Here is a 100,470-nt window from a genome sequence, read left to right as displayed (position 1 = left end):
ACTGGCGGAGTGGACGGGACTCGAACCCGCGACCTCCGGCGTGACAGGCCAGCATTCTAACCGACTGAACTACCACTCCGCGTGCTTCAAAACTCGTTACAACCACCGCTGGATGCTTGATGGTGGGTGCTGAGGGTTTCGAACCCCCGACCCTCTCCGTGTAAAGGAGACGCTCTACCGCTGAGCTAAGCACCCGTTTGCACTGCTGCCTGAGGGCCGAAACCCCGGCGGTGCTAACCGATTCGTTAAGACATCGGCGGCGAGTTGACTAGTTTACGGCATCCTTCAGCGCCTTGCCAGCCTTGAACGAAGGATTCTTCGACGCCTTGATCTTGATGGTCTCGCCGGTCTTCGGATTGCGGCCCTGGCGGGCGGCGCGCTTGCGGACCTGGAACGTGCCGAAACCAACGAGCGTCACCGTGTCGCCCTTCTTCAGCGCCTTGGTGACCACGTTGATCATGGCGTCGACCGCGTTGGCAGCGTCGGTCTTGGACAGCTCGGCAGCCTCGGCGACGGCGCCGACAAACTCAGCCTTGTTCATTCGTTCTGACTCCCTGTGCGGACGAACGCCGCATGTTCGGATGAAGCAGCATGGAATCGAAGGCGATTCCCCCGATCGTTCTTCGCCGCGCAACGATCGCATCGCAACGGCTGCGCGGTCCGCAGCCGTTATACCAGCGGCATTTTTGAGCCGCAAGCCTGAAAGCTAGGCGTGGCGCGGCTTCCAGCGATTTCGAACGACATCCGACAGGCGGCGGGAATCAGTGCTTGACGTCCGTCTGCGTCACCGTTTTCGAACCGTCGCGGACCGGCGTTTCACCTTCGCCCGACGCCGAAGCAGGCGCCGGGGTCGGTGCACGTTCCAGCGCGATGTTGAGCACTTCGTCGATCCACTTCGCCGGGATGATCTTCAGTCCCTGCGTCACGGTCTTCGGAAGGTCGGCCAGGTCCTTGCGGTTTTCCTCGGGGATGATCACGGTGCGGATGCCACCGCGCAGCGCCGCGAGCAGCTTTTCCTTCAGGCCGCCGATCGGCAGCACGCGGCCTCGCAGCGTGATTTCGCCCGTCATCGCCACGTCGGCCTTGACCGGATTGCGCGTGAGCATCGACACCAGCGCCGTCGCCATCGCGATGCCGGCGCTCGGGCCATCCTTCGGCGTCGCGCCCTCGGGCACGTGCACGTGGACGTCGTGCTTCTGCAGGAAATCCAGGTCGATGCCGAGCTGCTCGGTGCGCGCACGCACGACCGACAACGCGGCCGATGCCGATTCCTTCATCACGTCGCCGAGCTGGCCGGTGAGCAGCAACTGACCCTTGCCCGGCACCAGCGTCGCTTCGATCTGCAGCAGGTCGCCGCCGACTTCGGTCCACGCCAGGCCCGTGACGAGGCCGACTTCGTTCTGCTCTTCGGCACGGCCGAAGTCGTAACGACGCACGCCCAGGTACTTGTCGAGGTTCTTCGACGTGACGTTGACGACGTTCTTCTTCGCGCCCTTCTTCGACGGGCCCGCCAGCGCGATTTCCTTCACCACCTTGCGGCAGATCTTGGCGATCTCGCGCTCGAGCGAACGCACGCCCGATTCACGCGTGTAGTAGCGAACGATGTCGCGCACCGCGCTCTCGGCGACCTTCAGTTCTTCCGGCTTCAGGCCGTTGCCCTTGATCTGCTTGGGCAGCAGGTAGCGCATGGCGATGTTGAGCTTCTCTTCCTCGGTGTAACCCGGGATGCGGATCACTTCCATGCGGTCCAGCAGCGGGCCGGGAATGTTGAGCGAGTTGGAGGTCGCGACGAACATCACTTCGGACAGGTCGAGGTCGACCTCCAGGTAATGGTCGTTGAAGGCGTTGTTCTGCTCGGGGTCGAGCACCTCCAGCAGCGCCGATGACGGATCGCCGCGGAAGTCCATCGACATCTTGTCGATCTCGTCGAGCACGAACAGCGGGTTCTTGCTGCCGACCTTGTTGAGGTTCTGCACGATGCGGCCCGGCATTGAACCGACGTAGGTGCGGCGATGGCCACGGATCTCGGCCTCGTCGCGCACGCCGCCGAGCGACATGCGCACGAACTTGCGATTCGTCGCCTTGGCGATCGACTGGCCCAGCGAGGTCTTGCCCACGCCCGGCGGTCCGACTAGGCACAGGATCGGCCCCTTCATCTGCTTCACGCGCGACTGGACGGCGAGGTATTCGAGGATGCGGTCCTTGACCTTCTCCAGTCCGAAGTGGTCGGCATCGAGCACGTCCTGCGCGGCTTTGAGGTCCTTGCGCACCTTGGTGCGCTTCTTCCACGGCACGCCCAGCAGCCAGTCGAGGTAATTGCGCACGACGGCGGCTTCGGCCGACATCGGGGACATCTGCTTGAGCTTGTTGAGTTCGGCCTTGGCCTTGGCTTCGACCGCCTTCGGCATGCCGGCCTCGGCGATCTTGCGCGTGAGCTCGTCGATGTCGTTGGGCGCATCGTCGATCTCGCCGAGCTCCTTCTGGATCGCCTTCATCTGCTCGTTGAGGTAGTACTCGCGCTGGCTCTTCTCCATCTGCGACTTCACGCGGCCGCGGATGCGCTTTTCCAGCTGCTGCACGTCGATCTCGCCGTCGACCAGGCCGACCAGCTGCTCTAGGCGCGCGCCGACGCCGTGCGTCTCCAGCAGCTTCTGCTTGTCGCCGATGCGCACGCCCAGGTGCGCGGCGATGGTGTCGGCCAGGCGACCGGGCTCGTCGATGCCGGACAGCGTCTGCATCAGCTCCGGCGGGAGCTTGCGGTTCGTCTTCACGTACTGCTCGAACAGGCCCATCAGCGAGCGCGCGATCGCCTCGATCTCGCGCTCCTCGCGATCGCTCTCGGGCTCGACGACTTCTGCCTGCCCGCTCAGGGCGCCGCCGCGCTCGGTGACGTCATGGACGTTCACGCGCGACACGCCTTCGACCAGCACCTTGATGGTGCCGTCAGGCAGCTTCAGCAGCTGCAGGACCTGGGCGAGCGTGCCGACCTTGTAGAGGTCGTCGGCGCCCGGGTCGTCGGTCTCGGCGGACTTCTGCGCGACCAGCAGGATGCGCTTGTCGGCTTCCATGGCGACGTCCAGCGCATGGATCGACTTGTCCCGGCCGACGAACAACGGGATCACCATGTGCGGGAACACGACGACGTCGCGCAGCGGCAGGACCGGGAGGGTGAGCGTCTCGTGCTCGGTTGATACGGCCATGGGGGAACTCCGGAAAGCGGGTGCGGGCGGAAACGCCCGGGGACTTCGTGGGCTGGCTTCGCCCATGGCGACGGTTATGGGGTCCGGCGCGAACGGATGCAAGCGGCCCGCAGGCTATGCTGCGGGCCGGGGGCATTTATCCGTTGTGAATCAGACGTTTAGTCCGGCCTCCGAGATGTCGGAGGCGGGACGCCGGTCACGTCGCCGTCAGTCGGCGGCCGCGACCTTCGGGGCGGCCGGAGGCGTCTGGTAGATCAGGTACGGCTCGGTCTTGTGATCGATCACCGACTCATCCACGACCACCTTGGAGACGTTCTCCAGCGACGGCAGCTCGTACATGGTGTCCAGCAGGACCGACTCGACGATGGTCCGCAGGCCGCGGGCACCGGTCTTGCGCTTGAGCGCCTTGCGCGCGATCGCCGAGAGGGCGTCCGGGCGGAACTCGAGCTCGACGCTCTCCATCTCGAACAGCTTCTTGAACTGCTTGGTGATGGCGTTCTTCGGCTCGGTGAGGATTTTCACCAGCGCCGGCTCGTCCAGTTCCTCGAGCGTGGCGACCACCGGCAGGCGGCCGACGAACTCGGGGATCAGGCCGAACTTGATCAGGTCTTCCGGCTCGACGTCGGCCAGGAGCTTGCCGATGTCGTTCTTGCGCTCGCTGCTCTTCACCTTGGCGCCGAAGCCGATGCCGCCGGCCTCGGTGCTGCGCTGCTGGATGATCTTGTCCAGCCCGGCGAACGCACCGCCGACGACGAACAGGATGTTGCGCGTGTCGACCTGCAGGAATTCCTGCTGCGGGTGCTTGCGGCCGCCCTGCGGCGGGACGCTGGCAACCGTGCCTTCGATGAGCTTCAGCAGTGCCTGCTGCACGCCCTCGCCCGACACATCGCGCGTGATCGACGGGTTGTCGCTCTTGCGCGAGATCTTGTCGATTTCGTCGATGTAGACGATGCCCTGCTGCGCCTTCTCGACGTCGTAGTCGCACTTCTGCAGGAGCTTCTGGATGATGTTTTCCACGTCCTCGCCGACGTAGCCGGCTTCGGTCAGCGTGGTGGCATCGGCGATGGTGAACGGCACGTTGAGCAGGCGCGCCAGCGTTTCGGCCAGCAGCGTCTTGCCCGAACCGGTCGGCCCGACGAGCAGGATGTTCGACTTCGCCAGTTCGACGTCGTCGTTCTTCTGGCGGCTCTCGATGCGCTTGTAATGGTTGTACACGGCGACCGCGAGCGTGCGCTTGGCGCGCTGCTGGCCGATCACGTACTGGTCCAGGACCTCGAGGATCTCGCGCGGCTTGGGCAGGTGGCTGCGGGCCGACTGCGCCTTCTCCTCGAGTTCCTCGCGGATGATGTCGTTGCACAGCTCGACGCATTCGTCGCAGATGAACACGCTCGGGCCCGCAATGAGCTTGCGGACCTCGTGCTGGCTTTTCCCGCAGAACGAGCAGTAAAGGATCTTGTTGCTGTCGCCGGTGCTGCGGCCCTGTCGGTCGTCGCTCATGCCTGTGCCCAAATGGTGCTCGTGTCTTGAACCCGCCGGCCGGAAGTACTGCCGGGCCGGACGCGTTCAGGTGCTGCGGCCCGAGGATAACACAGCGATCCAGCCCGCCTTGCGGGCCAGATCACGGGCCGAGAAATGGTGATGGAAGTGCCGTGCAGGGCGTCAGCCCGCCTGGATCGAGTCTTCCGGGCGGCGCTCGAGGACCTGGTCGACCAGGCCGTACTCGCGGGCCGCTTCGGCGCTCTTGAAGTTGTCGCGCTCGGTGTCGCGCGCGATGGTCTCCAGCGCCTGGCCGGTGTGCTTGGCCAGGATCTCGTTCAGGCGTTGGCGCAGGGTCAGGATCTCGCGGGCGTGGATGTCGATGTCCGTCGCCTGGCCCTGGAAGCCTCCCAGCGGCTGGTGGATCATCACGCGCGAATTCGGCAGCGCATACCGCTTGCCCTTCGCGCCCGCCGCCAGCAGCAGCGCGCCCATCGAGGCGGCCTGGCCGACGCAGATCGTGCTCACGTCCGGCTTGATGTACTGCATGGTGTCGTAGATCGCGAGACCCGCGGTGACCACGCCACCGGGCGAGTTGATGTACAGGCTGATGTCCTTCTCGGGATTCTCGGCCTCGAGGAAGAGCATCTGGGCGACGATCACGTTGGCGACGTGGTCGTCGACGCCGCCGACAAGGAAGATCACGCGCTCCTTGAGCAGGCGCGAGTAGATGTCGTACGCACGCTCGCCCCGGCTGGTCTGTTCGACCACCATCGGCACGAGGTTCAAAGCTTTGGTCAGGTTGTCCATGTTCGACGGCACCTTGGAACGGATAGGGGGCGCTTGGGTGAGCGCGGTCCGACCAACTTGGGGCCAACCGGACCAGAGCGCAAGGGGCGCGTCCTTACGATGGAACCGGCCGCGGCGAGACGCCGCGGCCGCGATGCGTCCACTTACTGGCGGATCGCGTCGTTGAACGACAGCGGCTGCTCGGTGTGCTGGGCGCGCTCGGCGATCCAGTCGATCACCTGCTCTTCCATCACGCGGGCCTGCAGGCCGTTCATGAGCTGCGCATCGTTGCGGTAAAGCTCGATGACCTGCTGCGGCTCCTCGTAGGTCGAGGCGATCAGGTTCAACGTCTCGGTCACGCGCTTGGGCTCCAGGCGCAGCTCGTTGCGACGGGCGATCTCGCCCACGAGCAGGCCGACCAGCACGCGCTTGCGCGCAGCGTCCATGAAGCCCACGTGCGCGTCGGCCGGGATTTCGCCGATAGCGCGGCCCTGGCGGCGCGCGGATTCGATGGTCTGGCGCGCCATGTCGCGCGCTTCAGCCTCGACCAGCTTCGGCGGCATCTCGACGTGCGAGTACGACGCGATCAGCTGCTCGCCGACTTCGCGACGCAGGCGGGTCATCAGCGCGCCCTTGAGCTCGCGCTCCAGGTTGCTGCGGATGTCCACGCGGAACTGGTCCGGATCGCCGCTGCGCACGCCGAAGCTCTTGATGAAGGCTGCATCGACCTCCGGCAGCACCGGCTCGGACACCTTCGTCGCCACCAGATGGACCTTGACGGTCTTGCCCGCGAACGCAGGCACGCGCCAGTCGGCCGGGAAGTCGACGTCCACGTCCTTCTCGTCGCCGGCCTTCATGCCGACCAGCGCCGATTCGATCGCCGGGAACATCGCGGCCGAACCGATGATGGTCGCGCCACGCTCGACGCCCTCGGCCGGCAGGCGTTCGTCGCCGACCTGCGAGTAGGTTTCAATTTCGACCGCGTCGCCGGCAGCGGCTTCGCGCTCGACCGGGTTCCAGGTGCGGCGCTGCAGGCGGAGGTTCTCGATCATCGCGTCGATGTCGGCATCGCTCACCTCGGAGGTGTGGCGCACGACATTGAGCTTGGCGACGTCGATATCGCCGAAGTCCGGCACGACCTCGAACGTGGCCACGTACGAGAGGGCGTCCTCGCCCTGCGCCGGCACGATCTGCGGGTTACCGGCGATCTGCAGCGACTGCTCGCGGATCGCGGTGCTGAAGCCTTCGCGCAGCAGGTCGTTGAGGACGTCGGCGCGAACCTGCGCGCCGAAGCGCTGCTCGATCACCTTGGCCGGCACCTTGCCGGGGCGGAAACCCTTGATCTTCGCGCCGCGCGAGATCTCGCGCAGGCGACCGCCGACCTGCGCTTCCAGCCGGTCCGCCGGAAGGCTGAAAGTCATGCGGCGTTCGAGGTTGCCGAGCGATTCGACCGAAACTTGCATATCCACTCCTGCCACCGCGGCGAGCGGCCGCGGCACGATGTTGATGGTCCTGTCCTGCCCGCGGCCCGGGCGGAATGCTTCGCGGCCGGCGGAACGGCGTAGTTTGGCCGATTGCGGGCCATCGTGCCAGCGCTGGGCGGGGGTTACGGGGGCACGATGGCGTTGTTTTGGAGCAGGGGCGCGGATGGGGCGCGCGGGGGCCATGCCAAGGCGTTTGGAAGCAGCGCTCGCTCGGGCTAACGGGCCCTGCGGAAGCACAGCTCGGCCGCCCGATGCATCACTCGCGAACGCTCGCTCGGGCTACTGGCCCGGTGCGGAAGCACCGTCCGGCCGCCGATTGCATGATTCGCGAGCGCTCGCTCTGGCCAATGGGCCCTGCGGAAGCACAGCCCGGCCGCCCGATGCATCACTCGCGAACGCTCGCTCGGGCTTGTCGACCGCCGGATACTGAGGGAGGTTGGTGCGAAAGGCGGGACTCGAACCCGCACGCCTTGCGGCACTGGAACCTAAATCCAGGGCGTCTACCAATTCCGCCACTTTCGCTGGGGCCGGCCATCGGGCCGGCGCGGCGGCATTCTAGGCCGCGGGATCGGGAAAGTTGAAATGCCCCGAAATTGATCGCCCGGAAAAGAAAAAAGCACCTGGGGTTGCCAGGTGCTTTCCGGGATTGGTGGGCCGTCAAGGATTCGAACCTTGGACCTATTGATTAAGAGTCAACTGCTCTACCAACTGAGCTAACGGCCCGGAACAACTTAGGAGCGAAACTATAACAACAAAAACGTGTTCCGCCAACAACCTGTCACACAATCTGGGGTGGCTGAGGGGACTCGAACCCCCGACATCTGGAATCACAATCCAGTACTCTAACCAACTGAGCTACAGCCACCATAAAGCTTGTTTTACGGCGTTTCGTACAACTTGTGGCGCGCCCGGCGGGACTCGAACCCACAACCACCGGCTTAGAAGGCCGGTGCTCTATCCGGTTGAGCTACGGGCGCCAGCGTTACATCTTAACTGACACATCCGTTGCAACCGCCGGCAACACTCACCGCTCGGTCCTGGATGGTCGGGGCAGAGGGATTCGAACCCACGACATCCAGCTCCCAAAGCTGGCGCTCTACCAGGCTGAGCTATACCCCGAAGCCGGGACTTCCGTTGCGCGCCAACGCCGCGAAAGGTCGGATAGTCTGGCTGGCGCGACCGCCCCTGTCAACGGATCGCGAGGCTCGCGAGGTGGCGTTTATGCTCCGGCCACCATTGGACACGGAACAGGGGACGACATGATCGGACGCAGCGGCAATCCCGCATTGAAGGACAGCACCTTCCTCGATCTTTCCAGCGGCGCGGTGGTCCAGCGCGACAGCGAGGCGATGACGCTCAACGGCACGGTCAACAAGACCGGCATGTTGCTGCTGCTGTGCGTGATCACCGCGGCCTTCGCGTGGAGCCAGGTGCAGTTCACCGAAACCGGTTCGGTCGGCGCGATGCCCTACATCCTCGGCGGCGCGATCGGCGGGCTCGTGTTCGCCATCGCGACGATCGTCAAGAAGGAATGGGCGCCGGTCACCGCACCGCTCTACGCGCTGACCGAAGGCTTCTTCCTCGGGGCGATCTCGGCGATCTTCGAGCACCGCTTCCCCGGCATCGTGATGCAGGCGGTGATGCTGACCTTCGGCACGCTCTTCGCGCTGCTGTTCGCTTACCGCTCCGGCCTGATCAAGGCGACGGAGAACTTCAAGCTCGGCGTCGTCGCCGCGACCGGCGGCATCGCGCTGGTGTACCTGGCCTCGTTCGTGCTGTCGTTCTTCGACGTGCGCGTGCCGTTCATCCACGAGTCGGGCCTGATCGGCATCGGCTTCAGCCTGTTCGTGGTCGTGATCGCAGCGCTCAACCTCGTGCTGGATTTCGACTTCATCGAAAGCGGCGTCGAGCAGAACGCGCCGAAGTACATGGAGTGGTACGGCGCGTTCGGCCTGATGGTCACGCTGGTGTGGCTGTACGTCGAGTTCCTGCGCCTGCTGTCGAAGCTGCAGTCGCGCGACTGACGCCGCAGCTTCAACGACGCTGCAAACGCGAAGGGCGCGGAGGGATCCGCGCCCTTCCCTTTTCTGCCCGCTTCACGCCACCTGCGGCGCGGTCTTCCGCGATGGCCACAGCATCGCGCCAATGGTGATCGCGCCCAGCAGCCAGCTGTAATGCACATGCCCGGCCAGCGCCAGCGGCGACACCGTTCCAAGCGACGCGGCCAGCAGGATCTGCGCGCCGTACGGCAGCACGCCCTGCGTGACGCAGGCGAAGATGTCGAGCACGCTCGCGGCACGCGCCGGCGGCACGCCGTGCTGCTGCGCGATGTCGCGCGCCAGCCCGCCGCTGATGAGGATCGCGACCGTGTTGTTCGCGGTGAACACGTCCGTCGTCGCCGACAGCGCCGCGATGCTCACCTCGCCGGCGCGACGGCTGCGATGGCCGCGTGCGAAGCGGCCGATCGACTGCGCCAGCCACGCCAGTCCGCCGGTCGCCTTCATCAGCGCGCCGAGGCCGCCGACGAGCAGCGATAGCAGGATGATTTCCACCATGCTCTCGAAGCCTTCCCAGATGTGCGTCGCGTATGCAGCCACGCCGAATTCGTCGGTGAAGAACGCGCCGAACAGCCCGGCGATCACCAGTCCCAGGCTCAGCACGATAATCACGTCGACGCCAGCCATGGCCAAGCCGAGCACGATCACGTACGGCACGATCAGCCACGGCGACACGGGTTCGAGCGTCTGCACCGGCGCGGTCTCGCCAATGAAGCCCAGCACTACCACGGTCAGCAGCGCCGCCGGCAGCGCGAGCTTCAGGTTCTCGCGGAATTTCTCGCGCATCGTGCAGCCCTGCGTGCGGCTGGCGACGATCGCGGTGTCGGAGATCACCGACAGGTTGTCGCCGAAGGTTGCACCGCCGATCACGGCACCGAGCACCAGCGCGCGATCCAGGCCGGACGCGTCCGACACGCCCAGCGCGATCGGTGCCACCGCGGCGATCGTGCCCATCGAGGTGCCCAGCGAGAGCGAGATGAAACCCGCCACGACGAACAGCCCCGGCAGCAGCAGCGCCGGATGCAGGTGGCCGATGCCGAGCGCGACGATCGCGTCCACGGCGCCGATCGCCTTGGAGACTTCCACGAAGCCACCGGCCAGCAGGAAGATCAGGCACATCAGCACGACGTTGTGGTCGCCCATGCCGCCCAGCAGCGTCTCCAGCGGCTTCAGGCCGCGGCGCCAGGCGATGAACGCCGCCAGGCCCAGCGCCGGCAGGATCGCCACCGGCGCGCGCAGCTGGTAGAAGCCCATGGTCTCGCCATGGCTGGTGAAGTACAGGCCGGCGCCGAAGAACAGCGCCAGGAACACCAGCAGCGGCGTGAGCGCGAGGGCGCTCGGCCGGACGGGTTCATTCATCTCTCTATCCGAATGGAGCGAAAAGGCGGCGCATTCTGAGGCCGGAGGGCGCTGGTGTCGAGGTCACCGGCGGAACACAGGCGGAGCATGCGCGGAGGCAAGTCGCCGGCGCGGGAAAACTGCGTGTCTCGCCCTGAAACGCGACAGGGCGCCCGGAGGCGCCCTGTCGAGATACAGCGTGTCGGTGCGATCCGCGATCAGATGCGGCCGGCGATCGCCTTCGCGAACGACATCGTGTTGCCGGTGCCGCCCAGGTCCGGGGTCAGCGAATCCTTGGCTTCCAGCGTGGCGATGATCGCCGCGCGCAGGCGCTCAGCCTTCTCGCATTCGCCCAGGTGGTCGAGCATCTGCGCCGCGCCGAGCAGCAGCGCGCACGGGTTGGCCTTGCCCTGGCCCGCGATGTCCGGCGCGGTGCCGTGCACGGCTTCGAAGATCGCCGCGTCGGTGCCGATGTTCGCGCCCGGCGCCAGGCCCAGGCCGCCGACGAGGCCGGCGCACAGGTCGGAAATGATGTCGCCGAACAGGTTGGTGGTGACGATGATGTCGAACTGCTCCGGACGCATCACCAGCTGCATGCAGGTGTTGTCCACGATCATCTCGTTGCACTCGATGTCCGGATATTCCGCGGCGACCGCACGCGCGGTCTTGAGGAACAGGCCCGACGTCGACTTCAGGATGTTCGCCTTGTGCACGACGGTGACCTTCTTGCGGCCGGTCTTGCGGGCCAGTTCGAAGGCGTAGCGCACGATGCGCTCGGAACCGCGGCGCGTCACCTTCTGCGTCAGCAGCGCGGTTTCGCCGTCTTCCGACAGCGTCTGGCCTTCGCCGATGTACGCGCCTTCGGTGTTCTCGCGAACGGTGATCAGGTCGACGCCGTCGGCGAAGCGCGACTTGGTGTTCGGGAACGACTTGGCCGGACGCACGTTGGCGTACAGGTCGAAGCGCTTGCGCAGTTCGACGTTGATGGAGCTGAAGCCCTCGCCGACCGGCGTGGTCAGCGGCGACTTCAGCGCGATGCGGTTCTTGCGGATGGAATCGAGCGTCGCCTGCGGCAGCAGTTCGCCGTGCTTTTCCAGCGCGACCAGGCCGGCATCGGCGAATTCGTACTGCAACCCGAGGTTCATCGAGTCGAGCACGTGCAAGGTGGCGTCCATGATTTCCGGGCCGATGCCGTCGCCACGGATGACCGTAATCGTCTGCGTCATTTGGGGGGTTCTTCCGACTTATGGGCGCGCGACGAGGAAGTACGGCGCCGGATGGTGAGCCCCGGAATTATGCCGGAAGCCGCCCGCCCCTGCAGGCGTGAAGGATGCGACCAGAGTCCCGGCCACGCGCCCCATACGGCAAAAAGCCCGCCGGAGCGGGCTCTTGCGGGGACGCCGAACCACGTTCAGCCGTGGTCGTGGCCGGCCGGCGTGGCCGCCTCGCCCTGTTCCAGGCGATCCAGGAAGTCCACCGCGCGGCGCAGGTGCGGGATCACGATCGAACCGCCGACGACCAGGCCGACGGAGAACGTCTCGAACATCTCGTCACGGTTCACGCCGGCTTCCTTGCACTGGGCGACGTGATAGCTGATGCAGTCGTCGCAGCGCAGCACGAGCGACGCAACCAGGCCCAGCAGTTCCTTGGTCTTCACGTCCAGCGCGCCGGCCTGGTAGGTCTGCGTGTCCAGCGCGAAGAAGCGGCGGACGACCTGGTTCGGCTCGGCGAGGATCCGCTCGTTCATGCGCTTGCGGAACGCGGTGAATTCGGCGACGCGGTCGCCGCTGTCGGGGGTTTCGTTGCTCATGGAGGTTCCGGGCGAAAGGATGGGAGAAGTCTGTAACGAACCGGCCACGGTCGCCAGACATCGTCTCGCGCCGTGGCCGGGAACTTCATGCGGCCGATGGGCCGGAACGCCTTACTGCGGCGACAGCAGCGGCTCCAGTCCGCCGGCGCGGTGCAGCGCGATCATGTCGTCGTAGCCGCCCACGTGGGTCTCGCCGATGAAGATCTGCGGCACGCTCGTGCGGCGGGCGCGCGCCATCATGATCTCGCGCTGCGCCGGGTCCAGGTCGATCCGGATCTCCGTCCACGACTGGCCCTTGCTCTTCAGGAAGTTCTTCGCGGCCACGCAATAGGGGCAGATCAGCGTGGTGTAGATGACGATTTCCGGGCCCTTGGCAGCCGGGTCGGCGCCGGGCGCAACGTTGGAACTGGTCAAAACGGTTCTCCGATGAACTCGCGGATGGGGCTGTGGTCGAATATGGGCTTGGCTTGCGGCCATTTCCACCCCGCGCGTGGAACACACCACGCGCGATGGTGCATCCCGACAGCCATGTGAAAGGATTACCGTCGTCTGTAATGGACCCGTTCATCCCGGCCCCACGGGCGCCCCGCATCCTGCGGAGCGACCGCCGCCCGGTGGATCGCCGGTCCAGAGGGAGCCTCATTTGCGTCGCATCGTCCTGCCCGTTGCCGCCCTGACCATCGCCGTTGCGAGCCTGTGCGCGCCGGCGCAGGAATCGCGACTGCCCGATATCGGCTCGTCCGCCGGCGAACTGCTGAGCCCGCGGCAGCAGCAGGAATACGGCGCGATGATGCTGGCGCAGCTGCGCCACTACGACTACCTGCTCGAAGACCCGCTGATCGACAGCTGGCTCGACACGCTCGGCACCCGCCTGGCCGCCAACAGCGACCAGCCCAAGCAGCCGTTCACTTTCTTCATGCTGCGCGAGCGGCAGATCAACGCCTTCGCCACGCTTGGCGGCTACATCGGCGTGAACTCCGGCCTGATCCTCGCCGCCGACAAGGAAGACGAGGTCGCCGGCGTGCTGTCGCACGAGATCGCGCACGTTACCCAGCAGCACGTGCTCCGTGGCGCCGAACGCGCGCAGCGCGACCAGCTGCCGCTCCTGCTGGCGATGCTGGGCGCGATCGTCGCGGCCCAGGCTGCGGGCGGCAATTCGTCCGATGACGCCGCGCAGGCAGCCATGGCCGGCGCGATGGGCCTGATGCAGCAGCGCCAGATCAACTACACGCGCGCCAACGAATCCGAAGCCGACCGGCTGGGCATCCAGACGCTCGCGCGCAGCGACTACGACCCGGAGGCGATGGCGGACTTCTTCACCATCATGCAGGCGCGCTCCCGCAGCAACGGCGCCAATTACTGGGGCGAATCGCCGGACTGGCTGATGACGCACCCGGTCACCATCACGCGCATCACCGAGGCGAAGGATCGCGCCGCGCGCATCCGTCGCGAACGCGGCAGCAGCCAGGTCTGCGTGCGCGATCCCGACGGCCCGGCGCAGTGCGAGGAAGAAAGCGCCCCGCGCCCGCAATTCCCCACCGACGGCGCGGTCAACCCGCTGCTGCCGCCCACGCTACAGGCCAACCTGGGCACGGCGTTCGGCGTCGGCGGCACCGGTCGCTTCGATTACGCGCGCGAACGCCTTCGCGTGCTGAGCGCCAACACGCCGGGCGATGCGATCCGCGAGTACGAGCGCATGGGCGATCCGGCCAAGCGCACCGATGCGCAGCGCTACGGCCTCGCCTATGCCCAGTTGCGCGCGAACCAGCCCGCAGCCGCGGCGACTGCACTGAATGCGCTGCTGCAGAAGAATCCGGGCGACGTCTGGCTCACCCTCGCGCTGGCCGAAGCGGAGTCCAAGAGCGGCAAGGCGGCCTCGGCCGATACGCGTTTCGAGACGCTGCTGCGCCAGACGCCGCACAGCCGCCCCGTCGTGCTCAGCTACGCGGACGTGCTTGCCGAGCGCGGCAATGCCCAGGCCGGCCGCCGCGCCCAGGAAATCCTGCGACCGCTGCTGGGTGTGTCGGCCAACGACGCGCAGTTCCAGAGCGTGTTCGCCCGCGCCTGCGACATGGCGGGCGATCCGGTCCGCGCCGGTGAGGCCTATGCCGAAGCCGCCTATCTGAACGGCCGGCCGGAACAGGCGCTGGTGCAGCTGAACACGCTGAAGCGGCGTTCGGATCTGGACTATTACGCCCGCGCGCGGATCGAGGCGCGGATCGCCGCGATCACCCCGACGGTGCTCGAACTGAAGCGCCAGGGCATCCGCGACGAGGATCTGCGACGCAAGTAACCCTTTGCCGCAGAAGGCCCGGATGACCGTGTCATGGGCCCGTCATAAAACGGTAGTGTACTGAGGCGGCTTGCCAAAGCCCCCTCCCGCTCCCCGGTGACCGCGTGCAGAAGCGCATCCTGATCGTCGAAGACGAACCCGCCATCCGCGACATGGTGTCCTTTGCCCTGCGCAAGGGCGAGTACGAGCCGGTCCACGCCGGCGACGCGCGCGAAGCGCAAGCCGCGATTGCCGACCGCGTCCCCGACCTCATCCTGCTGGACTGGATGCTGCCCGGCACCAGCGGCCTGGACCTCGCCCGCCGCTGGCGCAAGGACCAGCTGACGCGCGAAGTCCCGATCATCATGCTGACCGCTCGCGGCGAGGAAAACGACCGCGTCGGCGGGCTGGAAGCCGGCGTCGACGATTACGTCGTCAAGCCCTTCTCCGCCCGCGAACTGCTGGCCCGCATCCGCGCCGTGCTGCGCCGCTCGCGCGAGGACGACGAGGACGGCAGCGTCGCAGTTGGCCCGCTGCGCATCGATGGCGCCGCGCACCGCGTGTTCGCCCATGCCGCCGAAGGCGACCAGCCGGTGCAGATCGGCCCGACCGAATACCGTCTGCTGCATTTCTTCATGACGCATCCGGAGCGCGTGTACACCCGCACGCAGCTGCTGGACCACGTCTGGGGCGGCAGCGTGTACGTGGAGGAACGCACGGTCGACGTGCACATCCGCCGCCTGCGCAAGACGCTGGAACCGCACCAGCTCGACGGCATGGTGCAGACGGTGCGGGGCGCGGGCTACCGGTTCTCCGCGTCGGTCGAGGCGTGAGGAATGGCCGGCAATGCGTGACGGCTGAGTCGTGATTCGCAAAACCGCAGCAAGCCTGCGGCTACCATCCGGGCAGTAGCCGATCGGACACGTCCGTCCACCGAATCACGAATCGCCACACACCCATCGCCCATCCCATGCCGCCCCGATCCCATTCCGCCTGGCTGCGCACCCTTGGCCAGCTCGCCCTGATCCTGGCGGGCGCGGCGGTGCTGGGGCTGGCGATCGGCTATCCGTGGCCGGTCATCACCTTCGCCGCGCTGGGCGTGGTCGCGTGGCACTACTGGCGCCTTCGCAACGTGCTGCTGCGGCTCACCGCGCGGCAGCGGCTGAAATCCCCGCTCGGCGACGGCATCTGGAACGAACTCGATCGCCTGCTCCACCGCAGCCAGTCCGAAATGCGCGCGCGCAAGAAGCGCCTCATCGAGATGCTGCGCGCCTACCGCGCCGCCGCCGCGGCGATGCCTGACGCCATCGTCGTGGTGGAACGCAACAGCCAGCGCATCCAGTGGTTCAACCATTCGGCCAACAGCCTGCTGCAGCTGCGCTATCCGCGCGACATCGGCGCCCCGCTCGCGCAGCGCCTGCAACCGTTGCAGCTGTCCCATTGGCTGGCGTCCGGGCGTAACGCCGAGACGCTGGAAATCGCGTCGCCGTGGAATCCGGCCGTCACGCTCAGCCTGCGCCTGATCCCCTACTCCGACGACCTGTGGATGCTGGTGGCGCGCGACGTCAGCCGCCTGCTGCAGCTTGAGCAGATGCGCCGCGACTTCGTCGCCAACGTGTCGCACGAGCTGCGCACGCCGTTGACGGTGGTGCACGGCTATCTCGACATGCTCGATCCGGACGAACACCCGGACTGGGCGCCGATGCTCGCCGAGATGCAGCGCCAGTCCCAGCGCATGACGCAGCTGGTCGAAGACCTGCTGATGCTGTCGCGCCTGGAATCGCAGGACAGCCTGCCGGCCGAGGAAACCGTCGCGATGGCGCCGATGATCGCCACGCTGCGCCGCGAGGCCAACGCGTTGAGCCAGGGCCGCCACGAGGTCATCGTCGAAGACACCGCCGGCGTGGACCTGTGGGGCTCGAACAAGGAACTGCACAGCGCGTTCTCCAACCTCGTCAGCAACGCCGTGCGCTACACGCCGGCCGGCGGCACGATCCGCGTCCGTTTCCGTCGCGAAGACAAGGGCGCCGTGCTGGAAGTGATCGACAGCGGCTACGGCATTCCCGCCGCGCACCTGCCGCGCATCACCGAACGCTTCTACCGCGTCTCCACCAGCCGCTCGCGCGAGAGCGGCGGCACGGGGCTCGGGCTTTCCATCGTCAAGCACGTGCTGAACCTGCACCAGGCGCGGCTGGAGATCACCAGCGAAGTCGGTCGCGGCAGCACGTTCTCCTGCCATTTCGGCGCCGACCGCGTGCGCCCGCGCGACGAGTTCGCGCTTTCCGAGGCTTTGCCATGAACGCCGCCGCATTCGACACCCCCACCACGGTGGTCGACACCGATCCGCTGCGCGACAGCGAGCTGTACTTCAACCGCGAACTGTCGGCGCTGGATTTCAACTTCCGTGTGCTCGCGCAGGCGCAGGACCCGCAGGTGCCGCTGCTCGAACGGCTGCGCTACCTCTGCATCTCGTGCACCAACCTCGACGAATTCTTCGAGATCCGCGCCGGCACGCTGCGCCACGCGCAGGACCTGGGCGTGCCACCGGGCCCGGACGGTCTCGCGCCGGCCACGGTGCTCGCGCACATCCACGAGCGCGCCGCGGACCTGGTGCGCTCGCAGTACGAATGCTGGAACGACGTGCTGCGACCCGCGCTCGACGACGCCGGCGTGCGCGTGATGCATCGCGACGGCTGGAGCGAGCAGCAGACGCAGTGGCTGCGCGAGTATTTCCGCGACGAGATCATGCCGGTGCTGTCGCCGCTGGGGCTCGATCCGGCGCATCCCTTCCCGAAGATCCTCAACAAGTCGCTGAACATCGTCGTGGTGCTCAAGGGCAAGGACGCGTTTGGCCGCGAGGGGCACCTGGCCATCGTGCGCGCGCCGCGTTCGCTGCCGCGCATCATCCAGATTCCGGAGGACGTCTCCGGCGGCAAGCACGACTTCGTGTTCCTCTCCGCGGTGCTCTCGGCGTTCGTCGACGAGCTCTTCCCGGGCATGCAGGTGAAGGGCGCGTACCAGTTCCGCGTCACGCGCAATTCCGAACTCATCGTCGACGAGGACGAAGTCGAGAACCTCGCGCTCGCATTGCGCGACGAACTCGTGGGCCGCGGCTACCTGCGCGCGGTGCGGCTGGAGATCGCCGAGCAGTGCCCCGATGACATCGTGCGCACGCTGCTGGAGAACTTCGACCTCACCGAGAATGCGGTGTACCGCATCAACGGGCCGGTCAACCTCAACCGCGTCATCCAGGTCTACGACCTGGTGCAGCGTCCGGACCTGAAGTTCGTGCCGTTCCAGCCGCGCCAGCTGTCGGGCGTGGAGGCGATGTTCGACACGATCGCCGAAGGCGACGTGCTGCTGCACCATCCCTTCGACGCGTTCACGCCGGTGCTGGAGCTGCTCAAGCAGGCGTCCGAAGACCCGAACGTGCTGGCGATCAAGCAGACGCTGTACCGCACGGGCAAGGAATCGCCGATCGTCGACAGCCTCGTGCAGGCCGCGCGCAACGGCAAGGACGTCACCGTCGTGGTCGAACTGCGCGCGCGCTTCGACGAGGAAGCCAACCTCGGCCTCGCCGACCGCCTGCAGGACGCGGGCGTGCAGGTCGTGTATGGCGTGGTCGGTTACAAGACGCACGCGAAGATGATGCTCATCGTGCGTCGCGAAGGCCGCAAGCTGCGTCGCTACGTGCACCTGGGCACGGGCAACTACCACAGCGGCACCGCGCGCGTTTACACCGACTTCGGGCTGTTCACCGCCGATGCGGACATCGGCAACGACGTGCACCTGATCTTCCAGCAGCTGTCGGGCCTGGCGCCGACGATCAAGCTCAAGCGCCTGCTGCAGTCGCCCTTCACGCTCCACGCGGGCGTGCTCAAGCGCATCGACCGCGAAACGCGCCACGCGAAGGCCGGCAAGCCCGCGCGCATCATCGCCAAGATGAACGCCCTCAACGAGCCGCAGGTCGTGCGTGCGCTGTACATGGCATCGCAAGCCGGCGTCCAGGTCGACCTCATCGTGCGTGGCGCGTGCACGCTGCGCCCGGGCCTTCCGGGCATTTCGGAGAACATCCGGGTGCGTTCGATCGTCGGGCGCTTCCTCGAACACCATCGCGTGTACTGGTTCGCCAATGACGGCGATCCGGACCTGTTCTGCTCCAGCGCCGACTGGCTCGAACGCAACCTGCTCCGCCGCATCGAAACCGGCTTCCCGATCCTCGCGCCGGAACTGGCGCAGCGTGTGTACGAGGAAGCGCTGGCGAACTACCTCGCCGACAACTGCAGCGCATGGACGCTGCAGTCCGACGGCAGCTATGTGCGACTGACGCCCGCACCCGGCGATGCGCCGCATTCGGCACAGCTCTCGTTGCTCGCCAACGTCGGCGCGTAACGCGGGCGCGGCCATGGCGTGGCGCGTGAAGGCAGGGCGTGGACACCGTCCCCATTTACGGGCGCGGGGCCGACCGGGGATCATGTGCGGATGAGCGACGCCTTCCCCACCAGCAAACTGCCGCTCGTCGATGGCGACCTCCTGGCCGCCGTCGACCTTGGTTCCAACAGCTTCCACATGGTCGTGGCGCGTTACGTGCTTGGCCAGCTGCGCATCGTCGATCGCCTGCGCGAAACCGTCCGCATGGCCGAAGGCCTGGACCGCAAGGGCGGCCTGTCGCCGGAAGTGCGCCAGCGCGCGCTCGAATGCCTGGCGCGGTTCGGCCAGCGCATCCGCGACATCCCGCCGCAGCGCGTGCGCGCCATCGCGACCAACACCGTGCGCCGCCTCGCCGTGCCGCAGGCGTTCCTGATGCCGGCCGAAACCGCGCTGGGCCACGCGATCGAAGTCGTCGCCGGCCGCGAGGAGGCACGCCTGATCTACCTTGGCGTCGCCCACGCGCAGCCCGCGCGCCCGGGCGAGCTGCGCCTGGTGATCGACATCGGCGGCGGTTCCACCGAATGCATCATCGGCTCGGGCTTCGAGGCGATCGAACGCGAAAGCCTGCAGCTGGGCTGCATCGCGACCACGCGACGTTTCTTCGAGAACGGCAAGCTCTCGCGCAAGAAATGGAAGGAGGCGCTGACTGAAGTCACCGCGGAATTCCAGCAGTTCGCCGGCACGTATCGCGCGTTGGGCTGGAACGAAGCGCTCGGCGCGTCCGGCACGAACAAGGCCATCGGCGACATCTGCGCGGCGATGAAGCTCACCAAGGGCGCGGTGACGGCCGAAGCCCTGCCCGTCCTGCGCGACCGCCTGCTGCAAGCCGATCGCATCGAGGCCATCGACCTGCCGGGGCTGTCGTCGGACCGTCGCCCGGTGATCGCCGGCGGCGTGCTGATCCTGGAGGCGGCGTTCGATGCGCTCGGCCTCAAGCGCATGGCCGTGAGCAAGGCGGCGATGCGCGAAGGCGTGCTGTACGACATGCTCGGCCGCGGCGGCGCGGACGATCCGCGCGATGCATCCGTCGCCGCGCTGATGCAGCGTTACGGCATCGACGATGGGCAGGCGCAGCGCGTGGTCGGCACCGCGCTGCGGTTGTTCGAACAGGTCGCGCAGGCGTGGTCGCTGGATGCCGACGACAGCCTCATGCTGCAGCGCGCCGCACGCCTGCACGAACTCGGCCTGGCCATCGCGCACAGCCAGTACCACGTGCACGGCGCCTACATCGTCGAGCACTCCGACATCGCGGGCTTCTCGCGCCAGCAGCAGCAGTTCCTCGCCGCGCTGGTACGCACGCATCGCCGCAGCATTCCGAAGTCCGCATTCGATGCATTGCCCGACCGGTTGCTGACGTCGGCGCGACGCCTGGCGGCGCTGCTGCGTCTGGCGGTGCTGCTGCATCGCGCGCACGAAGGCGACCCGATCCCGCAGCTGGACGCGAAAGCCGAAGGCAACACGCTGACCGTGTGCGTCTCGCGCCGCTGGCTCGACGCGCGCCCGCTGGTGCGCGCCGACCTGGAAGGCGAGCCGGAGGACATCGCGGGTCTGGGGATCGCGTTGAAGCTGGAGTTTGTTTGAGGCGGAATCCCGTTGAGCGGGAATGCGTCCTGTAGCGTCCGGATTTCTCTCTCGGCGATAAACCACATGCACGTCATCCCGGCGAAAGCCGGGAACCAGGCCCGTAGCGTCCTGGCATTTCGTCGACGGTAAACAATCGCACCGTCATTCCAGCGAAAGCTGGAGTCCACTCGGCTTTGCGTTCGTTTACCGCTTCGCGCGCGAGCAACTGCGTCCGTGGAGCAGGCATCGCGAGCGCAAGCGCAGTCGCACGCCCCGACCCTCACCCCAACCCCTCTCCCGCGGGGAGAGGGGCTAAAGCGCGCCCTACAAATGCGGCTCCGGCGGCTCCACGTGCTCGGCCACCTGCGCGCGCAGTTCCGCCGCGCGCACCAGCACGGCGGGCGGCGTGTGTTCTTCCGGGATCGAGAAGATCTTCAGCTTGCGCAGGAACAGTCCCGGGCCGCGTGCCGACGTGAACGCCACGATCGGGATCGACAGCAGCAAACCCAGGATCACCGGCGCCATCCACGCCGCGAGCGACGGCGAGATCAAATACGCCACCACGCCCGCGATCACGCCGAGCAACGTCACCCCGCCGTAGCTGCGCACCAGCCCCGACAGCGGCAGCGTGCCGTCGTCGCGACGCTGCGCATCCCAGCCGGAATCCTTGCCCGCCAGCACTTCGGCGACGCCGCGCGACTGCACGTACATCGTGACCGGCGCCATCAGTGCGGCCAGCAGCGTTTCCAGCAGCATGCTCAGGAACGAACGCACGATGCCGCCGCAGCCGCGTCGCGTTTCGCGGTCGAAGAACAGCGTCAGCCATCCCATGAACTTCGGCGCCAGCAGCACCGACATGGTCAGGATGAAGACCCACAGGAAGCGTTCCGGATCCTGCTCGCGCCAGTACGCCGACGGCGAGAAGCCCGGCAGCGTGAATGCCGCCGTGCCCAGCCCTGCGTTGACCAGCGGGATCGCCAGGCCGACCAGCATCAGCATCGCCCACATGGGCGACGTGAAGTAATGGCCGATGCCCATCATCAGGTGCCAGCGGCTGACCCAGTGCAAACCCTTCGCCGGCAGCACCGCGCCGTGCTGCAGGTTGCCCTGGCACCAGCGGCGGTCGCGCACGAGCATGTCGGTGAGCGACGGCGGGCCTTCCTCGTAGCTGCCGCCGAGGTTCGGCACCATGTGCAGCGCCCACCCGCCGCGGCGCATCAGCGCGGCTTCGACGAAATCGTGGCTCAGCACCGTGCCGCGGAACGGCCGGGGACCGCGCAGCTCCGGCAGGCCGCCTTCCTCGGCGAACGCGCGCGTGCGGATGATCGCGTTGTGGCCCCAGTAATTGCTTTCGGCGCCGTGCCACCACGCGATGCCGTGCGCGATCACCGGCCCGTACACGCGTCCGGCGAACTGCTGCATGCGCGCGAACATCGTGTTGCCGTTGACGATCATCGGCAGCGTCTGCACCAGCGCGACATCGGGGTTGCGCTCCATCGCGCCGACGAGGCGCACGATGGTGTCGCCCGTCATCAGGCTGTCGGCGTCCAGGATGAGCATCTGCCGGTACGCGCCGCCGAAACGACGCACCCATTCGGCGACGTTGCCGGCCTTGCGTTCGCGATTGTCCGTGCGAAGCCGGTAGAACAGTTGCGCGTGGTCGCCGATGCGATCGCGCAGCGCGCGGAACGCGCGCTCCTCGTGCGCCTGGATCGCCGGTTTGGTCGTGTCGCTGAGCACGAAGAAGTCGAAGCGGTCCATGCGCCCCGTCGCCTGCAGCGATTCATGGATCGCCTGCAGGCCTGCCAGCAGGCGCTCGGGATCCTCGTTGTAGGTCGGCATCAGCAACGCGGTGCGGGTCGACAGCTCGGGCAACGGGTTGTCCGACCGCAGCCCGAGCCGCGCGCGATGCCCGCCGACGATCAGCACGAAGCCGGCCAGCGCGCCCACGAAGGCCTGCGCGATCCACGCGAACAGGCCGACGAAGAGCACGAGCAGGATGCCCTCGAGCACGTCGATGCCGCCTCCGCGCAGCACCCACCAGATCTGGTAGGTCGCGATCAGCGTCAGCAGCGCGGCGCCGCCGATCACGGCCAGTCGCCGCATCGCCATGCCGCGCGGCGTCGTGGGAAGGCGGGGGTTGCGCAGTGCGCCGGCGCGCAGCGTCTGCACGGGCATCGGCAGCGGCGTTTCGGGCGGCAGCAACGGCGTCGTGTCGCCCCTCGGCAGGTCGGTCATCGTCGTGCGGACTTCCGTCACAGCGTCCACCGGTACAGCCAGGTTTCGGTGAGCGGCCCGCGTTCGTCCCCGAGCACCGCGCGCAGTTCGATGCTGCGTTCGTTGCCGGGAACGAGTTCGAAGCCCAGGCGCCAGCCGCCCGCGCCGGGATTCGGATGCGCGGTGACGTTGGCGATGCGGCCCTTCGACGCGGAAACGTCGGCCTTCACCTTGGCGTTGTCGCCCAGGCCCTCAAGGCGCCCGCCGTCGAAATCGATCACCACAAGCCGCGCCTTGCCGGCGTTCTCGCCGAAGGTCAGCCCGCCGATGCGCGTGCGCGTGACGGTCGCCAGTTCCGGCTTCCAGCTGTGCTGGTCGCACCAGTGCATGCGGTAGTCGAAGCGATGCTCGCGACCGGCGGCCAGCGGCTGCTTCGGGCGCCAGAACGCGACGATGTTGTCGTGGAATTCGTCCGCGGTGGGCAGCTCGAACAGGTGCACCGCGCCCTCGCCCCACTCGCCCTGCGGTTCGATCCACAGGCTCGGGCGCTTCTCGTAATGCGCTTCGCTGTCGGCGTAATCGGCGAACGCGCGCTTGCGCTGCATCAGCCCGAAACCGCGCGGGTTGGTGTCCTCGAAGCCACTTTCCTGCACGGTCGAGGGATTCGACAGCGGCCGCCAGATCTGCTCGCCCCGGCCGTTGATCATCCCCAGGCCATCGGAGTCGTGCACGGCGGGACGGTAATCGTCGATGCCCACGCGGTCGTTCGAATCGAACTGGAACATGCTGGTGAGTGGCGCGATGCCGACCTCGTCCAGCGCGACGCGCGGGAACAGGCGCGCCGAGGCATCGAACACCGTCTGCACGCCGGGCGTGATCGTGAAGCGGTACGCGCCGGCGACGCTGGGGCTGTCGAGCAGCGCGTGCACGGTGATCTGCTTCGCACCCTTGGCCGGGCGCTCCAGCCAGAACGCCCGGAACACCGGGAATTCCTCCTGCGAGCCGCCGGTCTTCAGCGCCAGCCCGCGCGCCGACAACCCGTACGCCTGGCCCTTCGCGACGGCGCGGAAGTAGCTCGCGCCGAGGAACGCGGCGATCTCGTCGAAGTATTCGGGCCGGTTGATCGGCGCATGCAGGCGGAAGCCGGCGTAGCCCAGGTCGGTTTCCGTCTGCGCCTTGACGCCCTGGAAAGTGAACTGCGACGGCTTGTAGACGACCGGAGTCGCCTTGCCGTCGGCCACCTGGTAGATGTCCACGCGGTCGCGGAAGAAGAAGCCGCGGTGGAAGAACTGCGCCTGGAACGGCAGGCCTTCGGCGCGCCACAGCGCCTGCGCCGGGTTGAAGCGGATGCTGCGGTACTCGTCGTAACCGATGCGTTCCAGCGAAGCGGGCAGCTGCTTGTTCTGCGGGACGAAGGGCTTGGCGGCGAGCGCCTGGGCCGTCTTCGCCACGGTGTCGGCATCGAACGCCGCCGGCGCGCCAGCCGGCGCCCATGCGCGCGCCTGAGCGCCTCCCAACAACTCCCAGATGGGCCACGACAGGCCGGCCAGCAACACTTCGCGTCGGTGCACGCGCACTCCTTGGGGGATGTCAAAGCGGTTAATTCTAGGCAGGGAATTGTTAATCCGAGCGCGGCCACCTCATCGGCGACATCGGGTCTTCACGCGCGTCACAACGGGTAACCGTTTTCAGTCGCGGTTTTTCGAATGCCGCGTCATCGCCGCGTCATTCCGCTGCCATCGCCGGTTCACCGCGCGCGACCACGATTGCGCAACGGGCTTGCCCAGGCCGGGGACCGGCGCATGCGCTACGCGATCGTCAGCGAAACCTACCCGCCGGAAGTCAACGGCGTGGCCCTGACCGTGCAGGGGCTCGAACAGGGGCTGCGCGCCCGGGGACACGACGTCCACCTGATACGTCCCTGCCAGTCGCCGCAGGACATCGCCGCGGCGCATGAAGTGCTGGTGCGCGGCGCGCCGCTGCCGCGCTATCCCGGCCTGCGGCTGGGCCTGCCTGCGACGTCGCGGTTGATCCAGACCTGGACGCAGGCGCGACCCGACGCGGTCTACGTCGCCACCGAAGGTCCGCTTGGCTGGTCGGCACTGCGCGCGGCGCGGCGGCTCGGCATTCCCGCGGCGAGCGGCTTCCACACGCGCTTCGACGAGTACATGCGCGATTACGGCCTGCCCTTCCTCACCGGCGCGGCGCTGGCGTGGATGCGCCGCTTCCACAACGACGCCGACGCGACGCTGGTGCCGACGCGCGAGCTGTTGGACTTCCTCGTCGCACAGCGCTTCCGCAACGTCGTGCGCCTGCCGCGGGCGGTCGATACCGGGCTGTTCGATCCGCGCCGCCGCGACGATTCGTTGCGCGCGCAGTGGGGCGTCGGCGAGCGCACGCTGCTGGCGATCTACGTCGGCCGCATTGCCGCCGAGAAGAACCTCGATCTCGCGGTGCGCGCGTTCCGCCAGATCCAGAACGTGCGGCCGGACGCGCGCTTCGTCTGGATCGGTGATGGCCCCGCGCGCGCGAAGCTCGAACACGACAATCCCGACTTCATCTTCTGCGGCGTCCAGCGCGACGAGGCCTTGGCGCGGCACTTCGCGAGCGGCGACCTGTTCGTCTTCCCGAGCCTGAGCGAAACCTTCGGCAACGTCACGCTGGAAGCGCTCGCCAGCGGCGTGCCGACGGTGGCCTTCGATTACGGCGCCGCACGCGAATACCTGCGCGACGGCGTGCACGGCGCGGCGGTCGCACCGAACGACGAAGCCGGCTTCATCGCCCAATGCGTGCGCATCGCCGCCGACGACGCGATGCGCGAAACCATGCGCGACGCGGCGCGGCAGGCGGTGATCGCGCTGCGTCCCGAACAGGTCAGCACCGATTTCGACGCGTTGCTCCAGCAGCTCGTCGATACGCGCCGCGAACGCGCGGCCGGCACCCTCGCCACGGCGGCAGAACGGGAGGCGTCATGAACCGTCATACCCTGCAGAAGCGTTTCGCAGCCGGCGATTCCGGCTGGTGCCTGCGCGCGAACCGCTGGGGCGAACGCGGCCGTTCGCGTTCGTACTTCGCGGCGGTGAGCCGGCTCGGCGATGGCGTGTTCTGGTACACGCTGATGGGCGTGCTGATCGTCTTGGATGGACTCGACGGCCTCGCGGCGTCCGCACATCTGGCGGCGACGGGCGTGATCGCGCTGACGCTCTACAAGCTGCTCAAGCGCTGGACGCGCCGCCCGCGCCCGTTCGCCTCCGACCGCCGCATCCACGCATGGGTCGCGCCGCTGGACGAGTTCTCGTTCCCGTCGGGCCACACGCTGCACGCGGTGGCCTTCAGCATCGTCGGGATGGCGCACTACCCGATGCTGGCGTGGGTGCTGGTGCCGTTCACGGCGAGCGTGGCGGCCTCGCGCGTCGTGCTGGGGCTGCACTATCCGAGCGACGTGCTGGCTGCGACGGTGATCGGGTCGGGGCTGGCGGGGGTTTCGTTGTGGATGGTGCCGGGGGTGACGTTGTTCTGAGCCCCGCTGCCGTCATCCCGGCGAAAGCCGGGATCCGGGCGGATAACGTCCGGGTGCTCCCACAGCAGTGACCAACTTCACCGTCGTCCTGGCGAAAGCCGGGACGTACGGCCGTACCCCGGGCACTCGCGCAGCGGCCACGACCATCACCGTCATCCCGGCGAAAGCCGGGATCCAGGCCCGTACCGTTCGGGCACTCCCGACGCGGAAAACAACATCTCGTCGTTCCAGCGAAAGCTGGAACCCATTTTGATCTTGCCTTTGCGATCTTCGGGAGTGCGAAAAGCAAAAGCTTCCGCTCGAAAACGAGCGGGTTACTTTTGTTTCGGCAAAAGTAACCAAAACCATTCGCTCCTGACGCGAGCCGCCGCTACGCGGCGGTGCCCTCCGCTCCTCACTGGAAAGGAAGAGCCGCGCGAACAGACCTCGCCACATCCATGTGGCGAGCCTGCGCTCTGCGCAGGCGCCTACGGCGGTCCAAATCGTTCCAGACGATTTGTCGCTCCGCTGCGCTTCGCTCAAACAGCGCGCGGCTCTCCGTCCCTTTCCAGCTCCGGTGCTCGGCTCGCTTTAAGTCGCTGGACGATCAAGAGCAAGCGAGAGCAAGAGCGAGCAACAGCAGCAGCAAGATCAACAGCGACGCATACGCAGCGCCGCACCCTACGCCGCCGCCCGCACCACCTTCGCCCTCGCGACACTGGGGAAGTACTGCGCGGTCCAGTCGCGGTCGTTCGCCACCTGCGCGTGCGCGCGGCTGTCTTCCAGCGCACCGAAATCCAGCGTGGCGACTGCCCAATGCTGGTCGCCGCGCGTCTGCACGACCATGCCGTCGTGCGGCAGGCCGACGTCCATCGGGGCGATCAGCGCGGCCTCGCCGGTGTTGACGTCGAGCGCGGGGCTCCACGGCGCTTCGCCGGCGGTGACGGACTGCGCGACGAAGCAGCGGTTCTCCAGCGCGCGAGCCAGGCAGCCCACGCGCACGCGCGTGGCGCCAGCATCGGTGTCGGTGCAGCTCGGGACGATCAGCAGTCGCGCGCCCGCCTCGCACTGCGCGCGCACCGGCAGCGGGAATTCGCTGTCGTAGCAGACCGACACCGCGCTGCGCACGCCATCGGTTTCGAAGACCTTGAGTTCATCGCCGGACTCGATCACGCCCGTGCGCTTCTCGAAGCCCGTCAGGCGCAGCTTGTCCTGCCACACGTGCGCGCCGTCCGGTGCGAAGGTGTAGCTGCGGTTGCGATAGCGGCCGCGCCCGGTGTCGAGCAGGAACGTGCCGGCCACCACGTGCATTGCGCGCTCGCGCGACAGACGCGAGAACAGTTCGACGAACGCCCCGTGATGGCGCTGCGTCGCCGCGAGCGAGGCATGAAGGTCGCCGCTGATCGTGGTGTCGAACGTCGCCGCCAGTTCCAGCGACAGGTATTCCGGCAAGACGGCGATGCGCGCGCCGAGGGCCTTCGCTTCGTCCAGCCACTGCGCCTGCTTGCGCGCGAAGGCGTCGAAATCCGCCGGCGCGTCGATCGTGTATTTCGCCACGGCCACCTTCAGGGCGGCCGAAGTTTCATGCGGATGGGTCATCGGGTGCGCTCCAGGGGTCGCAGCCAGAACGTGAGGGTGTGGTCGGTTTCGCCGTCCTGCCCGATCTCGCGCCACGGCAGGCGTGCGCGAAGTTCGGGGCGCGGACGGTAGCCGCGCTTGTTCCAGAACGCCTCGTTGCCGCGATGGAAGGCGGGACGTCGCGGGTGCGAGGGCTCGCGGTCGACGGCGCAGAACGCGGTCCAGCCGTAGTCGCCGTAACTGCGCGCGTGGGCTTCGCGTTCGTCGAAGAAGCGGTGCCCGATGCCCTTGCCGCGATACGCCGGCAGCAGCACCGATTCGCCGCAATAGAACACGTCGGTGATCGGGATCGAGGTATGCGTGAAGGGTTCGGTGAACTCGTCCGATTCGTCCGCCAGCGGAAGGCCCGTGGACGCGCCGACGACCATGTCGCCATCGAAGGCGAGCACCGCGACGCTGCGCGGCGAGCGCAGGTAGGTTTTCAGGTATTCGGCTTCGTACTCCTCGTCGCCGTCGTACAGGTACGGCCAGTCGCGGAACACCGCGATGCGCAGCGCGGCCAGATGGCCCAGCCAGGGTTCGATCGCGAGCCCGTTGTAGCAGCGGATTTCGACCGGGCGTGCGGTAAAGGCGGGTTTGACGTCCATGACATACATGTTATGGCCCCTGGCGATGGCGAAGATGACGAGACGGGCACGACGAAGGCGGCCGCGAAGATCCTTCCTTCGCGGCCGCGCTCATTCAGGCCTGACGCACCGCCGGGCGCGCACCGGCCACCTGGTACCAGTCCACCCTGCGGGTCACCACCATCACGGTCGCCAGGACCAGGAACAGCAGGCCGGCGCCGAGCACCAGCGCGTTGTCCTCCGACACCAGCAGCCCGTACAGCGCGGCATAGAGCGTTGCCAGCATCGCAGCGAAGCCCAGACCGCGTGCGGTGCTGCGCAGCACGGCGCTGAGGTAGAAGCCCAGCAGCCCGATGCACGCGACGCTGGCGGCCAGGTAGGCGTAGAGGAAGCGGATGTGCTCGCTCAGGCTCACCAGCAGCAGGAAGAAGATCGCCAGCGCCAGGCCGACCAGGCCGTACTGGATCGGGTGGATCGGCAACTGCTTGATGAGTTCGAACAGGAAGAACCCGACGAAGGTCAGCACGACGAACAGCAGGCCGTACTTGGTCGCACGATCGGCCTGCGTGTAGATGTCGACCGGATCGATCAGCGACACGCTGACGCCTTCCTCGCGCGCGAGTTCGGCCAGCGAGGAACCGGCGAGGAACTTGCCCTGTGCGTTGCTCGCAACCGACGCGATGTCCCAGTCGGCACGGAACCCGCGCGCGTCGGTGTCCTGTCGCGGCGACGTGCCGGAGAAACTGGGGTGCTGCCAGCTCGAGTCGAGCGCGAACCGGTTCTTGCGGCCCATCGGCACCAGCGAGAGCGTTTCGGTACCGCCGAGCACGACGTCCAGTTCGGTCGACAGGTCCAGCGACTGCCCCGCGCGCGGTGCGTCCAGCCGCACGTGCAGGCCGGAGCCTTCGCGCGCGCCCTGCCCTTCCAGCAGCGGCAGCTCGGCGCCGTTCACGCGCAGCACCGGCGTGGAGCGCAGGCCGCGGACGTCGGCGACGCCGTAGCTCAGCCACGGCCGGCCGATCTGCCGCGCCGCGGGGTCGCCTTCGCTCGGGATCACCGCGTTGAAGCGTGCCGTCGCCTTGCCCTTCCATTCGTAGACGCGCACCTCGTGCAGCCCGCGCTTGCGCGTGTCGGGCACGAGCGTCCCGCGCACGTCCAGCGCAGTCGGGAAGAACACCCACTGCGAGGTCTTCGCGCGCCGCACCTTGCGCACGACGTTGAACTGGTCGGCCTCCTCGAGTTCGACCTCTTCGGTATACGGCACCACCAGCACCGGCCCGGCGAACGACTGCGCGCCGGCGTAGCTGCGCGAGATGTCGGCCACCGCCTGCGCGCGATACATCTGCCGGTCGCTGATGACGCCGCGGATCATCAGCAGGGGAATGAGGATCGCGATGGTCATCGCGGCAACGAAACCGATCTTGAGGAACAACCGCATGGTCCAGCTCCGTGGAATGGGGAACGGTCGGGAGCTTCGGCGCCTCGCATGGGGAGACGATGGCGGGACGGTGAAGTGGGGGTGAAGTGGGCTGGGACGGTTGGCGCTGCACTGTGGCGGTTGTGGCGCGCGCGGCGGCCCCTGCTGTTGCTGTTGCTGTTGCTGTTGCTGTTGCTGTTGCTGTTGCTGTTGCTGTTGCTGTTGCTGCCGAACAGCCTCTTCGTTGCTAGCCCCAAGGGGCGCCGCACAGGATGTGCGGCGGTGAGCGCTGAGCCATGGAGTGAGGGCGATGCGCGCTTGCGAGCCACTGGCTCGCGCATCGCCCGAACGCCCGCGCCGCAAGCGCGGGCCAAACGAATCGCGAACGCGCCCTTTCGCTTTCCGATCGTGGGATTGATTTGGGCAAATGGAAGGCCCTTTCTTTTGGTTACTTTTCTTTGGGCAAGCAAAGAAAAGTGACCCGAGCGCCGCAGGCGATCGGAAGCCTGGCTGGTGATTCTTCTTTGCTCTTGTGCGTTGAAGGGAAAGCGTGAAAAGTCCCGCCTTCGCGGGAATGACGAGCAAGAGCAACGGCGACCGCAAGATGGATCCCAGCTTTCGCTGGGATGACGGTGATGTGGTCCATCGCAATCGGAGTGCCCAGACGATGCGGCCCTGGGTCCCGGCTTTCGCCGGGATGACAAAATATCGGGCAAGACAGATCAGCCCGGCAGCACCAACCCCGCCAATGCCCCGCCCCCGTCACGATTGACCAGCGACGCCTCACCGCCGTGCAGCGCCGCGACTTCGGCCACGAAGGGCAGTCCCAGCCCGCTGCTGCGGCTGCCGTTGCCCGGGCGCGGCAGCGAATAGAACCGTTCGAACACGCGTTCAACGGCGTAGTCGGGAATGCCCGGCCCGCGATCGCGCACTTCCACGTGTTGCCGATCACCCTCGGCGTCCAGGCGCACCTCCACCACGCCGCCCTGCGGCGAGAAATCCACCGCATTCTCGATCAGGTTCACCACGGCCTGCCGAAGCAGGAAGCGATCCCCGCGCACGTCAGGCAAGCCGGCAGCCAGGTCCAGCGACAACCGCAATCCCGCCTGCGACAGCCGCGTTTCGCACTGCGATGCCGCATCGGCGACGACGTCCGCCAGCGACAGCGATTCGGGATGCTCCAGCCGCTGCCGATGCTCCACCGCGGCCAGCGCCAGCATCTTGTCGATCATCTGTGACAGGCGCTCGCTCTGCGCGCGGATCGTCGCGGCGAAGCGCGTGCGGTCGGCATCGTCGAGCGGGCCTTCCAGCAGTTCAGCGCTGCCGCGGATCGCCGCCAGCGGGCTCTTCATTTCATGCGTCAGCGTATGCACGTACTGCTCAACGTACTGCTTGCCTTCCAGCTGCGTGCGCATGGTTTCCAGCGCGTGGCCGAGTTCGCCGAACTCGCCGGCCGTTCGGGGCAGCGTCGCGCGTTCGCCGGCGGTGACGGCATTCGCGTAGCGCCGCAACGCGCCGAGCTGGCGCGACAGCCACCACGCCGCCATCAGCCCGATCAGCAGCGACACGCCCAACAGCACCGCGCCCCAGCGCCACACCGAACGCTGGCTGCGTTCGATGAAGGGTGCGATCGCGCTGTTGGGCTTGGCGACCGTCAGAACGCCAATGATGCGGCCGTCGGCGTCGCGGATCGGCGCAGCAACGTGCATGACGGTCGAGTTCGGATCGGCGTATTCGCTGCGCGTGGAGCGCGCGCCGTAGCGGCCGCGCAACGTCAGGTAGACGTCGTTCCAGCGTGAATAATCGCGCCCCACGTCGCGCCCGCTGCTGTCGAACACGACGATGCCGCGCGCGTCGGTAACGTAGATGCGGTACTGCGAGGTGCGCTTGCCGAAACCCCAGATCTGCGCGCCGTAATCGCGCCCGGCCATCGCGCGCACGCGGCGGGCGAAGTCGCCCTTATCGATGCGGCCTTTGATGAAATCGTCGGTGGCGAGCTCGGCGAGCACGTTGGCGGTGTCGACCAGCGTGTCTTCCATCGCCTGGCGGACGCCGGGTTTGACCTGCGCGACGAACACCTGCGCTAGCAGCAACCCTGCGATGGCGACGATCAGGAAATAGCCCAGGAAGATGCGCAGGCCAATTTTCATGCCCCGACTTCCAGCGAATAGCCGAGGCCGCGATGCGTGCGGATCGGGTCCTCATCGGGCGATACGTCGCGCAGCTTCGCGCGCAGCGTCTTGATGTGCGTGTCGACCGTGCGATCGCCACTTTCCAACGCATCGCCCCACACCCGATCCATCAACTGCGCGCGCGTGAGCACGGCGCCCGGGCGCTGCAACAGTGCCGCGAGCAGGCCGTACTCGTAGCGCGTGAGATCGAGCACGCGGCCGCGGTAGCGGATGCGGTGGCCTTCGGCGTCGTGCGCGAACACGGCGTCGTTCTGGCGCGTCGGTGCCGGCTGCGGCGGCTGCATTCGTCGAAGCACCACGCGCACGCGCGCGACGAGCTCGCGCGGCGAGAACGGCTTGGTGACGTAATCGTCGGCGCCGATTTCAAGCCCCAGGATGCGGTCGGCCTCGGCATCCTGCGCGGTGAGGAAGATCACCGGCAGGTCGCGCTCGCGGCGCAGTTGGCGGCACAGCGCGAAGCCGCCGATGTCCGGCAGCCCGACATCGAGGACCGCCAGGTCGAAGTCCTGCCCGCGCGCCGCGGCGAGCGCGTCGCCGCCGGTGAGGCAATGCACGGCCTCGAAACCCTCGGCGCGCAGCGCATGCGTCACGACCTGGGCGATGGCGGGTTCGTCTTCTACCAGGAGGATGCGCATGGATCGGGGATCTGGGTTCGGGATCGTAGAATCGACGGCAAGAGCATACTGGCTCCTGCCGATCCCCCTTCCGAATACCCCATCCCCATGAATTACCGCCACGCCTTCCACGCCGGCAACCATGCCGACGTGCTCAAGCACATCGCCGTGCTCGCCCTGTGCGACGCCCTGACCGCCAAGCCGGCGGCGGCGTTCGCGCTCGACACGCACGCCGGGCGCGGCCTGTACGCGCTGGACAGCAACTCCGCCCAGCGCACCGGCGAGGCCGAGGGCGGTATCGGCCGGCTGATGGCCGAGGCACCGAAGCACCCGGCCATCACGCGCTACCTCTCGGCGATTCGCGCCTGCCGCCACGACCACGGGCCCACCGCCTACCCGGGCTCGCCGTGGCTGCTTGCGCATGCGCTGCGCGAACAGGACCGCATCGCCGCGTGCGAACTGCACCCGGAGGAAGCGAAACAGCTGGAATCGGTGTTCGCGCGCGACAGCCGCGTCGCCGTGCACGAGCGCGACGGCTATGGCGCGATGAAGGCGCTGCTGCCGCCGCGTTTCGGCGAGACGCGCCTCAATCGCGGACTGGTGCTGATCGACCCGCCGTTCGAGGCGCAGCTGGAGGAGTTCGATGCGGCGCTCGGCGCCTTGCGCGACGCACTCACGCGCTGGCCGCAGGGCACGTACGCGTTCTGGTATCCGATCAAGCTGCGCCGCTCGCTGCAGCCGTTCTACCGCCGCGCGGCGACGCTGCCGGCGAAGTCGTCCTTCGTCGCAGAACTGCTGGTGCGTGCCGACGATTCGCCGCTGCGCATGAACGGCAGCGGCCTGCTGATCCTCAATCCGCCGTGGCAGCTCGACCAGACGATGGCCGGCGTGCTGCCGCTGCTGGCGAAGGTGCTCGGCGAGGACGCCGCGGCGTCCGGCCGGCTGGAGTGGTTGAAGCGCGAGGACTGACGGCGCCGCCGGCAGTCCTGTTGTCGAGCGTCAGTCGCGGGTTACAGCCCCGCCTTGCAGTCCGGCTCGAAGAAGCTCCAGCGCACTTCCGGGAAGCTCTGCTTCATCGCGCGCTCGATGCCGTTGATCTGGTCGACCAGCGTCTCGACGTCGCGGCGCTCGTGCATCTGCGCCTGCACCGACACCATCACTTCATTGCCCAGCTGCAGCGTGATCAGGCTGATCACGCGCTGCACTTCCGGACGCGCTTCCAGGAAATCGCGCATCTGCTTCTGGCGCGCCGGATCGACGCTCTGGCCGATCAGCATCGCCTTCACTTCGATGGCGACGAACACGGCCACCACGATCAGCAGCGCACCGATGGCGATCGTGCCGATGGCATCCCACAGCGGATTGCCGGTGTAGACCGCCAGCAGCACGGCGACCAGCGCGAACACCAGGCCCAGCAGCGCCGCGAGGTCCTCGCCGAAGATCACGACCAGCTCGGCCTGGCGGCTTTCGCGGAACCACTGCCACAGGCTCCGATCGCCGCGCGCCTTGTTGACCTCATGCAGGCAGGCGCGCATCGACACGCCCTCGGCGATGATGCCGAACACCAGCACGCCGGCGGCCCAGTACCAGTGCTGGAGCGGTTCGGGATGCTGCAGTTTGTGGATGCCCTCGTACAGCGAGAACATGCCGCCGACGGTGAACAGCATCACCGCCACCAGGAACGACCAGAAGTAGATGGCCTTGCCGTAACCCAGCGGGTAGTCGGGCGACGGCGGCGCCTTGGCCTGGCGCATGCCCAGCAGCAACAGCAGCTGGTTGCCGCAGTCGGCGAGCGAATGCACGGTCTCGGCCAGCATCGCGCTGGAACCGGTGAAGAACGCGGCCACGCCCTTGGCGACCGCGATCGCGAAATTGGCACCGAGCGCGAAGAAGATCGCGCGGGTCGAATCACCACCACCAGCCATGCGTCGTCCTTAAAGAAGTGTGGATCGATGAGTGCGTCGAAGCGGCGCGAGTCTAGCACCGGGGCATGTGGCGCCGATGCAGGCGCGGGGTGTGCGCTTCGTCAAGACCGCGACCTCGCCGCCAGCATGTCAGTCGGCGAGTTCGCGCTGCGTCTTCTTCGGCAGCTTTTCCCGGACCAGTTCGTAACTGCGGCGCAGCAGCGCGCGCAGTTCGCCCGGTGGGAGGCGGCCGGGCTCTTCCACCATCACCCAATGCGAACGCGCCAGGTACGGCGCCGGCTGGAAGCCGGGGCGCTCGGTCAGTTCCAGGAAGCGGTCGTCCTCGACCTTGAAGCTCACCGCGCCCGCGCCGTGTGCCCCTGCTTGATCGGCACGCGTCACGCAGAACATCTTCCCGGCCACCGAGAAGACCAGGTCCTCGCCCCATTTGATCGAGGCTTCCACGCCCGGCCAGCCGCCCACCCAGTCCCGCAATCCCGCCTGATCCATCGCCCTGTCCCCGGGGCTGTCCCCGTGAAGAATGTGAATACGGGCAGTGTGCCAATATCCGTCCATGGCCGCGCGCGAACGACTCCCGCCCTGGCACGAAAGGATGCGTCTTCCCAACGGACGCGAAGTATTGATTCGTCCGATCCGTCCGGAAGACGCAGAACCCATTCGCGCCAGCTTCTCCCTGCTCCAGCCGGAGGAGGTGCGCCAGCGCTTTTCCTCCGGCATCCAGCGCGACGCCTTGGCGGAAATGACGCCTGAAGCGGCCGAGCGGATGACCCGCATCAACCCCAAGAACGAGTTCGCCCTCGTCGCGGCCGAGCCTCTGCCGCCCGGCGAGGCGTTGATCGGCGCGGTCGCGCGCATCTCGGTCGACGACAACGGCCGGGATGCCGGGTTCGCCATCCTGGTCAGTCATTACGTGGCGAACATGGGACTGGGCCGCTATCTGATGACCCGGCTGGTGAAGTGGGCGCGCGGCAAGAAGCTCGACTGCGTGTATGGCGACGTGTTCGAGCACAACCAGGCGATGCTCTCGCTCGCCGAGTCGCTGGGTTTCGAGCGCAGCGGCGAGGATGCCGCCGGGCTCATCCGCGTACGGCTGGACCTGAAGCCCAAGGCCGCCTGATCGCCTCGCGGCGCAGGTCGGGCCGCAGCCCAATACGTGATCCGACGCGAGCATGCGCTCGGCCCGTGAACAGGCGCTTGCGCGACAAGCGGCCGGAAGTGACCGTCCCGCCCGGGCCATCGCGTTGTAAAACAACGACCGGGGGGCCTTGCGGCAGGCACAACCGCGTCCGTCCACGGAAGGATCGTTTCCGGGACTGCAGCGATGAACGCCATCAACGAAGACCGCCTCAACCAGTTCCTCGGCCAGGCCGTGGGCGACCTCGGCGCGGCGATGAGCGCCACACTCATGCTCGTGGGCGACCAGCTCGGCCTGTACCGCGCACTCGCCGAAAAGCCCATGAACGCGGCCGACCTCGCCCGCCATACCGGCACCAACGAGCGCTACATCCGCGAGTGGCTCGGCAACCAGGCTGCGGGCGGGTACGTCGACTACGACCGCGCGAGCGATACGTACTCGCTCAGTGCCGAGCAGGCGCTGTGCCTGGCCGATCCGGGCGGGCCGGTCGATCTGCCCGGCGCGTATTCCATCGTGGAAGCGACCTTCCACGCGCTGGAGAAGACCAAGGCGAATTTCCGCACGGGCCAGGGCATGGAATGGGGCGAGCACCATCCCTGCCTGTTCCATGGCACCGAGCGCTTCTTCCGCGCCGGCTACAACGCGCACCTGGTGACCGAATGGCTGCCGGCGCTTAACGGCGTCGTCGACAAGCTGCGCGCGGGCGGCAAGGCCGCCGACGTGGGCTGCGGCCACGGCGCCAGCACCTCGCTGATGGCGCGCGCGTTCCCGAACTCGACCTTCTTTGGTTTCGACTACCACGTACCGTCGATCGACGTCGCCCGCGAGCGCGCGAAGCAGGCCGGCGCGACCAATGCGCGATTCGAGGCAGCCGACGCCACGGGCTACACCGAGAGGGACTTCGACCTGATCTGCTTCTTCGACTGCCTGCACGACATGGCCGACCCGGTCGGCGCTGCGCGGCACGCGTTGCAGGCGCTGAAACCCGACGGCACCTGCATGCTGGTGGAGCCCTTCGCCGGCGATAGCGTGGCGGAGAACCTCAATCCCGTCGGCCGCGTGTACTACGGCGCGTCGTCGCAGATCTGCGTGCCGGTGTCGCTGGCGCGAAACGGCCCGGCGCTTGGGGCGCAGGCCGGCGAGGCGCGGCTGCGCAAGGTGATGACGGACGCCGGCTTCACGCGTTTCCGCCGCGCGACGCAGACGCCGTTCAACCTGGTGTTCGAAGCCAGGCCGTGAGGCCCGCTTCATTCCGGTAGCGAGGGGGCACGCGCGACGCGGGCTGGACGCCCGCGCCGCGCTTCCTCGTGCGATCAGACGACGGTCAGCGTCACGTCGATGTTGCCGCGGGTCGCGTTCGAGTACGGGCAGACCTGGTGCGCCTTCTGCACAAGCGCTTCGGCCTGTTCGCGCGGCAGGCCCGGCAGTGAGATCTTCAACTCGGCCTGGATGCCGAAACCGGTCGGCAGCGGGCCGATGCCGACGGCGGCGTCGATGCTCGCATCGGCGGGGAGCGCGATCTTCTCCTTGCCCGCGACGAACTTCAGCGCGCCGAGGAAGCAGGCCGAGTAACCCGCGGCGAACAGCTGCTCGGGGTTCGTGCCCTCGCCGCCCGCGCCGCCGAGTTCGCGCGGCGTGGCGAGCTTGACGTCGAGCACCTTGTCGGAGGAGACGGAACGGCCGTCGCGGCCACCGGTGGACGTGGCGTGGGCGGTGTAGAGGACCTGATCGAGGGACATGGGATGGCTCCTGGTTGTGGGGTGGAACGTGGGCGGCCGACTGGCCGACTACATAGATAGCCCGCTACTTCATAGCGCACTACTTATTTGATAGAGCGAAGTGTCGCGCGGCGGACTCATCCGTTCCGCGCGAGCGCTTCCCTCAGGGATTCCAGTTGCTGCTTCATCGCCACGAGGTCGTCGGGCGAGCATTCCGAGGCGCACAGCAGGTCGCCCGGAACCGACTTGGCGCGGGTTTTCAGCGCCCTGCCCTCGGCGCTGAGCTCGACGATCACCTGTCGCTCGTCGTGGCTGGCGCGCGTGCGCGTCACGAAGCCCATCGCCTCCAGCCGCTTGAGCAGCGGCGTCAGCGTGGCCGAGTCGAGGAACAGGCGCTCGCCGATCTCCGACACGCTCAGCCCCTCGCGCTCCCACAGCACCATCATCACCAGGTACTGCGGATACGTCAGGCCCAACGGCGCCAGCAGCCGCCGGTACACCTTGTTCAGCGCCAGCCCGGTGGAATACAGCGCGAAGCACAGCTGCTCATCCAGATGCAGCAGGTTGCGGGCCGGCTTCTGCGTGGAGGCTTTGCGGACGGTCTTCATGGGTCGGAACTTTACATAGCGCGCTATCTAATTGCAAGCGATATTACGCGCACTCACACAACGCTGCGATCCGGTACCGGCCCGTCGGCGACCCGCCCGAACGGCCTTCATCCGCATGTCCCGTAAAATGCGGGCTCTTTGCGCTGGGAGGCACGCTTCCGGCGCTGGTCTTGTTTTCGCTTTCCGGACGCCCCACGCCTTCCCGATGCGCAAATCCGCAATCCCCACGCCTCCCCTGCCGAAAACCGGCCAGCAGCGCGCCTGGTGGCGCGCGCCGGCCTCGCCGTCCGCGCTGGCGTTCCACGTCGCCGCCGCGGCGTCCGCCCATGGCGCGCCGCTGCTGGTCGTCGCGCGCGACAACCAGGGCGCACACCAGCTCGAATCCGACCTGCACACGCTCCTGGGCGCGCAGCAGACCGGGCTGCCGGTGATCGGCTTCCCCGACTGGGAAACCCTGCCCTACGACGTCTTCAGCCCGCACCCGGACATCGTCAGCCAGCGCCTGGCCGCACTGCATCGCCTGCCCACGCTCAAGCGCGGCATCGTGATCGTGCCGGTGCAGACGCTGCTGCAGCGCCTGGCCCCGCTCAAGCACGTGGTCGGCGGCAGTTTCGACGTGAGGACCGGGCAACGGCTGGATCTGGACGCCGAAAAGCGCCGCCTCGAATCGGCCGGCTATCGCCATGTGCCGCAGGTGCTCGATCCGGGCGATTTCGCCGTGCGTGGCGGCTTGCTCGATGTGTACCCGATGGGCGCCGACCAGCCGTTCCGCGTCGAGCTGCTGGACGACGAGATCGAAACCATCCGCGCGTTCGATCCGGAATCGCAGCGCTCGCTTGAGAAGATCGACGCCGTGCACCTGCTGCCGGGCCGCGAAGTGCCGCTCAGCGATGCGGCGCTCAAGCGCGCGCTCGACGCACTGCGCGACCGCTTCGACCTGGACACGCGCCGAAGCGCGCTCTACCAGGATTTGAAGGCCGGCCTCGCGCCCCCCGGCATCGAGTACTACCTGCCGCTGTTCTTCGATACGACGTCCACGCTGTTCGACTACCTCGACGCGGACACGCTGCCGGTGATCGCCGACGGTGCGATGGAGGCGGCCGACCAGTTCTGGACGCATACGGGTGAGCGTTACGAGCAGCGCCGCCACGACCTCGAACGCCCGCTGCTTCCGCCCGACGCGCTGTACCTGCCGCCGGACGCATTGCGCGAGCGCCTCAATGCCGGTGCTCGCGTGGAAGTCTGCGGAGAAGGCCACGCGCAGCGCGAACGCGCGAGCGCGCTCGGCGACCAGCCGGCACCGTCCCTGCCCGTCGCCGCGCGCGATCACGCCCCGGCCGATGCGCTCACGTCGTTCCTGTCCAGCTACCCGGGCCGCGTGCTGGTGGCGGCCGACTCGCCGGGACGTCGCGAAGCGCTGCTGGAAATCCTGCAAGCCGGCGCATTGAAGCCGGAGGTCGTCGCGGATTTCCCGGCGTTCCTCGCGAACGACACATCGCGATTCTCCATTGCCGTCGCGCCGCTCGACGACGGTTTCGCGATCACCGAGCCGGCGTTCGTCGTGCTCACCGAACGCCAGCTGTTCCCCGAGCGCGCGAGCCAACCGCGTCGCCGACGTCGCGTCGGGCGCGAACCCGAAGCGATCATCAAGGATCTGGGCGAACTCACCGAAGGCGCGCCGATCGTCCACGAAGACCACGGCGTGGGCCGCTATCGCGGACTGGTGACGCTGGAAGCCGGCGGCATGCCGGCCGAATACCTGGAAATCGAGTACGCCAAGGGCGACCGCCTGTACGTGCCGGTCGCGCAGCTGCACCTGATCAACCGTTATTCCGGCGCGTCGGAGGAAACCGCGCCGCTGCATTCACTCGGCGGCGAGCAGTGGACCAAGGCCAAGCGCAAGGCCGCGGAAAAGGTGCGCGACGTCGCGGCGGAACTGCTGGAAATCCAGGCCAAGCGGCAGGCGCGCGCGGGGCTCGCTATCGACGTCGATCGCGCGGTGTACGAGCCGTTCGCGGCGGCGTTCCCGTTCGAGGAAACGCCCGACCAGCATGCGGCCATCGAAGCGGTGATCCGCGACCTCGCCTCCAGCCAGCCGATGGACCGCGTGGTCTGCGGCGACGTCGGATTCGGCAAGACCGAAGTCGCCGTGCGCGCCGCATTCACCACCGCGATGGGCGGCAAGCAGGTCGCGGTGCTCGTGCCGACGACGCTGCTGGCCGAACAGCACTACCGCAACTTCCGCGACCGCTTCGCCGACTGGCCGATCAGGGTCGAGGTGCTTTCGCGGTTCAAGACCAAGAAGGAAATCGAGGCGGAACTTGCGAAGGTCGCCGACGGCACGATCGACGTGATCGTCGGCACGCACCGCCTGCTGCAGAAGGACGTGCGCTTCAAGGATCTCGGCGCGGTCATCGTCGACGAGGAGCAGCGCTTCGGCGTGCGCCAGAAGGAAGCGCTCAAGGCCCTGCGCGCGAACGTGCACCTGCTCACGCTCACCGCGACGCCGATCCCGCGCACGCTCAACATGGCGATGGCCGGACTGCGCGACCTGTCGATCATCGCGACGCCTCCAGCGCACCGCCTTGCCGTGCAGACCTTCGTTGTGCCGTGGGACGACATGCAGCTGCGCGAGGCGTTCCAGCGCGAGCTGTCGCGCGGTGGCCAGGTGTATTTCCTGCACAACGACGTGGAAAGCATCGGCCGCATGCAGCGCGAGTTGCAGGAACTGGTACCCGAAGCGCGCATCGGCGTGGCGCATGGGCAGATGCCCGAGCGCGAACTCGAACGCGTGATGCTCGACTTCCACAAGCAGCGCTACAACGTGCTGCTGTCGACGACGATCATCGAATCGGGCATCGACATCCCCAACGCGAACACGATCATCATCAACCGCGCCGACCGCTTCGGCCTGGCGCAGCTGCACCAGCTTCGCGGCCGCGTGGGCCGTTCGCACCACCGCGCGTATGCGTACCTCGTCGTGCCCGATCGCAAGGCGATGACCGACGATGCACGCAAGCGACTGGATGCGATCGCGGCGATGGACGAGCTCGGCGCGGGCTTCACGCTGGCCACGCACGACCTGGAAATCCGCGGCGCCGGCGAACTGCTGGGCGAGGAACAGAGCGGCCAGATGGCGGAAGTCGGCTTCAGCCTCTACACGGAATTGCTCGAACGCGCGGTGCGCTCGATCCGCCAGGGCAAGCTGCCGGACGTGGACATGGTCGAGGCGCGCGGCGCGGAAGTCGAGCTGCGCATTCCAGCGCTCATTCCCGACGACTACCTGCCCGACGTGCACACGCGCCTGACGCTGTACAAGCGCATCAGCGGCGCGCGCGACACGGACGAACTGCGCGAGTTGCAGGTGGAGATGATCGACCGCTTCGGCCTGCTGCCCGACCCCGCCAAGTACATGTTCGCGGTGGCCGAGCTCAAGCTGCGCGCGACGGAGCTGGGCATCCGCAAGCTCGACCTTGGCGAAACCGGCGGACGCGTGCATTTCGTCGAGAAACCCAATGTCGATCCGATGGCGATCATCCGCCTGATCCAGGGTCAGCCGAAGCTCTACAGGATGGAAGGTCCCGACAAGCTGCGCATGACGCTGGACCTGCCCGATGCATCCTCGCGCGTGCTGGCCGCCAAGGGCATCCTCACGGCACTTCAGCCGGCCGCGTGAGGTCGGCTAAGGTGGGCGGCATGAAGAAGATGCCGCTCACCGCCTTGTTCCTGACGTCGTGTCTGTCGCTGCTGTCCGCATGCGCGTCCGCGCCACACGCGACGCCTGCGGCCGATGCGTCGATGACGTTCGTGATCGTGCGTCACGCCGAAAAGGTGCCCGATGGCTCGAAGGATCCGCCGCTGACCGATGCGGGCCACGCGCGTGCGCAGGCGCTGGCGAAGCGGTTGTCGTCGATGCCGGTGATCGCGGTCTACACCACGCCCTTCCTGCGCACGCGCCAGACCGCGACGCCGACGGCGCAGGAACACGGTTTGCCGCTGATCGAGTACGACGCGAAGCTGCCGGCGTCGGAGTTCGCCGCGCAATTGAAGCAGCGGCATGCGGGCCAGACGGTGTTGGTCGTCGGCCATAGCAACACGGTGCCGGATATCGCCGCCGCGTTGTGTTCGTGCGACGTCGCGCCGATGAGCGAAGTGGAGTACGACCGGTTGATGACGGTTCGGATCGACGCGTCGGGGCGTGCGGTGCTGGACGTGGCGAGGCAATAGCGTCTGCTGTTTTCTTCTCCCTGCGGGAGAAGGTGCCCGAAGGGCGGATGAGGGGCAACGGAGGGACGAGTTCGAAAACTCGCAGTGCAGCGATGCACTGCCTGTTTATCGTCAGGACTCCGTTACCCCTCACCCCAACCCCTCTCCCGTTGGGAGGGCTTCCATTACAACTGCGACTCTACCGGCAGCCAGCGCGCCACGGTCGCCATCGTGCGGCGCTTCCAGTCGGCATCGGGTTCTTCCGTCCAGGTGCGCGGCGGCTTCGCGGCGGCATCCTCCCAGCGCAGCTCGCCGTTCTCCAGCCACAGGCGATAGCTGTTTTCGCGGCCGATCTTCCACGCGTACAGGCGCATCAGCTCGCGCGTGAGTTCGCGATCGGTGAACAGGATGCCCATCTCGGTGTTGAGGTTGATCGAGCGCGGATCGAAGTTGACCGAACCGACGAAGCCGGAGTCGCCGTCGACCATGAACGCCTTGGTGTGGAGGCTCGCCTCGCCCGACTTCGAACCCAGCAGACCGCTGCCGGCGCGACCGCCTCCGGGTCCCTGGGCCTTGAGTTCGTACAGTTCGATGCCGCCGCGCAGCAGCGGCACGCGGTACGGCGCGTAACCGCCGTGCACCGCGGCGACGTCGGTCGCGGCCAGCGAATTGGTCAGGATGCCGATGCGCACGCCGCGATCGCGCATGCGCAGCAGCCCGGTCACGCCATCGTCGCCGGGCACGAAATACGGCGAACTGATGAACACCTCGCGCTCGGCGCTGGTGAACGCCGGCGTGATCGCATCGATCAGCCAGTTCCGGCGACGCGGCGCGCCTTCGGCTTTCTCGGGCGGATCGGAGTAGACGTGTGCGTTCGGCGTCCAGCGCGGTTCGCGACTGCCGTGCAACAGCGCCTGGACACTGGGCGAACGGCGAAGCTGTTCGATGTAGGGCTTGGCGTCCTTCGACCGGTATTCGAGCACGCCCACGCGCCGCAGCCTTTGCAGCGACAGCTCGTCGGCGTCGACCAGCTCCGACAACGGAATCGCCGTCGAACTGTTCCAGTACGCGTCGAAGATGCGCGAGGTTTCGCGCACCGGCTCGCCGATGACCGCAAGGTCCGCATCGAGGAAGTTCGACTCCGACGCCGCACCGAAATACTCGTCGCCGATGTTGCGACCGCCCACCACGGCCACACGGCCGTCGGCGATCCACGCCTTGTTGTGCATGCGCCGGTTGAGGCTGAAGATCCGCAGCACCATCTCCACGCCGCGCAGGAAATACGACTGCCGCGCGCGCGAGGGATTGAACATGCGCACTTCGATGTTCGGATGACGGTCGAGCGCGGCCAGCACCGAATCCTTCTTGTGCGAGTTCAGGTCGTCCAGCAGCAGCCGTACGCGAACGCCGCGATCGGCCGCGCGCAGCACTTCGTGCACGATCAGGTTGCCGGTGAGGTCCGGCTTCCAGATGTAGTACTGCAGGTCCAGGCTGCGCCCGGCCTCGCGCGCGGTCAGCGCGCGCACGGTGAACGCGTCGAGGTTGTCGGCGATCAGCGAAAGCCCCGCCTGGCCCGGATGCGCCTGCTCCATCGGCGCGATCACGCGATCCAGCGGCGTCTGCACCGTCGTGGCGGCGATCGCCTGCGACGGCGCCCCGCGCGCCCGCTGGGCGAAGCGTCCGTAGCTGTAGAGCGACAGCAGCGAGGCCGCCGCCAGCAGGAACACGGCCAGGCCGATCCACCGCAGCTTTCGTGTCATGGGGATCCGGCGTTGTGCACTGCCCGGATTCTAGCGACGGCCCCTTCAACGACTCATTCACGCGACGGCGATCACCGCGCCGTAGCGCGCAGCGGCTAGACTCGCGCCGTCCCGTTCACCTGCCGACCCGATTCCCTGATCATGGTCCGTTTCGCGCCCGCCCTGTTCGCCCTGCTCCTCACGGCCTGCGCCAGCGTGCCGAATGTCGCGCTGCCCGTGGAGGCACAGCTGCACCCCGGCCGGCGCATGGCGCTGCCCGAAGGCGCGAGCCTGATCTACGTCGATACGGCCAACGATTCGCGCTGCCCGCCCGACGTGCAGTGCGTGCATGCGGGCGATGCGGACGTGCACGTGCGTTTCGTCAAACCCGACGCGGTGCTCGACGTGACGCTCAAGGCGTCCGAACAGGGCCAGCCGCGCGCGATCGGCACGTGGCGCGTCACGCTGCGCGGCCTGGGCCCCGGCCCGCGTCCGCCGGCGACGCTGCGCGTGGACGACGCATCCCGCTGAGCGACACGGTGCGTGCCAGCCAGGGACGTGCCGCCTTCCGCAGGATGTGACACGCTCGCCGGACACCACGTCGGAGTCCGGCCATGACCCTCATCGTTTCCCCGCGCGTGCACGACCTCGGCGGCTTCCAGGTGCGCCGCGCGGTGCCGAGCATCCAAGCGCGCTCCATCGGTCCGTTCGTGTTCGTCGATCACATGGGACCTGCGGTGTTCGAAGTCGGCCGCGGCATCGACGTGCGCCCGCACCCGCATATCGGGCTGGCGACGGTGACGTTCCTGTGGTCGGGCACGATCACCCATCGCGACACGCTCGGCAGCCTGCAGGACATCAACCCCGGCGACGTGAACTGGATGACCGCCGGCCGCGGCATCGCGCATTCCGAACGCACGCCCGCCACGCTGCGCGAGCACGAACATCCGCTGCACGGCATGCAGACGTGGGTGGCGTTGCCGCGCAGTTCGGAGGAGGCCGACCCGGGCTTCTTCCACCATCCCGCGGCGACCCTGCCGCAGCAGCGCCGCGACGGCAGCTGGCTGCGCGTGGTGGCCGGTCGCGGTTACGGCGAGGAATCGCCGGTGCGCGTGTATGCGGACACGCTGTACGTGGCCATCGACCTGGATGCCGACGCGGAACTCGCGCTCGACGACGGCCATGCGCAGCGCGCGCTCTACGTGCTGGAAGGCGACGCGCAGCTCGACGGCGCGGACATCCCCCCGATGCACCTGGTGGTGCTCGACGAAGGCACCCGGCCGAAGCTGCGTGCGCGCACGCCGGTGAAGGCGATGCTGCTGGGCGGCGAGCCGCTCGACGGCCCGCGCCACCTGTGGTGGAACTTTGTGTCCAGCTCGAAGGAGCGCATCGAGCAGGCCAAGCAGGACTGGCTCGACGGCCGCTTCGGGCACGTGCCGGGCGACGACGAGTTCATCCCCCTGCCCGAGCGCTGAACCCCGCGCCGGGGCGGCTCCTGCGGCAGGCAGGATCGGTCCGCGACCGGTATGATTCGCACCCAGCAGACGGTGGGAGAAGCGGCCCAACCTGAACAGGTCGGAGCCGCTGCCGAAGGCGCAAACGCCCGGAATCGCTCAGGCCCCATTACCGCCGTCGGCTCACACTCTGGAGAGACCGCCCGCGCCGACGCATTCGGCCGGAACCGGCGCCGAAGGGGCAAGAAGCCAGCGGGGTCTCCTCCCCCGCCCCGCGCTTTGAAACTCTCAGGCAAAAGGACAGAGGGGCACTCCACGTGCGCGACCGCGCACGCCCCGGCTTTCGAGCCAAACCTGGATGCCCCTCGTCACATGAGCCAGAAGACCTCCCTGCGCGCCCTCGAGCACCACGACGCCTTCCTCGAACGCCACATCGGCCCCAACGATGCTGAAATCGCGCAGATGCTGGGCGTGGTCGGGTTCGATTCGCTGGACGCGATGACCGACGCCATCGTCCCGGCGTCGATCAAGTCCCCGAAGCCGCTGGACCTTCCGGCGCCGATCACGGAAGTCGAGGCCATCGCCAAGATCCGCGCGATCGCCGACAGGAACCAGGTCTTCAAGAGCTTCATCGGCCAGGGCTACTACGGCACGCACACGCCGAACGTCATCCTGCGCAACATCCTCGAGAACCCCGCGTGGTACACGGCCTACACGCCGTACCAGGCCGAGATCTCGCAGGGCCGCATGGAAGCGCTCATCAACTTCCAGACGATGTGCGCCGAACTGACGGGCATGGAGATCGCCAACGCGTCCCTGCTCGACGAAGCCACTGCGGCGGCCGAGGCGATGACGCTGGCCAAGCGTTCGGCCAAGTCGAAGTCCAACACCTTCTTCGTCTCGTCCGGCGTGCACCCGCAGACGCTGGAAGTGCTGCGCACGCGCGCCGAGCCACTGGAGATCGAGCTGGTCGTCGCCGATGACAGCGAGGCCGCCAGCATCGACAGCTTCGGTGTGCTGCTGCAGTACCCGAACACCTTCGGCCAGATCCACGACTACAAGGCGCTCGCCGACGCCGTGCACGCGCGCGGCGGCCTCGTCGCCGTGGCGACCGACCTGCTCGCGCTGACGCTCATCGCCGCGCCGGGCGAATGGGGCGCTGACATCGTGGTGGGCAACACGCAGCGTTTCGGCGTGCCGTTCGGCTTCGGCGGCCCGCACGCGGCGTTCATGGCGTGCCGCGACGCGTACAAGCGTTCGATGCCGGGTCGCCTGATCGGCGTGTCGATCGACGCCGAAGGCAAGGCCGCCTACCGCCTCACGCTGCAGACGCGCGAGCAGCACATCCGTCGCGAAAAGGCGACGTCCAACATCTGCACCGCGCAGGTGCTGCTGGCGGTGATGGCATCGATGTACGCCGTTTACCACGGCCCCGACGGCCTGCAGCGCATCGCGCGCCGCACCCACCGCCTGGCGTCGATCCTCGCCACCGCGCTGCGCAACGCCGGCATCACCGTCGGCCCGGACTTCTTCGACACGCTGCACGTGGTCGACGTCGATGCCGGCGCGATCCACGCCAAGGCCGTTGAAGCCCGCATCAACCTGCGTCGCATCGACGGCCGCAGCCTCGGTATCTCGCTCGATGAAACGACCACGCGTGCGGACGTCGTCGCGCTCGCCGCGCTGTTCGGCGCGAAGATCGACGTCGATGCGCTGGACGCGACCGTCGACGACGCGCTGCCGAACGGCCTGCTGCGCACCAGCGCGTTCCTGACGCACCCGGTGTTCAACACGCACCACAGCGAGCACGAGCTACTGCGCTACATGCGCTCGCTGGCCGACAAGGACTTGGCGATGGATCGCACGATGATCCCGTTGGGTTCGTGCACGATGAAGCTCAACGCCACGGCCGAGATGATCCCGGTGACGTGGCCGGAGTTCGGCAACCTGCATCCGCTCGCACCGGGCGCGCAGGCCGCCGGCTACCAGCAGCTCATCGGCGAACTGGAAGCGATGCTGGTCGAATGCACCGGCTACGACGCCGTCAGCCTGCAGCCGAACTCCGGCGCGCAGGGCGAATACGCCGGCCTGCTGGCGATTCGCGCCTACCACCGCTCGCGCGGCGAAGCGCATCGCGACATCTGCCTGATCCCGGATTCGGCGCACGGCACCAACCCGGCATCGGCGCAGATGTGCGGCATGCAGGTCGTGGTGACCAAGACCGACGGCAACGGCAACGTCGATGTCGAGGACATCCGCCGCAACGCCGAGAAGTACAGCGATCGCCTGGCCGCGATCATGATGACCTACCCGTCCACGCACGGCGTGTTCGAGGAAGAGGTCGTGGAGATCTGCGAGATCATCCACAAGCACGGCGGCCAGGTGTACACCGACGGCGCCAACATGAATGCCCTCGTCGGCGTCGCCAAGCCGGGCAAGTGGGGTTCGGACGTTTCGCACCTCAACCTGCACAAGACCTTCTGCATCCCGCACGGCGGCGGCGGCCCGGGCGTTGGCCCGTGCGCGGTGAAGTCGCACCTGGCGCCGTTCCTGCCCGGTGCGCTCAACGCCGATGGCGTGAAGACGGACGGCGTCGGCAACGGCGACGTGGGCATGGTGTCGGCGGCGAGCTTCGGTTCGGCCTCGATCCTGCCGATCAGCTGGATGTACGTGACGATGATGGGCGCCGCCGGCCTGCGCCGTGCGACGCAGGTCGCGCTGCTCAACGCGAACTACATCGCCCGCCGCCTGGCGCCGCACTACGAGACGCTCTACACCGGCCGCAACGACCTGGTCGCGCACGAGTGCATCCTCGACCTGCGCCCGCTGAAGGATTCGACCGGCGTATCGGCCGAGGACGTCGCCAAGCGCCTGATCGACTTCGGCTTCCACGCGCCGACGCTGAGCTTCCCGGTCGCCGGGACGCTGATGGTGGAGCCGACCGAGTCCGAGTCGCTGCATGAACTCGACCGCTTCATCGATGCGATGATCCAGATCCGCGACGAGATCCGCGCGGTGGAAGAAGGCAAGCTCGATCGCGAGGACAACCCGCTCAAGAACGCGCCGCACACCGCGACCGCCGTGTCGGCAAGCGAGTGGACGCACGCGTACCCGCGCGAGCTCGCCGCATTCCCGCTGCCGAGCCTGCGACTGCAGAAGTACTGGCCGCCGGTCGCGCGCGTGGACAACGTCTACGGCGACAAGAACGTCATGTGCGCGTGCATCCCGGTGGATGCTTACAAGGATGATGAGGTCGAGGCGTAAGGCGGTTCGTTAGTTCACGAATTCGTCTCGATGCAGACGCCCCGCTTCGTGCGGGGCGTCTTGCTTTTGGGGGCGTGATTCGTGATTCGTGATTCGTGATTCGTGATTCGTGATTCGTGATTCGTGATTCGTGATTCGTGATTCGCGATTGGTGATTGGTGATTCGGGATTGCTGATTGCTGATTGATTCGGGATTCGGCAGAGCGCGAAACGTGCCTCCGAAGCCGTCATCCCGGCGAAAGCCGGGACCCAGGTCGGTAGCGCATGGGCACTCTGTCGCCGACGAACAACCCCACCGTCATTCCAGCGAAAGCTGGAATCCATCTTGCTGTTGCCTCGACGCGCGACTGCCTAAAGCGCAGAGCGTTCGCGCACCACCAGCGCCAGCGCACCGCACGCCCCCGACCCTCACCTCAACCCCTCTCCCGCCGGGAGAGGGGCTCAACCGCCAGCTATCCACAGTCACCCCGGCAGGTGCCCCCGACCGTCATCCAGGCGAAAGCAGGACCCAGGCCCGTCACGTCTGGGCACTCCTTCATCGGTGACAATCCCATCGCAGGTAAAGCAAAAAAGAAAACGCCCCGCAAGGCGGGGCATCTTCCACTCACGACGAGAATTCGCGACGCCAACGCGGCAACCTCCGCGTCGCGTCGCAGGTCCCACTCAGCGCGCCACCACCTCGATGCGAACGCGACGGTTCGGCTTGAGGCACGCCACCACCGACGGGCTCTTCGCCCCCGGGCAGTTCACGACCGGCTCGGCTGCGCCACGGCCCGAGGTGAGGATCGCCTCGCCCGGTACGCCGCGCGACACGAGGTACTGCTTCACCGCTTCCGCACGCTTCAGCGACAGCTGCTGGTTGTAGGTCTCGCTACCGAGGCGGTCGGTGAAGCCGATCACCCGCAACGCTTCCACGCGCTCGGCCTTGTCGAGCACTTCCATGACCTTGCTGTCGATGGCCTGCGTCGCGCCCGGGGCGAGCGCTCCGCTGTCGAAGTCGAACAGGAAATCCGCCGACACTTCGGTCGCCGCGACCACACGCGCCGGAGCATCGGGCTGCGCCGGCTGCACCGCCTGCACCGGACCGACGACGCCCGCGCAACCGGCCGGATTCCAGAACGTCTGGCGGGCCTGCATGTGGTCGTCGAACAGCACCTTGTACTGGCACGTCATGTACTGGCCGGGCTGGTCGGCGAGCGGGAACTTGAATACGTAGTCCCACTCGTGCACGCCCGCGATGCCCTCGCGGTACATCGGATGGCCGATCAGGCGGTACACCTCGAGCTTGGGCGTGCCCACGTCGATCTTGCGAAGCGCTTCGACCTGCGGGAACACCGTGGACTCGACGATGGGACGGGCCTTCTCGACCGCCGGCCACACCGGCTGCTGCGTCTGGCCGTCGTCGATCCTGCTCAGGTGCGTGGAGCCGCAGGCGGACAATGTCGCCGCCGCGGCCAGCGCCAGGGCGAACCCTGGCATTCGTTTGAAATTGAACATCGTTGAAACCTCTGCCTCGCGGCCGGAGCCGCGGGATGGAATGGATGACGGACGAGCGGTCGGGACGCTGCGGGCACGAAGTCCCGCAACGTCCTTTCCCCTCCGCTCTCGTCAGAAGACGTAGCCGACGCCGACGCGGAACACAGGCTCGTCGCCCTTCGCCGCGGACACGCCCGCGTTGAAGTTCACGCGGCCGTTGTCGCTCCAGCGCGACACACCCACGCCCAGCGCGGCTTCGCCACGGTAGGACGCGACACCGGCGTTGACCGCGGTCTTGCCCGGCAGGTACGGCGTCACGTTGACCAGGGCCGAAGCCGCCGCGATACCGCGATTGGCCTGGCGGTTGACCTGGTTGATTTCGTCGCCGAGGTCCTGCCACACGTCGTTGATGCGCTGGTCGGTGTAGCTGTTGGCCTGGTTGAGCACTTCCGTGTTGTTGCTCTGCAGGCGCTGGTTCAGCTGGCTGATGTTGACCGCATCGTGGTCGGCCACGCCGTCCGCGACGTTGTGGATCGCCACCGGCGTCGAAGCGCCCTCACCACCCATCGTGATGCTGGTCTTCTCGGCGTTGTCGTAGGTCACCGCGTCGGTGTCCTGCGTGCCGCGCGCCACGCTGATGATCTGGCGCGTCTCGGTCGCAACGCCTGCACCGCCGCTGCCCACGGAAACCGCACCCTTGGTGCTGCCGCCAATGCCGGAAGCGCGATCGGCAACCGCGTCGGAGCCGAGCGCCACCGAACTGTCGGCCTTGGCGTTGGCACGGCCACCCAGTGCGGTGCCCATGTTGACGTCCGACTTGGCTGCATAGCCCACCGCAGTCTGATTATTCGCGCCGTTCACGGCAGCGGTCGACGCCTTCGTACCGATGGCGATGGATGCGCCACCACCACCGGACGCGCCCGCGCCGATGGCCATGTTGTCGTTGTACGTGGTTTGCGCGCCTTCACCGATCGCGACGGTGTTGGTGCCAGCCGACTTGGCTCCGCCGCCGATGGCGACGGAGCCTGCATCGGTCGCCTGCGAGTCCGCCGCCGTCGAGTTGGCGTGGAAGTACTTGGTGCCTTCGTTCTGGAGCTTGAAGAGCTGGTCGCGCCGCCAACGTCCCTGCCCCGCAACGCCCGATCCGTCGGCGCGCACGCTGGCGACGTTGCTGTCGCGGCGGCTTTCGAGCAGGCCGTCGAAGCGGTCATCGCGCAGTTGCTTGTGGTCGATCGACGCACTGACGTCCAGGCTGTCGCCGGCCAGCGTGACGGTGTTGGCGGTGTAGCTGCCGTTGGTGGTGAGCGTGCTGCCCACGGCGTTGATCGCGATGTCCGATGCCTGCAGCTGCGCGGTCGGCTCGACGACGATCGTGCGGCCCTTGCTGGTCGCCGTGCCCGGACGGGCTTCGATGTTGATGCGGTCGTCCGCCGTCAGCTTGCCGCCAAAGGAGATCTGGCCGTCGGCGTCGGAACGCAGTTCGATCGAACCGCCGGCACCGGTGGTGGCGCGACGTGCTTCGATCGTGCCGGTGTTGCGCACGGCGTTGCGCAGCGCGTCGCCGGTGGCGGCGGCGGTCAGGCGCACGTTGCCGCCCTTCGCCACGATCATGCCGCCGTTGTCGACCAGCGCGTTCAGTTCCGGTGCGCCGAGGGCGACCGAGAAGCCGGAGTTGTCTAGCGACAGCGTTGCCGTCTGCGCCGAGCCCAGCGTCACGTCACCCGTGGCGTTGATCTGGCCCTTGTTCAGCACCTGGCCGCCGAGCAGCGCGACCTGGCGGGCGTTGATGCGGCCCTGGTTGACGATCGAACCCTTCGTGCTGCCGGCCGACAGGTCGAGCAGCTTCTGGTTGCCCGCGGCGCGGCCGCCGGCCATGAACTGCTGCGCGCCGATGTCCAGCGTCGAAGCAACGACGCTGTCGGCGTTGACGACGGCGTTCTGGCCGAACATCACGCCGGCCGGGTTGACGACGTACACGCGGCCGTTGGCGTTCAGCGTGCCCTGGATGTCGGTGGCCTTCACCGGACCGACGACGCGGTTCAGCACGGCCGAAGACGCGTTCGGCTGCGCGAAGTTGACGGTCTGGCCCTGCGCGATGTCGAAGTTGTTCCAGTTGACGACCATCTTGTCGGTCGACTGGGTGACGGTGGTGGTGGCGCCCTGCGTGGCGATGCGGCCAGTGCCGTTGACCACGACACCGCCGTCGGCGGCCCACGCGCTGCCGACGCAGCCCATCGCGACGGCGAGGACGGTCGGCTTGAGGACGCGCAGGGCGTTTTGCGATGCCGACAGCGTGCCGGCTTCGTAGCGTGCTTCGAATTGAGTCATGGGTACTTCTCTTGGGGGGATTTACTGAAAGCCGCGATGACGTGCCGATCCTTCGGTCATCCGCCGCCCGGCCCACGTTGCCGAGGCGTTGCGCCTCCGGCTTGGCTGCATCGCGACGCGACCGATGGCCGGCCCTGCGCGAGTGCGGGCCGCGACTTTAGGTTGGAAAGCCCCCTGGCCTGAAGGCGACGTTTTCCCGCGTGGCTCAGACAAATCCCATGTCCTGGACGTCCACAAACGAGAAGCCCCGCGCGTGCGGGGCTTTTCGATATCGCATCGATCGATGCATTCATCGTCGCCTGTCCAGCGACATCGGCAGCGACATGCGCGTCCCGCCCGTCATCCCGCCGGTCGATGTCGAACCGCCGTTGCATTGCTGCATCGGCCACACGCGCCCCAGGCGCTGGCGAACGACGCAACCCAGCGCGATCCAGCGATCGGTGCGCTCTTCGGCGCTGGAGGCCATCACGCGCTCGGGCGCGATGCCGCGACGCTGCGAACCACGCGGGATGGCCAGCGAGGCACGGCGCGCGGTCGCCGTGCGCATCGCGATCGCCCGCTTGCCCACATCGGCCACGTCGCGATCGTCGCGGGCCGCATGCACGCGCACCGGGGGGAGGTCGTGGATGCGCGGGGCCTGCATCGCGATCGCATCCGGCTCGCGCTCGACCGTCGCGTACACGCGCACGGTGGGCAGGTCGAAGGTGCGGATCGCGGTTGCGGTCGTGGTGGTGTTGTCGCTCGCAGCGGCGGTACGGGTGGCGATGGAATGGGTTGCCGCGACCATCGCCAGCGCGGCCATCAGGGTCATCGTTTTCATCGTTGCAGTCCTGTCGGGCGGCGGCCGCTCGCGGTCGCCGTGTGGGGCGTGAAGCAATCGGGGGATGTGTCTTGTCGAATCAGTCTTCGGGCACGATCGACGCGAGCGCCGCCTCGAAGCGCGTCCGCTGTGCCGGCGTGCACAGCTTCGCCAGCGCGTGTCCGAAGCGCGGATGCCGCGCGCCCGAGGCGATGTACTGCCAGCGATACGCACGCCGCAGCACGTCCAGCACGAGCAGCTGCTGGCGCATGCCGAACGGTCGTCCGCAGGCGGCGACGAAGTACGCCGCGTCCGCATCGGCCTGCGCGCGCAGGATGTCGTCCACCGCGCCCAGCAGCGCGATCAGGTCGTCCATCGCGGCATCGCGTTCGTCGTGATCCAGGCGTGCGTCTTCCGCGCGCCATTCGATCTCGTCCATGACCGAGTGCTGGCACTCCTCGCGGAAGTGGAACAGGAACACGTCCTTCCACAGCGGGCACAGTTCCTGCGTCGGTGCGATGCTCTCTTCGTAATGACGCTGCACGAACAGTTCGATCAGGTACACCAGCGCCAGCACCGCCCAGTTGCGGCGTGCCAGCACGAACTGCGCCACCGCGTTGGGTTCGGCCGTCTTCACGTGGCCGTCGGGCATTCGCGCGTCCAGCAGCGCTTCGAGGCGACGGAACAGCTCCTGGTGCTTGATCTCCTCGTCGGAAAACCGCACCAGCGCTTCCAGCGCCTTCTGGTCGCCGAGCCAGTGCAGGCCCGAGGTCTGCAGCATCTTCGCGCCGATGAAGCGCTCGCACAGGCCGAACATCCACGCGTAGGTGCGTCCCTGCACCTGGCTGAAGAAACGGCGCTCATCGCTGTCGAGGAAGTCCAGCTTGTTCACCAGCGACAATCCCGCCGGCAGGAAGGTGCGGTCGAAATCGAAATCACGGCCGCGGATCACGTCGCGGTCGATGTCCCAGCGCACGCGCCGCGACACTTCGATGCAGCGGGCATAGCGCGCCCTGTCGGCGTCCGCCACTTCGGCATTCCATTGCGGGGCGGTGGTGCGGGCAGTTGCAGCGTTCATTCGTGACTCCAGGTGCTTCTCGCGCCGGCGTTACGCAGGCGCCATGGTGGGATCCAGCACGGCCTTCACTTCGGCGACCGAGTTCGCCGGAAAGCCGGACCGCTTGGCGTGTTCGTGGATCAGCGCTTCGTCGCGCGCCATGTACACGCAGTAGGTCTTGTCGGCGGTGACGTAGGAATGCAGCCACTGGATGTCGGTGCCGAGTTCATCCAGCACGTTGTTGGACTGCAGCGCGACGCCGCACAGCGCTTCCATCGGCTGGGCGCCGATGCCCTGGATGTTCCGTTCGATCACGTATTTCTTGAACATGACGAGCCTCCGTTGTGCGCCTGTGGCGCGAATGGCCGGCGGGGGAACCGGCCGAATCGAAAGGGTGTCGCGTCAGCGCTTGTGCGCGAGCACGTTGACGCCGTACGCGTGCAGGTGCGTGTGGAACTTGCGGTCGATGTCGGTGCCGGCGAAGCATTCGAAGCGTTCGGTCACCTGCGCGTCGCTCAGTCCGCAGTCGCGTAGCAGCTCCATCAGCAAGCTTTCCGTCACCGCGCCGCCGATGCACGACGCCCACAGGTCCGCATTGCTGCGCACGCCGGCGGCGAGTTCGCGATCGAGCACCACGTCGGCCAGGAACAGCCGGCCGCCGGGCTTCAGGACGCGTGCGATCTCGCACAGCACGCGCGGTTTGTCGGGCGCCAGGTTCAGCACGCCGTTGGAGATCGCGACGTCGACGCTGGCGTCGTCCATCGGCAGATCCTCGAACGTGCCCTCGAAGACGCGGATGCGATCCAGCAATCCCGACTGCGCCGCCGCACGCAGCGCGCTGGCGCGCATGCCGGGCGTGAGGTCGACGCCGATCGCGCGGCCGTCGGGGCCGGCGGCCTTCGCGGCGAGCAGCAGGTCCATTCCGGCGCCGCACGCGTGGTCCAGCACCACCGCCCCGGCAGGAATCGTGCCGATGCGCAGCGGGTTGCCCACGCCCGAGAAGCGCTCGGTGCAGGCCACCGGCAGCGCGGCGAGCTCGGCGGCGTCGTAACGCAGCTGGCGGACGGCGTAATCGGCACCGGTGTGGAAGTGGAATCCGCTGGCCGGGGCGCGTGCGACACGTTCGTACGTCGCACGAACCTGCCGATTCAGGTACATCGTGTCCAGTTCGAGCGGGCAACGGGTCATTTCGGCCTCTCTTCGCCGGCGCGTTTCCGGCATGGGGCCAATCTACGGACGGCCGGTAACGGTCCGATGTCCCGTGTCGATGGATTTGTAACCGTTGGTAACAGGGGCGGATACTGCGCCCGCAATGCGGCAGGATGCCCGCCCGAATCCCCTTGGCGACGGCAGGTAACGCGATGGCCCACACGCCCTGTGTCCTGGTGGTCGACGACGACCAGCCCACGCGCGAGATGCTGCTGGAAGCACTCGCGACCCACGGTTTCCGCGCGTTGCAGGCGGGCGACGGCGCCGGCATGCGACGCGAACTCGAACGCGAGGCGCCGGACCTCGTGCTGCTCGACATCCGCCTGCCCGGCGAGGACGGCCTGACGCTGGCGCGCTTTCTTCGCGAACGCTACGACGTGGGCATCATCATGGTCACCGGCTCGGGCGACGTGATCGATCGGATCGTGGGGCTGGAGATCGGCGCCGATGATTACGTCGCCAAACCCTTCGACCCGCGCGAACTGCTGGCCCGCGTGAAGAGCGTGCTTCGCCGCATCCAGGCGCGTCCCGATGCCACCGCTGCATCGGCGCCTCAAAACGCGCGGCGCGTGCCGTTCGGGCGCTGCACGCTCGATCTCGACTCGCACCAGCTGTACGACAGCGACGGCAGCGAGGTGATGGTCACGCACATGGAATTCGACCTGCTGCGCGTGCTGCACGAGCACGCGGGCAAGGCGCTGTCGCGCGATGCGATCCTCACGCTGACGAAGAACCGCGAGTGGGAGCCGTTCGATCGCTCCATCGACATCCGAATCGCGCGTCTGCGGCGGAAGGTGGAAGTAGATCCGGACAACCCGCGGGCGATACGGACGGTGCGTGGCGTCGGCTATATGTTCGTGCCGTAGCTCCCTACCCCACTCCTATCCCGCTGGGTTGAGCCCCTCTCCCATCGGCGACCGAAGGGAGTGCAGAGCTGAGAGGGGTTGGGGTGAGGGGCAACGAAGCCGTATCGCTCGAACGACGATGCGGCGCAAGGCTAGATTCTTGCTTTCAACACAAAGCAGACCACGACAACCTGCCCCGTAATCACTCCGCCGACCCTCACCCCAACCCCTCTCCCGGAGGGAGAGGGGCTTAGAGCAGGGCGCGGCGAACACCTTTTTGTTTCAACCCTGTAACACCGCCTCCGCAGCCCGAACCCCGCTCCTATACTCGCACCACGCACACCACGGGCCTGGCCATGAACGACGGCGCCCCCACGCCGGTGCAGCTCGACGAACGCGAACGCGCGCTTCGCGAAAGCGAGCTGCGGTTGCAGCAGGTGCTCGACAACACTTCCGCGGCCGTGTTCGCGAAGGATCGCGCGGGCCGCTACCTGTTCGTCAATCACGAGTTCGAACGCCTGACCGGCCGCAATGCCGACGCGCTGCTCGGCCACAACGACCGCGACATCTTTCCGCCCGAAATGGCCGCGGCGCTGCGCCGCAACGACATGCTCGTGCTGCTCGAAGCGCGCGCGATGGAGTTCGAGGAAAGCGGCGTGTTCGCCGGCGAACACCGCACGTTCCTGTCGGCGAAGTTCCCGTTGCTCGACATCGACCAGGTGCCGTACGCGGTGTGCGGCATCGCCACCGACATCACGCGGCGCAAGCAGGTGGAAACCGCGCTCACCAGTTCGGCGCTCGCGGTGTCGGGCGCGTACGGCCGCGACCTGTTCGTGGAACTGTCGCGTTACCTCTCGGCGATCCTCGACGTCGACGTCGCGTTCATCGCGCAGATCCGCGAGGACGAACCGACGATGATGCGCATCCTCGCCTTCGTCGCCGACGACAAGCCGCGCGAGAACTACGATTACCCCATCGCGAACACCGCCTGCGACACCGTGGTGGGACACGGCTTCCGCATGTATCCGGCCGGGCTCGGCTCGCTATTCCCGCTGGACGACGACTTCATCGAGATGGGCGCGGAGAGCTATGCCGGCTATCCGCTCAGCGATGCGCAGGGACGTCCGCTAGGCATCATCTCCATCGTCTCGCGACGCCCGCTGGAGCAGCCGGAGTTCATCGAATCGGTGATGAAGATCTTCGCCGTGCGCGCGGCGGCGGAGATCGAACGCCAGCGCGCCGAGGACGTCGCGCAGCGCAATGCCGAGCACCTGCGCGCGACGGTGAATGCGGCGCTGGACTGCATCATCGCGATGGACGAGCGCGGCATGATCGTGAAGTTCAATCCCGCGGCGGAAGCCTGTTTCGGCATCCGCGAGAAGGACGCGCTCGGCCGCTCGCTCGCCGACACCATCATTCCCGAACGCTTCCGCGAGCGTCATCAGTTCGGCCTGAAGCTGTACCTAGAAGGCGGCCCCGGCCCGGTCCTGAAGAAGCGCCTCGAGGTCACGGCGATGCGGGCCAATGGCGCGGAATTTCCCGCCGAGCTCGCCGTGGGCGTGGACGACAGTCCCTCCGGAAAGGTGTTCATCGGCTATCTGCGGGACATCACCGAGCGCACCGAGGCCGAGCAGCGCCGCCGGCGACTGGAAGCGCAGTTGCTGCAGGCGAAGAAGATGGAAGCGCTGGGCCACCTGACCGGCGGCATCGCGCACGATTTCAACAACCTGCTCGCCAGCATCATGGGCTACGTTGCGCTGGCGCACGAGCGCAGCGACAACGGCGAGGACGCGCGACTGTCCGGCTATCTCGACCAGGCTCTGCAATCCTGCGAGCGCGCGCGCGACCTCATCCAGCAGATGCTGATGTTCAGCCGCGGGCAGAAGGGACAGGCGCAGGCGATCGACGTCGCGACCTGCATCGAGCAGAACCTAGCGGTGCTCAGCCCGACCTTGGCCCAAGGCATCGAGGTCGAACAGGACGTTCAATCGGGCGCATGCGCCGTGCAGTTCGACCCGGTGCAGCTCGGGCAGGTGTTGCTGAACCTCTGCGTGAACGCGTGCGATGCGATGCAGGGCGAAGGTCGGCTCCGACTCGCGCTTCGCGACGCGCGCGTGGAGGCGATGCAGTGCGCCGCGTGCCGGCAGCCGGTGGACGGCGAGTTCGTCGAACTGAGTGTCGGCGATACCGGGCCGGGCATCGAGGCCGCTGTGCTGGAGCGCATGTTCGATCCGTTCTTCTCGACGAAACCACCGGGAAAAGGTGCCGGCATGGGCCTGGCGACGGTGCACGGCATCGTCCATGAACACGGCGGGCACCTGCTCGTCGATACGGAACCCGGACGCGGCACGTCGTTCCGTGTGCTGTTGCCCGCGTGTGCGGATGCGGCGCGGACGACGCCGTCACGACGCCGTTCCGATCGCCTCGGCGTCGCGCGTCGCGAAGGGCGCGTGCTGGTTGTGGACGACGAGCACAGCGTCGGCGAGTTCATGTGCGAACTGCTGTCGAACTGGGGCCTGGAAGCGCATTTCGTCTCGACGCCGGAACTGGCGTTGGCGCGCGTTCGCGAGTCGCCAGCGCAGTACCGCCTGGTGATCACCGATCACGCGATGCCGACCATGACCGGCATCCAGCTCGCACAGGCGCTGGAGCCGATCGCGCCGCATCTCCCGGTGCTGCTGTACACGGGGCTGGCCGATCGCATCCGCGAGCCGTCGCTGCCGGCGAACATGCTGCGGACCGTGCTGCGCAAGCCGATCGACCATGGCCAGCTGTCGCGGATCGTCGACGATGTTCTGGTTGAACGGGGCGCGCGCGACGCGATCGCGTGAGTTCGCGCTGAACCGTGTGCCGGCGGAGGTTGCGGCGACACGGAATCATGACACTCCCGTTACGAACCGATGCCGCACCATGCGCGCTGGCATGCGATGACGGGCGTGTTCATGAAACCCAACGTGCTGATGGTCGAAGACGAAGCGTACCTGGCGATGGCGCTGGAAGACCTGCTCACCGACGCGGGCTACCACGTCCTCGGCGCCGCGCGGCTGTCCGATGCACTCGATATCGCCGACCACGAACACGTGGACGTCGCGCTGCTCGACATCAACCTGCAGGGCGAAGCGGTGTATCCGCTCGCGAACCGCCTTCGCGAATCCGGCGTGCCGTTTGCGTTCGCTTCGGCGTACTCGAAGGACACGATCCCGCGGGACTTCCGCGATTGCGAACTGGTGCGCAAGCCGTACACGTCCGAGCGGATCATCGAAGCGGTGGAGTCGATGGTGGAGCGGGCCCGGCCGCATTGAGCGTCTTTGAGGGTCGAGTGCAGTCCCGACGTCTCTCTTGCGCCGTCATCCCGGCGTAGGCCGGGCACTGAACCGCGGCGGCCCTTCATCACAATCGCTTCGTTGCCCCTCACCCCAACCCCTCTCCCGATGGGAGAGGGGCAGAAGCGGTCAGCCCTTATGCTTCGCCAACCACGCATCGATCGCCGGCAGGCGTTCCTTCCGAACGCCGACGCGATAGGTGATGTTCGCCATCGCGTTCTCCGTCGCGCGGCGCGAGCCCGTCGCGACGTACTTATCGGCGTACGCCTTCAACTTGCCGACCATCGCCGGATCCAGCGAGTTGTTCGCAAGGCGCGGGTAGTAGCGCGAGCGCGACGTCGAATCGACCTTCGCGTCCACCTGCTCGCGATGCGCCACGGCGAAATCGAACGCGAGGTCCGGATGCAGGCCGGCGACAGTGCGGATCATGCCGGCGCTGTTGGTCGCACCGGGCTCGTCGGTGAGCGCGAGTTCCAGCGCGCGTTGCGCAAGCGCGGCGTCCTGCGCGGACGACAGCAGCATGTACAGATCGTCCTTCACCAGCGGCGTCTTCTCCGACTTCGCGGCGGCGTGCAGGCGATCCCACGTGGCGGCATCGGCGTGCCGCGCCACGACGCCGAGCACGCTGCGGCGAAGTTCGCCCGGCAATGCACCGGAATCCTGCGCCGCGTAGCGACGACGCGACTCCCCGATCACGTCGCGATCGCCCAGTGCGCCGAGCGCTTCGATCAGGTCCGTGCGCAGCACCTTCACCGGATCGGCTTCGCCCGGCTTCGCGTCCCAGCCCACGCGGGCGAACACCGGCGACAGCTGCGCGATGGCGAACGCGCGGAACTTCGCCTGGCGTTGTGCGTCACCGCGGTAGTACGCGTCCAGGCTTTGCAGCGAACCCGCGATGTCGCCCCAGATCTGCGGGTCCGCATCGCGCGGCGTCGCCTTCACGAGATCGAGGTAATCCGACGAGGATTGCAGCCCCGCCATGCCGAGCGCCCAGACGTCGTTCATCACGCCGAGCTGGTCGATCGCATCGAGCTTGGCGAAGTTCGAACGAAGGCCCGCGAACTGCGCGGGCGCGTACAGCGTGCGGTAATAGCCGCTCTGGCCCGCGTTGACGACGACGGGACCGCAGCCAGGCACGTCGAGCGTGCCCTGTCCGCCTTCGACCACCGTGCGGGCCGGTTCACCGCCGGCCTGCGCGATCACCGGCACGCGCCAGCGCAGCGGCGTCTTGCCGGGGCGGTCGCGCGTGAACTCGTCCTGCGTGAGCGTCAGCGTCGTCTTGCCATCGGTGCACTTGCCCGCGGCGACGCGCAACATCGGGATGCCCGGCTGCAGCGTGAAATCGTGCGCGATGTCGAGGACCGGCTTGCCGGCGGCGGACTGGATCTCGCGCCACAGGTCGTCCGACACCGTGTTTCCGTACGCGTGCGCCTTCATGTAGCTGCGCACGCCCGTGCGCCACGCATCGCCGCCGACATAGCCTTCGAGCATGCGGATCACCGCGCTGCCCTTCTGGTAGGTGATCGAATCGAACGCCTGGCTCGCCTGCTCGACCGTTTCCACGTGCTGCACGACCGGATGCGTGGATTCGACCGAGTCCAGCGTCATCGCCGACTCGCGCGAGCCGATCGCTTCCAGTTGCGTGTTCCATTCCGGATGCAGCTTCTGCGTGGTGCGCGACGCCATCCACGTCGCGAAGCCTTCGTTGAGCCACAGGTCGTCCCACCAGCTCATCGTCACCAGATCGCCGAACCACTGGTGCGCGATCTCGTGCGCGGCGACGGCGAATACGCGCTGCTTGTCCGACTGCGTGGAAATGCTCGGATCCAGCAGCAGCGTGTGCTCGAAGGTGAAGATCGCGCCCCAGTTTTCCATCGCGCTGAAGAACTGGCTCGCGCCCGGCGATGCCACGTTGTCCAGCTTGGGCAACGGATACGGCGTGCCGAAGTAGTCGTTGTATTCGCGCAGGACGTCGGCCGAGGAATCCAGCGCGAAGCGCGCCTGGTCGATCGCGCCGCGCTGCGTGACGACGCCGATTTCCACGCCGTCGGCCTGCGTGGTCGCGCGTTCGAAATCGCCGACCGACAGGAACAGCAGGTACGTCGACATCTTCGGCGAGGGCGCGAAGTCCACGCGCGTGGTGCCGTTGCCGAGATCCTTCGCGGAGGACGCCGGCATGTTGCTCACCGCCATCAGGCCAGTCGGCACCGTGGCTTGCAGCGTGAAGGTCGCCTTGTGCGCGGGCTCGTCCCACGACGGGATCATGCGGCGCGCGTCGGAGTTCTCGAACTGCGTGAACAGCGCGCGCTTGTTGCCTGCTGCCGTGTCGTAGTCGATGGCGAACAGGCCGTTGGCCTGCGTGCCGATCTTGCCGGTGTAATCCAAGGCCAGGCGGTACTGGCCCGGCGCGAGCGGCTTGTCGAAGGTGAAGGTCGCTGTCTGCGCCTCGTTGTCGACGGCGATCTTCGGCGTGAGCGCCTTGCCCTTCGCCGGCGTCAGCGTGGCCGAAGCGAAGGCCATGTCGAGCGCGTTCAGCGTGATGCTCGGCGTGGGCTCGAGCACCTGCAGCGTGATCGTCGCCTTGCCCGCGAGGGTCAGCTTCGCGATGTCGGGCGTGATCGCCACGTCGTAATGCGTTGGCACTACGTTGCGCGGCAGCTGCGTCGTCGTGACGGGGCGGCTGGTCGGAGCGGCGGGAGCGGCGGGGGCCGCCGTCGAAACGGCGCTGAGGCCGGCAAGGGCCAGCGCGACGGCGGTTACCAGGGTTCGGCGCATCGTTCGACAACCTCGTGATCGGGATGGAGGCACAGTGCCAGAGGCGCAGTGTGCCCGTCCTGCCGGCAGCGTGGCGCCGCCCGGATGCGGCGCCGATCACGAAAGGTGGAAGAAGGAGGCCGCGCCGGCGGGCCGGAGACGCAGGAACTGCGTCGCCGCGACAAGGTGCCCGGGGGCGGCCTCCATGGAAGGAAGACCGCAAGAGCCGTGCCACCGGGACGGCCCGACGCCGGCCGCATTCCGCCGCCGATGTGTCCGGCGCCAAGCGCACGGTTTTCCGGACGCGGTAAAGAGTTGCGTGGCGTAAACCGGGCACCGCCCGCATTCACCTAGCCCAACGCTGGCAGCGGATTTTCGCGCCGATTTGACGCGTGTCGAACGAATGCGCGCGCACCCTGCCGCGTACCTGACGAACTCGCCTGGGAGGGCACGATGAAAACAGGTACTCGATCCGACATGCGCATGGGCCTGTGGCTGGGCGTACTGCTGCTCGCACCCGCCGCGGTGATGGCCGGCGACGACAAGGCCAAGCTGATGGACACCGACGGCGACGGCATGGTCAGCTCCGCCGAGCACGCCGCAGGCGCGAAGACGATGTTCACGCAGATGGACGCCAACAGCGACGGCAAGGTCACCGCCGCCGAGATGGACGCCCATCACGCCGCGAAGATGGGCGGGAAAAGTGGCGACAAGATGAAGATGTCGTCGGCCGACAAGATCAAGAAGCTCGACACCGACGGTGACGGTGCGATTTCGGCCGCCGAACACGACGCCGGCTCGGCGCAGATGTTCACGAAGATGGACACCAACGGCGACGGCAACCTGACCGCAGCCGAGATGAAGGCCGGACACGACAAGGAAATGCGATCGGCGAAGAGTTCTCCGTAAGTGCGTAAAGCAGAATGGATCCAGCATTCGCTGGAATGATGGTGTAAAGCCCCTCTCCCATCGGGAGAGGGGTTGGGGTGAGGGGTAACGAAGTGTCACGGGCGAATTGCGATTGCGGAACAGCGCTGCGCGGTTGCTTCCGATGGCTGCGAAACACGCAAGCAGATGAATTCCAGCTGTCGCTGGATGACGGTGACTTTGTTGACGACCATGGAGTGCCCGCAGCCTACGGGCATGGATCCCGGTTTTCGCCGGGATGACGCCTTGGAAGCCCCTCTCCCACCGGGAGAGGGGTTGGGGTGAGGGGTAACGAAGCACCACCGGCGAACTGCGATTCCGGTGCAGCGCTGCGCAGTTGCTTCCGACAGCTGCCAACCACTCAAACAGAATGGATTCCAGCGTTCGCTGGAATGACGGTGAGGTCGTTGACCGCTATGGGAGTGCCCGAAATCTGCGAGCCTGGGTCCCGGCTTTCGCCGGGATGACGGTGAATAGACCAGAGACAGCTGAATACAAGGCGATGGTAATCAACGCGTCACCACGCAACGCACACGACGCATCACGACGAATGCGTCATGAAGCCCCGCATCACACCATTCGATCCAGCTCCAGCACCGCAGCCCCTTCGACCACGCGTCCCGCCGCTACCGCCACGCGATCGCGTCCCTCGTGCTTGGCGCGATACAGCGCGCGATCGCCCGCGCGCATGAGTTCCAGGCCGACATCGCCGTGTTCCGGCATCAACGCGACGCCGATCGACACCGTGATGCGCAGCATCGCGCCGTCGGATTCGCCGATGCGCAGCATGGCCGCGCCGGCGCGGATGTCCTCGGCGCGTTCGAGCGCGGTCGCCAAGTCGCTTTCCGGCAGGATCAGCGTGAATTCCTCGCCGCCGTAGCGGCAGGCGATGTCTTCCGGACGGCAGCGCGTCTTCAGCATGCGCGCGAAGGCCGACAGCGCCGCGTCGCCCATTGCGTGACCGTGGCGGTCGTTGAAGGCCTTGAAGTGGTCGATGTCGAGCATCAGCACCGCGAGCGGCTGTTCGCGTCGTTGGCAGCGGGCGATCTCGCGCGCCAGCGATTCCTCCAGGTAACGACGATTGAACAGTCCGGTGAGCGGATCGCGTACCGCCTGGTGGCGCAGGCTTTCGCGCAGGCGCACGTTGGCGAGCGCGAGCGACAGCTGCTCGCACAGGCGGATCGCCAGCGATTCGTCGGGAATGCGGCCGCGAGCGCCCTCGCCCTGCAGCGACAGCCAGCCCACCACTTCGCCATGCGCGCTCAGCGGCACGCAGAGGCCGTGCACGTCTTCGGCGCCATGCGGCCGGCCGATGTGCGAGCACCGCAGGCCGTGGCGCAGGTCTTCCATCGCGAACGGCGCGTGCTTGCGCACCGACCAGCATGCCTGCAGCGCCGGCGCCGGATCGTTCGGCGCCACCGGGCTGCCCCATTGCGCGACGAGTTCGGCGTGGTCGCGCGAAGCACGGATGACGTACAGCAGGCCGCCCATTCCCGGCAGCAGCTGGCGGAACGTCGAGGCGGTGATTTCGTAGAGTTCCTGCGCGTCAGACGCCCCTTGCAACATCCCCGAATACTGGCTCAGCGCGGCCATGCTGTCGGACAGCCGCGCGAGTTGCTGCACGGTCGCGTTGAGTTCGGCGTTGGATTCCGACGCCGCGGCCTCGGCCTGCTGACGCACGCGGTTCTCGCGCGCGAGCAGCCGCTGCGCATGGCCGATCAGCAGCAGGCTCAGCGGAATGCCGATGCCCGCGGCCAGCAGCGTCAGCCAGGCCGAGCGCTCCGCGCGCCTGGATCGCGTGGACAGCAGTGCATTCTCGGCGGCCCGCAGCTTGTCGAGCCGGGTGGCGATGTCGCGATCGCCGTTGCGGATCGCTGCCAGCAGCGGCGCATCGACCGGCGCGTCGACGCCGCGACGCCAGGACTGCATCGCCTGTTCGCTCAGGCGCAGGCGCGCGTCGAGGGAACGCCGCAGCTCCAGTGCGCGTCCGAGCTGCTCGGGGTTGTCGCTGACCTGTTCGGCGAGCAGGTCCGCCTCGCGCTGCAATGCGCCGCCGATGCGCCAGAAGCTGTCGCGGTTCTCGGCACGCCCGGCGAGCAGGTAGCCGCGCGATTCGGCCACGGCCTGGTGCTTGAGCGACTCGATCCGGTCCAGGTGCTGGAGCACGGTGTAGGTGTGCGTGACCGAGCGATAGTCGGACGCGAACTGGATCGCGTTGGCGACCACGTACAGGCCAAGCGCCATCAGGATCACCGTGGCGGCGAGGAACACGCGCAGCGGCGAGAGTCGGCGGCGGGTTGCGGTCATGGAATCGCGTCGTCCGGCGCGGTTTCGTCGCGCGTGTGGCTTCCATGCCGTGGATGAAGGCGGCGCGCTCCGGCCCGCAGGCCGCATCGCATCGCGGTTTGTCGGGCATTCTATCGGCCGGGCCTGTTCATTCTTGAGACGCAGGCCGCACCTTCCCTCCGGGAGCGCCCCGATGAGCCACCCCATCGCCATCGACGTCCTGCTCGAACCCGACCCCGTCACGCAGGCCCGCGCACGCGAACTCAACGCGGCGTTGCGCGCGGATCATCCGGCCGGTTTCGCATTCGACGCCACGCACCTTCCGCACGTCACGCTGGTGCAGCGTTACGTCTACGAACACGATCTGGATGCGCTGCTGGCGGGGATTGCGAGCGTCGCCGAAACGCAGAACCCGCTCGCGCTGTCGCTGGACGTCACCGGCGTGCAGGTGCGCGTCGATGGCGACACGGGCAGCGCGTCGTGGCGCATCGCCCCGTCACCGGCGTTGCAGGCGCTGGCCGACGATTGCCTCGCCACGGCTCAGGCGCTGGCCATCGCGGGCGGGACGGCGGAGGCGTTCGTACGAAACGACGATGGTTCACCGATCCGCGACTCGACGCTCCGCTATGTCGAGCGCTTCGTCCCGGACCACAGCGGTGCGAACTACGCGCCACACCTGACGCTCGGCCATGCGCGTGCGGCGTTCCTGCGGGAGCTGGAAGTGGCGCCTTTCACGGCGTTCGCGTTCGCGCCGGTGGCGGTGGGCGTGTATCAGCTGGGGAATCATGGAACGGCGCGGCGGGGGATCTGGCGATGGCCGGGGCGGACGCCAGATCCGGGCGCGCGCCCCTGAGCATCGTCATCCCGGCGAAAGCCGGGAACCAGGCTCGTAGCACCTGGGCAACTCCGACGCCGCCGACCAACCTCACCGTCATTCCAGCGAACGCTGGAATCCATTTTTGGGCTTCGCAATTTCGACGAGCGAAGCAACCACGCAGCACTGTGCGGCACTCGTCGGTCACCGCAACCACTCCGTTGCCCCTCACCCCAACCCCTCTCCCGTTGGGAGAGGGGCTTCCAATCTCGTCATTCCAGCGAAGCTGGAATCCATTTGGGCTTCGCGTTTCGACGAGCGAAGCAAGAGCGCAGCACTGTGCGGCACTCATCGGTCACCGCGACCACTCCGTTGCCCCTCACCCCAACCCCTCTCAGCCCTGCACTCCCTTCGGTCGCCGATGGGAGAGGGGCTTGCACCTTCGTCACTCCAGCGAAAGCTGGAATCCATTCCGCTTTGCGCTTTCGAGCTGAAGCTGAGGGTTAAAGCAGCGACTCACCCCTCCGGCACCCACACGTACGCATCGCCCTGCGCCTTCACGTGGCCGAGGCCCGGGAACGGGAAGTGCACCGCGTACACGCGCAGGTTGCCGTCGGCGGCGCGCTTGAGCAGCGCGCGGCGTGCGGCCTGGGCGGTCGGCGCGTCGGTGTCGTAGCCGATGGTCCAGTCCGGGCGCTGCACCGACACGATGGAGTGATGCGCGGCGTCGCCGATGTAGAGCAGGCGCTCCCCGCCCGACGCGATCTCGTACGCGCTGTGGCCCGGAGTGTGGCCCGGCAGCGCGACGGCGGTGACGCCCGGCAGCACGGTCGCGCCGGGTTCGAAGGTCGCGACCTTCGGGCCGATCGCCGCGACGAGCTTGGCCGCGTCGGGGTTCTTCTGGATCGCCGCCCACTCCGGCGCCGACAGGTGCACGGCGGCGTTGGGGAACGCGAGCGTGCCGTCCTTCGCCAGCAGGCCGCCGACGTGGTCGGGATGGCCGTGCGAGATGAAGATGTCCGTGACCTGCGCCGGCTCGACGCCCGCCGCCTTCAGCGACGCCTGCAGCTTGCCGGCCTTCGCCCAGCTCACGTCGCCGGCGCCGGTGTCGAACAGCAGCGTGCGGTCGCCGTCGCGCACCAGCAGCGGCTGGATGCTCAGGTGCAGCACGTCGGTCGGCTGGCCGTTTGCGGTGAGCAGCGCGGCAACGTCCTCGGTCTTCTGGCCGACGCCGAAGGTCTTGCCGTCGTTGGGCGTGTCGATGGTGCCGTCGAGCAGCGCGACCGCATCGAGCGCCCCGACCTTGAAGCGGAAGATGTCGGCGCTTTCCTGCGGCGCGGGTGCAGGCGCCGGCGCAGCCGGCGTTGCGGCCGGAGTCGCCGGCGCGGCGGCCTGCTCTTCGGATGCGGGCTTCGCGCAGCCGCCGAGCATCGCGCCGGCGAGTAGCAGGGAAACCGTGAGGGAAAGGGACGTGCGGGTCATGGGGGTGCTCCGAGGGTGGAAGGACCGGCGACCACGCCGGGACGCGCGAGAGCTTAGCGCGGCAGGTTTTCCGGTGCCGCAATGCCCGAACGTTGCGGGCCTGGGTCCCGGCCTTCGCAGGGATGACGGCTTCGGATGCGCACGCGCGAACTCCAACACCGAATCACGCAGTCTCACTCCCTGAGACCCGCGCGCCCTACAACGCCCTGCCCTTCCGCGAATCGAATCCGCATGAGCCAGCCGGCGCGCAGTCCGTCCGACCTCTCCGTCTTTCCCGAGGTCGCACGACCGCGGCCCGCCGCCGACGGGCGCGCGCTCGCGCAGCGGCTGGAGAACAAGTACCTCTCGCGCATTACCGGCGTGCACACGGTGCCCGGCCGGCCCGAGCGGAGCGTGCCTATGCCGGACGACGTTCCCGCCGGCGTGGTGCAGGCGCTGGGCGCGCGCGGGATCGACCGCCTCTATTCGCACCAGGCCGAGGCGTGGCACGCGGTGCGGCGCGGCGAGGACGTGGTGATCGCCACCGCCACCGCGTCGGGCAAGAGCCTGTGCTACCTGCTGCCCGTGCTGGCCGCCGCATCGACGCAGCGTTCGAAGGCGTTGTTCCTGTTCCCGACCAAAGCCCTCGCGCAGGACCAGGTCGCCGAACTGCTCGAACTCAACGCCGCCGGCAATCTCGGCGTGCGCACCTTCACCTTCGACGGCGACACGCCGGGCGATGCGCGGCAGGCGATCCGCCTGCACGGCGACATCGTGGTGAGCAATCCGGACATGCTCCACCAGGGCATCCTGCCGCACCACACCAAATGGGCGCAGTTCTTCGAGAACCTGCGCTATGTGGTGATCGATGAAGTACACAGCTACCGCGGCGTGTTCGGTTCGCACGTGGCGAACGTGATCCGCCGCCTGCAGCGCATCTGCGCGTTCTATGGTTCGAAGCCGCAGTTCATCCTGTGCTCGGCGACGATCGGCAATCCGAAGGCGCACGCCGAAGCGCTGACCGAGCGCGACGTCACCGCCGTCACCGAATCCGGCGCGCCCAGCGGCGACAAGCATGTGCTGCTGTGGAACCCGCCGGTGGTCAATCCCGACCTCGGCCTGCGCGCCTCTGCGCGGTCGCAGAGCAACCTCATCGCGCGCCTGACCATCAAGGCCGGGTTGAAGACGCTTGTGTTCGCGCAGTCGCGATTGATGGTGGAAGTGCTGACCAAGTACCTCAAGGACGTCTTCGACAACGATCCGCGCAAGCCCGCGCGCATCCGCAGCTACCGCGGCGGCTATCTGCCGACCGAACGCCGCGAGACCGAACGCGCCATGCGCGCCGGCACCATCGACGGCATCGTCTCGACTTCCGCGCTGGAGCTGGGCGTGGACATCGGCGCGCTCGATGCAGTGGTGCTCAACGGCTATCCCGGATCGATCGCCGCGACGTGGCAGCGCTTCGGCCGCGCGGGCCGGCGAAAGCAGGCGTCGGTCGGCGTGCTGGTCGCCAGTTCCGATCCGCTGGACCAGTACGTCATCCGGCATCCGGAGTTCTTCGCCAGTGCCTCGCCCGAACACGCGCGCATCCACGCCGACCAGCCGGTGATCCTGCTGGACCACATCCGCTGCGCGGCGTTCGAGCTGCCGTTCCAGGCGCGCGAGCTGTTCGGACCGGTCGATCCGCAGGTGTATTTGCAACTGCTTTCCGAAGATGGCGTGGTCCACAACGAGAACGATCGCTGGGAGTGGATCGCCGACAGCTACCCCGCCAACGCGGTGAGCCTGCGTTCGGTCGCCGACGGCAATTTCGTCGTGGTCGATCGCACCGAAGGCCGGCAGACGATCATCGCCGAAGTCGATTTCTCCTCCGCGCCGCTCACGCTGTACGAAGGCGCGATCTACATGGTGCAGGCCACGCCCTACCAGGTCGAAAAGCTCGACTGGGACGGCCGCAAGGCGTTCGTCACGCGCACGCACGTGGACTACTACACCGACGCGATCGACTACACCAAGCTGAAGGTGCTCGAACGTTTCGACGGTTCGCCCGCCGGTCGCGGCACCTGCCACCACGGCGAGGTGCACGTGGTGCGGCGCGTCGCCGGCTACAAGAAGATCCGCTACTACACGCACGAGAACATCGGCTACGGCCCGGTCACGCTGCCCGACCAGGAGCTGCATACGACGAGCGTGTGGTGGCAGCTTCCGCCGGCCGTGCTGGAGTCGGAATTCGCATCGAGGCAGGAAGCGCTCGACGGTTTCCTCGGCGCCGGATATGCGCTGCATGTCGTCGCCAAGCTCGCGGTGATGGCCGAAGGCGTCGATCTGCAGAAGGCCGTCGGCGACGGCAACGGCGCGTGGTTCGCCAGCGCCGACGGGCGCGGCCGTGGGCAGCTGCGCGGGGCGGGCGACGATGCGGCCACGCTGGAAGACGGCGAGCGTTTCGTGCCCACCGTGTACCTCTACGACAACTACCCCGGCGGCGTGGGCCTGAGCGAACCGCTGCATTTTCGCCAGCGCGAACTCGTGCAGCGCGCGGTCGAACTGGTCGAACGTTGCGACTGCAAGGCCGGTTGCCCGGCGTGCGTGGGGCCGGTGCTCGCGATGGACGAAGACGCGAGCATCGCGCCGCGCGCGCTCGCGCTGCGCGTGCTGAAGGCGCTGGCACCGGCATGAGTCTGACCCTCGCGCGTCTTCAACAACTCAAGCGGCAGGCGGGCGCAGCGGCTCCCACGAAGCAGGTCGAGCCGGCGCGAACGCCGAGCATCGACGACCTGCGCCGCCATCTGCGACGTCGCGCGCCGGAACCGGTGGCGCGCATCGCATCGAACGACCGCCACGTACCGGGCGTGGAGATCGCACCGGGCCTGCGTCTGGTCGAAGCGCGACTGCCGTTCGCGCCGCCGCAGACGTGGATAGACGGACGGTTCGATCGGCGTGATGCGCTCGATGCACAGAACCTGATGTTCTTCGACACCGAAACCACGGGCCTGGCCGGCGGCAGCGGCACGCGCGCCTTCATGATCGGCGCCGCCGACTGGTTCGAGGGCGCGCTGCGCGTGCGGCAGCTGCTGATCACGGCGATGTCCGGCGAAGCAGCGATGCTCGACGTCTTCCGGCAGTGGCTGCGTCCGGACACGACGCTGGTCAGCTACAACGGCAAGTGCTACGACGCGCCGCTGCTCGCCACGCGTTTCCGGCTGAACCGCATGGGCACGCCACTGGCCGAGCTGTCGCATGTCGACCTGCTGTATCCGACGCGGCGCCGCTATCGCGGCCGCTGGGAAAACTGCCGGCTCGCGACGATCGAACGTCGCGCGTTGAACGTCGTCCGCGAGGACGATCTGCCCGGCTCCGAAGCGCCCGCCGCATGGCTGTCGTACCTGCGTGGCGGCTCGGCGCTCAACCTGCGGCGCGTGCTCGCGCATAACGATCGCGACGTGGCGACGCTGGCCGAACTGCTGCTGCATTTGTCGGAACTGACCGCCGCGGATATGGATGCCGCACAGGAGACACCGCTGCCGGCGGTGGAAGCCTGGGCCTGATCGTCCGGGGCCTTCGGCCGCGCAAATGGTTTCGCGGGAAACCACCTGGACCGCCCGGAAGCCCGTGAAATCGGCCGTTTCCGGCCGTTCCGGCCCCGGAAACGGGGCCTCGGGCGACTCATAAGCCCGAGCATCCGCCTATTAAGTCTGGTTATTTGTCAAGTGCCGTTTTCTGGACTATGTTCGATCCAGACCGGCCGATCCGTCACGTTTCGGCGGTCACACAGCAGTCCGCCACGGGCTGTTTCGTTGCATGGGGTGTAACGATCAACAGGGGGTTTGTCGTGAAGACGACGGCATGGCGTATGTCGGCCCTGCTCGTGCTCGCCGGTAGCTTCGGCGGTGCATACGCGCAGGAATCGCAGAATGGAGTCAGCTGCCCGCAGCTTCCGGCGAATTCGGGGCTGACGTGGGAATACAAGGCCACTGGCGGTTCGGACTTCTGCCGCGCGTTGCGTGCGGACGGCTCCGAAGCGTTCGGCCTGTACATCTCGCGCAAGGCGAACTTCGAGCCCAAGCGCGGCAACCGCGCCGAAGAAGCGGTGATCGATGGGCAGAGCGTGTACTGGTACAAGGGCGAACTGGCGACCAAGCCGGACATGCAGGTCCGCGAGACGCTCGTGCAGCTGCCCGACGGTCGCGTCGCGCACATCTGGTTGCAGGCATCGGTGCCGGACCTGGCCCCGACCTTGAACCAGGCGCAGTCGATGCGCTTTCCCGCCACGCGCCTGACCAGCAACTGACGTCTCCGGGCGAGCCGGACGGCTCATCCGCCCGCGATGCCGGGCGGAGCGCCGTCAATCGGCTTGCGCGTGCAATCAGCTTCTTTCGCAGTTACCGTCGCTCCTGCCGCTCCTAAGATCCGAGCCCGTTTTGCCTGCGAAAACGCAGCGCAGCACGGTTTCCCTCAATCCCTGGGCAGGAGAAGTGCAACATGATCAGGAAGCTTGCGGCCGAATTCATCGGCACGTTCTGGTTGGTCCTTGGTGGCTGCGGCAGTGCGGTACTGGCAGCCAATTTCGGCGGTGACGGCAATCCCCTCGGCATCGGCCTGCTCGGCGTCTCGCTGGCGTTCGGCCTCACGGTGCTCACCGGCGCGTATGCGCTGGGCCACATTTCCGGTGGTCATTTCAATCCGGCGGTGAGTTTCGGCCTGTGGGCCGGCGGCCGCTTCCCGGCGCGCGAACTGGTGCCCTACATCATCGCCCAGGTGCTGGGCGGCATCTTCGCCGGCTTCATCCTGTTCCACATCGCCCGCGGCACGCCGGGCTTCGCGATCGATCCGAACGCGGCCGGCGCCTTCGCCAGCAACGGCTACGGTTCGCATTCGCCGGGCGGCTACAGCATCAACGCGGCGTTCCTGACGGAAATCGTGATGACCGCGATGTTCCTGGTGGTGATCCTCGGCGCCACGCACGTGCGCGCGCCGGTGGGCTTCGCGCCGATCGCGATCGGCTTGGCGCTCACGCTGATCCACCTGATCAGCATCCCGGTGACCAATACCTCGGTGAACCCGGCGCGCTCGACGGGCGTGGCGCTGTTCGCAGGTCCTGTCGCGATGTCGCAGCTGTGGCTGTTCTGGGTCGCGCCGATCGCAGGCGGCCTGCTCGGCGGCGTGATCTACCGCTGGCTCGGCCAGTACGGCCCGGACGTCACCGGCACGCAGCGCTGATCGCACGCGCCCTCGTCGAAACGAAAAGGCCACGCGCGAGCGTGGCCTTTTTTGTGCGCCGATATCGCGACTCACGCGTCGGGATTCGAACGCGCGGCGCCTTGCGCCTTCAACTGCTTGATGAAATCGCCGATCGGCGCCTTCAGCTGCTGCAGCAGCGGATCGTCGCGATTGCGCAGCACCGCTTCGCTCAGCAATTTCAGGCCGATGGCGAACGCCGCCGCTTCGTCATCGTTGCCGAAGCGGCCGCTGGCGCGTTGCAGTTCGACGATTCGGAACAGGTCGTCGTGGTTGCCATCCTCGAAGCTCAGCGTGCCGCGCAGCGGCTGGTCCTCGCGCGGGGTGGCGAGGTGTTCGACGGTGATGCGGTAACGGTGTTCGCGAACGGCCATCAGAAGCGTCCCTCCTGGAAATCGACGAAGGCCTGCATGATCTGCTCCTTCGTGTTCATCACGAACGGGCCGTAACGCGCGACAGGTTCGCGCAGCGGCCGGCCCGCGACGAGGATCACGCGAAGCCCGCCCTCGCCCGCCGTCAGGCGCACGGTGCGGCCGCCGACGAGCACCGCGATTTCCTGCGAAGCGATCGCGCGCGATTGCGCGCCTTCGCCGATGGCACCGCCGCCTTCGAACGCATACGCGAAGGCGTTGTGGCCTTCGGGCAGGTCGTAGTCCCAGGTCGTGTTCGGCGCGAGTTCGATGTCCAGGTACACCGGATCGGTCGCCGGCTGGCGGATGGGCCCGGCCACGTCGCCGACGCGTCCGGCGATCACCTTCACGCGCACGCCGTCAGCGGGCTGCAACTGCGGGATGCGGTCGGGCGCGAATTCCTGGTACTGCGGCTGGCTCATCTTCTCCGCCGCGGGCAGGTTCACCCACAGCTGGAAACCGCGCATGCGGCCCTCCTGCTGCTCGGGCATTTCCGAATGCACCAGGCCACGGCCGGCGGTCATCCACTGCACGCTGCCGGGGACGAGCACGCCTTCGTTGCCGTGGTTGTCCTTGTGGCGCATGCGGCCGTCGAGCATGTACGTGACGGTCTCGAAGCCGCGATGCGGATGCTCCGGGAAGCCGGCGAGGTAATCCTCGGGCTGGTCGGTGCCGAACTCGTCCAGCATCAGGAAGGGATCGAGCATCTCCAGCTGCGGCGTGCCGATCACGCGCGTCAGGCGCACGCCGGCGCCATCGGAGGCGGGCATGCCGCGCAGGGTGCGGCCGATGTGGGCGAAGTCGGTGCTGTTCATGGGGAATCTCCAATGTCGCTTCCGACAATGTCGTGCCACGGCCGCCTCGCGGCCAGTGCCGTGGGTGGAACGGTCCATGTTCCGGAGCCTTCTGCCCGGCCCGCCGAGACTGGAGCTCGGGAACGTGGAGCGTTTTGCTCGACGCGCCGAGCTTGGAGCTCGGGACGCGAGGCTTTTTGCTCGACGCGCCGAGCTCGGAGCTCGGAGCGCGAGGCTTTTTGCTCGACGCGCCAGGTTCGGAGCTCGGAACGCGAGGCTTTCTGCTCGACGCGCCGGGTTCGGAGCTCGGCGCGCGAGGCTTTTTGCTCGACACGCCAGGTTCGGAGCTCGGCACGCGGAGCTTTTTGCTCGACGCGCCGGGCTCGGAGCTCGGAACGCGAGGCTTTCTGCTCGACGCGCCGGGCTCGCTGCTTCGCAGCTTCGCACCCCTCCCCAACCCTCCCCTGCGGGCAGGGGAGGGAGAGAGAACTCGCCTGCGCGCCCGTCACCACCCGATGCCGATGCCCGCGCCCGCCGACTGCTCGCTTCCGCTGAACGCCGCGCCCAGCGAGAAGGACACGTTCGGCTTCAGCTGGCGCTGGTAGCCGACCGCGAGCGCTTCCTGCCCTTCCGAATAACCGGCGCCCACGGACACGCGGTTCGTCGTCTGGATGTTCGCCGCGCTGGACGCCATGTGGATCATCGCGGCGTTCATCGCGCCGTGCCGGTTGATGCGACGGTCCGTCTGGCGGAATTCGTCCTCGACCTGCCCGCGCAGGTCTTCGATCGCCTGCATCGGCACCGCCACGATTTCGCTGACGCGCTGGTCGGTGTAGGCGTTGGCCTGGTTCAGCGTCGTCACCGACTGCGCCTGCATCTGCCGCACGTTCACCGCGTCGGTGCCGGATGAACCATCGGCGACGTTCGCCACCTGCCGCTCCGCGCCCGCCGCACCGACCGACACGGTGTTCGCGCGATCGGCCACCGAATTGGCGCCAAGCGCCACGCTGTTGTTCGCGTTCGCCTGTGCGTTGCTGCCCGCGGCGACCGAGTTGCTGCCGGTCGCGCTCGCCGGCGTGGCGTCCTGCGCGGTGAAGCGCGCATCGCTCCCGCCGCCTCCGCCGCCCTGCGTGTCGAGGAACTGCAACGCCGACGCGACGTCGTTGAACACGTTCCCGCCCAGCACGAACTGCGGCGCCTGCAGCACGCTGCCATTGACCAGCGAGCTGTCGCCCACCAGCGCACTGCTCACGCTCGACAGCCCGCCGTACAGCTGCCCGCCGTTGATCGCCTCGGTGCTGCCCGCGGCGACGAGACCGTCGCCGAGGTTGACGATGCGGTTCGGTCCCGCCCCCAGGTGGTTCGCGCTGAACGCACCCGCGCCTGCATCCCACAACAATGCGTCGCCCGCGGACACCTGCACCGCGCGAAGTTGCGCGACGTTCACCGCGTCGGTGTCCTCGCTGCCGGCGGCGACGTGGGTCAGCTTGCGGCTACCCGACGGATTGCCGATGGAGACTTCGCCGATGGACGTCTGCGGTGCGGCGAGGCCGAACGCGGCGTAGCCGCTCTGCGCGCCGACGCTGGTCATCGAGGCCAGCCCGATCGCGACCGACCCGTCCTGCGACACGTGCGTGCTCGCGCCCAGCGCTAGGCTTCCGACGCCCAGTGCCTGCGCCGTGGTGCCCAGCGCGATGGCCGATTCCTGTTCCGACAACGCATCGCGTCCGATCGCGACGCCGGCGAAGGCGTTGATGGCCGCGCGCGAACGAAGGCCGATCGCAATGCCTTCGTTCGCCACGGCGAGTGCGTCATGCCCCATCGCCACGCTGTCGTCGCCGTTGGCGATGGCCACGTGCCCGACCGCCACCGAACTGGCGCCGCTCGCAAGCGTGTTCAGGCCGAGCGCGCTCGCGCCGGTCGCATTGGCGATGGTGTTGAAACCGGCGGCCAGCGAGAGCGTTGCCAGCGCCTGCGCCTGCGTGCCGAGCGCCACCGCGTTGTCCGCGCCTGCCGTCGCGCCGGTGCCGCAGACGAACGCGCCGGTGCCGACGGCGATGACCGTCTGTCCGGTGGGACCGCTACACGCTTCCTGTGCCCGCGCGCGATCCGGAAGCCAGGCGCCGATGCAGACCGCGAGCAGGACGAGGCACTTCACGGCCGGTCGCAGTGGACGCGGCGATGCGGTTCGAAGGCGGATCATGGCGCGCTCCCGAGGCAATCGGCGCCGACGGATGGCGGCGTCGCCGAAGTCCCGCGCGCGCATCACCACGCGATCGCGCGCCTGACGTTCGAGCGGGCTGAGCTTTACGCCTGCGCCCGTTCAATGCCGATGAAGGACGCTGGCCGACGCGAGCGCTTCGTCGCCGCGCCTACCTGCGCGTGATGCGCCAGCAGCGATGGATGCGCGCGTCGCGCTCGAAGTCCGGCGGGATCGTGCGGGCGCTGATGTCCTCGACCTTCGCAAATTCCGCAACGCTCGCCTCGTCCAGGCGGAAGCGGCGGAAGTTGTTCGAGAAATACAGCACGCCGTCGTCGGCCAGGCGCGCGACCGCCGCGCGCAGCAGGCGCACGTGCTGCGCCTGCACGTCGAAGTCCTGCGCGCGCTTGGAGTTGGAGAACGTCGGCGGGTCGCAGAAGATCAGGTCGTACTGGTGCGTGTCCGCTTCCAGCCACGTCAGCGCGTCGGCCTGCACGAGGCGATGGCGCGTGCCGCCGATGTCGTTCTCGCGCAGGTTGTCGGCGCACCACTCCAGGTACGTCGCCGACAGGTCCACCGTCGTGGTGAGGCGCGCGCCACCGACGGCCGCGTGCACCGTCGCCGCGCCCGTGTAACCGAACAAGTTGAGGAAACGCGTGTCGTGCGCTTCCTCCGCGATGCGCAGGCGCATCGGGCGATGGTCGAGGAACAGGCCGGTGTCGAGGTAATCGAACAGGTTCACGCGCAGCAGCACGTCACCCTCGCGCACGGTGACGAACTCGCCGCGCGAATCCATCGCACCGTACTTGCTGCCGCCCTTGCCGCGTGCACGCGTCTTCAGCGCCACGTTGTCGCGCGGCACGTTGAATACGTCGCGCGCGGCGGCCAGCAGCTCGTTGAGGCGGCGGCGCTGGATGTTCTCGGGAATTTCCTGCGGCGCGGCGTATTCCTGCACGTGCAGGAACGTGCGCGGGTTCTGCTCGTGCGTGGTGTAGACGTCGATCGCCGCGGCGTACTCCGGGATATCCGCGTCGTAGGCGCGATAGCACGTGACGCCTTCGCGCTCGCGCCAGCGCTTGAGCTTGTGCAGGTTCTTGCGCAGGCGGTTGGCGACCATCTGCGCGCCTTCCGACAGCATCGGCGCCACTTCCGCGCCGGTGTCGTCGGTACGACGACGCTGCACCGGCGCGATGGGATCGCACACGATCAGCGTGCATTCGATCGCGCCGTTGAACACCTGGTACTTCTTCTGCGCGCGCAGGCCGGTGGCGAAGGCGAGTTCCGCATCGCCGCACAGCAGGCTCGCGCGCCACTGCGGCACGGCGCGCTTGAGCGCGTCGCCGAGCGCTCGGTACAGCGCGGGATCGGCGTGCAGTCGGGCGTCGTAGGGCGGGTTGCAGACGACCAGGCCGTTCAGAGCTTCCTCGTTCGCGGCGCTCGGCGCATGGTCGAGCGAACGGATGTCGCCGACGTGGAAATCGATCAGGCCGGCCAGGCCCGCCAGCACCGCGTTGTCCTGTGCGGCGCGGATCGCGTGCGGGTCGGTGTCGCGGCCGAAGAAAGCCGGGCGCAGCGCGTTCATGCCGGTCGCCTCGCGCTTGCGCGCGTCGTCGAGCAGCGCGCTCCACGCCGCGACGTCGAAACCGCGCCAGCGCGTGGGCGTTTCGTTCCCGTGACGCTGCAATCCCGGCGCGACGTCCGCGGCCATCAGCGCGCCTTCGATCAGCAGGGTGCCGCTGCCGCACATCGGATCCAGCAGCGAGCCGCCTTCGGCATACACCTTCGTCCACTGCCCGCGCATCAGCACGGCGGCGGCGAGGTTTTCCTTGAGCGGCGCTTCGCCCTGCTTCGTGCGCCAGCCGCGGCGGTGCATCGGGCCGCCGGACAGGTCGATGGACACGATCGCGCGCCCCTTGCGCAGCACGAGGTTCACGCGCAGGTCGGGCGATTCGACATCGACGTCGGGCCGCGTGCCGGTCTTCGCGCGCATGACGTCGACGATGCCGTCCTTCACGCGCTGCGCGGCGTAGCGCGCGTGCGTGATGGCTTCGCCGGACACGTGCGCATCGACGGCGACGGTGTGGTGCGGCTCGAGATGCTTCGACCAGTCGATCGCCGCGACGCCCGCATAGAGCGCGTGTTCGTCGGGGCAGTCGAACTCGTCGATCGGCCACAGCACGCGGCTGGCCAGGCGCGACCACAGCACGGCGCGCTGCGCGTCGGCGAGCGTGCCTTCGGCGTTGACGCCGGCGATGGCCGCGGTGGCGCGCGTGCAGCCCAGTGCGGCCAGCTCGTCGGCGAGCAGGTATTCCAGGCCTTTGCCGCAGCTGGCGAAGAACTTCATGTACGTAATCTCAGAGCGATGCGAGCAGCGAGGCGAACGCGTCCGCGCTCGCTTCGACGTGGTTGGAAAGACGGTGGCTGTCGTCCACCAGCAGCAGCCGCGCACTGCGCGCGTAAGCCCAGGCGACGACTTCGGCCGGCGCGATGAGTTCATCGTTCCAGCCGTGGATGATCGAGGTCGGCACGTTCGCGGCGGTCAGGCGCGGCGCCTTGCCCATGCTGACCGGCGGCGCCATCAGGAACAGGCCGAACGTGTCCACCTTCAGCGACACCAGGCCGGAGATGTAAGCGCCCAGGCTCGACCCGGCGAGCACCACCGGACCACGCGACGCGGCGGCCTGCGCGAGGCCGAGCAGGCGATCGACGCGTGCATACACGTCGCCGACTTCGCTCACTTCGCGCTTCGCGTCCAGATCGGTGTAGTCGGGGCGTTCGTGCGTCCAGCCCAGGCGCTCGGCCGCCAGCGCGAGCGCCGTCACCTTGGTGGCGTCGGGGCCGCTCTCGAAACCGTGGGAAAGGATGCAGTGTCCGCGAGTGCTCATGCGATGGAGTCTGTGATGTCGAGGGCGACGACGGCGTCGCCGCGGCGGATGGTGCCGCCTTGCAGGATGCGTGCGCACAGGCCGCCATGGCCGCGCATCGCGTTGTAACCGCCGGGGCCAAGCGCGGCTTCCATGCGCGAGCATGGATCGCAGGAATCGGTGCCTTCCAGCACGACCTCGCCCACGCGGAAACGCCGCCCCTTCAGCGCGATGAGCGGGATCCCCGAGACGACGAGGTTGCGTCGCAGCGTCGCCGGTTCGACCGATGCATGGCCCGACAGCGTGGCGATCACCGGCAGGTGTTCGGCCTGGATGAGCGTGATGCCGCGCTTGCCGCTGCCGCCGCTGTAGCGGTCCCCGACAAGCCCGGCGCCGGTTTCGGCGACGACTTCAACGACTTCGTTCATGGCGACGTCGCGCTTCGGACGCAGGCCGATCCAGTCCACCGCGCCGGTTTGCGGCAGCGTGGCCATCAGCTTGCCCAGCTCGGAGTCGGGCGGCGGGAGTTTCATGGGCGGTTCCGTCCGGGGGTCGGACCGCGACGGGCGCGGCTTGGGTCGACTGGAGCGAGGGGCGGCTGGAGCGGCGCCGCGCCTGGCGCGCGGGAGGCGAATGGTAGCATCCGGCCCCATGTCGACCGCCCCTCCGGCCCCGCCCATCGCCTTCGATCCGCTGCCCTACCAGGAGCGGCTGGACGCGCGGGCGCTCGACGCGATCGATCTGGTCGTCATCCACTGCACCGAGCTGCCGGACCTGGCGATGGCGCGGCGTTTCGGCGAGGAAGTGCTGTACGAGACCTCGCTCACCGGCAACAGCGGCCACTTCTACATCGACCGCGACGGCAGCGTGCACCAGTACGTCGCGCTCGACCGCATCGCCCACCACGTGCGCGGCCACAACACGCGCGCGGTGGGCATCGAACTGGTGAACCGCGGGCGTTATCCCGACTGGCTGGCGGCATCGCACCAGGCGATGGACGAGGCGTACACACCGGCGCAGATCGACGCGCTGATCGCGCTGCTGCGCTGGCTGGAAGTCGAGTTGCCGTCGCTGCGGACGATCGCCGGCCACGAGGACCTGGACACCACGCAGGTGCGCGCGACGGACGATCCCGATGTGCTGGTGCGCCGCAAGCGCGACCCGGGGCCGCTGTTTCCGTGGGATCGGGTGATGGCGGCGGTGGGGTTGGTGCGGGTGCCTTAGGGGCTCCAGTTCGCCGTCGTCCTGATCGGATCGTCATCTCGGCGAAAGCCGGGACCCAGGCCCGGGCGCGTGGGCACTCCCGGGTTGGCAAAACCACCTGGTCGTCATTCCAGCGAAAGCTGAAATCCATCTGCTTCTGCGCGCAACACTCGAAACAGCAGTGCTGTACGGCAAGGTTCGTTCACCGGTACGGCTTCGTTGCCCCTCACCCCAACCCCTCTCCCGTGGGGAGAGGGGCTCAAAGCGCCGTCATTTCAGCGAACGCTGGAATCCATTCTGCTTCTGCGCTCAAGACTCGAACAGCAGTGCTGCACGGCAAGGTTCGTTCACCGGGACGGCTTCGTTGCCCCTCACCCCAACCCCTCTCCCGTGGGGAGAGGGGTTCAAAGCGCCGAGCGAAAGCTGGAATACCTTTTCACTTCTGCGTTCGAGACTCGAACCAGCAGCGCTGTGCGGCAAGGTTCGTTCGCCGGTACGGCTTCGTTGCCCCTCACCCCAACCCCTCTCCCGCGGGGAGAGGGGCTGAAACCTCGCAGCCGGAACGATTCACGCAGCTTGCGCCAACCCCGGAAAGGCCTTCCGACACGCGCGGTTATACTTTCGTCCCGCCCCCGACAAAGCCTGCGCATGACCTCGCCCGCCAACGAGCAAGTCGTTCACGAACTGGTCGAACTGCTCTCGCTGGAGCGGCTGGAGGACAACCTCTTCCGCGGGCAAAGTCGCGACATCGGCACCAAGTACGTGTTCGGCGGGCAGGTACTCGGGCAGGCGCTGTCGGCGGCACAGGCGACGATGCAGGCGCCGCGCGGCGCGCATTCGCTGCATGCCTACTTCCTGCGCGCCGGCGACATCGCCGCGCCGATCGTCTACCAGATCGACCGCACCCGCGACGGCGGCAGCTTCTCCGTGCGCCGCGTCACCGCGATCCAGCACGGCGAAGTGATCTTCTTCATGGCCGCCTCGTTCCAGCAGACCGAGGACGCCGCCGAGCACCAGCTGTCGATGCCCGAAGTCCCCAAGCCCGAGGACATCGACCCGGCGCCGGCCCTTCCAGAACATGTGATGGCGACGCTGCCGACCAAGGTGCAGCGCTGGCTGTCGCGAAAGGGACCGTTCGAACTGCGCCACGTGTACCCGCGCGACGAACTCAATCCGCCCAAGCGCCCGCCGTACCAGCAGTTCTGGTTCCGCCTGACCGAGCGTGTCGGCGACGCGCCGGAACTGCATCGTGCCCTGCTCGCCTACGCGTCCGATTTCCACCTGCTCGGCACGGCGACGTTCCCGCACGGCGTGAGCTACTACCAGCCGAACGTGCAGATGGCCTCGCTCGACCACGCGCTGTGGTTCCACCGTCCTTTCCGCGCGGACGAATGGCTGCTGTATTCGATGGACAGCCCCACCGTGCAGAGCAGCCGCGGCCTCGCGCGCGGGCAAATCTTCGATCGCGCCGGCCACCTGGTCGCGAGCACCGCGCAGGAAGGCCTCATTCGCGTGGTGAAGGACGCCGCCGCGGCCTCGCACGTACCGGCGAAGGACTGACATGAGGCAGGTCTTCAGCAGCCAGCGCCTGGAAAACGTCGAGACCGTCGCGCAGATGCTGCGCGATGCGGACATCGAGGTGCGCATCACCAACGGGCGCTCGTACAAGGGCGGACGCCGCGGCACCTTCAGTTACAGCGAAAGCGACGCGGGCGGACCGAAGCCCGCGGTGTGGGTCGTGCGTTCGGACGATACGGTGAAGGCGCGCCAGATCCTGCGTGAAGCCGGCCTGCTGGAATCCACGCGCGAAAGCTTCGCCGGCCCGAGTTTCCGCCTCAACTCCGACCCGACGCCGGCTCAGGCGAAGTCGCAGTCGCGCGCGTTGCGTTTCAAGCTGGTGCTGATCGCCGGCATCGTGATCGTCGGCGCGCTGGCGATCCGCCACGCGGTGAAGCTCGACATCGCGGGCGAAGCGCTGAAGACGCATCCGCTCGACGGCACGACCGCGCAGATTCCGCAGCCGCTGGCGGCGGCGGTGTTCACGCAGGAATTGCCGAAGACGCGCATCGACGTGGTGTGCCTGTCGATCGACGGCGCCGATGCGTCGCCGGAACTGGTGCAGGCGATGCAGCCGCTCGTGCTGCAGCCGCGACGTCGCGACGTGGTGCCGGCATCGCAGTGCATCCGCAACGCGAACGACGACGTCGGCAGCAGCCAGCGCGGCACGGGCAAGCCGGCGGTGATCGTCGACGTGCACGCCTTCCGTCCGACCGCGCGCGACGACGACGGCAACGTGACGGGCACGTTGGAAATCACGGCCTACCACCACCGGCTGTCGGGTTCGTACAAGACGCTGGAAGTGAAGCAGACCGAAAGCGGCTGGCAGGTGGGCCGGACGTTGAAGCACGTGGCGATGTGATCGCAACGTCCCCTCTCCCGCGAGCGGGAGAGGGGCTGGAACACACATCAACTACCGATCAGATCAACGCTTCGGCGGCGCCAGGTCCGCACGCGTCAGGAAGCCGTCGCGGTCTTCGTCCATGAAGGCGAACGACTTCTCCAGGCGCGGCATCTTCTCGCTGACTTCCACGCGGCTCAGCTTGCCGTCCTTGTTGAGATCGGCGGCGGCGAAGCGTTCCTCGGCGCGCTTGGCGCGTTCGGCTTCGTGCTGCGGACGCATGCGTTCGTGGTAGCGGGTGAGTTCGCTGCGGACGATGTAACCGTCGCGGTTGCTGTCGATCTCGGCGAACTTCTCGCCGATGAAGCGCAGCGAGCCGGCTTCGGTACGGCTGATGCGGCCGTCGCCGTCGGCATCGGCCTTCACGATGCGATCCATGCCGCCGCCGTGGCGGCCGTGGCCGCCCTTGCGGTGGTGCGGGCGTTCGGACGCGTCGAGCTTGCCGTCGCGGTTCTTGTCGAGCTGGTCGAACGAGGCGGCCAGGCGCGGATGGGCGGCGGCTTCGGTGCGATCGATGACGCCGTCGTTGTTGAGGTCGATCTTACGCGTGGCGCCCGACTGCGGCGCGGCGATGGCGGCGCCTGCGACGGTCGCGGCGACGGCGGTGGCGAGCAGGACGGACAGGGTCGTGCGGGTCATGGCAAAGCTCCTGGGGGCGGCACCGGATGGGGCCGATGTCAGGTCAACGCGCGCCGCGACTGCAGGTTGACGTGCCGCCTGCCGCGTTCAGTCGCACGACAGCGTTGTCCTCACGTGCGGCGGCGCTATGCTGCGTGCATGGGCACCGAACCGCAGGACAGCGACGACCTGCGCCTGTTCCACACGGGCGAACACGCATGCGGCTACTGGCCGGAGCGGGCTGCGCGCGACCTGGTGCTCGACCCGCGCGATCCTCGCCTGCGCCACTGGTATCCGCATGCGCTGAGCTGGGGTTTCCGCCGCTCCGGCGACATCGTCTATCGCCCGCATTGCGCCGGCTGTCGCGCCTGCGTGGCCGTGCGCATTCCCGTCGACCGCTTCGTGCCCGACCGCAGCCAGCGCCGCTGCCTCACGCGAAATGCCAATGTCGAAATGCGCGTGCTGCCGGCGCATCGCACGGCCGAACAGCTCGCGCTGTACCGTCGCTACCTCGCCTCGCGCCACGCCGGCGGAGGGATGGACGGACACGGCGCGTCGGAGTTCGACCAGTTCCTGATCGGCAGTTGGAGCGAAGGCCGTTTCCTGGAACTGCGCGAACCCTCGCGGCAGGGTCCGGGACGCCTGCTCGCCGTGGCCGTCACCGATTGCACGGACGTCTCGCTGTCGGCCGTCTACACCTTCTACGAGCCCGACCAGGCCGACCGCGGACTGGGCACGCTGGCGATCCTGCGGCAGATCGAGTGGGCCCGGCGCGAGCGCCGTCGCCACGTGTACCTCGGCTACTGGATCGAAGGCCATCCGAAGATGGACTACAAGCGGCGTTTCCGTCCGCTGGAAGCCTTCGATGGCCGGCAGTGGCACGACCTGCCCTGAACGCCGGCTCCGCGCATCCGCCCGCACAACCGCCACGCGCTGTCATCCGGCGTGCGCGGACGCATGACAGAATCGCGCGATGTCCAGACTCCCTCTCCTCCTTGCCGCGCCGCTGGCGCTGCTGCTTTCAGCCTGCACGCAGGTCAACGTCAAGGGCGATCCCGAAGCGTGGGCGCGCGCGATGAGCGCGGACACGACGCTACGCGTGGCGACGTACAACACGTCGCTCTATGACGACGAGACCGGCGGGCTCGTTCGACGGCTCGAATCCGGCGATGGCGGCGCGCGCAAGATCGCCGCCGTGCTGCAGCGCGTGCGCCCGGATCTGGTGCTGCTCAACGAATTCGACTTCTACGAGCAGGGTCGCGCGGCTGATCTGTTCCAGCAGCACTACCTGGAAATCGCGCAACCCGGCGGCGGCGATCCGCTGCGCTATCCATACCGCTACCTCGCACCGGTGAACACCGGCGTGCCCAGCGGGCTGGACCTGGATCGCAACGGCACGGCGGGCGCCTCGACGGCCTTGGCCGGCGAAAGCGAGGCAAGCCGACGCAATCGCGGCAACGACGCGTGGGGCTACGGCCTGCATCCGGGGCAATACGGGATGCTCGTGCTGTCGAAGTATCCGATCGACGCCGGACAGGTGCGCACGTTCCAGAAGCTGAAGTGGAGCGCGATGCCCGGCGCGCGCATGCCGGTCGATCCGAAGACGAATGCGCCGTGGTATCCCGCGGACATCTGGTCGCAGCTACGGCTGTCGTCCAAATCGCATTGGGACGTGCCGGTGCGCACGCCGTCGGGCGTGGTGCATTTCCTCGTGTCGCATCCCACCCCGCCGGTGTTCGATGGCCCGGAGGACCGCAACGGCGCGCGCAACGCGGACGAGATCCGGTTGTGGTCGGAATATCTGTCCGGCGACTCGAAGCCGTGGCTTTGCGACGATCGCGGCCGTTGCGGCGGTCTGGCGTCCAATGCGCGCTTCGTGATCGCGGGCGATCTCAACAACGATCCTGTGGATGGCGATGGCCGCCACGACGCGATCGTCGAACTGCTCGAACATCCGCGCGTGCTGCGCTACGCCACGCCGCGCAGTGCCGGCGCGGCGGAAAAGACCGCGCAATACGCGGCGGCGGGCATCGTCCATCGCGGCGCGCCCGAACACGCGACGGGCGACTTCGGCCCGAAGGCCGGCACGATGCGGCTGGACTACGTGCTGCCGTCGGTGGGTTTCGCGCTGAAGGACAGCGGCGTGTTCTGGCCGTCGTCTACTTCGCCCGACGCCGCGATCGCCGATGGCAGCGACCATCATCTGGTGTGGGTGGATCTGGACGCGGCGGTTTCGAAGTAACGGTGATGCTGCTTCGTTCGATGCTGCTTCGTTGACGCTGGTTCTTTGACGCTGCGGCTGTTTCGTTTTCGCCGTGCGTTGACGGTTCGTCATCCCGGCGAAAGCCGGGATCCAGGCCCGAAGCGCTTGGGCACTCCATCGCCGGGGCCCTGACGTCGTCATCCAGCGGAAGCTGGAATCTATTCTGCTTCTTCATTCACGCAGAGCAACACCGCAGCGCTGTACGGCACGGCCCGTTCACCGACGCGGCTTCGTTACCCCTCACCCCAACCCCTCTCCCGGTGGGAGAGGGGCTAAAGCGCCCATCGTCACGCGCCGTCATCTAGCCGACGTTCGCTCGAGCGCAGCCATCGGCTCGCAAGCGCGCAGCCTTACCCCTCGGGCGGCAGCTTCGTGTCCGGCGTCCGCAACGTCCCGAGCGTCGGCGGCGCTACATCGACCTTCGGCTCCACGAAACCCGCCGGAAGCGGCGGCGCGCCGGACGCAAGCGGAGCAGGCGGCAGGACCGTCGACGCACCCGGCTCCGGCGCGTACACGCGCGGGCCGAAGCCGAACGCCGCATCGCTGCGCGCCGACACGATCATGCGCACCATGCCGGTGGGGATCATCAGTTCGATCTCGACGTCATGCCCGTCGTCACCGCGACCGTGCAGCGTCATGTCGATCAGCGCGCCGCCGGTGTCGATCGCGCTGCACAGCACGTGCGGGCCATGCGGGCCGTCGTGCAGGTACGGGCGGATCGCTTCGCCCAGGATCTCCAGCGCCTGCGGATACAGGAACACCGCATAGCCCTGGAAGCGGTCGCGCTTGCTGTCTTCGGCCATGGCCAGCCCTCAGCGCAGTTCGAAGGTGAGCGCGGCTGCCGCATCGCGGGCGCGCTGGCGGGCGTTCTCGATGTCCCCGCCCAGCGCCAGCGTGACGGCGACACGGCGATGGCCTTCCACGCGCGGTTTGCCGAACAGGCGAAGCTGCGTGTCGGCCTGTTCGAGTGCCTTGTCCACATCGGAAAACACCGGCACGCCGTGCCCGTGCGCGAGCACCGCGCAGGACGCCGCGGCACCGTACTGGCGGATCGACGGGATCGGCAGGCCGAGGATCGCGCGCGCATGCAGCGCGAATTCGCTCAGGTCCTGCGAGATCAGCGTGACCAGGCCCGTGTCGTGCGGGCGCGGCGACACTTCGCTGAACCACACCTCATCGCCCTTCACGAACAGTTCGACGCCGAACACGCCCCAGCCGCCGAGGTCGTCGGTGATCGCACGCGCGATCTCCTGCGAACGCTCCAGCGCGCGCGGCGACATCGCCTGCGGCTGCCAGCTTTCGCGGTAGTCGCCATCGCGCTGCAGGTGGCCGATCGGCGCGCAGAACGTGGTGCCGCCGGCGTGGCGCACGGTCAGCAGGGTGATCTCGTACTCGAAATCGATGAAGCCTTCGACGATCACGCGGCCCGCGCCTGCGCGACCGCCGGTCTGGGCGTATTCCCACGCCTGTTCGATGTCGGCCTGCGAGCGCACCAGGCTCTGGCCCTTGCCGGAGGACGACATCACCGGCTTCACCACGCAGGGCACGCCGATCTCGGCCACCGCGGCGCGGTAATCCTCCAGCGTGTCGACGAAACGGTAGGGCGAAGTCGGCAGGCCGAGCGTTTCCGCTGCGAGACGGCGGATGCCTTCGCGATCCATCGTCAGGCGCGCGGCGCGGGCGGTCGGGATCACGCGCACGTCGCTGCCGCGTGCTTCGAACTCGCGTTCCAGCTCGACGAGCGTCTGCGTGTGGATCGCCTCGATCTCCGGGACGATCAGGTGCGGACGCTCCAGCGCGACCAGCGCGCGCACGGCGGCACCGTCGAGCATGTCCAGCACGTGGCTGCGATGGGCGACCTGCATCGCCGGTGCATCCGCGTAGCGGTCGGCGGCGATCACTTCGACACCGAAGCGCTGCAGTTCGATCGCCACTTCCTTGCCCAGCTCGCCCGAGCCGAGCAGGAGCACGCGGAAACCGTGCGGGGACAAGGGCGTGCCGATGGTGACCATGCGCAATCCGTGGGGCTGGGGAAGACGGCCAGTGTACCGGGCGCATCGTGGCGACGATCCGCCGGCCGGCGCCCGCGGCGGCGCGAACGAGCCGCTTCGGGCTGTCGGCGCGCAGCGTTGGCATGCGATCCTTGACCGCGATGCCCGGCCCCCACCCGCGCAACCTGGTTCGATGGATGGTCGTCGCGCTCGCGATGACGCTTTCGGCGTGCTCGCGCGAAGCCGAGGCGCCGCGCCCGGTCGAGCACGGCACGCGCCTGGCCGGCGTGCTGATCGACCCGCAGATGGACGAGATCAGCGGACTGGCGGCCTCGCGTCGCCATCGCGACGTGCTGTGGATGCACGACGACGGCGGCAATCCCGAACGCCTGTTCGCCGTGAGCACGAACGGCACGCGCCTGGCGACGTTGCGCGTGGAAGGCGTGACCAAGACCGACTGGGAAGACATCGCCTCGTTCGAACTCGACGGCAAGGCGTACCTGCTGATCGCCGACACCGGCGACAACGGCGGGCTTCGGCGCAGCCTGCAGCTGCACGTGATCGAGGAGCCGGCGAAGCTGGAGAACGCGCGCCTGCGTCCGGCGTGGTCGATCGCCTTCCGCTGGCCCGACGGTCCACGCGACTGCGAGGCCGTCGCCGTCGATGCCGAACGCGAGCAGGTGCTGCTGATCTCGAAAAAGCGCCAGCCGCCGGAGTTGTTCTCGCTGCCGCTGCGGCCCACGACCGGCACGGCGTTGCAGACGGCGCAGAAACTCGGGCCGCTCGCCGGCGTGCCGCAGCCGTCCGCCGAAGCGCTGACCCGCAGCCCGCAGCGCGCGCGCCTGGACAGCCAGGTCACCGCCGCCGACATCTCGCCCGACCACCGCACGATGGCGGTGATGACCTACCGCTGGCTGCTGCTCTACCCGCGCCTGGGCGACGAAGGCTGGGGCGAGGCGGTCTCGCGCGCGCCGCGCTTCCAGCCGCTGCCGTGGCTGCCGCAGGCCGAAGCACTGGGCTGGAGCGCCGATGGCAGTGCGCTCTACGCCACCGGCGAGTTCATCCCCGCCCCGCTCTACCGGATCGTCCCCTGATGCCGCTCGTCGGACGGGCGCGCCGGCGCGATTGCGCAACCTGATATCTTTTTGATATCACATCCTCCATCGACGAATGGAGATCGCCCAGATGAAAGAGAACCCGATCCGCTCCCTGCCCGGGATCCCGGTCCTGCTGATCCTGCTCATCCTCCTGGCCACGGCCGGCTGGATGCTGCTGACCGGCGTGGGCGTCGCCGGCGACGACCCCTCGGGCACGCGCGTCGCCTGGGGCCTGCTTCTGGGCCTGGCGAGCTTCGTCTGCCTGTTCGGCCTGTATATGGTCGAACCCAACAAGGCCGCAGTGCTGAGCCTGTTCGGCAAGTACATCGGCACCGTCAAGGAAAACGGCCTGCGCTGGAACAACCCCTTCTACGCGAAGAAGAAGGTCAGCCAGCGCGTGCGCAACTTCGAGAGCGGCAAGCTCAAGGTCAACGAACTGGACGGCAGCCCGATCGAGATCGCCGCCGTCATCGTCTGGCAGGTCATCGACAGCGCCGAAGCCGTCTACAACGTCGACGACTACGAGAGCTTCGTGCACATCCAGTCCGAATCGGCGCTGCGCGCGATGGCGACCAGCTATCCGTACGACCAGCACGAGGAAGGCCAGCTCGCGCTGCGCAGCCACGCGGCGGAGATCAGCCAGCACCTGCAGGACGAACTGGCCGAGCGCCTGGCCGACGCTGGCGTGCGCGTGGTCGACGCGCGCATCAGCCACCTCGCCTACGCACCGGAAATCGCCCAGGCGATGCTCCAGCGCCAGCAGGCCAACGCGATCATCGCCGCGCGCACGCGGATCGTCGCCGGCGCGGTCGGCATGGTCGAAATGGCGCTGGCCGAACTGCAGAAGAACGGCGTCGTCGAACTGGACGAGGAACGCAAGGCGCACATGGTCAGCAACCTGCTGGTCGTGCTGTGCGGCGAGCGCGGCACGCAGCCGATCGTCAACACGGGCACGCTGTACTGATGGCGATGATCGATTACGTGATTCCCGCTCTCCTGGCGGTCAGCAGCCTTCCGGCGTTCATCGCGGCGTCGCTTATGTCGCGCGGCCGCCCGCCGGGCGCGCCGCGGCCGCCGCTGGCGGTGGTCATGCGGCTGGTCGGCATGGCGATCGTCGCCGGCGCCCTCGGCCTGCTTTGGGCCGGCGAGGACGGCACGCGCCGGCTGGCGGTGATCGTCGCGATGGTCGTGGCGGTGAACGGGCTCGGGCTGGTGCTGCTGTTCAAGCTCGGCTGCGGCCGTTCCGGGCCGCGCTGACGGAGGCCCGGTGAGCGAGAAGAAAGCCTTCCCGCTGCGCATCAGCGCCGAGGTGCTCGCCGCCGCGCAGCGCTGGGCGGACGACGAACTGCGCAGCGTGAACGCGCAGATCGAATACGTGCTGCGCGACGCGCTGCGCAAGGCGGGGCGGCTGCCGGGGCATACTTCCGCACAGGAATCCGACCCCGCATCCGACGAGGAATCGACGTGAACCAGTGGACGTACCACGTGTTGGAAATCGTGCCGCGCATGCTTGGCCCGGCCGTGAGCGAGCGGCTGCAGGAAGAACTGAACCGCCTGGGCGAGGACGGCTGGGAGCTGGTCAGCGTGATGCCGGTGACTCCGTTCGACCACCTGCGCGCGGTGCTGAAGCGTCCGGCCTGACCGCTGCCGGGTGCACCTTCGCACCCGCCCCGCTACCCTGTCCCGATGCGCGCGCCCGTCCCCCTGAAGACCGCCCTGGTCAACACGCCCCGGATCGAGATCTGGCCGGCCGGGCTGCTGCGCGCGCGCAGCAACTTCGATGCACGTGCCCTCTCTCGCGCGCGCCACGTGCTGCGTCGCAAGCGCGACGGCCAGTACCTCGCCGCCGACCTTCCCGAAGGCCTGCTAGCGCTGGTGCCGCGCCTGCGCGCCGAGCCCGGTCTGGACGAAGCATTGGACCTGCTCGATGCCGCGCCGGCGCATCGTCGCGTGGGGCTGGAGCACGTGCGCGACCTGCCGCTCGACCGGCTGGAAGAACGACTCGAACAGCTTGGCCTGGACCACGCCTACGCCGAGCGCACCGGGCTGGAACTGGTCGCCGAACCCGACTGGCTCGCCTTCGCCGGGTTCGATCGCTATCGCCGTCCGCTGTGGCTGCACGTCGAAGCCGCGCGCGCCTGGACGCACATGCGCGAGGCGGCGTTGCACGACGACGTGGTGCTGGAAGCGATCTCCGGTTACCGCAGTCACGACTACCAGCTGGGCATTTTCGAACGCAAGCTCGCGCGCGGACTAAGTGTCGAGGACATCCTCACCGTCAATGCGGCGCCGGGTTACAGCGAACACCATTCCGGCCTCGCGCTGGACATCGGCGCGCCGGACGAGCCGCCCGCCGAGGAATCCTTCGAACACACGCGCGCCTTCGCCTGGCTGCGCGACAACGCCGGCGGTTACGGCTTCGCCATGACCTACCCGCGCGACAACCCGCACGGCATCGTCTACGAACCGTGGCACTGGGCTTTCCGACCCGCGTGACGCGCGGCGCCGCCGAACAACACACTCTTTCTTCTTTCTTCGATGCCCACGTCCTTCCGTTCGCTCGCCGACGGCGCCTCGCAGCGCGACAACAACTTCAACCTGATGCGCCTGTTCGCCGCCTGGCTGGTGATCTACGGCCATTCGTACGCGGTGACGGCATCGCCGGGGCCGGACCTGATCCAGCAGGTGGTGCAGATCCGCTTCGCGGGCGCGGTCGCGGTGGACATGTTCTTCCTGATCAGCGGCTTCCTCATCGCCGCGAGTTTCGAACGCAACCGCCTGCGCGACTACCTCGCCGCGCGCGCGTTGCGCATCTTCCCGGCGCTGATCGTCTGCGTGTCGCTGAGCGTGTTCGTGCTGGGCGCGCTGCTGACGACCTCGCCGGACTACTGGCAGTCGCCGCAGACGTGGAAGTACCTGGTGCGCAACATCACGCTCGACAAGGCGCAGTACTTCCTGCCGGGCGTGTTCGAGGACCTGCCCAGCAAGGCGATCAACGGGTCGATCTGGTCGCTCCCGGTAGAATTCCGCCTGTACCTGCTGCTGGCCGCGCTGGGCATGGCGCGACTACTGCGTGGCTGGCGCTACAACACGCTGGCCGTGGTCGGTCTGGTGGCCGGTTTCACGTTCATCGACGTCGCTGTCCTGGCGCCGTGGAAGGTCTCGAACCTCTGGTGCCAGGCGTTCTTCGCGATGGGTGTGTTCGCCTGGGTAAACCGCGCGCGCATTCCGCTGGCCTGGCCGCTGCTGGTGGTTGCGCTCGGCGCGGCGGCGGTAATGCGCGGCACGGCGTATTTCTATATCGCCTATTTCATCGCACTGTCGTACACGACGTTCTTCGTCGCCTGCGTGCCGAAGCTGCCGCGGCTCCGGCACCACGACATCTCCTACGGCCTTTACCTGTACGGCTGGCCGTCGCAGCAGCTGGTGCTGCATGTCGCGCCGGGAAGCGGCCCGCTGTTCAACACGTTCTGGGCGACGCTGCTCGCCGGCACGCTCGCCGCGCTGTCGTGGCGTTTCGTCGAGCGGCCGGCGTTGCGGTTCAAGCGCAGGCGGACGCCGGCGCCTGTCGCGCCGGACGTCGTGCCCGAGCCGATGCCGGTCGCTATTCGCGATCCAGCGTGATGCGCACGCCGGCGACCGTCTTCTGGGTGATGGTCAGGTCGAAGTTCGAGCCGCCGGTGCGCTTTTTCACCAGCACGTCCTCGCCGTCGTCGACCTCGATCTTGTAGCGGTCGCCGAGCTTGGCGCGCAGCGTGTCGCGGATCAGGCGCGCGATGTGGTTCTCGCCGGCGTCCTTCGGCACCTGCACGGTGACGTCGACAGGCGCGGCGTCCGTCGGGGCGATGCGGAAGGCAACGACGCCGTCGCTGTCGGCATCGCTGCTGACCTGGATGCGCCACTTGTTCGACGGAGCCGCCTGCGCGAGCGCACATGCGCAAAGCAGGACGACGAGAGACATGGCGCGGATGAAGCCGGAGCGTTGGAGCGATCGCATGACGAACCTCCTTCTGTGGACCGCAGGGACGGACGGCGCGAGCCGGCCGTCGGCGCTTCGAATCTAGACACGCGCCCCGTCATGCCGGCGTCGCGGTCGCGCCGCGCGCTTGGCAGCCGTCGGGGTGCTCAGTCCTGCGAACGCTTCGTGGGCACTTTCGCGGCCGCGGCGAAGTCCGCGATCCGCCACAGGTAGAGGCTGGCGTAGGTGCGGTACGGACCCCAGCGCTCGCCGATCTCGGCCAATGCCCTGGGCACGGGCATCTCCTTCAGCGCGTCGACGCGCTGGGCGCCCTTGCGGATGCCGAGGTCATCGGTAGGCAGCACGTCGGGACGGCCCAGGCGGAACATCAGCATCATCTCGACCGTCCACCGGCCGATGCCGCGCACCGGGACCAGCGCCTGCACGATGGCGTCGTTGTCCATGACGCTCATCCGGCGAAGGTCGGGGATCTCGCCCCGTGCTTCGCGCGCCGCGAGATCGCGAAGCGCCAGCGTCTTGTTGCCCGACACCCCGCACGCGCGAAGGCCCGCGTCGTCGATGCGCGCCAGCGTGTCGGCGTGGAAGCGCGTGGCGCCGATCGCCGTTTCCACGCGACCCACGATCGTCGCCGCGGCCTTGCCGCTGAGCTGCTGGTAGAGGATCGCCCGCGCAAGCGCGTCGACCGGATCGAAAGGTTTGCGCCAGCGCGGATCCGGTTCGATGGGGCCGATCTTCTTCATCCAGCGCGCGAGCTTCCGGTCGCGCCTGACCAGGTGCGCATGCGCCGCGTCGGTGTCGAATCCTCGCGAGAAACGGGGCACGTCAGCGCCTCAGCGCGTCGACGGCGTAGAGCACCCACGCCAGGATCATCATGCTGCCGCCGATGGGTGCGAACCGCGTGGTCATACCGGACAGCACCGCACCGGCGAGGCTGCCGGAAAACACCAGCGTGCCCAGCAGCAGCAACACCAGCGCCAGCGTGCGGAACATGCGCGGCCGCCGCGGCACGAGCGCCGCCAGTGCGATGCCATGCCCGAAGGCGAACAATGCGGCGCTGTGCAGGCGCTGCACGTCCTCGCCCTGCGCGGCATGGGCGGCATAGGCCGACAGCGCGACCGCCGCGGCCGCCAGCAGTGCGCCCGCGGCGGCGAGCAGACGCGCCGGCAGCGGCAAATGGTGCGTGCTCGGGTAGAGGCTCATGCAGGTCGTCCCTTGCGCGAAGTCGGCACGATAGCGCCTGTTCGCGCGAGACTCCAAAACCGTGCGGCCGTGCATGGCCCATTCGCAGTGCGAAAGGCGGGCACAAAAAAACGCGCCGCGGAATCCGCGGCGCGTTCTGATGAAGCGTCGGCGCGAGCCGGGCGTCTTACTTGACGGCCCAGAACACGTCGAAGGTGCCTTCTTCGGTGAACGCAGCCGGCACACCGCCGGTCCACGCTTCGTACGGACGGTCGACCGTCTCGTAACCGTGCGTCAGCGCCCAGCCACGCAGCGCGTCGCGGACCTTCGGCAGGTTGGCCATGTGGCCCTTGAAGCCCGGGACGACGGCGACGCGCGCCGGCTCGTTGAACGCGAAGGTCACCGGACCTTCGAGCTTGACGTCCAGCTTCTCGCTGCCGTCGGCGGCACCGATCTTCTTGACCGGCTGGGCGACGTCGAAGGAGTACATCTCCGAACCGAACTCGTTGGTCACGATGCGGACCGGGCCGGCCGGCTCCAGGCCGTTGGCGGCCATGACCTTCTTGATCCACTCCATGTTGGAGTTGATCTGGCCCATGACCTTGTCGTTGGTGCGCTCGACCGCGGCAGTGACGACCAGCAGGTTCTCGGCCGGGCGATCGACGATCTTCGGCGCCTTCGACGGGTCGGCCTTGCTCAGCTCGGCGTAGTCGTAGTTCGGCACGGCGGCGAGCATGTTGGTCAGGCGGGTCAGGCCCATCTTCATGTCTTCGCCGACGTTGCTGCTGACGTACAGGCCGGCGTAGCGGCCGATCAGGTTCCAGCCGTAGTCGACGTCATAGGTCTGCGTGATCTGCACGTTGCGGCCACCGCGACCGGTCGGACGCAGGGTGAACTCGGTGCGCTTGTTGCGACCCGGCTCGATGTCGGTCAGCGCATAGGCGACGCGCTTGCCCGGATCGCTGGCGGTGATCTCCCAGCTGCCCTGGCGCAGGCCCTTTTCCTTGGAGTTGTAGTCAAGGCGCGCACCCACGCCCGATTCCGGGCCGGAGAGCTTCAGCTCGATCTTCGGGTCGCGCAGGACGAGCGGATTCCAGTCCTTGAAGCGCTTCAGGCTATTGAGGCTGTCGTACACGATGGTGAGCTTGCGGTTGGTCTCAACCGAATGCTCCAGGTGACGGCTCGACGGCAGCGCGATGCCTACGATGAGGAACAGCGCGGCCACGATGGCCAGGGAAATCAAAATCTCGATCAGACGGGTCATTCAGGTTTCTCCGAGGGCGCCGGTACCCGGTTGACCGGGACACAGACCCGCAATCGTATCAAGGAAGCCGCGGGCGGGGCAGCTGTCCGGGCAAGAAAAGTAAGGTGGGGAAAGGCCGCCTGGCGCGGCGCCCGGAGCCATTGCGTGGGCCGGCCAGTCCCGAGCCGGGCGACCCGACAGGGTCGGCAAGGTGCGGCCCGAGAATGCCGGGGCGCAGTCGACGGCCTTGCCACTTCGGGCCCGTTCCGCGTGCGGAAAGGGCCCGGTACCGGCCGCGCTCAGACCAGCTGCAACTCGAAGGCCTTGAGCACCGCGCGCGTGCGATCGCGCACGCCGAGCTTGGACAGGATGTTCGAGACGTGGTTCTTGATCGTGCCTTCGGCGACGCCGAGGGAGTTGGCGATTTCCTTGTTGGAAAAGCCGCCGGCCATCAGGCGCAGAATCTCGGTTTCGCGTTCGGTCAGCGGATCGGGACGATCGAGGCTGACGAAGTCGTTGCGCATGTGTTCCAGGCCGGACAGCAGGCGCTGCGTCACCGCCGGCTGCACGAGCGAACCGCCGTCGGCGACGGCCTGTATCGCGCTCACCAGTTGTTCGAGCGAGACGTCCTTGAGCAGGTAGCCCTTCGCGCCCGCCTTGAGGCCAGCCAGCACCAGCTGGTCGTCGTCGAAGGTGGTCAGGATGATCGTCGGCGGCAGCGTGTTGTTGCGCGCCATGTGCTGCAGCGCCTCCAGGCCCGACATCACCGGCATGCGCATGTCCATCAGCACCACGTCGGGCTTGAGCTGCGGAATCAGGTCCACCGCCTGGCGGCCGTCGCCGGCTTCGCCAATTACCTCGATGCCTTCGGCCAGCGCCAGCAGGGAGCGGACGCCCTGCCGGACCAGCGTCTGGTCGTCGACTATCAACACACGGATCATGCGATGGCTCCTTCGCAGGCAGCGGCCGCAGCCGCCGAGGCCGGCAACGTCAGGTGCAGGCAGAAGCCCGCACCCAGCCGGGTTTCGATCTTGAGGTCCCCGCCGTGCGCCTGCAGGCGCTCGCGCATGCCGCGCAGGCCGTTGCCGGCGACGAGGTTGTCGCTTCCGTTGCCGTCGTCGCGCGCGCTCATGACGATGCAGTCCGAACGCCGCCCGGCGTTGATCCACAGGTTGCGCGCGCCGGCGTGGCGCACGGCGTTGGTGATGATTTCCTGCGTGCAGCGCAGCAGCACGTGCGCACGCTCGGGATCGTCCAGCGTCAGCGGCGCCTGGATGTCCATGTGGATGTCCAGCGCCGGCACGTTCTCGGCCAGCGGCAGCAGCGCGGCCGACAGGTCGATCGCCCCGCCCTCGCGCAGCTGGCTCACCGCTTCGCGCACGTCGGTCAGCAGCAGGCGCGCGAGCGTGTGCGCCTGCTGGACGTGCTCCTTCACCCGGCCTTCGGACAGATGCCCGGCGACTTCCAGGTTGAGGCTCAGCGCCGTGAGGTGATGGCCCAGCAGATCGTGCAGTTCGCGCGAAATGCGCGTGCGTTCGTTCACGCGCACGCTCTCGCCCAGCAGCGCGCGCGTGGCGCGCAGTTCGGCGTTGAGGCGGCGCTGCTCCTCGCGGGCTTCGGCCTGCTGGCGCGCGACCAGCGCGGTGACGAAGACCAGGCTGGAGAAGCCCATGTAGGTCACCGACTGGAGCACGGCGACCATCGGCGGGAAATCCAGCGCCTCGACGAACAGCGGGATGATCGCGACGTTGCCGCCGACCAGCAGCGCCAGGCCCCAGCGCACCGGCATCAGCCACGGCAGCAGGCCGGCCACGACCATCAGCAGGATCGAGCCCAGGCCCGTGCGCGAGAAGTAGCCGACGCCGATCGCGCACCCGGTGAGGACCAGCAGCAGGACCTTGTCGAGCGCCCCGCTCGGCCGTCCGAGCTGGCGGCTGATCCACCAGTAGATCAGCCCGAACGCGAGGTAAACCACGAGCCAGCGCAGGATCTGCAGCGCCGGCGGGCCTTCGGTGTCGGGACTGAGGATGGTCGGATCGAACCAGACGCTGAGCAGCCAGAGGCCCACGGCGCCCCAGGTGAACAGGCCCGCGTAGCGCAGCAATCGGGTGTGGTTGAGGCGGGCCAGCATGCCGGCATGCTAAACGCATCAAGGGTCTGGGGAGCCGTCCGAAAGTCATGTCTCAGCGGTCGCCCGCATCTTCCCATGGTGTCGTCGGCCGCGCCGTGACGGGTCGCCCGGGGGAGTCGGCCATGCGATAATCGCGACGCCGGCCGCGCTTTGCGCCCGGTCCGAAGCACAGCTGGAGCCTGGAATGTCGATCGTCGTCCGCGACGTGCGTGAGCACGAGCTGGATTCCGTCCTTGCCCTCAACAACGCCGCCGGCCCTGCGATCCTGCCGCTGGATGCGGCGAGACTGCGTCACTTCTTCGATACCGCCGAATACTTCCGCGTCGCCGAGCGCGACGGGGCCATCGCCGGCTTCCTGATCGGCGTGGGCAGCCACACGAACCACGACAGCAGCAACTTCCGCTGGTTCTGCGAGCGTTACCCGAATTTCTTCTACATCGACCGCATCGTGGTTGCCAGCCGCCGTCGCGGCGGCGGCGTCGGCCGTGCGTTCTATGCCGACGCCCAGAGCTACGCCGAGCTGCGCTATCCGCAGATGGCCTGCGAGGTGTTCCTGGAAGGCACCAACGACCCCGCCCTGCTCTTCCATGGCAGCTTCGGCTTCCACGAGGTCGGGCAGCACGTGATGGAAGAGGCCGACGTGCGTGCGGCGATGCTCATGAAGCCGCTGTGCAGCTACGCCTGGGTCCGCGAGACCTACGGCGACGCGCTGCCGCAGGCGCCGTGGATCACCCGCCCGCGCAACGCCGTCGCCGCGCAACGCCTGACCGGTACCGCCCTGTGAGCGCCGCCATGGACTTCGAACTGGCCGGCGAACTGAAGATCGGCCAGGTCGGCATCGCGAACCTGCGTATCCGCACCCTCGACGTCGCCAGGCTCACCGAGGAAATGCGCGGCCGCGTGCAGCGCGCGCCGAAGCTGTTCGCGCGTGCGGCGGTGGTGATCGACTTCGGCGGCCTCACGCGCACGCCGGACGAAGCCACCGCACGCGCCCTGATCGAAGGCCTGCGCGACGCCGGCGTGCTGCCGGTGGCGCTGGCCTACGGCACGACCGAAATCGAGCGGCTGTCCGAAGCGCTCGGCCTGCCGCTGCTGGCGAAGTTCCGCGCCTCCTACGAGCGCGACGAGCAGGCGCCGTCGCCCGCGCCGACCCTTCGCGAGCCCGAGCCCCCGCCGCCGCCGAAGGTCGCGAAAAGCGCGCCCGCCGCCGCGGCGCCGGCCGTCGCGAACGTCGCCCCGGGCATGATCCAGTCGGCACCGGTGCGTTCGGGCCAGCAGATCTACGCCGAAAACCGCGACCTGACCGTACTGACAACGGTGGGCGCCGGTGCGGAGGTGATCTCCGACGGCTCGGTGCATATTTACGGACCGTTGCGCGGTCGCGCCCTCGCTGGCGCGAAAGGCAACGAACAGGCCCGCATCTTCTGCCGCGAGTTCCATGCCGAACTCGTCGCGATCGCGGGCCACTACAAAGTGATGGAAGAAATTCCGAAGGAACTGCGCGGCAAGGCCGTGCAGATCTGGCTCGAAGACCAACAACTAAAGATCGCGGCTCAGGATTGAGACCGCACTACCGGAGGATTGTTTAGTGGCCGAAATCATCGTAGTCACCTCGGGCAAGGGCGGCGTGGGCAAGACCACCACCAGCGCCAGCCTCGCGTGCGGTCTCGCCCGCCGTGGCCACAAGGTCGCCGTCATCGACTTCGACGTCGGCCTGCGCAACCTCGACCTGATCATGGGCTGCGAGCGTCGCGTCGTGTACGACTTCGTCAACGTCGTCAATGGCGAGGCGAACCTGAAGCAGGCGCTGATCAAGGACAAGCGTTTCGAGAACCTGTACGTGCTCGCCGCGTCGCAGACGCGCGACAAGGACGCGCTGACGAAGGAAGGCGTGCAGAAGGTGCTCGACGACCTGGCCGCCGACGGCTTCGACTACATCGTGTGCGACTCGCCCGCCGGCATCGAGAAGGGCGCGTACCTGGCGATGTACTTCGCCGACCAGGCGCTGGTGGTCGTGAACCCGGAAGTCTCGTCCGTTCGCGACTCCGACCGCATCCTCGGCCTGCTGGCGTCGAAGACGCGCCGCGCCGAGAACGGCGAGCGCATCAAGGAACACCTGCTGCTCACCCGCTACAGCCCCAACCGCGTGGAAACGGGCGAGATGCTGTCGGTCGGCGACGTCGAGGAAATCCTCGGCCTCAAGACGATCGGCGTGATCCCCGAATCGCCGGACGTGCTCAACGCGTCCAACAAGGGCGAGCCGGTCATCCTGGAAACCGAGTCCAACGCGGCCCAGGCCTATGACGACGCCGTCGCGCGCCTGCTGGGCGACACCCGGCCGATGCGCTTCATCACTGCAGAGAAGAAGGGTTTCTTCAGCAAGATCTTCGGAGGTTGAGGATGGGCTTGTTCGATTTCCTGCTCGCCAAGAAGCAGACCGCCACGATCGCCAAGGATCGCCTGCGCATCATCGTCGCGCACGAACGCGCCGGCCGCGGCAGCAACAGCCCGGATTACCTGCCGATGCTGCAACGCGAGTTGCTGGAGGTGATCCGCAAGTACATCAACGTCGACGCCGAATCGGTGAAGGTGGACCTGATCGGCGAAGGCGACAGCAAGGTATTGGACATTTCCGTCGCGCTGCCGGAAAACCCGGCGCAGGCGTGATCGCCTGATCCCTTCTCCCGCCCGCGGGAGAAGGTGGCCGAAGGCCGGATGAGGGCAGCCCAGAGCTGCCGCTCCGTTCGCCCTCACCCTGCCCTCTCCCGCAAGCGGGAGAGGGGACGAAACCCGCAATGCTCACCCTCGCCGACATCTCCTTCGACGCCACCGCCGCGCTGCTCGCGCGCTACGGCCTCGCGCTGCATCGCATCGCGGATGGCGAGGCGATCCCCGGCAGCTACTGGGGCGAATG

The 100,470-nt window shown here is 67.8% G+C and carries 86 protein-coding genes, 7 tRNA genes, 1 pseudogene and 2 riboswitches; of the genes and pseudogenes, 42 read left to right on the top strand and 52 right to left on the bottom strand.

Translation table 11 applies throughout. The features are described from left to right. Positions 1–2 precede the first annotated feature (2 nt). From DX912_RS12855 to DX912_RS12800, 12 genes are all read right to left on the bottom strand, one after another. Positions 3–79 (bottom strand) — tRNA-Asp (locus tag DX912_RS12855). A 41-nt stretch (positions 80–120) separates the two neighbouring features. Then, positions 121–195, bottom strand: a tRNA-Val gene (locus tag DX912_RS12850). A gap of 73 nt (positions 196–268) precedes the next feature. After that, entirely contained in the window at positions 269–541 is a 273-nt protein-coding gene (locus DX912_RS12845; RefSeq protein ID WP_115842926.1) for an HU family DNA-binding protein, read from the bottom strand. Between the two features lie 220 nt (positions 542–761). Next, the gene (lon, locus tag DX912_RS12840) at positions 762–3,200 is read right to left on the bottom strand and encodes an endopeptidase La (RefSeq protein WP_115842925.1); all 2,439 of its coding nucleotides are present in this window, start codon (positions 3,198–3,200) and stop codon (positions 762–764) included. A 207-nt stretch (positions 3,201–3,407) separates the two neighbouring features. After that, positions 3,408–4,697: an ATP-dependent Clp protease ATP-binding subunit ClpX gene (gene clpX, locus DX912_RS12835; protein WP_115842924.1), complete on the bottom strand. Its 1,290-nt coding sequence runs from the start codon at positions 4,695–4,697 to the stop codon at positions 3,408–3,410. 162 nt (positions 4,698–4,859) lie between these two features. Further along, positions 4,860–5,486: an ATP-dependent Clp endopeptidase proteolytic subunit ClpP gene (gene clpP / locus DX912_RS12830; RefSeq protein WP_115842923.1), complete on the bottom strand. Its 627-nt coding sequence runs from the start codon at positions 5,484–5,486 to the stop codon at positions 4,860–4,862. A 143-nt stretch (positions 5,487–5,629) separates the two neighbouring features. Then, the gene (tig, locus tag DX912_RS12825) at positions 5,630–6,928 is read right to left on the bottom strand and encodes a trigger factor (RefSeq protein WP_115842922.1); all 1,299 of its coding nucleotides are present in this window, start codon (positions 6,926–6,928) and stop codon (positions 5,630–5,632) included. Positions 6,929–7,386: 458 nt separating this feature from the next. After that, positions 7,387–7,471: transfer RNA gene (locus DX912_RS12820), tRNA-Leu, on the bottom strand. Positions 7,472–7,596: 125 nt separating this feature from the next. Continuing rightward, positions 7,597–7,672, bottom strand: a tRNA-Lys gene (locus DX912_RS12815). Between the two features lie 65 nt (positions 7,673–7,737). Continuing rightward, positions 7,738–7,814, bottom strand: a tRNA-His gene (locus DX912_RS12810). Between the two features lie 35 nt (positions 7,815–7,849). Beyond that, positions 7,850–7,926: transfer RNA gene (locus DX912_RS12805), tRNA-Arg, on the bottom strand. Positions 7,927–7,991: 65 nt separating this feature from the next. Then, positions 7,992–8,068: transfer RNA gene (locus DX912_RS12800), tRNA-Pro, on the bottom strand. A 140-nt stretch (positions 8,069–8,208) separates the two neighbouring features. On the opposite strand from DX912_RS12800, the gene DX912_RS12795 reads away from it, so the two are divergent. Next, positions 8,209–8,973, top strand: coding sequence for a Bax inhibitor-1/YccA family protein (locus DX912_RS12795; RefSeq protein WP_115842921.1), 765 nt, complete (start codon positions 8,209–8,211; stop codon positions 8,971–8,973). 72 nt (positions 8,974–9,045) lie between these two features. On the opposite strand, the gene DX912_RS12790 is transcribed toward DX912_RS12795, so the two are convergent. The 4 genes from DX912_RS12790 to grxC all read right to left on the bottom strand — a co-directional run bounded on the left by DX912_RS12790 (position 9,046) and on the right by grxC (position 12,568). Then, complete coding sequence (locus DX912_RS12790; protein ID WP_115842920.1) at positions 9,046–10,365, bottom strand: Na+/H+ antiporter NhaC family protein; 1,320 nt, start codon at positions 10,363–10,365, stop codon at positions 9,046–9,048. Positions 10,366–10,562: 197 nt separating this feature from the next. Further along, positions 10,563–11,570 carry an isocitrate dehydrogenase gene (locus DX912_RS12785; protein ID WP_115842919.1) on the bottom strand — a complete coding sequence of 336 codons (1,008 nt, stop codon included), beginning with the start codon at positions 11,568–11,570 and terminating at the stop codon, positions 10,563–10,565. A 185-nt stretch (positions 11,571–11,755) separates the two neighbouring features. Further along, positions 11,756–12,154: a carboxymuconolactone decarboxylase family protein gene (locus tag DX912_RS12780; protein WP_115842918.1), complete on the bottom strand. Its 399-nt coding sequence runs from the start codon at positions 12,152–12,154 to the stop codon at positions 11,756–11,758. A 111-nt stretch (positions 12,155–12,265) separates the two neighbouring features. Further along, a complete protein-coding gene (gene grxC / locus DX912_RS12775) occupies positions 12,266–12,568 on the bottom strand; it encodes a glutaredoxin 3 (RefSeq protein ID WP_232338427.1) in 303 nt (100 codons plus the stop codon). A 229-nt stretch (positions 12,569–12,797) separates the two neighbouring features. Here grxC and DX912_RS12770 point away from each other — a divergent pair, with 229 nt between their 5' ends. The 5 genes from DX912_RS12770 (at position 12,798) to ppx (ending at position 20,438) form a co-directional block, all read left to right on the top strand. Next, on the top strand, positions 12,798–14,447 hold the full coding sequence (locus DX912_RS12770; RefSeq protein WP_115842916.1) for a M48 family metalloprotease: 1,650 nt from the start codon (positions 12,798–12,800) through the stop codon (positions 14,445–14,447). Positions 14,448–14,551: 104 nt separating this feature from the next. Further along, positions 14,552–15,259, top strand: coding sequence for a phosphate regulon transcriptional regulator PhoB (gene phoB / locus DX912_RS12765; RefSeq protein ID WP_115842915.1), 708 nt, complete (start codon positions 14,552–14,554; stop codon positions 15,257–15,259). A gap of 137 nt (positions 15,260–15,396) precedes the next feature. Then, a complete protein-coding gene (gene phoR / locus DX912_RS12760; protein WP_115842914.1) occupies positions 15,397–16,725 on the top strand; it encodes a phosphate regulon sensor histidine kinase PhoR in 1,329 nt (442 codons plus the stop codon). Continuing rightward, positions 16,722–18,818, top strand: a complete 2,097-nt coding sequence (gene ppk1 / locus DX912_RS12755) for a polyphosphate kinase 1 (RefSeq protein WP_115842913.1) — start codon at positions 16,722–16,724, stop codon at positions 18,816–18,818. The genes phoR and ppk1 overlap by 4 nt, the downstream gene beginning before the upstream one ends. Before the next feature lie 90 nt (positions 18,819–18,908). Continuing rightward, entirely contained in the window at positions 18,909–20,438 is a 1,530-nt protein-coding gene (ppx, locus tag DX912_RS12750) for an exopolyphosphatase (RefSeq protein WP_115842912.1), read from the top strand. Between the two features lie 306 nt (positions 20,439–20,744). Here the strand turns inward: ppx and mdoH are convergent, their stop codons facing one another. Continuing rightward, the gene (mdoH, locus tag DX912_RS12745) at positions 20,745–22,658 is read right to left on the bottom strand and encodes a glucans biosynthesis glucosyltransferase MdoH (RefSeq protein WP_115842933.1); all 1,914 of its coding nucleotides are present in this window, start codon (positions 22,656–22,658) and stop codon (positions 20,745–20,747) included. A 17-nt stretch (positions 22,659–22,675) separates the two neighbouring features. Then, positions 22,676–24,208 carry an OpgD/OpgG family glucan biosynthesis protein gene (locus DX912_RS12740; RefSeq protein ID WP_115842932.1) on the bottom strand — a complete coding sequence of 511 codons (1,533 nt, stop codon included), beginning with the start codon at positions 24,206–24,208 and terminating at the stop codon, positions 22,676–22,678. A 231-nt stretch (positions 24,209–24,439) separates the two neighbouring features. On the opposite strand from DX912_RS12740, the gene DX912_RS12735 reads away from it, so the two are divergent. Continuing rightward, entirely contained in the window at positions 24,440–25,612 is a 1,173-nt protein-coding gene (locus DX912_RS12735; RefSeq protein ID WP_115842911.1) for a glycosyltransferase family 4 protein, read from the top strand. Further along, complete coding sequence (locus DX912_RS12730) at positions 25,609–26,157, top strand: phosphatase PAP2 family protein (protein WP_115842910.1); 549 nt, start codon at positions 25,609–25,611, stop codon at positions 26,155–26,157. The genes DX912_RS12735 and DX912_RS12730 overlap by 4 nt, the downstream gene beginning before the upstream one ends. Before the next feature lie 660 nt (positions 26,158–26,817). Here DX912_RS12730 and DX912_RS12725 read toward each other — a convergent pair. From DX912_RS12725 to creD, 3 genes are all read right to left on the bottom strand, one after another. Beyond that, positions 26,818–27,705, bottom strand: a complete 888-nt coding sequence (locus tag DX912_RS12725; RefSeq protein ID WP_115842931.1) for a carbon-nitrogen hydrolase family protein — start codon at positions 27,703–27,705, stop codon at positions 26,818–26,820. A gap of 26 nt (positions 27,706–27,731) precedes the next feature. Further along, positions 27,732–28,361: a GNAT family N-acetyltransferase gene (locus tag DX912_RS12720; protein WP_233433587.1), complete on the bottom strand. Its 630-nt coding sequence runs from the start codon at positions 28,359–28,361 to the stop codon at positions 27,732–27,734. Between the two features lie 94 nt (positions 28,362–28,455). Next, a complete protein-coding gene (gene creD, locus DX912_RS12715) occupies positions 28,456–29,778 on the bottom strand; it encodes a cell envelope integrity protein CreD (RefSeq protein ID WP_115842909.1) in 1,323 nt (440 codons plus the stop codon). 147 nt (positions 29,779–29,925) lie between these two features. Between creD and DX912_RS12710 the strand changes: the two genes are divergently transcribed. Then, positions 29,926–30,237 carry a hypothetical protein gene (locus tag DX912_RS12710; protein ID WP_181902827.1) on the top strand — a complete coding sequence of 104 codons (312 nt, stop codon included), beginning with the start codon at positions 29,926–29,928 and terminating at the stop codon, positions 30,235–30,237. Between the two features lie 242 nt (positions 30,238–30,479). Here the strand turns inward: DX912_RS12710 and creC are convergent, their stop codons facing one another. Both creC and creB read right to left on the bottom strand, forming a co-directional pair. Continuing rightward, positions 30,480–31,907 (bottom strand): two-component system sensor histidine kinase CreC, encoded by a 1,428-nt coding sequence (creC, locus tag DX912_RS12705; RefSeq protein WP_115842907.1) that lies wholly within the window; start codon positions 31,905–31,907, stop codon positions 30,480–30,482. Next, positions 31,904–32,584 (bottom strand): two-component system response regulator CreB, encoded by a 681-nt coding sequence (gene creB / locus DX912_RS12700; protein ID WP_115842906.1) that lies wholly within the window; start codon positions 32,582–32,584, stop codon positions 31,904–31,906. The genes creC and creB overlap by 4 nt, the downstream gene beginning before the upstream one ends. Before the next feature lie 87 nt (positions 32,585–32,671). Between creB and DX912_RS12695 the strand changes: the two genes are divergently transcribed. After that, positions 32,672–33,532 carry a 23S rRNA (adenine(2030)-N(6))-methyltransferase RlmJ gene (locus DX912_RS12695; RefSeq protein WP_115842905.1) on the top strand — a complete coding sequence of 287 codons (861 nt, stop codon included), beginning with the start codon at positions 32,672–32,674 and terminating at the stop codon, positions 33,530–33,532. A gap of 41 nt (positions 33,533–33,573) precedes the next feature. On the opposite strand, the gene DX912_RS12690 is transcribed toward DX912_RS12695, so the two are convergent. Together DX912_RS12690 and DX912_RS12685 are read right to left on the bottom strand one after the other, a co-directional pair. Then, positions 33,574–34,488 carry a cation diffusion facilitator family transporter gene (locus tag DX912_RS12690; RefSeq protein ID WP_115842904.1) on the bottom strand — a complete coding sequence of 305 codons (915 nt, stop codon included), beginning with the start codon at positions 34,486–34,488 and terminating at the stop codon, positions 33,574–33,576. A gap of 129 nt (positions 34,489–34,617) precedes the next feature. Continuing rightward, a complete protein-coding gene (locus tag DX912_RS12685; protein WP_115842903.1) occupies positions 34,618–34,977 on the bottom strand; it encodes an MmcQ/YjbR family DNA-binding protein in 360 nt (119 codons plus the stop codon). Between the two features lie 64 nt (positions 34,978–35,041). Here DX912_RS12685 and DX912_RS12680 point away from each other — a divergent pair, with 64 nt between their 5' ends. Then, complete coding sequence (locus tag DX912_RS12680) at positions 35,042–35,605, top strand: GNAT family N-acetyltransferase (RefSeq protein ID WP_115842902.1); 564 nt, start codon at positions 35,042–35,044, stop codon at positions 35,603–35,605. A 204-nt stretch (positions 35,606–35,809) separates the two neighbouring features. Next, positions 35,810–36,862 (top strand): class I SAM-dependent methyltransferase, encoded by a 1,053-nt coding sequence (locus tag DX912_RS12675; RefSeq protein WP_115842901.1) that lies wholly within the window; start codon positions 35,810–35,812, stop codon positions 36,860–36,862. A 74-nt stretch (positions 36,863–36,936) separates the two neighbouring features. Here DX912_RS12675 and DX912_RS12670 read toward each other — a convergent pair whose 3' ends face one another. Beyond that, positions 36,937–37,362 carry an organic hydroperoxide resistance protein gene (locus DX912_RS12670; protein ID WP_115842900.1) on the bottom strand — a complete coding sequence of 142 codons (426 nt, stop codon included), beginning with the start codon at positions 37,360–37,362 and terminating at the stop codon, positions 36,937–36,939. 116 nt (positions 37,363–37,478) lie between these two features. Continuing rightward, positions 37,479–37,949, bottom strand: a complete 471-nt coding sequence (locus DX912_RS12665) for a MarR family winged helix-turn-helix transcriptional regulator (protein ID WP_115842899.1) — start codon at positions 37,947–37,949, stop codon at positions 37,479–37,481. Positions 37,950–38,154: 205 nt separating this feature from the next. Here DX912_RS12665 and mfd point away from each other — a divergent pair, with 205 nt between their 5' ends. Both mfd and DX912_RS12655 read left to right on the top strand, forming a co-directional pair. Continuing rightward, entirely contained in the window at positions 38,155–41,625 is a 3,471-nt protein-coding gene (mfd, locus tag DX912_RS12660) for a transcription-repair coupling factor (protein WP_115842898.1), read from the top strand. A gap of 20 nt (positions 41,626–41,645) precedes the next feature. After that, positions 41,646–42,176, top strand: coding sequence for a SixA phosphatase family protein (locus tag DX912_RS12655; RefSeq protein WP_115842897.1), 531 nt, complete (start codon positions 41,646–41,648; stop codon positions 42,174–42,176). Positions 42,177–42,340: 164 nt separating this feature from the next. On the opposite strand, the gene DX912_RS12650 is transcribed toward DX912_RS12655, so the two are convergent. Beyond that, a complete protein-coding gene (locus DX912_RS12650; protein WP_115842896.1) occupies positions 42,341–43,915 on the bottom strand; it encodes a phospholipase D family protein in 1,575 nt (524 codons plus the stop codon). A gap of 141 nt (positions 43,916–44,056) precedes the next feature. On the opposite strand from DX912_RS12650, the gene DX912_RS12645 reads away from it, so the two are divergent. From DX912_RS12645 to gcvP, 3 genes are all read left to right on the top strand, one after another. After that, complete coding sequence (locus DX912_RS12645) at positions 44,057–44,425, top strand: hypothetical protein (protein ID WP_115842895.1); 369 nt, start codon at positions 44,057–44,059, stop codon at positions 44,423–44,425. An 83-nt stretch (positions 44,426–44,508) separates the two neighbouring features. Next, positions 44,509–45,369, top strand: a complete 861-nt coding sequence (locus DX912_RS12640) for a pirin family protein (RefSeq protein ID WP_115842894.1) — start codon at positions 44,509–44,511, stop codon at positions 45,367–45,369. A 63-nt stretch (positions 45,370–45,432) separates the two neighbouring features. Next, positions 45,433–45,533, top strand: a riboswitch (glycine riboswitch). Position 45,534: 1 nt separating this feature from the next. Then, a riboswitch (glycine riboswitch) is annotated at positions 45,535–45,656 on the top strand. 64 nt (positions 45,657–45,720) lie between these two features. Beyond that, the gene (gene gcvP, locus DX912_RS12635; protein WP_115842893.1) at positions 45,721–48,612 is read left to right on the top strand and encodes an aminomethyl-transferring glycine dehydrogenase; all 2,892 of its coding nucleotides are present in this window, start codon (positions 45,721–45,723) and stop codon (positions 48,610–48,612) included. Between the two features lie 663 nt (positions 48,613–49,275). Here the strand turns inward: gcvP and DX912_RS12630 are convergent. The 6 genes from DX912_RS12630 to DX912_RS12605 all read right to left on the bottom strand — a co-directional run bounded on the left by DX912_RS12630 (position 49,276) and on the right by DX912_RS12605 (position 55,460). Further along, complete coding sequence (locus DX912_RS12630; RefSeq protein WP_181902826.1) at positions 49,276–50,091, bottom strand: OmpA family protein; 816 nt, start codon at positions 50,089–50,091, stop codon at positions 49,276–49,278. 129 nt (positions 50,092–50,220) lie between these two features. Then, positions 50,221–52,416, bottom strand: a complete 2,196-nt coding sequence (locus tag DX912_RS12625; RefSeq protein ID WP_115842891.1) for a two-partner secretion domain-containing protein — start codon at positions 52,414–52,416, stop codon at positions 50,221–50,223. Between the two features lie 289 nt (positions 52,417–52,705). After that, a complete protein-coding gene (locus DX912_RS12620) occupies positions 52,706–53,236 on the bottom strand; it encodes a hypothetical protein (RefSeq protein WP_147298644.1) in 531 nt (176 codons plus the stop codon). Between the two features lie 79 nt (positions 53,237–53,315). After that, positions 53,316–54,293, bottom strand: coding sequence for a hypothetical protein (locus tag DX912_RS12615; RefSeq protein WP_220340807.1), 978 nt, complete (start codon positions 54,291–54,293; stop codon positions 53,316–53,318). Positions 54,294–54,323: 30 nt separating this feature from the next. After that, positions 54,324–54,602, bottom strand: coding sequence for a DUF4242 domain-containing protein (locus DX912_RS12610; protein WP_115842889.1), 279 nt, complete (start codon positions 54,600–54,602; stop codon positions 54,324–54,326). Between the two features lie 72 nt (positions 54,603–54,674). After that, on the bottom strand, positions 54,675–55,460 hold the full coding sequence (locus DX912_RS12605) for a methyltransferase domain-containing protein (protein ID WP_115842888.1): 786 nt from the start codon (positions 55,458–55,460) through the stop codon (positions 54,675–54,677). Positions 55,461–55,633: 173 nt separating this feature from the next. On the opposite strand from DX912_RS12605, the gene DX912_RS12600 reads away from it, so the two are divergent. The 3 genes from DX912_RS12600 to DX912_RS12590 all read left to right on the top strand — a co-directional run bounded on the left by DX912_RS12600 (position 55,634) and on the right by DX912_RS12590 (position 59,628). After that, complete coding sequence (locus tag DX912_RS12600; protein ID WP_115842887.1) at positions 55,634–56,347, top strand: response regulator; 714 nt, start codon at positions 55,634–55,636, stop codon at positions 56,345–56,347. Positions 56,348–56,682: 335 nt separating this feature from the next. Then, positions 56,683–59,157, top strand: coding sequence for a PAS domain-containing hybrid sensor histidine kinase/response regulator (locus DX912_RS12595; RefSeq protein WP_115842886.1), 2,475 nt, complete (start codon positions 56,683–56,685; stop codon positions 59,155–59,157). 69 nt (positions 59,158–59,226) lie between these two features. After that, positions 59,227–59,628 (top strand): response regulator, encoded by a 402-nt coding sequence (locus tag DX912_RS12590; RefSeq protein WP_115842885.1) that lies wholly within the window; start codon positions 59,227–59,229, stop codon positions 59,626–59,628. A 150-nt stretch (positions 59,629–59,778) separates the two neighbouring features. Here DX912_RS12590 and DX912_RS12585 read toward each other — a convergent pair whose 3' ends face one another. Continuing rightward, positions 59,779–62,424: a M1 family metallopeptidase gene (locus DX912_RS12585; RefSeq protein WP_115842884.1), complete on the bottom strand. Its 2,646-nt coding sequence runs from the start codon at positions 62,422–62,424 to the stop codon at positions 59,779–59,781. A gap of 432 nt (positions 62,425–62,856) precedes the next feature. On the opposite strand from DX912_RS12585, the gene DX912_RS12580 reads away from it, so the two are divergent. Continuing rightward, positions 62,857–63,312, top strand: a complete 456-nt coding sequence (locus tag DX912_RS12580; RefSeq protein ID WP_115842883.1) for an EF-hand domain-containing protein — start codon at positions 62,857–62,859, stop codon at positions 63,310–63,312. A 588-nt stretch (positions 63,313–63,900) separates the two neighbouring features. On the opposite strand, the gene DX912_RS12575 is transcribed toward DX912_RS12580, so the two are convergent. Further along, entirely contained in the window at positions 63,901–65,637 is a 1,737-nt protein-coding gene (locus tag DX912_RS12575; protein ID WP_181902825.1) for a sensor domain-containing diguanylate cyclase, read from the bottom strand. A 172-nt stretch (positions 65,638–65,809) separates the two neighbouring features. Between DX912_RS12575 and DX912_RS12570 the strand changes: the two genes are divergently transcribed. After that, positions 65,810–66,469: a 2'-5' RNA ligase family protein gene (locus tag DX912_RS12570; RefSeq protein ID WP_181902824.1), complete on the top strand. Its 660-nt coding sequence runs from the start codon at positions 65,810–65,812 to the stop codon at positions 66,467–66,469. Between the two features lie 477 nt (positions 66,470–66,946). Here the strand turns inward: DX912_RS12570 and DX912_RS12565 are convergent, their stop codons facing one another. Continuing rightward, entirely contained in the window at positions 66,947–67,912 is a 966-nt protein-coding gene (locus DX912_RS12565; RefSeq protein ID WP_115842881.1) for an MBL fold metallo-hydrolase, read from the bottom strand. A 231-nt stretch (positions 67,913–68,143) separates the two neighbouring features. Here DX912_RS12565 and DX912_RS12560 point away from each other — a divergent pair, with 231 nt between their 5' ends. From DX912_RS12560 to aqpZ, 4 genes and pseudogenes are all read left to right on the top strand, one after another. Beyond that, positions 68,144–70,567 carry a DEAD/DEAH box helicase gene (locus tag DX912_RS12560; protein WP_115842880.1) on the top strand — a complete coding sequence of 808 codons (2,424 nt, stop codon included), beginning with the start codon at positions 68,144–68,146 and terminating at the stop codon, positions 70,565–70,567. A gap of 182 nt (positions 70,568–70,749) precedes the next feature. Then, a pseudogene (locus DX912_RS12555) lies at positions 70,750–71,436 on the top strand (ribonuclease H-like domain-containing protein); the annotation flags it as partial. Between the two features lie 305 nt (positions 71,437–71,741). Then, entirely contained in the window at positions 71,742–72,179 is a 438-nt protein-coding gene (locus DX912_RS12550) for a hypothetical protein (RefSeq protein WP_115842878.1), read from the top strand. A gap of 191 nt (positions 72,180–72,370) precedes the next feature. Next, on the top strand, positions 72,371–73,108 hold the full coding sequence (gene aqpZ / locus DX912_RS12545) for an aquaporin Z (protein ID WP_115842877.1): 738 nt from the start codon (positions 72,371–72,373) through the stop codon (positions 73,106–73,108). Between the two features lie 71 nt (positions 73,109–73,179). Here aqpZ and DX912_RS12540 read toward each other — a convergent pair whose 3' ends face one another. From DX912_RS12540 to DX912_RS12515, 6 genes are all read right to left on the bottom strand, one after another. After that, entirely contained in the window at positions 73,180–73,500 is a 321-nt protein-coding gene (locus DX912_RS12540; protein WP_115842876.1) for a DUF3861 domain-containing protein, read from the bottom strand. After that, positions 73,500–74,351, bottom strand: a complete 852-nt coding sequence (locus DX912_RS12535) for a pirin family protein (RefSeq protein WP_115842875.1) — start codon at positions 74,349–74,351, stop codon at positions 73,500–73,502. The genes DX912_RS12540 and DX912_RS12535 overlap by 1 nt, the downstream gene beginning before the upstream one ends. 484 nt (positions 74,352–74,835) lie before the next feature. Continuing rightward, positions 74,836–76,533, bottom strand: a complete 1,698-nt coding sequence (locus DX912_RS12530; protein ID WP_181902823.1) for a YadA family autotransporter adhesin — start codon at positions 76,531–76,533, stop codon at positions 74,836–74,838. 169 nt (positions 76,534–76,702) lie between these two features. Beyond that, entirely contained in the window at positions 76,703–78,874 is a 2,172-nt protein-coding gene (gene rlmKL, locus DX912_RS12525) for a bifunctional 23S rRNA (guanine(2069)-N(7))-methyltransferase RlmK/23S rRNA (guanine(2445)-N(2))-methyltransferase RlmL (RefSeq protein WP_115842873.1), read from the bottom strand. A gap of 10 nt (positions 78,875–78,884) precedes the next feature. Further along, on the bottom strand, positions 78,885–79,415 hold the full coding sequence (locus tag DX912_RS12520; RefSeq protein WP_115842872.1) for an alpha/beta hydrolase: 531 nt from the start codon (positions 79,413–79,415) through the stop codon (positions 78,885–78,887). After that, positions 79,412–79,927 carry an MOSC domain-containing protein gene (locus DX912_RS12515; RefSeq protein ID WP_115842871.1) on the bottom strand — a complete coding sequence of 172 codons (516 nt, stop codon included), beginning with the start codon at positions 79,925–79,927 and terminating at the stop codon, positions 79,412–79,414. Before DX912_RS12515 ends, DX912_RS12520 begins: the two co-directional genes overlap by 4 nt. A gap of 118 nt (positions 79,928–80,045) precedes the next feature. On the opposite strand from DX912_RS12515, the gene DX912_RS12510 reads away from it, so the two are divergent. The 3 genes from DX912_RS12510 to DX912_RS12500 all read left to right on the top strand — a co-directional run bounded on the left by DX912_RS12510 (position 80,046) and on the right by DX912_RS12500 (position 83,016). After that, the gene (locus tag DX912_RS12510; RefSeq protein WP_115842870.1) at positions 80,046–80,618 is read left to right on the top strand and encodes an N-acetylmuramoyl-L-alanine amidase; all 573 of its coding nucleotides are present in this window, start codon (positions 80,046–80,048) and stop codon (positions 80,616–80,618) included. A 627-nt stretch (positions 80,619–81,245) separates the two neighbouring features. After that, entirely contained in the window at positions 81,246–82,157 is a 912-nt protein-coding gene (gene tesB, locus DX912_RS12505) for an acyl-CoA thioesterase II (protein ID WP_115842869.1), read from the top strand. A gap of 1 nt (position 82,158) precedes the next feature. Further along, positions 82,159–83,016 carry a hypothetical protein gene (locus DX912_RS12500; protein WP_115842868.1) on the top strand — a complete coding sequence of 286 codons (858 nt, stop codon included), beginning with the start codon at positions 82,159–82,161 and terminating at the stop codon, positions 83,014–83,016. Positions 83,017–83,079: 63 nt separating this feature from the next. Here DX912_RS12500 and DX912_RS12495 read toward each other — a convergent pair whose 3' ends face one another. Continuing rightward, positions 83,080–83,694, bottom strand: coding sequence for an EF-hand domain-containing protein (locus tag DX912_RS12495; RefSeq protein WP_115842867.1), 615 nt, complete (start codon positions 83,692–83,694; stop codon positions 83,080–83,082). A 138-nt stretch (positions 83,695–83,832) separates the two neighbouring features. Between DX912_RS12495 and DX912_RS12490 the strand changes: the two genes are divergently transcribed. Beyond that, complete coding sequence (locus tag DX912_RS12490) at positions 83,833–84,567, top strand: arginyltransferase (protein WP_115842866.1); 735 nt, start codon at positions 83,833–83,835, stop codon at positions 84,565–84,567. A 79-nt stretch (positions 84,568–84,646) separates the two neighbouring features. After that, positions 84,647–85,915, top strand: coding sequence for an endonuclease/exonuclease/phosphatase family protein (locus DX912_RS12485; RefSeq protein WP_115842865.1), 1,269 nt, complete (start codon positions 84,647–84,649; stop codon positions 85,913–85,915). 371 nt (positions 85,916–86,286) lie between these two features. On the opposite strand, the gene DX912_RS12480 is transcribed toward DX912_RS12485, so the two are convergent. Together DX912_RS12480 and purT are read right to left on the bottom strand one after the other, a co-directional pair. Then, the gene (locus DX912_RS12480) at positions 86,287–86,739 is read right to left on the bottom strand and encodes a hypothetical protein (RefSeq protein WP_115842864.1); all 453 of its coding nucleotides are present in this window, start codon (positions 86,737–86,739) and stop codon (positions 86,287–86,289) included. 9 nt (positions 86,740–86,748) lie between these two features. Then, positions 86,749–87,948: a formate-dependent phosphoribosylglycinamide formyltransferase gene (purT, locus tag DX912_RS12475; RefSeq protein ID WP_115842863.1), complete on the bottom strand. Its 1,200-nt coding sequence runs from the start codon at positions 87,946–87,948 to the stop codon at positions 86,749–86,751. A gap of 140 nt (positions 87,949–88,088) precedes the next feature. On the opposite strand from purT, the gene DX912_RS12470 reads away from it, so the two are divergent. From DX912_RS12470 to DX912_RS12440, 7 genes are all read left to right on the top strand, one after another. Then, positions 88,089–89,021: a hypothetical protein gene (locus DX912_RS12470; RefSeq protein WP_181902822.1), complete on the top strand. Its 933-nt coding sequence runs from the start codon at positions 88,089–88,091 to the stop codon at positions 89,019–89,021. Positions 89,022–89,112: 91 nt separating this feature from the next. Next, complete coding sequence (locus tag DX912_RS12465) at positions 89,113–89,988, top strand: SPFH domain-containing protein (protein ID WP_115842927.1); 876 nt, start codon at positions 89,113–89,115, stop codon at positions 89,986–89,988. Then, a complete protein-coding gene (locus DX912_RS12460; protein WP_115842861.1) occupies positions 89,988–90,281 on the top strand; it encodes a hypothetical protein in 294 nt (97 codons plus the stop codon). Before DX912_RS12465 ends, DX912_RS12460 begins: the two co-directional genes overlap by 1 nt. A 10-nt stretch (positions 90,282–90,291) precedes the next feature. Beyond that, complete coding sequence (locus DX912_RS12455; RefSeq protein ID WP_115842860.1) at positions 90,292–90,492, top strand: type II toxin-antitoxin system antitoxin; 201 nt, start codon at positions 90,292–90,294, stop codon at positions 90,490–90,492. After that, positions 90,489–90,665, top strand: coding sequence for a DUF4177 domain-containing protein (locus DX912_RS12450; RefSeq protein WP_233433586.1), 177 nt, complete (start codon positions 90,489–90,491; stop codon positions 90,663–90,665). Before DX912_RS12455 ends, DX912_RS12450 begins: the two co-directional genes overlap by 4 nt. Before the next feature lie 45 nt (positions 90,666–90,710). Next, entirely contained in the window at positions 90,711–91,520 is an 810-nt protein-coding gene (locus DX912_RS12445) for a M15 family metallopeptidase (RefSeq protein WP_115842858.1), read from the top strand. A gap of 42 nt (positions 91,521–91,562) precedes the next feature. After that, positions 91,563–92,648, top strand: a complete 1,086-nt coding sequence (locus DX912_RS12440) for an acyltransferase family protein (RefSeq protein WP_115842857.1) — start codon at positions 91,563–91,565, stop codon at positions 92,646–92,648. Here DX912_RS12440 and DX912_RS12435 read toward each other — a convergent pair. The 6 genes from DX912_RS12435 to DX912_RS12410 form a co-directional block, all read right to left on the bottom strand. After that, positions 92,629–93,021: a hypothetical protein gene (locus DX912_RS12435; protein ID WP_115842856.1), complete on the bottom strand. Its 393-nt coding sequence runs from the start codon at positions 93,019–93,021 to the stop codon at positions 92,629–92,631. The two genes, DX912_RS12440 and DX912_RS12435, sit on opposite strands and share 20 nt — an antisense overlap. Positions 93,022–93,149: 128 nt before the next feature. Continuing rightward, entirely contained in the window at positions 93,150–93,824 is a 675-nt protein-coding gene (locus DX912_RS12430; RefSeq protein ID WP_115842855.1) for a DNA-3-methyladenine glycosylase family protein, read from the bottom strand. 1 nt (position 93,825) lies between these two features. After that, positions 93,826–94,203 (bottom strand): DUF423 domain-containing protein, encoded by a 378-nt coding sequence (locus DX912_RS12425; protein WP_115842854.1) that lies wholly within the window; start codon positions 94,201–94,203, stop codon positions 93,826–93,828. Positions 94,204–94,369: 166 nt separating this feature from the next. Beyond that, on the bottom strand, positions 94,370–95,446 hold the full coding sequence (locus tag DX912_RS12420) for a polyketide cyclase (RefSeq protein WP_115842853.1): 1,077 nt from the start codon (positions 95,444–95,446) through the stop codon (positions 94,370–94,372). A gap of 278 nt (positions 95,447–95,724) precedes the next feature. Beyond that, complete coding sequence (locus DX912_RS12415) at positions 95,725–96,366, bottom strand: response regulator (protein ID WP_115842852.1); 642 nt, start codon at positions 96,364–96,366, stop codon at positions 95,725–95,727. Continuing rightward, complete coding sequence (locus DX912_RS12410; protein WP_115842851.1) at positions 96,363–97,556, bottom strand: sensor histidine kinase; 1,194 nt, start codon at positions 97,554–97,556, stop codon at positions 96,363–96,365. Before DX912_RS12410 ends, DX912_RS12415 begins: the two co-directional genes overlap by 4 nt. A gap of 184 nt (positions 97,557–97,740) precedes the next feature. Between DX912_RS12410 and DX912_RS12405 the strand changes: the two genes are divergently transcribed. The 4 genes from DX912_RS12405 to minE are packed head-to-tail and all read left to right on the top strand — an operon-like array spanning position 97,741 to position 100,223. Then, on the top strand, positions 97,741–98,340 hold the full coding sequence (locus tag DX912_RS12405) for a GNAT family N-acetyltransferase (protein WP_115842850.1): 600 nt from the start codon (positions 97,741–97,743) through the stop codon (positions 98,338–98,340). 8 nt (positions 98,341–98,348) lie between these two features. Further along, the gene (gene minC, locus DX912_RS12400) at positions 98,349–99,119 is read left to right on the top strand and encodes a septum site-determining protein MinC (RefSeq protein ID WP_115842849.1); all 771 of its coding nucleotides are present in this window, start codon (positions 98,349–98,351) and stop codon (positions 99,117–99,119) included. 25 nt (positions 99,120–99,144) lie between these two features. Then, positions 99,145–99,954: a septum site-determining protein MinD gene (gene minD / locus DX912_RS12395; RefSeq protein ID WP_115842848.1), complete on the top strand. Its 810-nt coding sequence runs from the start codon at positions 99,145–99,147 to the stop codon at positions 99,952–99,954. Between the two features lie 2 nt (positions 99,955–99,956). Next, complete coding sequence (gene minE, locus DX912_RS12390; RefSeq protein WP_115842847.1) at positions 99,957–100,223, top strand: cell division topological specificity factor MinE; 267 nt, start codon at positions 99,957–99,959, stop codon at positions 100,221–100,223. The last annotated feature ends 247 nt before the right edge of the window (positions 100,224–100,470 follow it).

Source organism: Lysobacter soli, assembly GCF_003382285.1.
GTDB lineage: Bacteria > Pseudomonadota > Gammaproteobacteria > Xanthomonadales > Xanthomonadaceae > Lysobacter_J > Lysobacter_J soli.
The sequence above is the reverse complement of the archived record's forward strand: the minus strand, read 5'-3'. Positions and strand labels throughout refer to the sequence as shown.

Bases quoted from the DNA above. Each gene is read 5' to 3' on its own strand.
- DX912_RS12580 (WP_115842883.1), top strand. From the start codon at position 62,857: ATGAAAACAGGTACTCGATCCGACATGCGCATGGGCCTGTGGCTGGGC.
- DX912_RS12515 (WP_115842871.1), bottom strand. From the start codon at position 79,927: ATGAAACTCCCGCCGCCCGACTCCGAGCTGGGCAAGCTGATGGCCACG.
- rlmKL (WP_115842873.1), bottom strand. From the start codon at position 78,874: ATGAAGTTCTTCGCCAGCTGCGGCAAAGGCCTGGAATACCTGCTCGCC.
- DX912_RS12435 (WP_115842856.1), bottom strand. From the start codon at position 93,021: ATGCGATCGCTCCAACGCTCCGGCTTCATCCGCGCCATGTCTCTCGTC.
- DX912_RS12780 (WP_115842918.1), bottom strand. From the start codon at position 12,154: ATGAGCAACGAAACCCCCGACAGCGGCGACCGCGTCGCCGAATTCACC.
- creD (WP_115842909.1), bottom strand. From the start codon at position 29,778: ATGCGGTTGTTCCTCAAGATCGGTTTCGTTGCCGCGATGACCATCGCG.
- mdoH (WP_115842933.1), bottom strand. From the start codon at position 22,658: ATGACCGACCTGCCGAGGGGCGACACGACGCCGTTGCTGCCGCCCGAA.
- DX912_RS12460 (WP_115842861.1), top strand. From the start codon at position 89,988: ATGGCGATGATCGATTACGTGATTCCCGCTCTCCTGGCGGTCAGCAGC.
- DX912_RS12670 (WP_115842900.1), bottom strand. From the start codon at position 37,362: ATGTCCCTCGATCAGGTCCTCTACACCGCCCACGCCACGTCCACCGGT.
- DX912_RS12610 (WP_115842889.1), bottom strand. From the start codon at position 54,602: ATGTTCAAGAAATACGTGATCGAACGGAACATCCAGGGCATCGGCGCC.
- clpX (WP_115842924.1), bottom strand. From the start codon at position 4,697: ATGAGCGACGACCGACAGGGCCGCAGCACCGGCGACAGCAACAAGATC.
- minC (WP_115842849.1), top strand. From the start codon at position 98,349: ATGGACTTCGAACTGGCCGGCGAACTGAAGATCGGCCAGGTCGGCATC.
- minE (WP_115842847.1), top strand. From the start codon at position 99,957: ATGGGCTTGTTCGATTTCCTGCTCGCCAAGAAGCAGACCGCCACGATC.
- creB (WP_115842906.1), bottom strand. From the start codon at position 32,584: ATGCGCATCCTCCTGGTAGAAGACGAACCCGCCATCGCCCAGGTCGTG.
- lon (WP_115842925.1), bottom strand. From the start codon at position 3,200: ATGGCCGTATCAACCGAGCACGAGACGCTCACCCTCCCGGTCCTGCCG.
- DX912_RS12845 (WP_115842926.1), bottom strand. From the start codon at position 541: ATGAACAAGGCTGAGTTTGTCGGCGCCGTCGCCGAGGCTGCCGAGCTG.
- DX912_RS12690 (WP_115842904.1), bottom strand. From the start codon at position 34,488: ATGGCTGGTGGTGGTGATTCGACCCGCGCGATCTTCTTCGCGCTCGGT.
- DX912_RS12645 (WP_115842895.1), top strand. From the start codon at position 44,057: ATGGTCCGTTTCGCGCCCGCCCTGTTCGCCCTGCTCCTCACGGCCTGC.
- phoR (WP_115842914.1), top strand. From the start codon at position 15,397: ATGCCGCCCCGATCCCATTCCGCCTGGCTGCGCACCCTTGGCCAGCTC.
- DX912_RS12415 (WP_115842852.1), bottom strand. From the start codon at position 96,366: ATGATCCGTGTGTTGATAGTCGACGACCAGACGCTGGTCCGGCAGGGC.
- ppx (WP_115842912.1), top strand. From the start codon at position 18,909: ATGAGCGACGCCTTCCCCACCAGCAAACTGCCGCTCGTCGATGGCGAC.
- DX912_RS12530 (WP_181902823.1), bottom strand. From the start codon at position 76,533: ATGATCCGCCTTCGAACCGCATCGCCGCGTCCACTGCGACCGGCCGTG.
- DX912_RS12595 (WP_115842886.1), top strand. From the start codon at position 56,683: ATGAACGACGGCGCCCCCACGCCGGTGCAGCTCGACGAACGCGAACGC.
- DX912_RS12565 (WP_115842881.1), bottom strand. From the start codon at position 67,912: ATGACCCGCACGTCCCTTTCCCTCACGGTTTCCCTGCTACTCGCCGGC.
- DX912_RS12520 (WP_115842872.1), bottom strand. From the start codon at position 79,415: ATGAGCACTCGCGGACACTGCATCCTTTCCCACGGTTTCGAGAGCGGC.
- DX912_RS12445 (WP_115842858.1), top strand. From the start codon at position 90,711: ATGCGCGCGCCCGTCCCCCTGAAGACCGCCCTGGTCAACACGCCCCGG.
- DX912_RS12665 (WP_115842899.1), bottom strand. From the start codon at position 37,949: ATGAAGACCGTCCGCAAAGCCTCCACGCAGAAGCCGGCCCGCAACCTG.
- DX912_RS12795 (WP_115842921.1), top strand. From the start codon at position 8,209: ATGATCGGACGCAGCGGCAATCCCGCATTGAAGGACAGCACCTTCCTC.
- DX912_RS12420 (WP_115842853.1), bottom strand. From the start codon at position 95,446: ATGACCCGTCTGATCGAGATTTTGATTTCCCTGGCCATCGTGGCCGCG.
- DX912_RS12630 (WP_181902826.1), bottom strand. From the start codon at position 50,091: ATGCCAGGGTTCGCCCTGGCGCTGGCCGCGGCGGCGACATTGTCCGCC.
- tesB (WP_115842869.1), top strand. From the start codon at position 81,246: ATGACCTCGCCCGCCAACGAGCAAGTCGTTCACGAACTGGTCGAACTG.
- DX912_RS12600 (WP_115842887.1), top strand. From the start codon at position 55,634: ATGGCCCACACGCCCTGTGTCCTGGTGGTCGACGACGACCAGCCCACG.
- DX912_RS12560 (WP_115842880.1), top strand. From the start codon at position 68,144: ATGAGCCAGCCGGCGCGCAGTCCGTCCGACCTCTCCGTCTTTCCCGAG.
- DX912_RS12465 (WP_115842927.1), top strand. From the start codon at position 89,113: ATGAAAGAGAACCCGATCCGCTCCCTGCCCGGGATCCCGGTCCTGCTG.
- DX912_RS12470 (WP_181902822.1), top strand. From the start codon at position 88,089: ATGCCCGGCCCCCACCCGCGCAACCTGGTTCGATGGATGGTCGTCGCG.
- DX912_RS12440 (WP_115842857.1), top strand. From the start codon at position 91,563: ATGCCCACGTCCTTCCGTTCGCTCGCCGACGGCGCCTCGCAGCGCGAC.
- DX912_RS12720 (WP_233433587.1), bottom strand. From the start codon at position 28,361: ATGGACGTCAAACCCGCCTTTACCGCACGCCCGGTCGAAATCCGCTGC.
- DX912_RS12480 (WP_115842864.1), bottom strand. From the start codon at position 86,739: ATGGCCGAAGACAGCAAGCGCGACCGCTTCCAGGGCTATGCGGTGTTC.
- DX912_RS12410 (WP_115842851.1), bottom strand. From the start codon at position 97,556: ATGCTGGCCCGCCTCAACCACACCCGATTGCTGCGCTACGCGGGCCTG.
- DX912_RS12425 (WP_115842854.1), bottom strand. From the start codon at position 94,203: ATGAGCCTCTACCCGAGCACGCACCATTTGCCGCTGCCGGCGCGTCTG.
- DX912_RS12675 (WP_115842901.1), top strand. From the start codon at position 35,810: ATGAACGCCATCAACGAAGACCGCCTCAACCAGTTCCTCGGCCAGGCC.
- DX912_RS12625 (WP_115842891.1), bottom strand. From the start codon at position 52,416: ATGACTCAATTCGAAGCACGCTACGAAGCCGGCACGCTGTCGGCATCG.
- creC (WP_115842907.1), bottom strand. From the start codon at position 31,907: ATGAAAATTGGCCTGCGCATCTTCCTGGGCTATTTCCTGATCGTCGCC.
- DX912_RS12495 (WP_115842867.1), bottom strand. From the start codon at position 83,694: ATGACCCGCACGACCCTGTCCGTCCTGCTCGCCACCGCCGTCGCCGCG.
- DX912_RS12695 (WP_115842905.1), top strand. From the start codon at position 32,672: ATGAATTACCGCCACGCCTTCCACGCCGGCAACCATGCCGACGTGCTC.
- DX912_RS12510 (WP_115842870.1), top strand. From the start codon at position 80,046: ATGTCGACCGCCCCTCCGGCCCCGCCCATCGCCTTCGATCCGCTGCCC.
- DX912_RS12585 (WP_115842884.1), bottom strand. From the start codon at position 62,424: ATGCGCCGAACCCTGGTAACCGCCGTCGCGCTGGCCCTTGCCGGCCTC.
- DX912_RS12615 (WP_220340807.1), bottom strand. From the start codon at position 54,293: ATGAACGCTGCAACTGCCCGCACCACCGCCCCGCAATGGAATGCCGAA.
- mfd (WP_115842898.1), top strand. From the start codon at position 38,155: ATGCGCAAATCCGCAATCCCCACGCCTCCCCTGCCGAAAACCGGCCAG.
- aqpZ (WP_115842877.1), top strand. From the start codon at position 72,371: ATGATCAGGAAGCTTGCGGCCGAATTCATCGGCACGTTCTGGTTGGTC.
- DX912_RS12785 (WP_115842919.1), bottom strand. From the start codon at position 11,570: ATGACGCAGACGATTACGGTCATCCGTGGCGACGGCATCGGCCCGGAA.
- DX912_RS12485 (WP_115842865.1), top strand. From the start codon at position 84,647: ATGTCCAGACTCCCTCTCCTCCTTGCCGCGCCGCTGGCGCTGCTGCTT.
- tig (WP_115842922.1), bottom strand. From the start codon at position 6,928: ATGCAAGTTTCGGTCGAATCGCTCGGCAACCTCGAACGCCGCATGACT.
- DX912_RS12655 (WP_115842897.1), top strand. From the start codon at position 41,646: ATGAAGAAGATGCCGCTCACCGCCTTGTTCCTGACGTCGTGTCTGTCG.
- DX912_RS12790 (WP_115842920.1), bottom strand. From the start codon at position 10,365: ATGAATGAACCCGTCCGGCCGAGCGCCCTCGCGCTCACGCCGCTGCTG.
- DX912_RS12735 (WP_115842911.1), top strand. From the start codon at position 24,440: ATGCGCTACGCGATCGTCAGCGAAACCTACCCGCCGGAAGTCAACGGC.
- DX912_RS12550 (WP_115842878.1), top strand. From the start codon at position 71,742: ATGTCGGCCCTGCTCGTGCTCGCCGGTAGCTTCGGCGGTGCATACGCG.
- DX912_RS12570 (WP_181902824.1), top strand. From the start codon at position 65,810: ATGAGCCACCCCATCGCCATCGACGTCCTGCTCGAACCCGACCCCGTC.
- DX912_RS12685 (WP_115842903.1), bottom strand. From the start codon at position 34,977: ATGGATCAGGCGGGATTGCGGGACTGGGTGGGCGGCTGGCCGGGCGTG.
- DX912_RS12535 (WP_115842875.1), bottom strand. From the start codon at position 74,351: ATGAACAGCACCGACTTCGCCCACATCGGCCGCACCCTGCGCGGCATG.
- ppk1 (WP_115842913.1), top strand. From the start codon at position 16,722: ATGAACGCCGCCGCATTCGACACCCCCACCACGGTGGTCGACACCGAT.
- DX912_RS12640 (WP_115842894.1), top strand. From the start codon at position 44,509: ATGACCCTCATCGTTTCCCCGCGCGTGCACGACCTCGGCGGCTTCCAG.
- DX912_RS12650 (WP_115842896.1), bottom strand. From the start codon at position 43,915: ATGACACGAAAGCTGCGGTGGATCGGCCTGGCCGTGTTCCTGCTGGCG.
- purT (WP_115842863.1), bottom strand. From the start codon at position 87,948: ATGGTCACCATCGGCACGCCCTTGTCCCCGCACGGTTTCCGCGTGCTC.
- DX912_RS12680 (WP_115842902.1), top strand. From the start codon at position 35,042: ATGGCCGCGCGCGAACGACTCCCGCCCTGGCACGAAAGGATGCGTCTT.
- DX912_RS12605 (WP_115842888.1), bottom strand. From the start codon at position 55,460: ATGACCCGTTGCCCGCTCGAACTGGACACGATGTACCTGAATCGGCAG.
- DX912_RS12405 (WP_115842850.1), top strand. From the start codon at position 97,741: ATGTCGATCGTCGTCCGCGACGTGCGTGAGCACGAGCTGGATTCCGTC.
- clpP (WP_115842923.1), bottom strand. From the start codon at position 5,486: ATGGACAACCTGACCAAAGCTTTGAACCTCGTGCCGATGGTGGTCGAA.
- DX912_RS12540 (WP_115842876.1), bottom strand. From the start codon at position 73,500: ATGGCCGTTCGCGAACACCGTTACCGCATCACCGTCGAACACCTCGCC.
- gcvP (WP_115842893.1), top strand. From the start codon at position 45,721: ATGAGCCAGAAGACCTCCCTGCGCGCCCTCGAGCACCACGACGCCTTC.
- DX912_RS12490 (WP_115842866.1), top strand. From the start codon at position 83,833: ATGGGCACCGAACCGCAGGACAGCGACGACCTGCGCCTGTTCCACACG.
- DX912_RS12730 (WP_115842910.1), top strand. From the start codon at position 25,609: ATGAACCGTCATACCCTGCAGAAGCGTTTCGCAGCCGGCGATTCCGGC.
- DX912_RS12590 (WP_115842885.1), top strand. From the start codon at position 59,227: ATGCCGCACCATGCGCGCTGGCATGCGATGACGGGCGTGTTCATGAAA.
- DX912_RS12575 (WP_181902825.1), bottom strand. From the start codon at position 65,637: ATGACCGCAACCCGCCGCCGACTCTCGCCGCTGCGCGTGTTCCTCGCC.
- DX912_RS12620 (WP_147298644.1), bottom strand. From the start codon at position 53,236: ATGAAAACGATGACCCTGATGGCCGCGCTGGCGATGGTCGCGGCAACC.
- DX912_RS12500 (WP_115842868.1), top strand. From the start codon at position 82,159: ATGAGGCAGGTCTTCAGCAGCCAGCGCCTGGAAAACGTCGAGACCGTC.